General features: G+C 52.1%; 106 protein-coding genes, 1 tRNA gene, 3 rRNA genes, 1 other RNA gene, 2 pseudogenes and 1 other annotated feature (2 of these 114 cut by a window edge). Of the genes and pseudogenes, 43 read left to right on the top strand and 70 right to left on the bottom strand.

Translation table 11 applies throughout. The features are described from left to right. From rnc to rseD, 8 genes are all read right to left on the bottom strand, one after another. Nucleotides 1–453: the 5' portion of a ribonuclease III gene (gene rnc / locus O6D90_RS06125; RefSeq protein WP_003037579.1), read on the bottom strand. It extends 228 nt beyond the left edge of the window; only the first 453 of its 681 coding nucleotides appear in the window; it begins with the start codon at nt 451–453; its stop codon lies off the left edge, out of view. A gap of 269 nt (nt 454–722) precedes the next feature. Beyond that, nucleotides 723–1,697 (bottom strand): signal peptidase I, encoded by a 975-nt coding sequence (gene lepB, locus O6D90_RS06120; protein ID WP_016154048.1) that lies wholly within the window; start codon nt 1,695–1,697, stop codon nt 723–725. 15 nt (nt 1,698–1,712) lie between these two features. Then, a complete protein-coding gene (gene lepA, locus O6D90_RS06115; protein ID WP_271143278.1) occupies nt 1,713–3,512 on the bottom strand; it encodes a translation elongation factor 4 in 1,800 nt (599 codons plus the stop codon). A gap of 215 nt (nt 3,513–3,727) precedes the next feature. Continuing rightward, nucleotides 3,728–4,192, bottom strand: coding sequence for a SoxR-reducing system protein RseC (rseC, locus tag O6D90_RS06110; RefSeq protein WP_016157173.1), 465 nt, complete (start codon nt 4,190–4,192; stop codon nt 3,728–3,730). Continuing rightward, complete coding sequence (gene rseB, locus O6D90_RS06105) at nt 4,189–5,145, bottom strand: sigma-E factor regulatory protein RseB (protein ID WP_003847063.1); 957 nt, start codon at nt 5,143–5,145, stop codon at nt 4,189–4,191. Before rseB ends, rseC begins: the two co-directional genes overlap by 4 nt. Then, a complete protein-coding gene (gene rseA / locus O6D90_RS06100; RefSeq protein ID WP_019077408.1) occupies nt 5,145–5,795 on the bottom strand; it encodes an anti-sigma-E factor RseA in 651 nt (216 codons plus the stop codon). The genes rseB and rseA overlap by 1 nt, the downstream gene beginning before the upstream one ends. 31 nt (nt 5,796–5,826) lie before the next feature. After that, entirely contained in the window at nt 5,827–6,402 is a 576-nt protein-coding gene (rpoE, locus tag O6D90_RS06095; RefSeq protein ID WP_003037573.1) for an RNA polymerase sigma factor RpoE, read from the bottom strand. After that, the gene (rseD, locus tag O6D90_RS06090; protein ID WP_223306697.1) at nt 6,399–6,521 is read right to left on the bottom strand and encodes a rpoE leader peptide RseD; all 123 of its coding nucleotides are present in this window, start codon (nt 6,519–6,521) and stop codon (nt 6,399–6,401) included. Before rseD ends, rpoE begins: the two co-directional genes overlap by 4 nt. Before the next feature lie 305 nt (nt 6,522–6,826). Here rseD and nadB point away from each other — a divergent pair, with 305 nt between their 5' ends. Further along, on the top strand, nt 6,827–8,449 hold the full coding sequence (gene nadB / locus O6D90_RS06085) for an L-aspartate oxidase (RefSeq protein WP_016157174.1): 1,623 nt from the start codon (nt 6,827–6,829) through the stop codon (nt 8,447–8,449). Here the strand turns inward: nadB and trmN are convergent. Next, nucleotides 8,434–9,171 carry a tRNA(1)(Val) (adenine(37)-N(6))-methyltransferase TrmN gene (gene trmN / locus O6D90_RS06080; RefSeq protein ID WP_016157175.1) on the bottom strand — a complete coding sequence of 246 codons (738 nt, stop codon included), beginning with the start codon at nt 9,169–9,171 and terminating at the stop codon, nt 8,434–8,436. The genes nadB and trmN overlap by 16 nt on opposite strands. A gap of 130 nt (nt 9,172–9,301) precedes the next feature. Between trmN and srmB the strand changes: the two genes are divergently transcribed. Continuing rightward, entirely contained in the window at nt 9,302–10,630 is a 1,329-nt protein-coding gene (srmB, locus tag O6D90_RS06075; protein WP_016157176.1) for an ATP-dependent RNA helicase SrmB, read from the top strand. Nucleotides 10,631–10,742: 112 nt separating this feature from the next. Here srmB and grcA read toward each other — a convergent pair whose 3' ends face one another. Further along, on the bottom strand, nt 10,743–11,126 hold the full coding sequence (gene grcA, locus O6D90_RS06070; protein WP_003037563.1) for an autonomous glycyl radical cofactor GrcA: 384 nt from the start codon (nt 11,124–11,126) through the stop codon (nt 10,743–10,745). 317 nt (nt 11,127–11,443) lie between these two features. Here grcA and ung point away from each other — a divergent pair, with 317 nt between their 5' ends. Beyond that, on the top strand, nt 11,444–12,133 hold the full coding sequence (gene ung / locus O6D90_RS06065; protein WP_016157177.1) for a uracil-DNA glycosylase: 690 nt from the start codon (nt 11,444–11,446) through the stop codon (nt 12,131–12,133). A gap of 33 nt (nt 12,134–12,166) precedes the next feature. Here ung and O6D90_RS06060 read toward each other — a convergent pair whose 3' ends face one another. Beyond that, the gene (locus tag O6D90_RS06060; protein WP_016157178.1) at nt 12,167–13,246 is read right to left on the bottom strand and encodes a tRNA/rRNA methyltransferase; all 1,080 of its coding nucleotides are present in this window, start codon (nt 13,244–13,246) and stop codon (nt 12,167–12,169) included. Nucleotides 13,247–13,453: 207 nt separating this feature from the next. Between O6D90_RS06060 and trxC the strand changes: the two genes are divergently transcribed. The 5 genes from trxC (at nt 13,454) to O6D90_RS06030 (ending at nt 19,176) form a co-directional block, all read left to right on the top strand. Beyond that, on the top strand, nt 13,454–13,873 hold the full coding sequence (gene trxC / locus O6D90_RS06055) for a thioredoxin TrxC (RefSeq protein ID WP_003037559.1): 420 nt from the start codon (nt 13,454–13,456) through the stop codon (nt 13,871–13,873). Nucleotides 13,874–13,942: 69 nt separating this feature from the next. Next, nucleotides 13,943–14,641, top strand: coding sequence for a tRNA-uridine aminocarboxypropyltransferase (tapT, locus tag O6D90_RS06050; protein WP_016154057.1), 699 nt, complete (start codon nt 13,943–13,945; stop codon nt 14,639–14,641). Between the two features lie 36 nt (nt 14,642–14,677). Beyond that, nucleotides 14,678–17,338 carry a bifunctional acetate--CoA ligase family protein/GNAT family N-acetyltransferase gene (locus O6D90_RS06045; protein WP_016157179.1) on the top strand — a complete coding sequence of 887 codons (2,661 nt, stop codon included), beginning with the start codon at nt 14,678–14,680 and terminating at the stop codon, nt 17,336–17,338. Between the two features lie 114 nt (nt 17,339–17,452). After that, nucleotides 17,453–18,808 (top strand): CDP-diacylglycerol--serine O-phosphatidyltransferase, encoded by a 1,356-nt coding sequence (gene pssA / locus O6D90_RS06035; protein ID WP_003835350.1) that lies wholly within the window; start codon nt 17,453–17,455, stop codon nt 18,806–18,808. A gap of 95 nt (nt 18,809–18,903) precedes the next feature. Then, nucleotides 18,904–19,176 (top strand): YfiM family lipoprotein, encoded by a 273-nt coding sequence (locus O6D90_RS06030; protein ID WP_231040545.1) that lies wholly within the window; start codon nt 18,904–18,906, stop codon nt 19,174–19,176. Here the strand turns inward: O6D90_RS06030 and O6D90_RS06025 are convergent. From O6D90_RS06025 to rluD, 8 genes are all read right to left on the bottom strand, one after another. Beyond that, nucleotides 19,173–20,471, bottom strand: a complete 1,299-nt coding sequence (locus O6D90_RS06025; RefSeq protein ID WP_016154060.1) for an MFS transporter — start codon at nt 20,469–20,471, stop codon at nt 19,173–19,175. The genes O6D90_RS06030 and O6D90_RS06025 overlap by 4 nt on opposite strands. A 284-nt stretch (nt 20,472–20,755) precedes the next feature. Then, nucleotides 20,756–20,871, bottom strand: a 5S ribosomal RNA gene (rrf, locus tag O6D90_RS06020). A 96-nt stretch (nt 20,872–20,967) separates the two neighbouring features. Then, nucleotides 20,968–23,874, bottom strand: a 23S ribosomal RNA gene (locus O6D90_RS06015). 220 nt (nt 23,875–24,094) lie between these two features. After that, nucleotides 24,095–24,170 (bottom strand) — tRNA-Glu (locus O6D90_RS06010). Nucleotides 24,171–24,255: 85 nt separating this feature from the next. Continuing rightward, nucleotides 24,256–25,797 (bottom strand): 16S ribosomal RNA (locus O6D90_RS06005). The 16S, 23S and 5S rRNA genes sit together here with 1 tRNA gene alongside, the layout of an rRNA operon. A gap of 416 nt (nt 25,798–26,213) precedes the next feature. Continuing rightward, nucleotides 26,214–28,787 carry an ATP-dependent chaperone ClpB gene (gene clpB / locus O6D90_RS06000; RefSeq protein ID WP_016157182.1) on the bottom strand — a complete coding sequence of 858 codons (2,574 nt, stop codon included), beginning with the start codon at nt 28,785–28,787 and terminating at the stop codon, nt 26,214–26,216. Nucleotides 28,788–28,916: 129 nt separating this feature from the next. Next, nucleotides 28,917–29,648, bottom strand: a complete 732-nt coding sequence (yfiH, locus tag O6D90_RS05995; protein WP_016157183.1) for a purine nucleoside phosphorylase YfiH — start codon at nt 29,646–29,648, stop codon at nt 28,917–28,919. Then, on the bottom strand, nt 29,645–30,625 hold the full coding sequence (gene rluD / locus O6D90_RS05990) for a 23S rRNA pseudouridine(1911/1915/1917) synthase RluD (RefSeq protein WP_016154063.1): 981 nt from the start codon (nt 30,623–30,625) through the stop codon (nt 29,645–29,647). The genes yfiH and rluD overlap by 4 nt, the downstream gene beginning before the upstream one ends. 131 nt (nt 30,626–30,756) lie before the next feature. Between rluD and bamD the strand changes: the two genes are divergently transcribed. The 4 genes from bamD (at nt 30,757) to pheA (ending at nt 33,512) form a co-directional block, all read left to right on the top strand. Then, nucleotides 30,757–31,494 (top strand): outer membrane protein assembly factor BamD, encoded by a 738-nt coding sequence (bamD, locus tag O6D90_RS05985; protein ID WP_016154064.1) that lies wholly within the window; start codon nt 30,757–30,759, stop codon nt 31,492–31,494. 268 nt (nt 31,495–31,762) lie between these two features. Beyond that, the gene (gene raiA / locus O6D90_RS05980; protein WP_003031244.1) at nt 31,763–32,101 is read left to right on the top strand and encodes a ribosome-associated translation inhibitor RaiA; all 339 of its coding nucleotides are present in this window, start codon (nt 31,763–31,765) and stop codon (nt 32,099–32,101) included. A gap of 102 nt (nt 32,102–32,203) precedes the next feature. After that, nucleotides 32,204–32,329 (top strand) — a sequence feature (Phe leader region). Then, nucleotides 32,205–32,252 (top strand): pheA operon leader peptide PheL, encoded by a 48-nt coding sequence (gene pheL / locus O6D90_RS05975; protein WP_100250063.1) that lies wholly within the window; start codon nt 32,205–32,207, stop codon nt 32,250–32,252. (Overlaps the previous feature by 48 nt.) Before the next feature lie 22 nt (nt 32,330–32,351). Further along, nucleotides 32,352–33,512 (top strand): bifunctional chorismate mutase/prephenate dehydratase, encoded by a 1,161-nt coding sequence (gene pheA, locus O6D90_RS05970; RefSeq protein ID WP_016154065.1) that lies wholly within the window; start codon nt 32,352–32,354, stop codon nt 33,510–33,512. A 101-nt stretch (nt 33,513–33,613) separates the two neighbouring features. Here the strand turns inward: pheA and tyrA are convergent, their stop codons facing one another. Both tyrA and aroF read right to left on the bottom strand, forming a co-directional pair. Then, nucleotides 33,614–34,735: a bifunctional chorismate mutase/prephenate dehydrogenase gene (gene tyrA, locus O6D90_RS05965; RefSeq protein WP_016154066.1), complete on the bottom strand. Its 1,122-nt coding sequence runs from the start codon at nt 34,733–34,735 to the stop codon at nt 33,614–33,616. A gap of 10 nt (nt 34,736–34,745) precedes the next feature. Then, complete coding sequence (aroF, locus tag O6D90_RS05960; RefSeq protein ID WP_271143277.1) at nt 34,746–35,816, bottom strand: 3-deoxy-7-phosphoheptulonate synthase AroF; 1,071 nt, start codon at nt 35,814–35,816, stop codon at nt 34,746–34,748. A 215-nt stretch (nt 35,817–36,031) separates the two neighbouring features. On the opposite strand from aroF, the gene O6D90_RS05955 reads away from it, so the two are divergent. The 4 genes from O6D90_RS05955 (at nt 36,032) to O6D90_RS05940 (ending at nt 38,795) form a co-directional block, all read left to right on the top strand. After that, a complete protein-coding gene (locus O6D90_RS05955) occupies nt 36,032–36,406 on the top strand; it encodes a DUF2799 domain-containing protein (RefSeq protein WP_016157184.1) in 375 nt (124 codons plus the stop codon). A gap of 158 nt (nt 36,407–36,564) precedes the next feature. Next, on the top strand, nt 36,565–37,083 hold the full coding sequence (locus O6D90_RS05950) for a YfiR family protein (protein WP_016157185.1): 519 nt from the start codon (nt 36,565–36,567) through the stop codon (nt 37,081–37,083). Beyond that, entirely contained in the window at nt 37,076–38,302 is a 1,227-nt protein-coding gene (gene dgcN / locus O6D90_RS05945; RefSeq protein ID WP_016157186.1) for a diguanylate cyclase DgcN, read from the top strand. Before O6D90_RS05950 ends, dgcN begins: the two co-directional genes overlap by 8 nt. Before the next feature lie 10 nt (nt 38,303–38,312). Then, nucleotides 38,313–38,795, top strand: a complete 483-nt coding sequence (locus tag O6D90_RS05940; protein ID WP_016154071.1) for an OmpA family protein — start codon at nt 38,313–38,315, stop codon at nt 38,793–38,795. A 127-nt stretch (nt 38,796–38,922) separates the two neighbouring features. On the opposite strand, the gene rplS is transcribed toward O6D90_RS05940, so the two are convergent. From rplS to ffh, 5 genes are all read right to left on the bottom strand, one after another. Continuing rightward, nucleotides 38,923–39,270 (bottom strand): 50S ribosomal protein L19, encoded by a 348-nt coding sequence (gene rplS, locus O6D90_RS05935; protein WP_002914145.1) that lies wholly within the window; start codon nt 39,268–39,270, stop codon nt 38,923–38,925. 41 nt (nt 39,271–39,311) lie between these two features. Further along, the gene (trmD, locus tag O6D90_RS05930; protein WP_016157187.1) at nt 39,312–40,079 is read right to left on the bottom strand and encodes a tRNA (guanosine(37)-N1)-methyltransferase TrmD; all 768 of its coding nucleotides are present in this window, start codon (nt 40,077–40,079) and stop codon (nt 39,312–39,314) included. Between the two features lie 44 nt (nt 40,080–40,123). Then, on the bottom strand, nt 40,124–40,672 hold the full coding sequence (gene rimM / locus O6D90_RS05925) for a ribosome maturation factor RimM (RefSeq protein ID WP_003031230.1): 549 nt from the start codon (nt 40,670–40,672) through the stop codon (nt 40,124–40,126). 18 nt (nt 40,673–40,690) lie between these two features. Further along, complete coding sequence (gene rpsP, locus O6D90_RS05920; protein ID WP_003031228.1) at nt 40,691–40,939, bottom strand: 30S ribosomal protein S16; 249 nt, start codon at nt 40,937–40,939, stop codon at nt 40,691–40,693. Between the two features lie 253 nt (nt 40,940–41,192). Further along, entirely contained in the window at nt 41,193–42,554 is a 1,362-nt protein-coding gene (gene ffh / locus O6D90_RS05915) for a signal recognition particle protein (protein ID WP_003031226.1), read from the bottom strand. 165 nt (nt 42,555–42,719) lie between these two features. On the opposite strand from ffh, the gene O6D90_RS05910 reads away from it, so the two are divergent. Beyond that, the gene (locus O6D90_RS05910; RefSeq protein ID WP_003031224.1) at nt 42,720–43,511 is read left to right on the top strand and encodes a cytochrome C assembly family protein; all 792 of its coding nucleotides are present in this window, start codon (nt 42,720–42,722) and stop codon (nt 43,509–43,511) included. 18 nt (nt 43,512–43,529) lie between these two features. Further along, nucleotides 43,530–44,819, top strand: coding sequence for an HlyC/CorC family transporter (locus O6D90_RS05905; protein WP_008785520.1), 1,290 nt, complete (start codon nt 43,530–43,532; stop codon nt 44,817–44,819). Between the two features lie 50 nt (nt 44,820–44,869). On the opposite strand, the gene grpE is transcribed toward O6D90_RS05905, so the two are convergent. Further along, nucleotides 44,870–45,463, bottom strand: a complete 594-nt coding sequence (grpE, locus tag O6D90_RS05900; protein WP_003031221.1) for a nucleotide exchange factor GrpE — start codon at nt 45,461–45,463, stop codon at nt 44,870–44,872. Between the two features lie 122 nt (nt 45,464–45,585). Here grpE and nadK point away from each other — a divergent pair, with 122 nt between their 5' ends. The 3 genes from nadK (at nt 45,586) to bamE (ending at nt 48,705) form a co-directional block, all read left to right on the top strand. Next, complete coding sequence (gene nadK, locus O6D90_RS05895; RefSeq protein WP_016154073.1) at nt 45,586–46,464, top strand: NAD(+) kinase; 879 nt, start codon at nt 45,586–45,588, stop codon at nt 46,462–46,464. 85 nt (nt 46,465–46,549) lie between these two features. Then, nucleotides 46,550–48,211 (top strand): DNA repair protein RecN, encoded by a 1,662-nt coding sequence (recN, locus tag O6D90_RS05890; protein ID WP_016157188.1) that lies wholly within the window; start codon nt 46,550–46,552, stop codon nt 48,209–48,211. 149 nt (nt 48,212–48,360) lie between these two features. Continuing rightward, nucleotides 48,361–48,705: an outer membrane protein assembly factor BamE gene (gene bamE / locus O6D90_RS05885; protein WP_003826401.1), complete on the top strand. Its 345-nt coding sequence runs from the start codon at nt 48,361–48,363 to the stop codon at nt 48,703–48,705. 50 nt (nt 48,706–48,755) lie between these two features. Here the strand turns inward: bamE and O6D90_RS05880 are convergent, their stop codons facing one another. Together O6D90_RS05880 and ratA are read right to left on the bottom strand one after the other, a co-directional pair. After that, entirely contained in the window at nt 48,756–49,052 is a 297-nt protein-coding gene (locus O6D90_RS05880; RefSeq protein WP_003839823.1) for an RnfH family protein, read from the bottom strand. Next, nucleotides 49,036–49,479 (bottom strand): type II toxin-antitoxin system toxin RatA, encoded by a 444-nt coding sequence (gene ratA, locus O6D90_RS05875; RefSeq protein WP_003031213.1) that lies wholly within the window; start codon nt 49,477–49,479, stop codon nt 49,036–49,038. Before ratA ends, O6D90_RS05880 begins: the two co-directional genes overlap by 17 nt. A 154-nt stretch (nt 49,480–49,633) precedes the next feature. Between ratA and smpB the strand changes: the two genes are divergently transcribed. The 7 genes from smpB (at nt 49,634) to O6D90_RS05840 (ending at nt 67,867) form a co-directional block, all read left to right on the top strand. Beyond that, a complete protein-coding gene (gene smpB / locus O6D90_RS05870; protein ID WP_003031211.1) occupies nt 49,634–50,116 on the top strand; it encodes an SsrA-binding protein SmpB in 483 nt (160 codons plus the stop codon). A gap of 581 nt (nt 50,117–50,697) precedes the next feature. Continuing rightward, nucleotides 50,698–61,959 carry a BapA/Bap/LapF family large adhesin gene (locus O6D90_RS05865; RefSeq protein WP_271143276.1) on the top strand — a complete coding sequence of 3,754 codons (11,262 nt, stop codon included), beginning with the start codon at nt 50,698–50,700 and terminating at the stop codon, nt 61,957–61,959. 100 nt (nt 61,960–62,059) lie between these two features. Beyond that, on the top strand, nt 62,060–63,469 hold the full coding sequence (locus O6D90_RS05860; RefSeq protein ID WP_088583054.1) for a TolC family outer membrane protein: 1,410 nt from the start codon (nt 62,060–62,062) through the stop codon (nt 63,467–63,469). Further along, nucleotides 63,466–65,652: a type I secretion system permease/ATPase gene (locus tag O6D90_RS05855; RefSeq protein WP_016157192.1), complete on the top strand. Its 2,187-nt coding sequence runs from the start codon at nt 63,466–63,468 to the stop codon at nt 65,650–65,652. Before O6D90_RS05860 ends, O6D90_RS05855 begins: the two co-directional genes overlap by 4 nt. A gap of 7 nt (nt 65,653–65,659) precedes the next feature. Beyond that, entirely contained in the window at nt 65,660–66,823 is a 1,164-nt protein-coding gene (locus O6D90_RS05850; RefSeq protein WP_088583165.1) for an HlyD family efflux transporter periplasmic adaptor subunit, read from the top strand. A 72-nt stretch (nt 66,824–66,895) separates the two neighbouring features. Beyond that, nucleotides 66,896–67,259, top strand: a transfer-messenger RNA (tmRNA) gene (gene ssrA / locus O6D90_RS05845). Nucleotides 67,260–67,384: 125 nt separating this feature from the next. Further along, nucleotides 67,385–67,867 (top strand): hypothetical protein, encoded by a 483-nt coding sequence (locus O6D90_RS05840; RefSeq protein ID WP_271143275.1) that lies wholly within the window; start codon nt 67,385–67,387, stop codon nt 67,865–67,867. Between the two features lie 27 nt (nt 67,868–67,894). On the opposite strand, the gene O6D90_RS05835 is transcribed toward O6D90_RS05840, so the two are convergent. The 9 genes from O6D90_RS05835 to O6D90_RS05795 all read right to left on the bottom strand — a co-directional run bounded on the left by O6D90_RS05835 (nt 67,895) and on the right by O6D90_RS05795 (nt 75,396). Next, nucleotides 67,895–68,113, bottom strand: a complete 219-nt coding sequence (locus O6D90_RS05835; protein WP_023184674.1) for an ogr/Delta-like zinc finger family protein — start codon at nt 68,111–68,113, stop codon at nt 67,895–67,897. 67 nt (nt 68,114–68,180) lie between these two features. Beyond that, complete coding sequence (locus O6D90_RS05830) at nt 68,181–69,281, bottom strand: phage late control D family protein (protein WP_271143274.1); 1,101 nt, start codon at nt 69,279–69,281, stop codon at nt 68,181–68,183. Continuing rightward, nucleotides 69,278–69,763, bottom strand: coding sequence for a phage tail protein (locus O6D90_RS05825; protein ID WP_040233918.1), 486 nt, complete (start codon nt 69,761–69,763; stop codon nt 69,278–69,280). The genes O6D90_RS05830 and O6D90_RS05825 overlap by 4 nt, the downstream gene beginning before the upstream one ends. Continuing rightward, on the bottom strand, nt 69,760–72,555 hold the full coding sequence (locus O6D90_RS05820) for a phage tail tape measure protein (RefSeq protein ID WP_271143273.1): 2,796 nt from the start codon (nt 72,553–72,555) through the stop codon (nt 69,760–69,762). Before O6D90_RS05820 ends, O6D90_RS05825 begins: the two co-directional genes overlap by 4 nt. Beyond that, on the bottom strand, nt 72,545–72,667 hold the full coding sequence (locus O6D90_RS05815; protein ID WP_032300013.1) for a GpE family phage tail protein: 123 nt from the start codon (nt 72,665–72,667) through the stop codon (nt 72,545–72,547). The genes O6D90_RS05820 and O6D90_RS05815 overlap by 11 nt, the downstream gene beginning before the upstream one ends. Nucleotides 72,668–72,681: 14 nt before the next feature. Beyond that, nucleotides 72,682–72,984: a phage tail assembly protein gene (locus O6D90_RS05810; RefSeq protein ID WP_001744189.1), complete on the bottom strand. Its 303-nt coding sequence runs from the start codon at nt 72,982–72,984 to the stop codon at nt 72,682–72,684. Nucleotides 72,985–73,038: 54 nt separating this feature from the next. Then, nucleotides 73,039–73,554, bottom strand: a complete 516-nt coding sequence (locus O6D90_RS05805; RefSeq protein ID WP_016150797.1) for a phage major tail tube protein — start codon at nt 73,552–73,554, stop codon at nt 73,039–73,041. Between the two features lie 9 nt (nt 73,555–73,563). Beyond that, nucleotides 73,564–74,736, bottom strand: coding sequence for a phage tail sheath protein (locus O6D90_RS05800; protein ID WP_181498501.1), 1,173 nt, complete (start codon nt 74,734–74,736; stop codon nt 73,564–73,566). A 102-nt stretch (nt 74,737–74,838) separates the two neighbouring features. Further along, nucleotides 74,839–75,396 carry a recombinase family protein gene (locus O6D90_RS05795; RefSeq protein WP_040234046.1) on the bottom strand — a complete coding sequence of 186 codons (558 nt, stop codon included), beginning with the start codon at nt 75,394–75,396 and terminating at the stop codon, nt 74,839–74,841. A gap of 53 nt (nt 75,397–75,449) precedes the next feature. Between O6D90_RS05795 and O6D90_RS05790 the strand changes: the two are divergent. From O6D90_RS05790 to O6D90_RS05780, 3 genes and pseudogenes are all read left to right on the top strand, one after another. Continuing rightward, nucleotides 75,450–75,533, top strand: a pseudogene (locus O6D90_RS05790) (gp53-like domain-containing protein); the annotation flags it as partial. A 48-nt stretch (nt 75,534–75,581) separates the two neighbouring features. Beyond that, nucleotides 75,582–75,857, top strand: a complete 276-nt coding sequence (locus tag O6D90_RS05785) for a hypothetical protein (RefSeq protein ID WP_170975059.1) — start codon at nt 75,582–75,584, stop codon at nt 75,855–75,857. Continuing rightward, nucleotides 75,857–76,276, top strand: a complete 420-nt coding sequence (locus O6D90_RS05780; RefSeq protein WP_271143272.1) for a tail fiber assembly protein — start codon at nt 75,857–75,859, stop codon at nt 76,274–76,276. Before O6D90_RS05785 ends, O6D90_RS05780 begins: the two co-directional genes overlap by 1 nt. Here the strand turns inward: O6D90_RS05780 and O6D90_RS05775 are convergent. The 18 genes and pseudogenes from O6D90_RS05775 to O6D90_RS05690 all read right to left on the bottom strand — a co-directional run bounded on the left by O6D90_RS05775 (nt 76,248) and on the right by O6D90_RS05690 (nt 86,170). After that, nucleotides 76,248–76,661: a tail fiber assembly protein gene (locus O6D90_RS05775; RefSeq protein WP_181636254.1), complete on the bottom strand. Its 414-nt coding sequence runs from the start codon at nt 76,659–76,661 to the stop codon at nt 76,248–76,250. The two genes, O6D90_RS05780 and O6D90_RS05775, sit on opposite strands and share 29 nt — an antisense overlap. A 361-nt stretch (nt 76,662–77,022) precedes the next feature. Then, nucleotides 77,023–77,866: pseudogene (locus O6D90_RS05770) on the bottom strand (phage tail protein); the annotation flags it as partial. Further along, entirely contained in the window at nt 77,863–78,468 is a 606-nt protein-coding gene (locus O6D90_RS05765) for a phage tail protein I (protein ID WP_001397640.1), read from the bottom strand. The pseudogene O6D90_RS05770 and the gene O6D90_RS05765, both read right to left, overlap by 4 nt. Continuing rightward, nucleotides 78,461–79,369 carry a baseplate assembly protein gene (locus O6D90_RS05760; RefSeq protein ID WP_086550362.1) on the bottom strand — a complete coding sequence of 303 codons (909 nt, stop codon included), beginning with the start codon at nt 79,367–79,369 and terminating at the stop codon, nt 78,461–78,463. Before O6D90_RS05760 ends, O6D90_RS05765 begins: the two co-directional genes overlap by 8 nt. Beyond that, complete coding sequence (locus tag O6D90_RS05755) at nt 79,356–79,715, bottom strand: GPW/gp25 family protein (RefSeq protein ID WP_181636253.1); 360 nt, start codon at nt 79,713–79,715, stop codon at nt 79,356–79,358. Before O6D90_RS05755 ends, O6D90_RS05760 begins: the two co-directional genes overlap by 14 nt. Then, a complete protein-coding gene (locus O6D90_RS05750) occupies nt 79,712–80,290 on the bottom strand; it encodes a phage baseplate assembly protein V (protein WP_046669933.1) in 579 nt (192 codons plus the stop codon). Before O6D90_RS05750 ends, O6D90_RS05755 begins: the two co-directional genes overlap by 4 nt. A gap of 68 nt (nt 80,291–80,358) precedes the next feature. Next, the gene (locus O6D90_RS05745) at nt 80,359–80,805 is read right to left on the bottom strand and encodes a phage virion morphogenesis protein (RefSeq protein WP_016150805.1); all 447 of its coding nucleotides are present in this window, start codon (nt 80,803–80,805) and stop codon (nt 80,359–80,361) included. Continuing rightward, complete coding sequence (locus O6D90_RS05740; RefSeq protein ID WP_001039964.1) at nt 80,798–81,229, bottom strand: phage tail protein; 432 nt, start codon at nt 81,227–81,229, stop codon at nt 80,798–80,800. The genes O6D90_RS05745 and O6D90_RS05740 overlap by 8 nt, the downstream gene beginning before the upstream one ends. Next, nucleotides 81,192–81,437 carry an Rz1-like lysis system protein LysC gene (gene lysC / locus O6D90_RS05735; protein ID WP_072600794.1) on the bottom strand — a complete coding sequence of 82 codons (246 nt, stop codon included), beginning with the start codon at nt 81,435–81,437 and terminating at the stop codon, nt 81,192–81,194. The genes O6D90_RS05740 and lysC overlap by 38 nt, the downstream gene beginning before the upstream one ends. Beyond that, nucleotides 81,325–81,753 carry an Rz-like lysis system protein LysB gene (gene lysB, locus O6D90_RS05730; protein ID WP_181636252.1) on the bottom strand — a complete coding sequence of 143 codons (429 nt, stop codon included), beginning with the start codon at nt 81,751–81,753 and terminating at the stop codon, nt 81,325–81,327. The genes lysC and lysB overlap by 113 nt, the downstream gene beginning before the upstream one ends. Continuing rightward, entirely contained in the window at nt 81,750–82,124 is a 375-nt protein-coding gene (locus tag O6D90_RS05725) for a DNZ54_00345 family protein (protein ID WP_181636251.1), read from the bottom strand. The genes lysB and O6D90_RS05725 overlap by 4 nt, the downstream gene beginning before the upstream one ends. Nucleotides 82,125–82,128: 4 nt before the next feature. Further along, complete coding sequence (locus O6D90_RS05720) at nt 82,129–82,638, bottom strand: lysozyme (RefSeq protein ID WP_181636250.1); 510 nt, start codon at nt 82,636–82,638, stop codon at nt 82,129–82,131. After that, entirely contained in the window at nt 82,619–82,834 is a 216-nt protein-coding gene (locus O6D90_RS05715) for an HP1 family phage holin (RefSeq protein WP_000171565.1), read from the bottom strand. Before O6D90_RS05715 ends, O6D90_RS05720 begins: the two co-directional genes overlap by 20 nt. A gap of 3 nt (nt 82,835–82,837) precedes the next feature. After that, nucleotides 82,838–83,041 carry a tail protein X gene (locus tag O6D90_RS05710; protein WP_000868184.1) on the bottom strand — a complete coding sequence of 68 codons (204 nt, stop codon included), beginning with the start codon at nt 83,039–83,041 and terminating at the stop codon, nt 82,838–82,840. Next, nucleotides 83,041–83,505 (bottom strand): head completion/stabilization protein, encoded by a 465-nt coding sequence (locus O6D90_RS05705; RefSeq protein WP_000673541.1) that lies wholly within the window; start codon nt 83,503–83,505, stop codon nt 83,041–83,043. Before O6D90_RS05705 ends, O6D90_RS05710 begins: the two co-directional genes overlap by 1 nt. Before the next feature lie 93 nt (nt 83,506–83,598). Continuing rightward, nucleotides 83,599–84,249, bottom strand: coding sequence for a terminase endonuclease subunit (locus O6D90_RS05700; protein ID WP_271143270.1), 651 nt, complete (start codon nt 84,247–84,249; stop codon nt 83,599–83,601). 3 nt (nt 84,250–84,252) lie between these two features. Continuing rightward, nucleotides 84,253–85,320 carry a phage major capsid protein, P2 family gene (locus O6D90_RS05695; protein ID WP_000730754.1) on the bottom strand — a complete coding sequence of 356 codons (1,068 nt, stop codon included), beginning with the start codon at nt 85,318–85,320 and terminating at the stop codon, nt 84,253–84,255. Between the two features lie 16 nt (nt 85,321–85,336). Next, nucleotides 85,337–86,170, bottom strand: a complete 834-nt coding sequence (locus tag O6D90_RS05690) for a GPO family capsid scaffolding protein (RefSeq protein ID WP_271143269.1) — start codon at nt 86,168–86,170, stop codon at nt 85,337–85,339. A gap of 142 nt (nt 86,171–86,312) precedes the next feature. On the opposite strand from O6D90_RS05690, the gene O6D90_RS05685 reads away from it, so the two are divergent. Together O6D90_RS05685 and O6D90_RS05680 are read left to right on the top strand one after the other, a co-directional pair. After that, complete coding sequence (locus O6D90_RS05685) at nt 86,313–88,079, top strand: terminase ATPase subunit family protein (RefSeq protein WP_271143268.1); 1,767 nt, start codon at nt 86,313–86,315, stop codon at nt 88,077–88,079. Next, nucleotides 88,079–89,119 (top strand): phage portal protein, encoded by a 1,041-nt coding sequence (locus tag O6D90_RS05680; protein WP_271143267.1) that lies wholly within the window; start codon nt 88,079–88,081, stop codon nt 89,117–89,119. Before O6D90_RS05685 ends, O6D90_RS05680 begins: the two co-directional genes overlap by 1 nt. Nucleotides 89,120–89,222: 103 nt before the next feature. Here the strand turns inward: O6D90_RS05680 and O6D90_RS05675 are convergent, their stop codons facing one another. Beyond that, nucleotides 89,223–90,887 (bottom strand): AIPR family protein, encoded by a 1,665-nt coding sequence (locus tag O6D90_RS05675; protein WP_271143266.1) that lies wholly within the window; start codon nt 90,885–90,887, stop codon nt 89,223–89,225. Nucleotides 90,888–91,408: 521 nt separating this feature from the next. On the opposite strand from O6D90_RS05675, the gene O6D90_RS05670 reads away from it, so the two are divergent. After that, nucleotides 91,409–92,215: a DUF6694 family lipoprotein gene (locus tag O6D90_RS05670; protein WP_248085574.1), complete on the top strand. Its 807-nt coding sequence runs from the start codon at nt 91,409–91,411 to the stop codon at nt 92,213–92,215. Between the two features lie 112 nt (nt 92,216–92,327). Further along, on the top strand, nt 92,328–92,627 hold the full coding sequence (locus O6D90_RS05665; RefSeq protein ID WP_227408885.1) for a hypothetical protein: 300 nt from the start codon (nt 92,328–92,330) through the stop codon (nt 92,625–92,627). 68 nt (nt 92,628–92,695) lie between these two features. Here the strand turns inward: O6D90_RS05665 and O6D90_RS05660 are convergent, their stop codons facing one another. The 9 genes from O6D90_RS05660 to O6D90_RS05620 form a co-directional block, all read right to left on the bottom strand. After that, nucleotides 92,696–92,884 carry a hypothetical protein gene (locus O6D90_RS05660; protein ID WP_001154444.1) on the bottom strand — a complete coding sequence of 63 codons (189 nt, stop codon included), beginning with the start codon at nt 92,882–92,884 and terminating at the stop codon, nt 92,696–92,698. A 161-nt stretch (nt 92,885–93,045) separates the two neighbouring features. Beyond that, nucleotides 93,046–95,454 (bottom strand): replication endonuclease, encoded by a 2,409-nt coding sequence (locus O6D90_RS05655; protein ID WP_271143265.1) that lies wholly within the window; start codon nt 95,452–95,454, stop codon nt 93,046–93,048. Continuing rightward, complete coding sequence (locus O6D90_RS05650) at nt 95,445–96,302, bottom strand: DNA adenine methylase (RefSeq protein ID WP_271143264.1); 858 nt, start codon at nt 96,300–96,302, stop codon at nt 95,445–95,447. Before O6D90_RS05650 ends, O6D90_RS05655 begins: the two co-directional genes overlap by 10 nt. Further along, a complete protein-coding gene (locus tag O6D90_RS05645) occupies nt 96,299–96,526 on the bottom strand; it encodes a TraR/DksA family transcriptional regulator (protein ID WP_016150819.1) in 228 nt (75 codons plus the stop codon). Before O6D90_RS05645 ends, O6D90_RS05650 begins: the two co-directional genes overlap by 4 nt. Then, a complete protein-coding gene (locus O6D90_RS05640; protein ID WP_200080906.1) occupies nt 96,526–96,759 on the bottom strand; it encodes a DUF2732 family protein in 234 nt (77 codons plus the stop codon). Before O6D90_RS05640 ends, O6D90_RS05645 begins: the two co-directional genes overlap by 1 nt. Nucleotides 96,760–96,826: 67 nt before the next feature. Continuing rightward, nucleotides 96,827–97,168, bottom strand: coding sequence for a DUF5347 family protein (locus O6D90_RS05635; RefSeq protein WP_000963480.1), 342 nt, complete (start codon nt 97,166–97,168; stop codon nt 96,827–96,829). Beyond that, nucleotides 97,132–97,332, bottom strand: a complete 201-nt coding sequence (locus O6D90_RS05630; RefSeq protein WP_271143263.1) for a phage filamentation protein Fil family protein — start codon at nt 97,330–97,332, stop codon at nt 97,132–97,134. The genes O6D90_RS05635 and O6D90_RS05630 overlap by 37 nt, the downstream gene beginning before the upstream one ends. Nucleotides 97,333–97,339: 7 nt before the next feature. Beyond that, nucleotides 97,340–97,849, bottom strand: a complete 510-nt coding sequence (locus O6D90_RS05625) for a phage regulatory CII family protein (protein WP_271143262.1) — start codon at nt 97,847–97,849, stop codon at nt 97,340–97,342. 32 nt (nt 97,850–97,881) lie between these two features. After that, nucleotides 97,882–98,124 (bottom strand): Rha family transcriptional regulator, encoded by a 243-nt coding sequence (locus tag O6D90_RS05620; protein WP_000102106.1) that lies wholly within the window; start codon nt 98,122–98,124, stop codon nt 97,882–97,884. Between the two features lie 116 nt (nt 98,125–98,240). Between O6D90_RS05620 and O6D90_RS05615 the strand changes: the two genes are divergently transcribed. The 4 genes from O6D90_RS05615 (at nt 98,241) to O6D90_RS05600 (ending at nt 101,451) form a co-directional block, all read left to right on the top strand. Next, nucleotides 98,241–98,873: a phage repressor protein CI gene (locus O6D90_RS05615; protein ID WP_271143261.1), complete on the top strand. Its 633-nt coding sequence runs from the start codon at nt 98,241–98,243 to the stop codon at nt 98,871–98,873. A gap of 1 nt (nt 98,874) precedes the next feature. After that, nucleotides 98,875–99,903, top strand: coding sequence for a site-specific integrase (locus O6D90_RS05610; RefSeq protein ID WP_271143260.1), 1,029 nt, complete (start codon nt 98,875–98,877; stop codon nt 99,901–99,903). Beyond that, entirely contained in the window at nt 99,900–100,919 is a 1,020-nt protein-coding gene (locus O6D90_RS05605; protein ID WP_271143259.1) for a hypothetical protein, read from the top strand. Before O6D90_RS05610 ends, O6D90_RS05605 begins: the two co-directional genes overlap by 4 nt. A 349-nt stretch (nt 100,920–101,268) precedes the next feature. Continuing rightward, nucleotides 101,269–101,451, top strand: coding sequence for a hypothetical protein (locus O6D90_RS05600; RefSeq protein ID WP_016157242.1), 183 nt, complete (start codon nt 101,269–101,271; stop codon nt 101,449–101,451). 190 nt (nt 101,452–101,641) lie between these two features. Here the strand turns inward: O6D90_RS05600 and O6D90_RS05595 are convergent, their stop codons facing one another. Next, complete coding sequence (locus O6D90_RS05595) at nt 101,642–102,388, bottom strand: SDR family NAD(P)-dependent oxidoreductase (RefSeq protein ID WP_016157243.1); 747 nt, start codon at nt 102,386–102,388, stop codon at nt 101,642–101,644. 70 nt (nt 102,389–102,458) lie between these two features. Next, nucleotides 102,459–103,148 (bottom strand): helix-turn-helix transcriptional regulator, encoded by a 690-nt coding sequence (locus tag O6D90_RS05590; protein ID WP_016157244.1) that lies wholly within the window; start codon nt 103,146–103,148, stop codon nt 102,459–102,461. A 456-nt stretch (nt 103,149–103,604) separates the two neighbouring features. Here O6D90_RS05590 and O6D90_RS05585 point away from each other — a divergent pair, with 456 nt between their 5' ends. After that, a complete protein-coding gene (locus O6D90_RS05585; RefSeq protein ID WP_016157245.1) occupies nt 103,605–103,961 on the top strand; it encodes a hypothetical protein in 357 nt (118 codons plus the stop codon). 58 nt (nt 103,962–104,019) lie between these two features. Here the strand turns inward: O6D90_RS05585 and O6D90_RS05580 are convergent, their stop codons facing one another. Then, nucleotides 104,020–105,453, bottom strand: coding sequence for an EAL domain-containing protein (locus tag O6D90_RS05580; protein ID WP_016157246.1), 1,434 nt, complete (start codon nt 105,451–105,453; stop codon nt 104,020–104,022). A gap of 116 nt (nt 105,454–105,569) precedes the next feature. Continuing rightward, entirely contained in the window at nt 105,570–112,508 is a 6,939-nt protein-coding gene (locus tag O6D90_RS05575; RefSeq protein WP_088583055.1) for an autotransporter outer membrane beta-barrel domain-containing protein, read from the bottom strand. Between the two features lie 974 nt (nt 112,509–113,482). On the opposite strand from O6D90_RS05575, the gene O6D90_RS05570 reads away from it, so the two are divergent. From O6D90_RS05570 to O6D90_RS05560, 3 genes are all read left to right on the top strand, one after another. After that, nucleotides 113,483–114,253: a winged helix-turn-helix domain-containing protein gene (locus O6D90_RS05570; protein ID WP_016154092.1), complete on the top strand. Its 771-nt coding sequence runs from the start codon at nt 113,483–113,485 to the stop codon at nt 114,251–114,253. Next, entirely contained in the window at nt 114,243–114,755 is a 513-nt protein-coding gene (locus tag O6D90_RS05565; protein ID WP_016157248.1) for a hypothetical protein, read from the top strand. The genes O6D90_RS05570 and O6D90_RS05565 overlap by 11 nt, the downstream gene beginning before the upstream one ends. Nucleotides 114,756–115,023: 268 nt before the next feature. Next, a protein-coding gene (locus O6D90_RS05560; protein ID WP_016157250.1) for a Slp family lipoprotein crosses the window boundary here: on the top strand, nt 115,024–115,343 show its 5' portion. The gene runs 247 nt beyond the window's last position; 320 of the gene's 567 nt are visible here — the first part of the coding sequence; its start codon is at nt 115,024–115,026; its stop codon lies off the right edge, out of view.

Raw genomic sequence — 115,343 nt, 5'->3', positions numbered from 1 at the left:
ATCGCCTGGGCTAATTTCATCCAGACGAGTCTGATACCAGTTCAGGATCAGTTGTTCAACGGTTTGAATATCGCTGTCGAGGAAGACGCCGCCGATCAAAGCTTCAACGGTATCTGCCAGGATCGATTCACGACGGAAACCGCCGCTTTTCAGCTCGCCTGGCCCCAAACGTAAACATTCACCGAGGTCAAACTCACGGGCTAATTCAGCCAGCGTATTGCCGCGAACCAGCGTCGCGCGCATGCGACTCATATCACCTTCATCCACACGCGGAAAACGGTGATACAGCGCATTAGCGATAACAAAGCTCAGAATAGAGTCGCCTAAAAATTCTAAACGCTCGTTATGTTTGCTGCTGGCGCTACGGTGAGTTAATGCCTGCTGCAACAGCTCCTGATGATTAAAAGTGTAGCCCAGCTTCCGTTGAAGCCGATTAATTACGATGGGGTTCATGCGATACCAATAAATGAATGCGTCAACAATTCAGCACACGAAACAGACCTGATATACGCATTTCGCTTAGCCATCCCGCTTCGGCTGAATGCATTTATACACAAACCAACGCTGTTTCGTGTGCCGTGGCAACCTGTCGGTGCCAACCTCAAACTTCGGGGGAATATTCTATACACAACGACAAGGGATGTCGTTAGTCTGCGGGAATTTATCCGAGAAATAATTCACGCTGTCGCCATAATGACGACAACGTGAACGATTATCAGCGATTAGTGAATGCCACCAATACGGCTTAAGCGCACACCGGTCGGCCATTCGCCTTCTTGCTTATCGAAACTCATCCAGATAGCGGTTGCTTTACCAACCAGATTCGCTTCCGGCACAAATCCCCAGTAACGGCTGTCCGCGCTGTTGTCACGGTTATCACCCATCATGAAGTAGTGTCCCGGCGGGACGATCCAGGTTGCCAACTGCTGGCCTGGCTGGCGGTAATACATCCCCACCTGATCCTGCGCGATTGGCACGGTCAGAATGCGGTGCGTTACCTCACCCAGCGTTTCTTTACGCTCGGAGAGGCGAATACCGTTATCTTTCGTTTCATTCAGCGGAACCTCAAAGAAGCCGCTGGTCGCTTCACCGCCGTTACGACGCGCAAATGTCTGCACAAAATCACTTGGCTGAACATCAGAGTACGTTACCGGCAGCGCGTTTTCACACGCCTGACCGGAACTGCATCCTGGCTGAATAGTTACCTCTTTCGCCACCGGATCGTACGTCACTTTGTCTCCCGGTAAACCGACAGCACGTTTGATGTAGTCCAGACGCGGATCTTCCGGGTATTTAAACACCACGATATCACCGCGTTTCGGATGGCCGGTTTCGATCAGCGTTTTCTGGTAAATCGGATCTTTAATCCCGTAGGCAAATTTCTCCACCAGGATAAAGTCACCGATAAGCAGTGTCGGCATCATCGAACCAGACGGGATCTGGAACGGCTCATAAATAAATGAACGCACCACCAGCACAATAGCTAAAACCGGGAAAACGGATGCCCCGGTTTCCAGCCAGCCTGGCTTAGGGGCCACTTTTTTCAGCGTTGCTTTATCCAGTGAATCACCTGCAGCAGCTTGCGCTGCTGCCTGACGCTCCCGGCGTTTTGGCGCGAAGATGAATTTATCTACGCACCATAAAATGCCCGTCACCAGTGTGGCAATCACCAGAATCAGGGCAAACATGTTCGCCATGCCAACTCCTTAAGATTATTTGCTGTCTTTACCGACATGCAGAATGGCGAGGAAGGCTTCCTGTGGCAGTTCGACGTTACCGATCTGCTTCATGCGCTTTTTACCCTCTTTCTGTTTTTGCAGCAGCTTTTTCTTACGGCTGATATCGCCACCGTAGCATTTCGCCAGAACGTTTTTACGCAGCTGCTTAACCGTTGAACGCGCGATGATGTGCGTACCAATGGCCGCCTGGATCGCGATATCAAACTGCTGGCGAGGGATCAGATCTTTCATCTTCTCGACCAGTTCACGACCACGGCTCTGGGAGTTGTCGCGGTGGGTAATCAGCGCCAGCGCATCGACACGTTCGTTGTTGATGAGAACATCAACGCGCACCATGTCAGACGCCTGGAAACGTTTGAAGTTATAGTCCAGCGACGCATAGCCGCGAGAAGTTGACTTCAGACGGTCGAAGAAGTCGAGTACCACTTCCGCCATCGGAATTTCATAGGTCAGCGCCACCTGGTTACCGTGGTAAACCATGTTGGTCTGTACGCCGCGCTTCTCGATACACAGCGTGATGACGTTACCGAGGTAAGCCTGCGGCAGCAGCATGTGACACTCAGCAATCGGCTCACGCAGTTCGTAAATGTTGTTCAACGGCGGCAGCTTGGACGGGCTATCGACGTAGATCGTCTCTTTCGCCGTGGTTTCGACTTCGTAGACTACGGTCGGCGCGGTAGTGATCAGATCCAGATCGTATTCACGTTCCAGACGTTCCTGAATGATCTCCATGTGCAGCAGACCGAGGAAGCCACAGCGGAAGCCGAAGCCCAGCGCGGTTGAGCTTTCCGGTTCATAGAACAGGGAGGCGTCGTTGAGGCTCAGCTTGCCGAGCGCGTCACGGAAGTTTTCGTAGTCGTCAGAGCTCACCGGGAACAGACCGGCGTAAACCTGCGGCTTCACTTTTTTAAAGCCTGGCAGCGGCTTGTCCGCCGGGTTACGCGCCTGCGTCAGGGTATCGCCAACCGGTGCGCCCAGGATGTCTTTAATCGCACAAACCAACCAACCCACCTCGCCGCATTTCAGCTCGGTACGGTCAACCTGTTTTGGCGTGAAGATGCCCAGACGGTCAGCGTTATAGACCTGACCGGTGCTCATCACTTTAATTTTGTCGCCTTTACGCATGGTGCCGTTTTTAATACGCACCAGTGATACGACGCCCAGGTAGTTATCGAACCAGGAGTCGATGATCAGCGCCTGTAACGGACCTTCCGGGTCGCCTTCCGGCGGCGGGATGTCGCGCACCAGACGTTCAAGAACGTCAGTGACGCCAAAGCCGGTTTTCGCCGAACAGCGAACGGCATCCGTCGCATCGATACCGACGATATCTTCGATCTCTTCCGCCACACGCTCAGGATCGGCGGCTGGAAGGTCAATTTTGTTCAGTACCGGCACTACTTCCAGATCCATTTCCATGGCGGTATAGCAGTTAGCCAGGGTCTGTGCTTCGACGCCCTGTCCGGCATCAACCACCAGCAGTGCGCCTTCACAGGCGGCAAGCGAGCGGGAAACTTCATACGAGAAGTCAACGTGGCCCGGGGTGTCGATAAAGTTAAGCTGATAGGTTTCACCATCAGATGCTTTGAAATCGAGCGTCACGCTCTGCGCTTTGATAGTAATACCGCGCTCACGCTCAAGATCCATCGAGTCGAGAACCTGCGCTTCCATTTCACGGTCAGACAGGCCACCGCAGATCTGGATAATACGGTCAGACAGCGTCGATTTACCGTGGTCGATGTGAGCTATGATTGAAAAGTTACGTATGTTCTTCATATAGTGTAATTATTGTGCCTTACGCCCGCCTGAGCAGGCTCTGAGAAGTCGCTGATCTGAGCTTAACGTCTGTTTAAGTGAAACGCCGCATTCTACACTACAACGCTGAGGCGAGGAAATGTTCATAGAGCAAGGATAGCGGGAACTGGAAACAACTTTGCAAAGTCGGTGAAACTTTTGCCGGATGGCGACACAAGCGCCATCCGGCAAAGCGATCACTGTTGGGTTTCGACGCGAATGAGATCGGGTGGAAGAGCAACGTTCAGAATGACCGGCTGCCAGGCTTCGCGCTCAGCAAGCTTACGAGAGTATCCACGGGCAATCAGGAATCCGCCCACGCCCCCCAGCACGGCACCACTTAATGCCGCAAGGTCGGAACCAAACAGCACCTGGAATAGCGCCGCAAAGAGAAAGAGCCCCGCCAACGGAGACATGTAGACCAACATCGCTGAACCCAGCAGGCTACCCTCGGCAATACCCAGTTCAACTTTTTGACCGGGCGCTAAGGGTTCGTCGCTGGGCACCACGATGGTATGCGTGGTCTGCGGCCCAAGTTTGTTCAGCACGCGGCTCCCGCATCCGGCCCGCGAAGCACAGCTGCTACATGATGCTTTAACATCACAGCTGACCGTCGCCAGACCATTTTGCCAGGAGACGACTGTCGCCCACTCTTTAATCATTGTGCAGCCCTGAACTTAATATTGTCCGCGATACGCTTCGCCGTTTGCGGTGGAAGCTCGCCCACAATCGTAATTTCCGCGTTATCACGCACGCTGGTACTAACCGTTCTACGCCCGGTTCGCAACAGCTGATCGGCGCTGTTTTGCATCGCACGGTTTACGTTCACGGAGAAACTGAACAGGCCATCAGAATATAGGCGCGATTCGATCGGCATGTTATCCATCGTCGGCAGCGGACGTCGACTGCTTGAAACTTCGCTGAAGCCTTGCGGCAACCACGACGGACTCCAGTTGAAGTTGGTTTTCTCACCCGCAGGAACTGACAGCAACGGCGGTAGATTGGCTTTCGCCAGCGTCTGCATGCTATCGCTAACGCCGTTGTTTACGGTAAAGGCGATAACGCGGAACTGTTCCAGCGTCTCGCCATCACGGTCGAGAAGATCGACGCGCATCGGCAGCTTAGTCTCCGTGTCCATCCAGACGATATAGCTGTAACGCGTACCGTCACGGGCGACAACGCGGATCACTTCACAGAGCCGATCGGCAATGCGGGTGCGACCTACTGAGATAAAGTCATAGTAGGGAGCAAGACGTTTGAAGTCGGTGTAAATCAGAGAGGGCAGAGAGTCAACGATATAGTCACCGTTCAGCGTGAACGGTTCGAGACCAGGCTCAAAATAGCTGATTTCATTGCCACGCTGCACCACTTCCCGGCGCGGTCCATCCATTTGTAACAGTTGCGCTAGCGGACGGTTATCCAGGCGGGCATGGCGATAACGTAGGGATTCAACACCCTGCTTATTGATGCTGACAAATGACAGCTCATAGGTTAGCGACTGGCTGGCCAGATTCATCTGCTGCAACAACGCCCCGGACGCAGGATTGGCCGAGGCGTTTACAGAGAAAAACAGGCTACCAGCCACAAGTGACATGGCAAACCAAAGTTGCTTCATTACTGCGATTGCGTTCCTAAAGTTTGAATTCCTGGCACCTGCACAGCGGCTTGCTGTGTTTGGGCCTGCTCAAACTGAAGCTGTTCAGAGTGCAGTCGACGTTGCAGTTCGTAGTCCTGCAACATGGCATTAATACGACGACGCTGCTCCTGTACCTGCTGTTGCTGACCGCCGCTGGCCGTCGCGTCAGAGGGTACACCCAAGCTTACCGGACTGGCTTTACCCATCATCGGTAATGTATTAAATACCGGCGTTTCGGGCTGCTGGGACGTTTCAGATTGCCCATTATAGTGCTGGACGCCAACAATAACTGCAAGTGATACACACGCGGCCACACCCATTTGGGTAAGCTGCGCGGCCCATGGACGCATTTTTTTCCAGAATGGCATTTTCTGCCACTGGTGCGGTGCTGGCTGGGCCTCAGGAATCAATGGCACCGTCTGACGTACTGGCTCATCCTGGATGGCAGCCATTACGCGGGCGGAAATATCGAAATGGAGAACGTCGGCGGTATCACCTCGCATGGAATCGCGAATCAGGTGATAACTCTCCCAGGTTTTTTGCATTTCCGGGTCCTGAGTCAGCTCTTTGAGTAACTCAGTATCCAGCGTTTCGCCATCCATTAAAGCGGAAAGTTTTTCTTTCTGCATGCCTAATACCTTTTCCAGTATCCCGCTATCGTCAACGCCTGATAAGCGGTTGAACTTTATTATCAATAGCTTCCCTCGCTCGGAAGATACGTGAACGCACCGTACCTACCGGACAATCCATGATAGCGGCTATCTCTTCATAGCTCAGGCCATCCAGCTCCCGCAAGGTTATTGCCATGCGTAAATCTTCCGGGAGGGACTCAATAGTCCGGAAAACTATCTGTCTCAGTTCTTCTGACAACATTAAGTTCTCAGGGTTCGAAATTTCTTTCAGCGCACCGCCACTTTCGTAATTTTCTGCTTCAATCGCATCAATATCACTGGAAGGTGGACGACGCCCCTGAGCGACCAGGTAATTCTTCGCTGTATTGACTGCAATACGATACAGCCAGGTATAAAAAGCACTATCTCCCCGGAACGAGTCCAGCGCACGATAGGCCTTGATAAATGCTTCTTGTACTACATCGGGTACATCGCCCGACGGTACATAGCGAGAAACCAGACTCGCCACCTTATGCTGATAGCGCACTACCAGTAGGTTAAAGGCTTTCTGATCTCCCTTCTGGACCCGTTCTACCAGGACCTGGTCCGTTAACTGCTCGCTCATCCGAGGTAAAGTCTCCCCAAACCAAATTTCCACGCGCCTTCGAAACGCCACTCCATCAGCTTCACTATGAGCAAGCAAATGCTTAGAGTGCTCAAGTTTCGTAAAGTTCCGTTACGCATTGTTTTTTGTTTGTCATGTTGTAGACAGGTCTTATCTCTCATTATAAGTCTACATAATCCGATCGACGCACTATCTGTTTAGAAATGCCCATTTCACCGCTTGCAGAGTAACCCAACGGCCACTTTATTTCATCACATAATCTGGTGCTAACGGCCTGCTTCACAAAATATTTTTGCTCATTTCGTCCTCGTCATGCTTTTTTTTCATGTTTAGTCACTGCAACACATTTAAAAATAAAACGTGCAGTATCGCGCAATGTGGTGCTATGGTGACCAAACAATGTTTAGTAAATTAAACAAAAATCATGAATACGACTCCTGAATTATCCTGTGACGTGCTGATCATTGGCAGCGGGGCTGCCGGACTCTCACTGGCGCTGCGCCTGGCCGAAAAACATCAGGTTATTGTCCTGAGCAAAGGTCCGGTCAGCGAAGGCTCGACATTTTATGCCCAGGGCGGTATTGCCGCGGTGTTTGATGAAACCGACAGCATCGATTCCCACGTTGAAGATACTCTGATTGCCGGGGCCGGCCTGTGCGATCGCCATGCGGTTGAATTTGTCGCCAGCAATGCCCGCACCTGCGTTCAGTGGCTTATCGATCAGGGCGTCTTATTTGATACGCAGGTTCAGCCCAACGGTGAGGAGTGCTATCACCTGACCCGTGAAGGCGGTCATAGCCATCGACGCATTCTGCACTCTGCGGATGCCACCGGTAAAGAAGTCGAAACCACCCTCGTCAGCCAGGCACAAAATCACCCCAACATACGGGTTCTTGAGCGCAGTAATGCCGTCGATCTGATTGTCTCCGATAAAATCGGTCTGCCGGGAACGCGTCGGGTTGTCGGAGCCTGGATCTGGAACCGTAATAAAGAAGCCGTAGAAACCTGCCATGCCAAGTCAGTAGTGTTGGCCACCGGCGGCGCGTCAAAGGTGTACCAATACACCACCAATCCAGATATTTCCTCGGGTGACGGGATTGCGATGGCCTGGCGCGCGGGATGCCGTGTCGCCAATCTGGAATTTAACCAGTTTCACCCGACGGCGCTGTATCATCCGCAGGCGCGCAACTTTCTGCTAACCGAGGCGCTGCGTGGCGAAGGCGCACATCTGAAGCGCCCGGACGGTTCGCGCTTTATGCCCGATTTTGACGAGCGTGGCGAACTGGCTCCCCGCGATATTGTTGCCCGCGCCATTGACCACGAAATGAAGCGCCTGGGCGCTGACTGCATGTTTCTCGACATCAGCCATAAACCGGAAGAATTTGTTCGTCAGCATTTCCCGATGATTTATGAAAAATTGCTGGGGCTGGGCATCGATTTGACCAAAGAGCCGGTTCCCATCGTTCCTGCCGCGCACTATACCTGCGGCGGCGTGATGGTGGATGACTTTGGCCGTACAGATGTCGACGGACTGTATGCGATCGGCGAAGTGAGTTACACCGGCCTGCATGGAGCCAACCGGATGGCGTCAAACTCATTACTGGAGTGCCTGGTTTACGGCTGGTCCGCGGCTGAAGATATCGACAGGCGAATGCCTTATGCTCGCAGCGTCAGCACCCTCCCGGATTGGGATGAAAGCCGGGTAGAAAACCCGGATGAACTGGTTGTGATTCAGCATAACTGGCATGAGCTGCGGCTATTTATGTGGGATTACGTCGGTATCGTGCGCACAACTAAACGTCTGGAGCGCGCCCTGCGCCGTATCACCATGTTGCAACAGGAAATCGACGAGTATTACGCTCATTTCCGCGTGTCGAACAACTTGCTGGAACTGCGCAATCTGGTGCAGGTTGCTGAGCTGATTGTCCGCTGCGCGATGATGCGTAAAGAGAGTCGGGGCCTGCACTATACGCTGGATTATCCAGAACAGCTTCCAGAGGCGGGCCCGTCCATTCTCTCGCCGCTAAGTCATCACATGAACAGATAAAACGCCTGGGTCAGCGCCGTGTAACCTTCAGAGTAACGTTGGTCTGGCCCACGGATCACCAGCCTGTCACTAAAGCACTCCCCGGCCTGCGGGGAGAATGCCAGCAGTACCCGATTCGGTAGTCGGGCCTCGGTTTCTGCTACATCCGTGCGCAATCGCAGATGCCAGCCCATGCCCAGTGCCTGCTGGGAAAATGCGTTACCAATCTGTTCGGGCAGCACCACACAAAAAAAACCTTCTTCCGTAATGCTGTCTGCCGCCAGCGTCAGCAATACTTGATGATCGAGCGTGGTGGTGTAGCGAGCCTGCTCGCGCTGCGGCGTGGCACATTCCACTCCCAGTTCATAATAGGGAGGGTTGCTGATGATCAAATCAAAGCGCACGGTCTGGCGCGGTACCCACTGCTGCACATCTTCCGTATGAACGTTCACGCGATGCATCCACGGGGATTGCGCGATGTTCTCCTGCGCCTGCTGCGCGGCATCAACATCAAGCTCCACAGCGTCAATGATGACGTTTTCATCTGTGCGCTGGGCCAGCATCAGCGCCAACAGGCCGCTCCCGGTACCAATATCCAGGATCCGCTTTACGCCAGCAACAGGGGCCCAGGCCCCCAATAAAATGCCGTCCGTTCCGACTTTCATTGCACAACGATCGTGTGCCACAAAAAACTGCTTAAAAGTAAATCCATTACGTCTAAGTACGGATGTAGACTGGGGCATGAAGAACAACCTTCCTGGAAAAAAAACGATAACATAGGATAAAAACAATACCTGAGAAGGTATATCCATACAAACAGATGAAGATTGCAGCCGTAACGTCTATAATCAGCGCCCCACTCAGAGGTAGAACATGACTGTAACGACTTTTTCCGAACTTGAACTCGATGAAAGCCTTCTGGATGCCCTCCAGGAAAAAGGTTTCACTCGCCCGACCGCCATTCAGGCTGCCGCCATTCCGCCTGCGCTCGATGGCCGTGATGTACTCGGTTCTGCGCCGACAGGCACCGGTAAAACGGCGGCATATTTGCTGCCAGCGTTGCAGCACCTGCTCGACTTCCCGCGCAAGAAATCTGGCCCGCCGCGCATTTTGATTTTGACACCGACGCGCGAACTGGCGATGCAGGTTGCCGAACACGCCCGTGAACTGGCGAAGAATACGCATCTGGATATCGCCACGATTACCGGCGGCGTGGCTTACATGAACCACATGGAAGTCTTTAGCGAAAACCAGGACATCGTGGTCGCCACTACCGGTCGTCTGCTGCAGTACATTAAAGAAGAAAACTTCGACTGCCATGCGGTTGAGACACTAATCCTCGATGAAGCAGACCGCATGCTGGACATGGGCTTTGCCCAGGACATCGAGCATATCGCTGGAGAAACCCGCTGGCGTAAGCAAACTATGCTGTTCTCCGCCACGCTGGAAGGAGATGCGATCAAAGATTTTGCTGAGCGTCTGCTGGAGGATCCGGTCGAAGTTTCGGCGGATCCGTCTACCCGCGAACGCAAGAAGATTCATCAGTTTTACTACCGTGCCGATGACATCGAGCACAAAACTGCCCTACTGATCCATTTGTTAAAACAGCCGGAAGCGACCCGCTCGATTGTCTTCGTACGTAAACGCGAGCGTGTGCACGAGCTGGCAGGCTGGCTGCGCCAGGCGGGCATTAATAACTGCTATCTCGAAGGCGAGATGGTGCAGAACAAACGTAATGAAGCGATCAAACGCCTGACCGATGGTCGTGTGAACGTGCTGGTAGCAACCGACGTTGCCGCTCGTGGGATCGATATTCCTGACGTCAGCCACGTGTTTAACTTCGACATGCCGCGCAGTGGCGATGCCTATCTGCACCGCATTGGCCGTACCGGTCGTGCAGGCCGTAAAGGTACTGCGATCTCTTTGGTTGAAGCCCACGACCATCTGCTGCTCGGCAAAGCGAGCCGCTATATTGACGAGCCACTGAAAGCACGCGTCATCGACGAACTGCGTCCAACCACGCGCGCGCCAAGTGAGAAATCTAACGGTAAGCCATCCAAGAAAGTGCTGGCGAAGCGCGCCGAGCAAAAAGCGAAAGAGAAAGAGAAACCGCGAGTGAAAAAACGTCACCGCGACGCCAAAAATGTCGGCAAACGCCGTAAGCCGAGCGGAGCTGCTACCCAGCAGTCCGACAAAGAGTAAACCGAATGCCGGGCCGTTTAGCCCGGCATTTTTTGTGCACAGAAAAGCGGAAGATACGTTGGCATCTTCCGCTTTCAGATTCTCTGCCAGACGGGGTTATTCCCCGTGAGCCTTACAGGCTCTCAGTAAAGGTACGAGCAATAACGTCGCGCTGCTGTTCTGGCGTCAGAGAGTTGAAACGCACGGCATAACCAGAAACACGGATGGTCAGCTGCGGATATTTTTCCGGATGCTTAACTGCATCTTCCAGAGTTTCGCGGCGCAGAACGTTCACGTTCAGGTGCTGACCACCTTCCACACGGACTTCCGGCTGTACGTCTACCGGTACTTCACGGTATTCGATTTCACCCAGTTTGCTGACAGCAACGACTTCATCAGCATTGAAACCTGCTTTCGCAACGATGCAGCGTGCTTCGCCTTTTTCGCTGTCCAGCAGCCAGAAAGAGTTCAGCAGGTCGTCATTTGCAGCTTTAGTAATCTGGATACCTGTAATCATTTGATGCCTCCCCGGCAAAATTATTTGATCTCGGTTGGCCGTCATCCGGCCAATTGGTAAAACCATTGTTGCTTGAGTGTATATATACCCCTCACACACCCTCGAATCTTTGATTTAAATCAATAAAAACCACACACGGAAAGTGGTGATAGGTGGATTTTATTGTTTTACATCAACTTACGCCACATGCACAGCTAAACTTTTTACATAAATTTTCAACTATCTTTAAGGGGTAGACCCTTGAGAAACGTACAGAATTTTGCGACGTCGAAAGAAGCAGTTAAGCTAGGGGGATTGAAAATTCGCAGGAGAGCGAGATGGCCACCGAATTAACCTGGCACGATGTGCTGGCAGAAGAGAAACAGCAGCCTTATTTTGTTAACACGCTGCATACTGTGGCGGGCGAGCGTCAGTCAGGTATGACAATTTATCCGCCACAAAAAGATGTATTCAACGCTTTTCGCTTTACCGAACTTTGCGACGTGAAAGTCGTCATCCTGGGTCAGGATCCTTACCACGGTCCGGGCCAGGCACACGGTCTCGCGTTTTCTGTCCGCCCCGGTATTGCCACCCCGCCCTCGTTGCTGAACATGTACAAAGAGCTGGAAGCAACGATTCCTGGCTTCACACGCCCAACGCACGGATATCTGGAAAGCTGGGCACGCCAGGGTGTGCTGTTACTCAACACCGTGCTTACCGTCCGTGCCGGGCAGGCACATTCGCACGCCAGTCTGGGATGGGAAACATTTACCGATAAAGTCATCAGCCTGATTAACCAACATCGGGAAGGCGTGGTATTCCTGCTCTGGGGTTCACACGCACAAAAGAAAGGTGCGATTATTGATGCGCAGCGTCACCATGTATTGAAAGCGCCGCACCCATCACCGCTCTCTGCGCATCGCGGTTTCTTTGGCTGCAATCATTTTGTACTGGCTAATGAGTGGCTGGAACAGCGAGGTGAAAAGCCGATTGACTGGACGCCGGTATTACCAGCAGAAAGCGAGTAAAAAAATGCCAGCGAATCGCTGGCATTTTTATTATCAGGCTTTGTTCTGACGCCACCACTCCGCGAGCAGCACGCCGGTCGCGACAGAAACGTTGAGCGTTTCTACGTTCCCCGTACCGTCTATCGCCACACACAGGTCGTCGGCTGAGCATGCTGCTTCTGGCAGAGCCTCACGCTCACGCCCTAATACCAGCACCATTTTTTCCGGCAACGTGGTAGTAAACAGCGGCTTGCCTTTCACGCTTGAGGTCATCACTACCGTGTAACCCGCTTTACGGAAGTCGTCCAGCACATCGACAATACTGTCACCGGTGATCGGCTGAACGTGCTCAGCTCCGCCTTCAGCGGTGCGGATAGCCGCACCTGATTCCAACAGCGCCGCATCCTGTACCACTACGCCTTTCACACCGAAGTGCGCGCAGCTACGCATCATGCCGCCCAGGTTGTGCGGGTTAGCAATGTCTTCCAGGGCCAGCACGCAATCCTGCGCCCCGGCCTGACCAACCCACTGCTTAACAGTGGTACCGTTACGTTTTTTGATCAGGAAACAGACGCCGCCATGGTGTTCAGTGCCGGAGGCTTTCGCCAGCTCGGCTTCGTCAACCACGTGGTAGGCTTTGCGGTTCGCCGCCATCCAGCGTAATGCTTCTTTAAAGCGCGGGGTTACGCTCTGAACAAACCAGGCGCGAACAATAGCGTCCGGACGACTCTGGAACAGAGCCTGACAGGCATTCTCACCGTAAACGCGGGTTTCTTCCGCGCGCTGACGACGTAATACTTCAGGATCGATAAAGCTTTTGCCGCTGATACCACCGTGATCGGCTTTGTCTGCTGCATCATCATTCGGTGCGCGGGACACGGTACGCCATGGTGAATCTTCACGTCCACGGTCGCGTTCTACATCGCGGCCACGACCACGTTCACGACCACGTTCGCTGTTCGGACCCTTTCTGTCATCACGGGCAGGGCGACGACCGCCTTCGGCTCGGGAAGTACCGGGGCGACCGCCGCCTTTACCAGTACGTGGATTTTGGGTGCGTTTGTCCGAGTCATCGTCACTGCGGACGTACATCACTTTGACCTTGCCGTTTTTATTCTTCAGTTCGTCGCTCATGTTTTTCTCCACCTGCTCTGCGCGAAGCGCGAAGATTACCCGATGTGCACGTCGTTAGCCATTATTTCATTTAAAAGCTAAGGACTATTGTACTCATTGAATAAAACGTATTGTTGTTTAGAACAGACTCCCCGATAATATGTAACATAATAGAAACATACTGGTGTTACTGCCGTGAAGTCCACTCCACTCATCCAGAGGTTAGTTATGAATACCGTTTGTACCAGCTGCCAGGCTATCAACCGCATCCCCGACGATCGTGTCCAGGAAGCGGCTAAATGCGGACGCTGTGGTCACGACCTGTTTGATGGGGAGGTGATCAATGCGACCGGTGAAACACTGGATAAACTGTTAAAAGACGATCTCCCGGTGGTGGTTGATTTTTGGGCCCCCTGGTGTGGTCCATGCCGTAACTTCGCCCCGATTTTTGAAGATGTCGCGGAAGAGCGTAGCGGTAAAGTGCGTTTTGTTAAAGTGAATACAGAAGCCGAGCGAGAACTCAGCGCCCGTTTCGGTATCCGCAGCATCCCGACCATTATGATCTTCAGAAAAGGTGAAATCGTCGACATGCTTAATGGCGCCGTACCTAAAGCCCCGTTTGATAGCTGGCTTAACGAATCATTATAATCTCTACGGGGCGCATCTTGTGCCCCGTTTTCACCTCTGCGACAATAGCGTTTTTCAACGTGTTCTCCCATGACCGATAACGCTGTTCTTCAGTTACGCGCTGAGCGCCTCGCGCGCGCCACGCGCCCTTTCCTTGCCCGAGGTAATCGCATTCGCCGCTGTCAGCGCTGCCTGCTGCCGCTGAAGCTCTGCTTGTGCGCAACGCTGGTGCCGTCTGAGGCCAAAAGCCGCTTTTGTCTGGTGATGTTTGATACCGAGCCGATGAAGCCCAGCAACACGGGACGTTTGATTGCCGATATTTTGCCCGATACCACGGCGTTTCAGTGGTCACGCACCGAACCGCCGCAGGCGCTGCTCGAACTGGTGAAAAATCCGGATTACCAGCCGATGGTTGTATTCCCGGCATCCTATGCGGGCGAAGAGCGTGAAGTGATTTTCGCTCCACCAGCCGGTAAACCGCCGTTGTTTATCATGCTTGATGGTACCTGGCCTGAAGCGCGTAAAATGTTCCGCAAAAGCCCGTACCTTGATAACCTGCCGGTGATCTCCGTTGATTTATCGCGACTTTCCGCTTACCACCTGCGTGGCATTCACGCCGAAGGGCAATACTGTACTGCCGAAGTGGCCATCGCGTTGTTGGATCTGGCGGGCGATACGCAAGCCGCGGAGGGGTTGAGCGAACATTTCACTCGCTTTAAAACCCGCTACCTGGCAGGAAAAACTCAACATCAGGGAAGCGTCACAGCAGACTCGCCAGAAAGCGTTTAAAATCATTCGGTCACTGGTGTCATTAAGGAAGCCGATATGAGTCAGCGTGGTCTGGAAGCACTACTGCGACCGAAATCCATTGCGGTGATTGGGGCGTCAATGAAGCCTAATCGCGCAGGTTACCTGATGATGCGTAACCTGCTTGCCGGCGGTTTCAATGGACCTGTTTTACCAGTGACGCCAGCATGGAAAGCGGTGTTGGGCGTCCTGGCCTGGCCCAATATCAACAGCCTGCCTTTTAGCCCAGACCTTGCCGTGTTGTGCACCAATGCCAGCCGCAACCTGGCATTACTCGAAGCGCTTGGCGAGAAAGGCTGTAAAACCTGCATTATTCTTTCAGCTCCCGCATCGCAGCACCTGGAATTGTTGGCCTGCGCCGCACGCTACAACATACGTCTCCTCGGCCCAAACAGCCTGGGACTTCTCGCGCCCTGGCAGGGGCTTAACGCCAGCTTTTCCCCCGTCCCCATCAAGCGCGGTAAGTTGGCATTTATTTCCCAGTCAGCGGCGATTTCCAACACCATTCTGGACTGGGCGCAGCAGCGCGACATGGGTTTTTCCTGGTTTATCGCGCTGGGCGACAGCCTTGATATCGACGTTGATGAACTGCTGGATTACCTGGCGCGCGACAGTAAAACCAGCGCGATATTACTGTATCTCGAACATTTAAGTGATGCCCGGCGCTTTGTCTCCGCCGCCCGTAGCGCCTCGCGCAATAAACCCATTCTGGTGATTAAGAGTGGTCGCAGTCCGGCTGCACAGCGTTTACTGCATACCAGTGCAGGGATGGACCCTGCGTGGGACGCAGCTATCCAGCGCGCCGGTTTATTACGCGTACAAGACACTCACGAGCTCTTCTCTGCGGTAGAAACCCTGAGCCACATGCGTCCACTGCGCGGCGACAGGCTGATGATCATCAGTAATGGGGCCGCGCCTGCCGCACTGGCATTAGATGAGCTGTGGTCAAAAAATGGCAAGTTGGCGACACTGAGTGAAGATACCTGCCAGAAATTACGCGATGCGTTACCTGAACATATTGATATCGCCAACCCGCTGGATCTGCGTGATGACGCCAGCAGCGAACACTACGTTAAGACGCTGGATATCTTGCTCGCCAGCCAGGATTTCGACGCACTGATGGTGATTCACTCACCCAGCGCAGCCGCCCCGGGAACAGAAAGCGCGCAAGCGTTAATCGAGGCGGTAAAACGTCATCCCCGCGGTAAGTTCGTCTCGTTGCTGACCAACTGGTGCGGAGAGTTTTCCTCCCAGGAAGCCCGTAGACTGTTTAGCGAAGCCGGATTACCTACCTACCGCACGCCAGAAGGCACCATCACCGCGTTTATGCATATGGTGGAGTACCGGCGTAACCAGAAGCAACTGCGGGAAACCCCTGCGCTGCCCGACTACCTGACCACCAACACCGCCGAGGCGCATAATCTGTTACAGCAGGCGATTGCTGAAGGAGCAACGTCGCTGGATACCCATGAAGTGCAGCCGATTTTACAAGCCTATGGCTTACACACGCTGCCGACGTGGATCGCCAGCGACAGCGCTGAAGCCGTACACATCGCGGAGCAAATCGGTTACCCGGTGGCGCTAAAGCTGCGTTCTCCTGATATCCCGCATAAATCAGAAGTTCAGGGGGTAATGCTCTACCTGCGGACGGCAACAGAGGTGCAGCAGGCAGCCAATGCGATTTTTGATCGGGTAAAAATGGCCTGGCCGCAGGCGCGCATTCACGGTTTATTAGTACAAAGTATGGCGAATCGCGCTGGCGCTCAGGAGCTGCGCGTCGTCGTTGAACACGACCCGGTATTTGGCCCGTTGATTATGCTTGGTGAAGGCGGAGTTGAGTGGCGACCAGAAGAGCAGGCCGTGGTGGCGTTGCCGCCATTGAACATGAATCTGGCGCGTTATCTGGTGATCCAGGGGATCAAAAATAAAAAGATCCGCGCTCGCAGCGCATTACGCCCATTGGATATCGCCGGGTTAAGTCAGCTTCTGGTGCAGGTCTCCAATCTGATCGTCGATTGTCCGGAAATTCAGCGTCTGGATATTCATCCGCTGTTGGCCTCCGCCGGTGAATTTACCGCGCTGGATGTCACGCTGGACATTGCCCCTTTCACGGGCGATAACGAAAGCAGGCTGGCTATACGTCCCTACCCCCATCAGCTTGAAGAATGGGTGGAGTTGAAGAACGGCGAGCGTTGCTTGTTCCGCCCTATTTTGCCCGAGGATGAACCTCATCTGCAGCAGTTCATTTCTCAGGTAACAAAAGAAGATCTTTATTATCGCTATTTCAGTGAGATCAACGAATTTACCCACGAAGATTTAGCCAATATGACGCAGATCGACTACGATCGGGAAATGGCCTTTGTTGCGGTACGCTGTAAAAACAATCAGCAAGAGATCCTCGGCGTAACGCGAGCAATCTCGGATCCTGATAACATTGACGCCGAGTTCGCCGTGCTGGTTCGTTCAGATCTCAAAGGGCTTGGACTGGGTCGCCGGTTGATGGAAAAATTAATTGCATATACCCGAGATCACGGACTTAGACGTTTGAATGGTATTACGATGCCAAACAATCGTGGGATGGTCGCCCTGGCCCGGAAACTCGGGTTCGCTGTTGACGTCCAACTCGAAGAGGGAATTGTTGGGCTAACGCTTAATCTGGCCCAATTTGAGGAATCGTGAGTAAGGTACTGGAAATGTTGACCACATTAATAGGTACTGGTGGTATCATTACCCGCTTATGTCGTCTGCATAGCACAGAGGACCCTTCAATGAACAGAGAAGAAATGCACTGTGATGTTGTCAAAATTTAAGCGTAATAAACATCAACAACACCTTGCCCAACTACCCAAGATTTCTCAGTCAGTTGATGATGTAGATTTCTTTTATGCTCCCGCTAATTTCAGGGAGACTCTGCTGGAAAAAATAGCCAGCGCGACGCGACGGATCTGCATTATTGCGCTGTACCTGGAACAGGATGACGGTGGCAAAGGCATACTCGACGCGCTCTATGCGGCAAAACGGCAGCGTCCTGAACTGGATGTCCGGGTGCTTGTCGACTGGCACCGAGCCCAGCGCGGACGTATTGGTGCTGCGGCATCGAATACCAACGCTGACTGGTATTGCCGAATGGCACAAGAAAACCCAGGTATTGATATTCCTGTCTACGGTGTTCCGATTAACACCCGAGAAGCGCTTGGCGTCCTGCATTTTAAAGGCTTTATCATCGATGACAGCGTCCTGTATAGCGGGGCCAGCCTGAATGATGTTTATCTGCATCAGCATGATAAATATCGCTATGACCGTTATCAGTTGATTCGCAACGCGCAAATGGCCGATATCATGTTCGATTGGGTCACGCAGAACCTGATGAACGGTCGCGGCGTTAATCGCCTTGATGATATTAATCGCCCTAAAAGCCCGGAAATTAAAAACGACATCCGCCTGTACCGCCAGGAACTGCGCGATGCGTCATTCCATTTTCAGGGTGATGCGGATAATGAACAGCTCTCGGTAACGCCTCTGGTAGGCCTTGGAAAATCCAGTCTGTTAAATAAGACCATTTTCCACCTTATGCCCTGCGCGGAGCACAAGCTCACAATCTGTACCCCTTATTTCAACCTGCCCGCTATACTGGTGCGCAATATCATTCAGCTGCTGCGTGAAGGCAAAAAGGTCGAGATCATTGTCGGTGATAAAACCGCCAACGACTTTTTCATTCCAGAAGATGAGCCATTTAAAATCATCGGCGCGCTGCCCTACCTGTATGAAATTAACCTGCGCCGTTTCCTGAGCAGACTGCAATATTACGTGAATACCGACCAACTGGTCGTGCGCTTATGGAAAGATGATGACAACACCTATCATCTGAAAGGCATGTGGGTTGATGATAAATGGATGCTGCTCACCGGCAACAACCTTAACCCTCGCGCCTGGCGTCTGGATCTGGAAAACGCCATCCTTATCCACGATCCGAAGCAAGAGCTGACTCCCCAGCGCGATAAAGAACTGGAGCTTATTCGCACGCATACCACCGTCGTTAAGCACTATCGCGACCTGCAAAGCATTGCCGACTATCCAGTCAAAGTGCGTAAGCTCATCCGTCGACTACGCCGTATCCGTATCGACAGATTAATTAGCCGTATTCTGTAACCAAGACCCCGTCCAGTGACGGGGTTTTTCCTATGGAGGCAACGGTGCGCTTGTTTATTCTTTTCAGTATCCTGGCCATTTCTGGCTGCAGCCACATGGCAAACGACCGCTGGAGCGGACAAGACAAGGCTCAACACTTTATCGCCTCCGCTATGCTCTCCGCAGCTGGAAACGAATATGCTCAACATCAGGGCAACAGCCGCGATCGCAGCGCGGCTATCGGCCTGATGTTCTCTGTCAGCCTGGGCGCGTCAAAAGAGTTATGGGACAGCCGTCCCGCTGGGAGCGGCTGGAGCTGGAAAGACTTCGCCTGGGATGTTGCAGGTGCGTCTACCGGCTATGCGGTCTGGCAACTGGCACATCACTAGAGGCGCAGACCTTTCCCCTTCCCATGCAGCATCAGCGATACCAAAAATGCGACTATTGCCAGTGCTGTAACGTACCAGAAGAATGTTGTTTCCATACCGACAGACTTCAGGGATAACGCAACATATTCGGCTGAGCCACCAAACAGAGCATTGGCCACCGCATAAGATAATCCAACCCCCAGAGCGCGCACCTGTGCCGGGAACATCTCGGCCTTCAGAATACCGCTGATTGACGTATAGAAACTCACAATCAGCAAAGCACACATCACCAGAGCAAACGCCATATACGGAGACGTCACGCTTTGCAACGCTGTCAGAATGGGGACGGTGAAAATCGCGGCCAACGCGCCAAAACACAGCATTGAAGTACGTCGGCCAATTTTATCTGACAAGGCACCGAACAACGGTTGCACCAGCATAAACACACACAGTGCCGCCGTCATAATCCCACTGGCTACGTTGGCATGCATACCGGCAGTGTTAACCAGGTACTTCTGCATGTAGGTTGTGAACGTGTAAAAACACAGCGAGCCAGCAGCGGTAAAGCCAAGCACCATGATGAAGGCTTTGCGATTACGCCACAGACCTTTCAGAGAGCCAGCTTCTTTCAGCGCGCGAACGTCCTGTTTCGAGGTTTCATCCAACTGTCGACGCAGCCATAACGCAACAATAGCCAGTACGGCGCCCAACGCAAATGGAATACGCCAACCCCACGATCTTAGCGCTGAGTCTTCTAACGTTTGCTGTAATATGACCACAACCAGCAGTGCCAGTAACTGCCCGCCGATTAACGTCACGTACTGGAAGGAAGCATAAAAACCTTTCTTACCTTCAACGGCTACTTCACTCATATAGGTAGCGCTGGTCCCGTATTCACCACCCACAGACAGCCCCTGAAATAACCTAGCCAGCAGCAATAGAGCAGGAGCCCAGGTACCGATGGTTTCATATCCCGGAAGACAAGCGATCACCAGCGATCCCATACACATCATACAAACTGATAGCAGCATCGACTTTTTACGCCCGTGCTTATCCGCGATGCGACCAAACAGCCAGCCGCCAATCGGTCGCATCAGAAAGCCTGCAGCAAAAACTCCGGCTGTTTGTAAGAGTTGCGTGGTGGTGTTTCCTGATGGAAAAAAGATATGAGCAAAATAGAGAGAGCAGAAAGAATAGATATAGAAATCAAACCATTCGACCAGATTCCCTGATGATGCTCCGACAATCGCCCATATACGACGCCGAGTATCGCCGTCTGCCAGCGCCCCGTTCTCAGTTACACTGCTATCAGCCATTAGAATTGTACCCCTGCCAACGATTGCATTAATTTATCAATGGTGGTTGTGTCTTTTTTGGTGAAATAAATGTTATATAATTGTTATAAATTATTATGAGAGAAAGATCACGGTTTTCATTAGCAGAGAAAGGATTCAGATATGTTCGAGAAAGAGAAAAATCGGTTTGAAATAGAGTGGGCTTTTATGGGCTGGATAAAACGGTACGCTGCACCCGGCAGTTTTCACTCCCTGCAGACGCAAAAAAGCCCATCCGGCAGGATGGGCTTCTTCACTTATTTGATGCCTGGCAGTTCCCTACTCTCGCATGGGGAGACCCCACACTACCATCGGCGCTACGGCGTTTCACTTCTGAGTTCGGCATGGGGTCAGGTGGGACCACCGCGCTACAGCCGCCAGGCAAATTCTGTTTATCAACACGCTTTTCGCATGTCGATGTAATCTGTAATCAAGCTGAATTTCGATGTCTCTTTCGCCAAAACACCTTCGGCGTTGTAAGGTTAAGCCTCACGGTTCATTAGTATCGGTTAGCTCAACGTATCGCTACGCTTACACACCCGACCTATCAACGTCGTCGTCTTCAACGTTCCTTCAGGACCCTTAAAGGGTCAGGGAGAACTCATCTCGGGGCAAGTTTCGTGCTTAGATGCTTTCAGCACTTATCTCTTCCGCATTTAGCTACCGGGCAATGCCATTGGCATGACAACCCGAACACCAGTGATGCGTCCACTCCGGTCCTCTCGTACTAGGAGCAGCCCCCCTCAATTCTCCAGCGCCCACGGCAGATAGGGACCGAACTGTCTCACGACGTTCTAAACCCAGCTCGCGTACCACTTTAAATGGCGAACAGCCATACCCTTGGGACCTACTTCAGCCCCAGGATGTGATGAGCCGACATCGAGGTGCCAAACACCGCCGTCGATATGAACTCTTGGGCGGTATCAGCCTGTTATCCCCGGAGTACCTTTTATCCGTTGAGCGATGGCCCTTCCATTCAGAACCACCGGATCACTAAGACCTGCTTTCGCACCTGCTCGAGCCGTCACTCTCGCAGTCAAGCTAGCTTATGCCTTTGCACTAACCTCCTGATGTCCGACCAGGATTAGCTAACCTTCGTGCTCCTCCGTTACTCTTTAGGAGGAGACCGCCCCAGTCAAACTACCCACCAGACACTGTCCGCAACCCGGATCACGGGTCTACGTTAGAACACCAGCCATTAAAGGGTGGTATTTCAAGGTTGGCTCCATGCAGACTGGCGTCCACACTTCAAAGCCTCCCACCTATCCTACACATCAAGGACCAGTGTTCAGTGTCAAGCTATAGTAAAGGTTCACGGGGTCTTTCCGTCTTGCCGCGGGTACACTGCATCTTCACAGCGAGTTCAATTTCACTGAGTCTCGGGTGGAGACAGCCTGGCCATCATTACGCCATTCGTGCAGGTCGGAACTTACCCGACAAGGAATTTCGCTACCTTAGGACCGTTATAGTTACGGCCGCCGTTTACCGGGGCTTCGATCAAGAGCTTCTCCTTACGGATAACCCCATCAATTAACCTTCCGGCACCGGGCAGGCGTCACACCGTATACGTCCACTTTCGTGTTTGCACAGTGCTGTGTTTTTAATAAACAGTTGCAGCCAGCTGGTATCTTCGACTGATTTCAGCTCCATGAGTAAATCACTTCACCTACATATCAGCGTGCCTTCTCCCGAAGTTACGGCACCATTTTGCCTAGTTCCTTCACCCGAGTTCTCTCAAGCGCCTTGGTATTCTCTACCTGACCACCTGTGTCGGTTTGGGGTACGATTTTGTGTTACCTGATGCTTAGAGGCTTTTCCTGGAAGCAGGGCATTTGTTACTTCAGCACCGTAGTGCCTCGTCATCACACCTCAGCGTTAACAAGACTCCGGATTTACCTGGAATCTCCGCCTACATGCTTAAACCGGGACAACCGTCGCCCGGCTAACATAGCCTTCTCCGTCCCCCCCTCGCAGTAACACCAAGTACAGGAATATTAACCTGTTTCCCATCGACTACGCCTTTCGGCCTCGCCTTAGGGGTCGACTCACCCTGCCCCGATTAACGTTGGACAGGAACCCTTGGTCTTCCGGCGTGCGGGTTTTTCACCCGCATTATCGTTACTTATGTCAGCATTCGCACTTCTGATACCTCCAGCATGCCTCACAGCACACCTTCAACGGCTTACAGAACGCTCCCCTACCCAACAACACATAGTGTCGCTGCCGCAGCTTCGGTGCATGGTTTAGCCCCGTTACATCTTCCGCGCAGGCCGACTCGACCAGTGAGCTATTACGCTTTCTTTAAATGATGGCTGCTTCTAAGCCAACATCCTGGCTGTCTGTGCCTTCCCACATCGTTTCCCACTTAACCATGACTTTGGGACCTTAGCTGGCGGTCTGGGTTGTTTCCCTCTTCACGACGGACGTTAGCACCCGCCGTGTGTCTCCCGTGATAACATTCTTCGGTATTCGCAGTTTGCATCGGGTTGGTAAGTCGGGATGACCCCCTAGCCGAAACAGTGCTCTACCCCCGAAGATGAGTTCACGAGGCGCTACCTAAATAGCTTTCGGGGAGAACCAGCTATCTCCCGGTTTGATTGGCCTTTCACCCCCAGCCACAAGTCATCCGCTAATTTTTCAACATTAGTCGGTTCGGTCCTCCAGTTAGTGTTACCCAACCTTCAACCTGCCCATGGCTAGATCACCGGGTTTCGGGTCTATACCCTGCAACTTAACGCCCAGTTAAGACTCGGTTTCCCTTCGGCTCCCCTATTCGGTTAACCTTGCTACAGAATATAAGTCGCTGACCCATTATACAAAAGGTACGCAGTCACCCCATAAAGAGGCTCCCACTGCTTGTACGTACACGGTTTCAGGTTCTTTTTCACTCCCCTCGCCGGGGTTCTTTTCGCCTTTCCCTCACGGTACTGGTTCACTATCGGTCAGTCAGGAGTATTTAGCCTTGGAGGATGGTCCCCCCATATTCAGACAGGATACCACGTGTCCCGCCCTACTCTTCGAGTTCACAACACATGCACTTTTGTGTACGGGACTATCACCCTGTACCGTCGGACTTTCCAGACCGTTCCACTACCACACATGCTGATTCAGACTCTGGGCTGCTCCCCGTTCGCTCGCCGCTACTGGGGGAATCTCGGTTGATTTCTTTTCCTCGGGGTACTTAGATGTTTCAGTTCCCCCGGTTCGCTTCATTACGCTATGTATTCACGTAATGATAGTGTGACGAATCACACTGGGTTTCCCCATTCGGAAATCGCCGGTTATAACGGTTCATATCACCTTACCGACGCTTATCGCAGATTAGCACGTCCTTCATCGCCTCTGACTGCCAGGGCATCCACCGTGTACGCTTAGTCGCTTAACCTCACAACCCGAAGATGTTTCGTAAAACACTTCAGTGTTGCGAAAATTTGAGAGACTCGGACACACCGCTTTTCATTTCTTGTTTACGGAGAAATGAAACAGTGTATCGTTTCAATTTTCAGCTTGATCCAGATTTTTAAAGAGCAAATATCTCAAACAAGACTCGAAAATCTGTTTTGAGATACTTCGGTCGGCGACTTTCACTCACACATACCAGCAAGTGGCGTCCCCTAGGGGATTCGAACCCCTGTTACCGCCGTGAAAGGGCGGTGTCCTGGGCCTCTAGACGAAGGGGACACTGAAGTCTCAATCGCAAGACGCCTTGCTATTTACTTTTCATCAGACAATCTGTGTGAGCACTACAAAGAACGTTTCTTTAAGGTAAGGAGGTGATCCAACCGCAGGTTCCCCTACGGTTACCTTGTTACGACTTCACCCCAGTCATGAATCACAAAGTGGTAAGCGCCCTCCCGAAGGTTAAGCTACCTACTTCTTTTGCAACCCACTCCCATGGTGTGACGGGCGGTGTGTACAAGGCCCGGGAACGTATTCACCGTGGCATTCTGATCCACGATTACTAGCGATTCCGACTTCATGGAGTCGAGTTGCAGACTCCAATCCGGACTACGACATACTTTATGAGGTCCGCTTGCTCTCGCGAGGTCGCTTCTCTTTGTATATGCCATTGTAGCACGTGTGTAGCCCTACTCGTAAGGGCCATGATGACTTGACGTCATCCCCACCTTCCTCCAGTTTATCACTGGCAGTCTCCTTTGAGTTCCCGACCGAATCGCTGGCAACAAAGGATAAGGGTTGCGCTCGTTGCGGGACTTAACCCAACATTTCACAACACGAGCTGACGACAGCCATGCAGCACCTGTCTCACGGTTCCCGAAGGCACCAAGGCATCTCTGCCAAGTTCCGTGGATGTCAAGAGTAGGTAAGGTTCTTCGCGTTGCATCGAATTAAACCACATGCTCCACCGCTTGTGCGGGCCCCCGTCAATTCATTTGAGTTTTAACCTTGCGGCCGTACTCCCCAGGCGGTCGACTTAACGCGTTAGCTCCGGAAGCCACGCCTCAAGGGCACAACCTCCAAGTCGACATCGTTTACGGCGTGGACTACCAGGGTATCTAATCCTGTTTGCTCCCCACGCTTTCGCACCTGAGCGTCAGTCTTTGTCCAGGGGGCCGCCTTCGCCACCGGTATTCCTCCAGATCTCTACGCATTTCACCGCTACACCTGGAATTCTACCCCCCTCTACAAGACTCTAGCCTGCCAGTTTCGGATGCAGTTCCCAGGTTGAGCCCGGGGATTTCACATCCGACTTGACAGACCGCCTGCGTGCGCTTTACGCCCAGTAATTCCGATTAACGCTTGCACCCTCCGTATTACCGCGGCTGCTGGCACGGAGTTAGCCGGTGCTTCTTCTGCGAGTAACGTCAATTGCTGTGGTTATTAACCACAACACCTTCCTCCTCGCTGAAAGTACTTTACAACCCGAAGGCCTTCTTCATACACGCGGCATGGCTGCATCAGGCTTGCGCCCATTGTGCAATATTCCCCACTGCTGCCTCCCGTAGGAGTCTGGACCGTGTCTCAGTTCCAGTGTGGCTGGTCATCCTCTCAGACCAGCTAGGGATCGTCGCCTAGGTGAGCCGTTACCCCACCTACTAGCTAATCCCATCTGGGCACATCCGATGGCAAGAGGCCCGAAGGTCCCCCTCTTTGGTCTTGCGACGTTATGCGGTATTAGCTACCGTTTCCAGTAGTTATCCCCCTCCATCGGGCAGTTTCCCAGACATTACTCACCCGTCCGCCACTCGTCACCCAAGGAGCAAGCTCCTCTGTGCTACCGTTCGACTTGCATGTGTTAGGCCTGCCGCCAGCGTTCAATCTGAGCCATGATCAAACTCTTCAATTTAAGTTTGATGCTCGTGAATTAAACTTCGTAATGAATTACGTGTTCACTCAGAGACTTGGTATTCATTTTTCGTCTTGCGACGTTAAGAATCCGTATCTTCGAGTGCCCACACAGATTGTCTGATAAATTGTTAAAGAGCAGTGCCGCTTCGCTTTTTCTCAGCGGCGCGGGGTGTGCATATTACGCCATCCCACTGGAGAGTCAAGCGTTTATTTTCGCTTTTCTCCGCTGACCCGGCGGTTTGTAATCCGTTGTTCCGTGTCAGTGGAGGCGCATTATAGGGAGTTATTTCAGGCTGACAAGTTAAAAATACAAAAAACTTATCAAGCGGCTACTTTTCAACCGCTACATTGCTTTTTGCTTTGTTTTTAAACAAAAACGAGCCCCGCAGGGCTCGTTTATTGTCGTTTTGTGACTTACTGCACTGCCACAATGCGATCGTTATTCACTTCCAGCCGAATCGTTTTGCCAGGAATCAGCTCACCAGACAGAATTTGCTGCGCCAGCGGGTTTTCGATCTGTTGCTGGATAGCACGTTTGAGTGGACGTGCGCCATACACCGGATCGTAACCATTCGCACTCAGCAGTTTAAGCGCCTCGTCAGAGATATGAATTTCATAGCCACGCTCTTCCAGACGTTTATACAGACGTTGCAGTTGGATCTGTGCAATAGAAGCAATGTGCTGCTCACCCAACGGATGGAATACAACAACTTCATCTATACGGTTGATGAATTCCGGGCGGAAATTATGGCTCACGACGCCCAGGACCATATCCTTCATGTGGCCGTAGTCCAGCTCACCGAAGCGTTCCTGAATCAGATCGGACCCCAGGTTCGAGGTCATGATGACAACCGTATTACGGAAGTCGACCGTTCTCCCCTGCCCGTCAGTCAGACGACCATCATCGAGCACCTGCAACAGAATATTGAACACATCCGGGTGCGCTTTCTCCACTTCATCCAGCAGGATGACAGAGTAAGGACGACGACGTACCGCTTCTGTCAGATATCCACCTTCCTCATAGCCGACATATCCCGGAGGCGCCCCGACCAGACGAGACACCGAGTGTTTCTCCATAAACTCGGACATATCGATACGCACCATGGCATCATCACTGTCGAACATAAAGTTTGCCAGCGCTTTGCACAGTTCAGTTTTACCGACACCGGTTGGGCCGAGGAACAAGAACGAACCAATCGGGCGATTCGGATCGGACAAGCCAGCACGGCTACGACGGATGGCGTTAGAAACGGCTTCCACCGCTTCGTTCTGGCCAATCACGCGGCTGTGCAACTGCTGCTCCATACGCAACAGTTTTTCCCGTTCGCCTTCCAGCATGCGAGCAACCGGGATCCCGGTCCAGCGCGCCAGCACTTCTGCAATTTCTGCATCCGTGACTTTATTACGCAGCAGACGCATGGTTTTGCCTTCAGACTGGGTGGCTGCTTCCAGCTGTTTTTCCAGTTCAGGAATTTTGCCGTACTGCAGTTCAGACATCCGCGCCAGGTCGCCGACACGACGCGCCTGTTCGATGGCGATTTTCGCCTGCTCCAGCTCAGCCTTGATAGTTTGCGTTCCCGAAAGGGATGCTTTTTCAGCTTTCCACTCTTCTTCTAATTCAGAATACTGGCGCTCTTTATCGTCCAGCTCTTCGTTGAGCATATCGAGACGTTTTTTACTCGCCTCATCAGACTCTTTCATTAATGCCTGCTGTTCCAGTTTGAGTTGGATAATACGGCGGTCGAGTCTGTCGAGTTCCTCCGGCTTGGAGTCAATCTGCATACGAATGCTGGATGCTGCCTCATCGATAAGGTCGATAGCTTTGTCCGGCAACTGACGATCGGCAATATAGCGGTGAGACAGCGTAGCTGCCGCAACAATCGCCGGGTCAGTGATCTGCACATGGTGGTGCAGCTCATAACGTTCTTTCAGGCCACGCAGAATCGCGATGGTGTCTTCTACTGAAGGTTCGGCCACAAATACTTTCTGGAAACGACGTTCCAGCGCCGCATCTTTTTCGATGTACTGGCGATATTCATCAAGCGTTGTTGCACCTACACAGTGCAGTTCCCCGCGTGCCAGCGCCGGTTTCAGCATGTTCCCGGCGTCCATTGCGCCATCGGCTTTACCCGCCCCAACCATGGTATGCAGCTCATCAATAAACAGGATGACATTGCCTTCCTGTTTCGAGAGATCGTTCAGCACGCCTTTTAAGCGTTCTTCAAACTCACCACGATATTTGGCCCCAGCCACCAGCGCACCCATATCCAGCGCCAGCACACGGCGACCTTTTAAGCCTTCCGGCACTTCACCATTGATAATTCGTTGGGCCAGCCCTTCAACGATGGCCGTTTTACCAACACCTGGTTCGCCGATTAACACCGGGTTATTTTTAGTACGACGCTGCAGTACCTGAATGGTACGGCGAATTTCTTCATCACGGCCGATAACCGGATCGAGTTTGCCCTGCTCGGCACGTTCGGTCAGGTCGACGGTATATTTTTTCAAGGCCTGACGTTGGTCTTCAGCCCCCTGGTCATTCACGCTTTCACCTCCACGCATTTGTTCAATTGCCTGAGTGATATTCGCGGTCGTCGCACCTGCTGATTTTAGTAAATCGGTCAGCGTACCGCGTGACTCAAGCGCCGCCAGTACGAACAGTTCTGACGAAATAAAGTTGTCCCCACGTTTTTGCGCCAGCTTGTCGCAAAGATTCAGTACACGCACCAGATCCTGAGAAGGCTGCACATCACCACCGGTACCTTCTACCTGCGGCAACCGGCTCAACGCCTGGTCAATGGCTGTACGTAACTGGCCAGCATTAATGCCAGCAGACGTTAATAAAGGACGTACCGATCCCCCTTCCTGATTCAGCAAGGCGCTCATTAGATGAAGTGGTTCGATGAATTGATTGTCGTGCCCCAATGCGAGTGACTGGGCATCGGCAAGAGCAAGCTGGAATTTATTAGTAAGACGATCCAGACGCATAACTCCTCCCATAACAGGTCAAAATTGCTACTGGAGATTAAATGAGGTCATCCCTCAATTATTCAAGGTGAATGACCTGAATTATGTGAAAAGAAAATTACACGTACCGGATCGTCTTGATTCTTTAGGTTATATCAGCCAAATAAAACTTGCCATACGACCCGTGGTATTGTCGCGACGATAAGAGAAGAACGTCTCACTTTCGCTGAAGGTGCAACGGTCGCCACCGTAGATGTTCTCTACTCCGATATTTGCCAGACGCTGACGCGCAAGCTGGTAAATATTCGCCAGATATTTGTCGCCATGCGGTACAAATGCGAGGTCCGCTTGCGGATCTTTCGCCATGAACGCTGCGCGAACTTCTGCTCCCACTTCAAACGCGTTCGGGCCAATCGCCGGGCCTAGCCAGGCAATAATGTTTTCAGGTTTGTCGGCAAAACACGCCACCGTCTCTTCCAGCACGCCGGCGCATAATCCGCGCCAACCCGCATGTGTCGCCGCGACTTCCGTTCCTGCGCGATTGCAAAACAGCACCGGCAGACAGTCGGCCGTCATCACGGCACACACGGTGCCCGGCGTATTGCTGTAAGAAGCATCCGCACGTTTGGAGGCGTAAGGCTCGCCGGTCAGTTTCAGGACATCCTTACCATGGACCTGCTCCAGCCAGACTGGCTTTGACGGCAGATTGCCCGCAGCAAACAGCCGCTTGCGGTTCTCTTCAACATGCTCCGGGTTGTCGCCGCAATGGGCGCCCAGATTCAGCGAATCATAAGGCGGCATGCTAACACCGCCAATACGGGTAGAACTACACGCAACAACACCTTGCGGTATCGGCCACTGCGGGACAATTAGCTTACTCATAGCCAGGCAATATCATCCTTATGTTCTTCGAAATCAGCGCGCATCACTTCAATCAATTGCACCATATCTTGTGGAATCGGTGCGTGCCATTCCATTTCGATACCTGAAATTGGGTGATATAAACGCAGCATAGTCGCGTGCAGCGCCTGACGATCGAACTTACGCAGCACGGAGATAAATTCGTCAGAAGCGCCTTTCGGGGGACGCGGACGACCGCCGTAGACCTGATCGCCCACCAGCGGATGGGTGATATGCGCCATGTGCACGCGGATCTGGTGCGTACGTCCGGTTTCCAGACGCAGCCGCAGACGCGTGTGCACACGGAAGTGTTCCATAATGCGATAGTGCGTCACCGCCGGTTTCCCCATCGGGTGTACCGCCATGTGCGTACGCTTGGTCGGGTGGCGGCTAATCGGTTCCTCAACGGTTCCGCCTGCCGTCATATGACCAATCGCCACGGCTTCGTACTCACGGGTAATTTCACGCAGCTGCAGCGACTCCACCAGACGCGTTTGCGCCGGAACGGTTTTTGCCACCACCATTAATCCGGTCGTGTCTTTATCCAGACGGTGCACGATACCAGCACGTGGAACATCCGCGATTGGCGGGTAGTAATGCAGTAATGCATTCAATACCGTGCCATCAGGATTACCGGCACCCGGATGCACTACGAGGTCACGGGGTTTGTTGATGACAAGAATATCATCATCTTCATAAACGATATCCAGTGGGATATCCTGAGGTTCAAAACGAACCTCTTCATCAATTTCTGCAGTGATGGAGACGCGCTCTCCACCCAACACTTTTTCTTTCGGTTTATCGCAAAGATTGCCATTTACCAGTACGCGCTGGTCAAGGATCCATTCTTTTATGCGCGATCGCGAATAATCAGGGAACAATTCGGCCAAAGCCTGATCTAAGCGTTGACCGAGCTGATTTTCGGAGACTGTTGCGGTGAGTTCTACTCGTTGTGCCATAAACTGCTTCTTCGTTTAACGTTGGGTTTTACGGCTTTGCCGTTTAATATAGTGTGCTATTGTAGCTGGTCTTAACCGGGAGCAGGAACAGAGAATCTCCCGTAAAACATTTTGAGGAAAGTCAAAACGTCATGACGCGCATGAAATATCTGGTGGCAGCAGCCACGTTGAGCCTGTTTTTGGCGGGTTGCTCTGGTTCAAAGGAAGAGGTGCCCGATAATCCGCCAAATGAAATCTACGCGACTGCTCAGCAAAAGCTGCAGGACGGTAACTGGAAACAGGCAATAACGCAATTAGAAGCGTTGGATAACCGTTATCCATTTGGACCGTATTCTCAGCAGGTGCAATTAGATCTCATCTACGCCTACTACAAAAACGCCGATCTGCCACTTGCTCAGGCTGCCATCGATCGTTTTATTCGTCTTAACCCGACACACCCTAACATTGATTATGTCATGTATATGCGTGGCCTGACCAATATGGCGCTGGATGATAGCGCACTGCAAGGATTCTTTGGTGTTGATCGCAGCGATCGCGATCCGCAACATGCCCGAGCTGCGTTTAATGACTTTTCCAAACTGGTACGTGGCTATCCGAACAGCCAGTACACCACTGACGCCACCAAACGTCTGGTATTCCTGAAAGACCGTCTGGCGAAGTATGAATATTCCGTTGTGGAATACTACACTGCCCGCGGTGCATGGGTTGCCGTGGTAAACCGTGTGGAAGGCATGCTGCGCGACTTCCCGGATACCCAGGCAACACGCAATGCCCTGCCGTTAATGGAAAATGCTTATCGCCAGATGCAGATGAATGCGCAGGCAGAAAAAGTAGCGAAAATCATTGCCGCCAACAGCAGCAATACCTGATTTACCTCAGAATGCAAACGGCAGCCCAAAGGCTGCCGTTTTTTTATCCGTAAACGCCACAACTGAAGCGGTTTAGCTGCAACGCATCTCATCAAATATGGCCTGCTTTCAGGTATTCCTCAAGTAAAAAATCGTTTGTTCCTGCGGTGCCTCACAAAAAGGTTTTCTTGACAAAAAGCGACAAAAAAATGTGATTAATATCACACATTTTGACATTAGGAACGGTATGCTGGAATCACCAAGACGGGAAAGACAAGAGGTAAAATTTATGACAATGAACATTACCAGTAAACAAATGGAAATTACTCCGGCAATTCGCCAGCATGTCGCAGACCGTCTCGCCAAACTCGAAAAATGGCAAACTCATCTGATTAATCCACATATCATTCTGTCTAAGGAGCCGCAGGGTTTCATTGCTGATGCCACCATCAATACACCGAACGGACATCTGGTCGCCAGCGCAAAACACGAGGATATGTACACCGCAATTAACGATTTGATCAACAAGCTGGAACGGCAGCTCAATAAAGTGCAGCACAAAGGCGAAGCCCGTCGTGCAACAACTTCAGTCAAAGACGCCAACTTCGTCGAAGCAGAAGAAGAGTAGTCCCTTACATTGAGTGTATCGCCAACGCGCCTCCGGGCGCGTTTTTTGTTGACAGGGTGAAAACAGTACGGGTACTTTACTGACGTAGCCAAAGGAAAATTACATGAAACTTGTCCCGTTCTTCTTCGCATTCTTTTTTACCTTCCCCTGAATGGGAGGCGTTTCGTCGTGTGATAAAGAATGCGAAGACGAACAATAAGGCCTCCCACAACGGGGGGCCTTTTTTATTGATAACAAGAAAGGCAACACTATGACATCGGAAAACCCATTGCTGGCGCTGCGCGATAAGATCAGCACGCTGGATGAAAAATTACTGGCCCTGCTGGCTGAGCGACGTGGACTGGCCGTAGAAGTTGGCAAAGCTAAGCTGCTTTCACATCGTCCAGTTCGTGATATCGACCGTGAGCGCGATCTGTTGGACCGACTGATTCAGCTTGGCAAAGCACATCATCTTGATGCTCACTACATCACTCGCCTGTTCCAGCTCATAATCGAAGACTCCGTCCTGACTCAGCAGGCACTGCTCCAGCAGCATCTGAATAAAATTAACCCACACTCAGCACGCGTAGCTTTCCTCGGGCCAAAAGGGTCATATTCTCATCTTGCCGCACGTCAGTATGCTGCCCGCCATTTTGAACAATTTATAGAAAGCGGCTGCGCGAAATTTGCCGATATCTTTAATCAGGTCGAAACCGGACAAGCTGACTACGCAGTGGTTCCGATTGAAAACACCAGTTCCGGTGGGATTAACGACGTTTACGACCTGCTACAGCACACCAGCCTGTCTATCGTTGGCGAGATGACTATCACGATTGACCACTGCCTACTGGTGTCCGGCACGACAGATCTCGAGACCATTGAAACGGTATATAGCCATCCGCAGCCATTCCAGCAGTGCAGCAAATTCCTGAGTCGTTACCCGCACTGGAAGATTGAGTACACCGAAAGCACCTCGGCGGCGATGGAAAAAGTTGCGCAGGCTAACTCACCGCGCGTGGCGGCTCTGGGGAGCGAAGCCGGAGGCGTACTATACGGTTTGCAGGTTCTTGAGCATATCGAAGCTAATCAGACGCAAAACATCACCCGCTTCGTGGTACTGGCGCGCAAGGCAATCAATGTTTCCGATCAGGTGCCAGCAAAAACCACGTTGCTGATGGCGACAGGACAACAAGCCGGTGCGCTGGTAGAAGCTCTGCTGGTACTGCGCAACCATAATCTGATTATGACTAAACTGGAGTCACGCCCGATTCACGGCAATCCGTGGGAAGAAATGTTTTATCTTGATATCCAGGCCAACCTGGAATCACCCCAGATGCAAAAAGCATTGAAGGAGTTAGGTGAGATTACGCGCTCGATGAAAGTACTTGGCTGCTATCCAAGTGAGAATGTGGTGCCGGTCGATCCAAGCTAACGTTTGACAATGCCGGATGGCGCTACGCTTATCCGGCATTCTATTTAGCCGATCCTTGTATGACTGATACAACGCATCAGCGTTGCCATCAAGCATCGTATTTATTGGCGACTATCGTTAGCCTGGCGCAACAAAGTACGGCTTTCGTTCTGGAAGCGTTTCGCATAATCACCAAACCAGTGCTCCACCTTACGGAAGCTGTCGATGAACGCTTGCTTATCGCCCTGCTCCAGTAAACCGATCGCCTCACCAAAACGTTGGTAGTAGCGTTTGATCAGCGCAAGGTTACTCTCAGACGACATAATGATATCGGCATAGAGCTGCGGATCCTGGGCAAACAGACGTCCGACCATCGCCAGTTCAAGGCGATAAATCGGCGAAGAGAGTGCCAGTAACTGCTCCAGTTGAACATTCTCTTCCGCTAAATGCAGACCGTAAGCAAAGGTCGCAAAGTGACGCAATGCCTGAATAAATGCCATGTTCTGGTCGTGTTCAACAGCACTGATCCGATGCAGTCGCGCACCCCACACCTGAATCTGTTCCAGAAACCACTGATAGGCTTCCGGCTGACGTCCGTCACACCAGACGACGACCTGCTTTGCCAGACTGCCGCTGTCCGGGCCAAACATGGGGTGTAATCCCACCACCGGGCCGTCGTGCGCCGCCAGCATCGCCTGCAAAGGACCATTTTTCACCGAAGCCAGATCCACCAGGATGCAGTCGGACGGCAGACGCGGTAATTTGGCGATCACCTGCTCAGTGACGTGGATCGGCACGCTGACGATCACCATGCCAGCATCAGAGACGATCTCCGGCGCACGATCCCAGTCCTGCTGTTCCAGGATCCGTACCTGATAACCTGACAGAGTGAGCATTTTTTCGAACAGACGTCCCATCTGACCGCCGCCGCCGACAATCACCACCGGTCGCAGAGAAGGACAAAGCGTTTTAAATCCTTTGTCGTTCTCACTGGAGTAAGACTCGCGCATAACCCGGCGCAGCACATCTTCAATCAGGTCCGGCGGCACGCCAAGGGCTTCCGCTTCCGCCCGGCGGGAGGCCAGCATTGAGGCTTCCCGTTCCGGCACGTAGATAGGCAGCCCAAAGCGGCTTTTTACTTCACCGACTTCGGCCACCAGCTCCAGGCGACGTGCCAGTAAACCCAGCAGCGCCTTGTCGACTTCATCAATTTGATCGCGTAATGCGGTCAATTCAGCAACCATAACCAACCTCTTATGCTACACGCGCCGACAGCTGGCCGTTTAAATCCTGGCTAATTTCACGCAGTAGCGCATCCGTCATTTCCCAGCTAATGCAGGCATCAGTTACAGACACGCCGTATTTCATTTCGCTACGCGGCTGTTCAGAAGACTGGTTGCCTTCGTGAATATTACTTTCAATCATCAAGCCAATGATCGAGCGATTGCCATCTTTGATTTGTGCAATCACGGATTCAGCCACGGCAGGCTGGCGGCGGTAATCTTTATTGGAGTTACCATGACTGCAATCTACCATCAGAGAAGGTCGTAGTCCCGCCTGCTCCATCTCTTTTTCGCACTGGGCGACATCTGCCGGGCTGTAGTTCGGCGCTTTACCACCGCGCAGGATCACGTGACCGTCCGGGTTACCCTGAGTTTGCAGCAGTGCAACCTGTCCAGCCTGGTTAATACCAACAAAGCGGTGCGACTGTGCCGCCGCGCGCATCGCGTTAATGGCGGTCGCCAGGCTACCGTCAGTACCGTTCTTAAAGCCGACCGGCATCGAAAGACCGGAAGCCATTTCGCGGTGAGTCTGCGATTCCGTGGTACGCGCACCGATTGCAGACCAGCTAAACAGATCGCCCAGGTATTGCGGGCTATTGGGATCCATCGCTTCAGTTGCCAGCGGTAGTCCCATATTCACCAGTTCAAGCAGCAGCTGACGCGCAATTTTCAGGCCGGCTTCAACATCAAAAGAGCCATCCATATGAGGATCGTTAATTAACCCTTTCCAGCCGACGGTGGTACGGGGTTTTTCAAAATAGACACGCATCACCAGGTAGAGGCTATCGCTGACCTCTGCGGCAAGGGCTTTAAACCGACGAGCGTACTCAATAGCCATTTCAGGATCGTGAATGGAACACGGGCCACATACCACCAGCAGGCGCGGATCGCGACCAGAGATAATATCTGAAATGGTTTTACGCGACTGGGAGATTTGCGCTTCTTGCGCCTGGCTCAGCGGGAATTCAGCTTTCAGCTGCTCTGGAGTCATCAGAACCTGTTCGTCGGTAATATGTACGTTGTTCAGCGCGTCTTTTTGCATGGTGGTGATCCTGTTTAGCTCGTTTGCGATAGTTGGTCCTCAGCGAGGAGGTGATAACGATAACACAACAGGTAAAGATTTCAATCCACAAGCCGTAAATTTTAATTTACAACACACACTTTAATGACAGAACACGCCATCCATTTCGTACATTAAAATTTACACCATCCGGTATTGAGATCCACTATGCTTAAAAAAACGAGGGAGTACAGGCAATGAAGCAACTCATCAGCACTCTATTTCTATTACTTCTTAGCGGATGTCAGATAGATCCTTATACCCACGCCCCCACATGGACGGGAACCGCCTGGTACGACGCCGGAATACAAGATGCCATTTCGGGGTATGCCGTTAAAGATAATGAAACTCTTGCCGACAACTACAATGACCCCGAAGTCGATCGTACGGAATATCTTAAGGGTTATGCCGAGGGGCAACGTAAAATCTGCCAGCCGGATTTTGTTTACGCCAGAGGTTTGACCGGGAAAACCTTTCCCCCAAGTTGTGATACGGTCGAAAATATTGACCAGTTACACAGTGCCTGGCAAAAAGGAGCAAACGAAGGAGCCACCTCAATAAGATTAAATTAAACAATAGCTTATATTTTATAAATTACTAAGATTTAACTTAAATCACTAATAGCTTTCCACCTGGCATAATGACGGCTTAGGAAAATAATGTTATTTTGTCCTAAATAATCTTGAATGTATTTCGACGTTTTACGGCAAACGCTGGTAGGTAACTATTCATGAGCTATTCTTACCGACTCATACTTCTACTGGCACTGCTCCTGACCGGATTACCGCTGTACGCCCAAAGCGTTACGGAAGAAGCAAAATCTGTACGCGCTATGGTTTCCGGCATCGTCAGTTATACGCGCTGGCCTGCACTGTCCGGGCCCCCCAAACTGTGTATTTTCTCTTCATCGCGTTTTTCCAGTGTCCTGGGAGATACCAGTGCCGGAGCATTACCCTATCTTCCCGTCATCATTCGTACGGAACAAGAAATATTAGTTTCGCAGTGTGACGGTTTTTATTTTGGAAAAGAATCCCCTACTTATCAGGTGGAATTAAAGAATAAATATCCGTCTAAGGCATTGCTATTAATTGCCGAACAGAACCCCGAATGCGTTATTGGCAGCGCCTTTTGCCTCATAATTAAAGATGAAGATGTGAGATTTTCCGTAAATATGGATTCCCTTTCACGCAGTGGCGTAAGGGTCAGTCCGGACGTATTAATGCTTGCACGGAATCAGAAGCATGGATAAGGGCCATTCTCCCATAACACGCCCGACGTTTAAGCGGACATTACGGCGTATCAGCATAATCAGCGTTCTGGTAACTATGACGCTGATCTGGCTGCTGCTCAGCATTTCTTCGGTGCTGGCATTGAGACAGTATGCGCAAAAGAACCTGGATCTGACCGCTGCAACCATGACCCGCACGCTTGAAGCAGCATTAGTTTTTTCTGATGGCGTCGCAGCAACTGAAACGCTGGCAGCACTGGGTCAGCAGGGGCAATTTTCCGTTGCAGAAGTTCGTAATAAAAACCAGAAGGTGATCGCCACCTGGCGCTATAACGCGCAGGATACCACTGAAAAAATCAGCGGACTTATCAGCCACTGGCTGTTCCCCCAACCGGTCACTCAACCTATTTTGCATAATGGCAACGTCATCGGCGAAGTACGATTGACTGCGCGCGATAGTGTTATCAGCCATTTCATCTATTTGTCGCTGGCCGTCCTTACCGGGTGCATTCTGTTGGCCTCTGGCATTGCATTAATGCTCACTCGTTATTTACATAATGGCGTCGTGGAAGCCCTGCAAAATATAACTGAGGTGGTACATGATGTTCGTACCAACCGTAACTTTTCCCGGCGCGTTTCAGAAGAGCGCATTGAAGAGTTTCACCTTTTTGCCCAGGATTTTAATAGTCTTCTGGACGAGATGGAGGAGTGGCAACTTAAACTGCAGGCAAAGAACGCCCAGCTTTTGCGTACGGCGCTACACGATCCGCTGACCGGCCTGGCGAATCGCGCCGCATTTCGCAGCAGCATTAACGCCCTGATGAATGACCATGCCGCCCACAGCAGCTCCGCACTGTTATTCCTTGATGGTGATAATTTTAAATTTATTAATGATACCTGGGGCCACGCAGCGGGGGATCGGGTCCTGATTGAAGTTGCAAACAGGCTGGCCGAGTTTGGTGGTAATCGACATCACCCCTACAGACTTGGCGGCGATGAGTTCGCTATGGTGCTGTACAGCGTTCACTCTGAATACGAAGTTCAGCGGATCTGCGCGGCACTGTCACACGAGTTTAACCGACCTTTTGACCTGCATAACGGTCATCAGGCAAGCATGACACTCAGCATTGGTTTTGCGCTGACGTGGGAACATGCCTCTGCCGAGAAATTACAAGAACTTGCCGATAAAAATATGTATCAGGCCAAAAATTTGCGTTCTGAACGCATTATTAAAAAATAAGGACTTACACATGCTAAAACGTCTATCATCCCCGTTTCTTCTGCTTTTACTGATTTTGGCAGGCTGTCAGGCACCTCAGGGAAAATTTACCCCAGAGCAAATTGCAGCCATGAAATCGTACGGATTTACCGAAGCTTCCGGAGACTGGTCTCTTGGTCTGTCTGACAACATCCTGTTTGACAAAAACGACTATAAGCTGCGCCCTGAAAGTGAAAAGCAGATCCAGGAAATGGCATCCAAACTGGCAGCTACCGGGTTAAACCATGCGCGTATGGATGGTCATACCGATAACTACGGCGAAGACAGCTACAACGAAGCGCTGTCGCTCAAACGCGCGAATGTGGTTGCCGATGCGTGGGCACAGGGCGCCAACATTCCCCGCACTAATCTGACAACGCAGGGACTCGGGAAGAAATACCCGATCGCCAGTAATCAGACGTCAAAAGGTCGTGCTGAAAACCGCCGGGTTGCAGTCGTGATCGCTACGCCGTAAAAGTCCTCAACTGGCTGCGCGCCGCGCAGCCATCCAATTGCAATAAAACAAAAGAGTAAGGTCGGAATAAAAAAAGGGCCAGCCTTTCGGCCAGCCCTTTTCTAACAGGATGTCGCTTGCGCGAATCTTAGTTAAGACGCTCTTTGATACGAGCAGACTTACCAGTGCGCTCACGCAGGTAGTACAGTTTAGCTTTACGAACAGCACCACGACGTTTAACAGCAATGCTGTCAACTACCGGAGAGTGAGTCTGGAAGACACGCTCAACGCCTTCGCCGTTGGAAATTTTACGAACAGTGAATGCAGAGTGCAGACCGCGGTTACGAATAGCGATAACCACGCCCTCGAATGCCTGCAGACGTTTTTTGGAACCTTCAACAACCCATACTTTCACTTCCACGGTATCACCCGGACGGAAGGAAGGTACGTCCTGCTTCATCTGCTCTTGTTCAAGTTGCTTAATAATGTTGCTCATAATTTAATCTCTTATCCTGGGTAAACTGATATTTGGGGGTCTCAGACCAGCCCATCATGTTTATGCTGCTGTTGTGCGTGTTCCGTTTTGAACTCCGCCAGCAACCTTGCTTGCTCTTCAGTCAGAGCCAGGTTTTCCAGAAGTTCAGGTCTTCTAAGCCAGGTCCGGCCCAGCGACTGTTTTAAACGCCAGCGACGTATCTCAGCGTGGTTCCCCGACAGTAACACTGCCGGTACTTCCATCTGTTCTAACACTTCAGGTCGGGTATAGTGCGGGCAATCCAGCAACCCATCAGCAAACGAATCTTCGATTGCTGAAGCTTCATGACCCAGAACTCCCGGAATAAACCGAGAAACGGAGTCGATCAGCGTCATTGCTGGTAACTCACCACCGCTGAGAACGTAATCGCCGATTGACCATTCTTCGTCAATTTCGGTTTGAATCACGCGCTCATCTATTCCTTCATAGCGACCACACACCAGAATCAGCTTTTGATTCGTGGCCAGTTCGCTAACGCCCGCTTGATCAAGCTTGCGTCCCTGAGGTGACAGATAAATCACCTTTGCGCCTTCACCAGCCGCAGCTTTTGCTGCATGAATGGCGTCCCGTAAAGGTTGCACCATCATTAACATCCCCGGTCCGCCGCCGTAAGGACGATCGTCCACGGTACGGTGCCGGTCATGAGTAAAGTCACGAGGACTCCAGCTCTGGATGTTCAGCAGGCCATTTTTTACTGCCCGGCCAGTTACCCCGTAATCGGTAATTGCGCGGAACATTTCTGGAAACAGGCTAACGATACCTATAAACACAAGCCAATCCCCATAACGCCGACTTTTACCGTTTATCCGGTGGTTTAAAAACCAGGATCCCAATCTACTTCGATAGTACGAGTAGCGAGATCGACTTTCTTGATAACCTGCCCATCGAGGAACGGTACAAGACGTTCCTTGATACCAAACGCATCTTTCAGGTTTGCCTTAATGACAATGACGTCATTCGAACCGGTTTCCATCATATCGACGACTTTACCGAGATCGTAACCTTCAGTGGTCACTACCTGGCAGCCCATAAGGTCTTTCCAGTAGTAGGAACCATCTTCCAGCGCTGGCAACTGCGAGGAATCCACGACAATTTCGCAATTAGTCAGTAGATTCGCCGAATCACGATCGTCAACGCCTTTCAGCTTGATGATCAGATCCTGATTGTGGTGCTTCCAGCTTTCCAGCTGTACTTGCTGCCACTGACCCGCCTTCTGGATAAACCAGGGCTGATAGTCAAAAATGCTTTCGGCGTCTTCAGTGGAAGAAAACACTCTGAGCCAACCACGGATACCGTAAGAAGACCCCATTTTCCCCAAAACGATGGGTTCCACAGGAGCCTGCGCGGCGAGTTGCTTGCTCATCATGACCACCGTGACAGATTAAGCTGCTTTGTTTGCTGCTTTGATCAGCGTAGCTACGCGATCAGAAATAGTCGCGCCCTGGCCAACCCAGTGAGCGATGCGATCCAGATCCAGGCGAGTGCCTTCTTCTTTTTCGCTAGCGATTGGGTTAAAGAAGCCAACGCGCTCGATGAAGCGACCGTTGCGTGCATTACGGCTGTCGGTAACAACAACCTGGTAGAACGGACGCTTTTTAGCGCCGTGACGAGCTAAACGAATAGTAACCATAACATCCTCTTGTGTGAATAAAACACCCAGGCCCCATCGAGGAACGGAGCCCGGGTGTCATATTAAAAGCCCGAAAATTTTACTGATTTCTGGGAAAAAAGCAATCAACATGTGATGAGGCTTTATACCAGGGGATTACCATTGCAGCCAGTTTGGCGTCGGCGTGCGCGCAGAAAGCGGAACGTACATGCAGTACGTGAGCATTTCGAGCCCACCCCGGCGTCAAAAAGGCAAATTAGGTAGCCCGAAATATTTATCTACCAGGGAAGCCTGGCGGCATCATACCCTTCATGCCACGCATCATCTTCGCCATACCGCCTTTCTTCATTTTCTTCATCATGCGCTGCATGTCGTCGAACTGTTTCAGAAGGCGGTTTACGTCCTGTACCTGCATACCGCAGCCGGCAGCAATACGGCGTTTACGGGAACCTTTAATGATTTCCGGCTTAGCGCGTTCTTTCATCGTCATCGAGTTGATGATGGCTTCCATACGCACCAGCACTTTATCGTCCATCTGCGATTTCACGTTGTCTGGGATCTGCCCCATGCCCGGCAGCTTGCCCATCAGGCTTGCCATGCCGCCCATGTTTTTCATCTGGTTGAGCTGCTCAAGGAAATCGTTGAGATCGAAGCCGTCGCCTTTTTTCAGCTTGCTGGCTAATTTCTCTGCCTGCGCGCGGTCGACCTTGCTTTCGATATCTTCGATCAGCGACAGCACGTCACCCATGCCGAGAATACGCGAAGCAATACGATCCGGGTGGAACGGCTCCAGCGCTTCGGTTTTCTCGCCGACGCCGAGGAATTTAATCGGCTTGCCGGTGATATGACGAATAGAGAGCGCCGCACCACCACGAGCATCACCATCAACTTTGGTCAGCACGACACCGGTTAACGGCAGCGCTTCGTTGAAGGCTTTTGCGGTATTCGCGGCATCCTGACCGGTCATGGCGTCGACCACAAACAGCGTTTCAACCGGCTTAATAGAAGCGTGGACCTGTTTGATTTCGTCCATCATCGCTTCATCAACGTGCAGGCGACCGGCGGTATCCACCAGCAGCACGTCGTAGAATTTGAGTTTGGCTTCTTTCAGCGCGGCGTTAACGATATCGACCGGCTTCTGGCCGACATCCGACGGGAAGAAGTCCACACCGACCTGCTCGGCCAGCGTTTCCAGCTGTTTTATCGCCGCCGGGCGATAAACGTCCGCGGAGACCACCAGCACTTTCTTCTTGTGCTTCTCACGCAGGAATTTCCCCAGCTTACCGACGCTGGTCGTTTTACCCGCCCCCTGCAGACCAGCCATCAGCACAACGGCTGGCGGCTGTGCAGCCAGATTCAGGGTCTGGTTTTCTTCGCCCATTGCCGCAACCAGTTCGTTACGGACAATCTTGACGAACTCCTGACCCGGCGTCAGGCTTTTGTTAACTTCATGACCAACCGCTTTCTCTTTTACGCGATTGATAAACTCACGCACTACCGGCAGCGCTACGTCAGCCTCCAGCAGCGCCATGCGCACTTCGCGCAGCGTCTCTTTAACGTTGTCTTCAGTAAGGCGTCCACGGCCACTGATATTGCGCAGCGTGCGCGACAAACGATCGGTTAAATTATCAAACATTGTCTCTCGCCTGGGGTGGAAACGGTCGGTCGCGACAGCGACACATCAACAGAAATTTGTCGCAGTATAACATGAAGCCGCCTTTGTTGTTATGCAACGGTTGGAGCAGCGGTCACGTAACGCTATACTGCTTTTCTTTATCACTGGCCAACTGTCGACACCTATATGCCCGTTTTTGCTCTGCTTGCCCTTGTCGCCTACTCAGTCAGCCTTGCGCTGATTATTCCCGCTCTGCTGCAAAAAAACAGCGGCTGGCGGCGTATGGCTATTCTCTCTGCGGTCGTCGCGCTGGTAAGTCATGCTATCGCCCTGGAAGCGCGAATTCTGCCCGGCGGTGAAAGCGGACAAAACCTGAGTCTGTTGAACGTCGGCTCACTGGTTAGCCTGATGATCTGTACGGTAATGACTATCGTCGCTTCCCGCAATCGTGGCTGGCTATTGCTGCCCATTGTCTACGCCTTTGCGCTGATCAACCTGGCCTTCGCCACGTTTATGCCGAACGAGTTCATCACCCATCTCGAAGCTACGCCGGGCATGATGATTCACATCGGGCTATCGCTATTCGCTTACGCCACGCTGATTATCGCCGCACTGTATGCGCTGCAACTGGCATGGATCGACTACCAGTTGAAAAACAAAAAACTGGCCTTCAGCAATGAGATGCCGCCGCTAATGAGTATTGAGCGGAAAATGTTTCATATCACCCAAATTGGCGTGGTTCTGCTGACGCTCACCCTGTGCACAGGCCTGTTTTACATGCATAACCTGTTCAGTACCGAGAACATTGATAAAGCCGTTCTCTCTATCGTGGCATGGTTTGTCTATATCGTTCTGTTGTGGGGGCATTACCATGAAGGCTGGCGCGGACGTCGCGTCGTATGGTTTAACGTCGCAGGCGCAGGCATTCTAACGCTGGCCTATTTCGGCAGTCGTATCCTGCAGCAGTTCGTGAGTTAAATCTTTAAGGAACCCTACGTGGAACACATCTCCACCACCACGCTCATTATCACGCTTCTCATCATGGTGGTCATTTCCGCCTATTTTTCCGGTTCTGAAACCGGAATGATGACCCTGAATCGCTATCGTCTACGTCATCGGGCCAAGCAGGGGAATCGTCAGGCAAAACGCGTTGAAAAGCTACTTCGTAAGCCGGACCGCCTGATAAGCCTGGTGCTCATCGGTAATAATCTGGTGAATATTCTGGCCTCCGCGCTCGGCACCATTGTCGGTATGCGCCTGTATGGCGATGCGGGTGTCGCTATTGCCACTGGGGTACTGACGTTTGTCGTGCTGGTTTTTGCCGAAGTACTGCCCAAAACTATTGCAGCACTGTATCCGGAAAAAGTCGCCTATCCGAGCAGTGTACTGCTGGCTCCACTGCAGATTCTGATGATGCCGTTGGTGTGGCTACTCAACACCATCACGCGGCTACTTATGCGCATGATGGGCATCAAAACGGATATCGTGGTGAGCGGTTCGCTGAGTAAAGATGAACTGCGAACGCTGGTGAATGAATCGCGCTCGCAAATCTCACGCCGTAACCAGGATATGCTGCTGTCAGTGCTGGATCTGGAAAAAGTCAGCGTCGATGACATCATGATCCCGCGTAACGAAATCATCGGCATTGATATTAACGATGACTGGAAGTCAATCGTGCGTCAGCTTTCGCACTCTCCACATGGCCGTATTGTGCTGTACCGCGACTCGCTGGACGACGCCATCAGTATGCTGCGCGTACGTGAAGCCTGGCGATTGATGGCAGAGAAAAAAGAGTTCACCAAAGAGACCATGTTACGTGCCGCCGACGAAATTTATTACGTCCCGGAAGGTACGCCTCTCAGCACCCAGCTCATTAAGTTTCAGCGAAACAAGAAGAAAGTGGGTCTGGTTGTTAATGAATATGGCGATATTCAGGGGCTGGTCACGGTCGAAGATATTCTGGAAGAGATTGTCGGCGACTTCACCACTTCAATGTCACCCACGCTTGCCGAAGAGGTAACGCCGCAGAATGATGGCTCGGTGATCATTGACGGCAGCGCCAACGTTCGTGAAATCAATAAGGCGTTTAACTGGCACCTGCCGGAAGATGACGCACGTACCGTGAATGGTATTATTCTTGAAGCGCTGGAAGAGATCCCGGTTGCTGGCACGCGTGTGCGTATTGGACAGTACGATATCGATATTCTCGACGTGCAGGACAATATGATTAAACAGGTGCAGGTATTGCCGGTCAAACCGCTACGGGAAAGCGTGTCGGACCAGTGAGAGTAATTCAGGCCGGGTAGCGCGTGAGCATTCCCCGGCCTGAAGGCTGATTAGCCTTTGGCTTTCGCCACAGAGACCATCGCGGCGCGGATGGTACGTCCGTTCAGGGTATAGCCTTTTTGCATTACCATCAGCACATTACCGGCAGCAACGTCGTCAGACTCTACCATTGCAATTGCCTGGTGCACGTTCGGGTCCATCGGCACATCGATATCCGCAACCACCTGTACACCAAACTTCGCCACGACATCCAGCATTGACTTACGGGTCAGCTCAATACCTTCAACCATCGCCGCCATAGCGTCATTATCTTTATCCGCAACTTCCAGCGCGCGGTCCAGGCTATCCAGCACCGGCAGCAGTTCGTTGACGAATTTTTCCAGCGCAAACTTATGCGCTTTTTCTACGTCCAGTTCGGTACGACGACGCAGGTTTTCCATTTCCGCTTTGATACGCAACACGCTGTCGCGCTCGCGAGTTTCGGCCTCAGCAAGCTGAGCTTCCAGATTCGCAATTTTTTCATCGCGCGGATCCACCTGCTCAGCAGAAGCGTCTGATTCAACCGCCTCAACTTCTTCGTGCTGATCCATGATAATTTCTTCCGGGGCTTGCCCCTCAGGCGTTTTCTGTTCTTTACTACTCATGAATTTCTCCGCGTTTTTTTCGCATTCATCTCGCTAACTTGGCTTATTATGGGGATCAGATTCAGGGATTCAAGGGAAGTACTCACATTGTCACTAATCTTCGTTACAAGGACCTCGAGAAAATGAACAAACATTTCAAGTGTATTGGCATTGTGGGGCATCCACGTCACCCCACTGCACTGACCACACATGAAATGCTCTACCGTTGGCTGTGCACCAAAGGTTATGAGGTTATCGTTGAGCAACAAATCGCTCACGAGCTGCAGCTGAAAAATGTGAAAACCGGTACGCTCGCAGAAATTGGCCAACAGGCAGACCTCGCCGTGGTAGTCGGCGGCGACGGCAATATGCTGGGCGCCGCTCGCACCCTGGCACGTTATGACATCAAGGTTATTGGCATTAACCGCGGCAACCTCGGTTTTTTGACCGACCTTGACCCAGACAATGCCCAGCAACAGTTAGCTGACGTGCTGGAAGGCCACTACATCAGCGAAAAGCGCTTTTTACTCGAAGCTCAGGTGTGTCAACAGGATTGCCAGAAGCGCATTAGCACTGCCATCAATGAAGTTGTGCTGCACCCCGGGAAAGTGGCGCACATGATTGAATTTGAAGTCTATATCGATGAAATTTTTGCCTTCTCCCAACGTTCAGATGGGCTGATTATCTCGACGCCGACCGGCTCTACCGCCTACTCGCTCTCTGCCGGAGGCCCAATTCTGACGCCTTCTCTGGATGCCATTACGCTGGTACCCATGTTTCCGCATACGCTTTCCGCGCGACCGCTGGTGATCAACAGTAGCAGCACCATTCGCCTGCGCTTTTCCCATCGCCGTAACGATCTGGAGATCAGCTGTGACAGCCAAATCGCCCTACCTATACAGGAAGGTGAAGACGTATTGATTCGCCGCTGTGATTATCATCTGAACCTGATACATCCAAAAGATTACAGCTATTTCAACACATTAAGCACTAAGCTTGGTTGGTCAAAAAAATTATTCTAATTTAACGCCAACCTCTTTACTGTATAAAAAACCAGTTTATACTGTATGAAATCACAGTTATGGTTTTTCATACAGGAAAACAGCTATGTTGGCACAACTGACCATCAGCAATTTTGCTATCGTTCGTGAACTTGAGATCGATTTCCAGAACGGAATGACCGTTATCACCGGTGAGACCGGTGCGGGTAAGTCCATTGCCATTGATGCTCTCGGTTTGTGTCTGGGCGGACGCGCAGACGCAGACATGGTGCGTGCAGGCGCCATGCGAGCCGACCTCTGCGCCCGTTTTGCCTTAAAAGATACCCCCGCAGCCCTGCGCTGGCTGGAAGAGAACCAGCTTGAGGAAGGCCGTGAGTGTTTGCTGCGTCGCGTTATCAGCAGCGATGGCCGCTCCCGTGGGTTTATTAACGGAACCGCCGTTCCGTTATCGCAGTTGCGCGAGCTGGGCCAGTTACTTATTCAAATCCATGGCCAGCATGCGCATCAGCTCCTGACAAAATCAGAACACCAAAAATCCCTGCTTGATGGTTACGCCAATGAAGCGTCTCTGACCCAGGAAATGGCTGCGCGCTACCAACTATGGCACCAAAGTTGCCGTGACCTGGCGCATCATCAGCAACAAAGCCTGGAACGCGCAGCCCGGGCGGAATTGTTGCAATACCAGTTAAAGGAACTGAACGAATTCAATCCGCAGCCGGGTGAGTTTGAGCAAATTGATGAAGAGTACAAGCGCCTGGCTAACAGTGGGCAATTACTCACCACCAGCCAACAGGCGCTGGCTATCCTGGCAGATGGTGAAGACATCAATCTGCAAAGCCAACTGTACACCGCAAAACACCTGGTCACTGAACTGGCAGGCATGGACGGCAAACTTTCAGGTATTCTGGATATGCTGGAAGAGGCCACCATCCAGCTCAGCGAAGCCAGCGACGAGCTGCGCCACTATTGCGATCGTCTGGATTTAGACCCTAACCGCTTGTTCGAGCTCGAACAGCGTATCTCCAGGCAAATCTCGTTGGCGCGTAAGCATCATGTTGCCCCTGAAGTGCTGCCACAGTTCTATCAGTCGTTGCTGGATGAACAACAGCAACTGGACGATCAGGCCGACTCGCTCGAAACCTTAACCCTGGCGGTGAACAATCACCACCAGCAGGCGCTGGAAACGGCAAAAATGCTGCACCAACAGCGTCAGCATTATGCGCAGGAACTGGGGCAACTTATTACAGAGAGCATGCATGCTCTCTCGATGCCGCACGGTGTCTTTTGCATTGATGTGAAATTTGAGGAGCATCATCTGAGCGCAGACGGTGCCGATCGCGTGGAGTTTAAAGTAACCACTAACCCAGGTCAGCCGTTACAACCAATTGCGAAAGTCGCTTCCGGCGGGGAACTGTCACGTATTGCGCTGGCTATTCAGGTCATTACAGCACGTAAGATGGAAACGCCTGCGCTAATTTTCGATGAGGTGGATGTTGGTATCAGCGGCCCGACGGCTGCGGTAGTGGGTAAAATGTTGCGACAGTTGGGCGAGTCAACGCAGGTAATGTGTGTTACTCACCTGCCGCAGGTTGCGGGCTGTGGTCATCAACATTTCTATGTCAGCAAAGAAACAGATGGCGCGATGACGGAAACACACATGCAGCCGCTTGATAAACGCGCGCGCCTGCAGGAATTAGCCCGTCTACTTGGCGGTAGCGAAGTGACGCGCAATACCCTCGCAAATGCAAAAGAACTGCTGGCGGCATAAACTTTTTTACCTTGTGAAGGTCTGAGTTCAACATAAAATCGCCGACCGACCCGACAGCAAAAGGTTTTAAAGTGGTGAAAGGTCTATTATCATCGGCATATTACATATGAGCCGCGTACTGCTCGGGCCCGAAAAGGAATCAAATCACTATGCGCTGTAAAACGCTGACTGCTGCTGCAGCAGTACTACTGATGTTGACTGCAGGCTGTTCCACTCTGGAGCGAGTGGTTTACCGCCCTGACATCAACCAGGGAAATTATCTGACACCTACCGATGTCGCTAAAGTGCGCACGGGTATGACGCAACAGCAGGTTGCTTATGCTCTGGGTACACCAATGATGTCCGATCCTTTTGGCACTAATACCTGGTTTTATGTGTTCCGTCAGCAACCTGGACATGAAGGCGTAACCCAGCAAACGCTGACGCTGACCTTTAACAGCAGCGGCGTATTGACCAACATTGATAACAAACCCGCTTTGACCGATAACAAGTAGGTTTGAGAGATCAAAAAAAGGTGCTCAATGAGCACCTTTTTTATTGTCTGTTACTTTTTAGCGGATTTCTCTGCTCGCTGTCTGCGCAGCTCTTTTGGGTCAGCAATCAGTGGCCGGTAAATTTCCACCCGATCGCCGTCATGCAGAACATCAGCAAGCTTTACCGGACGGCTGTAGATACCCACTTTATTTTTACTGAGATCGATATCGGTACGTAATTCCAGCAGCCCGGAAGCGCGGATAGCCTCTTCCACCGTTGCGCCCTGCTGCAGCGTTACGCGCTGTAAATACTGTTTCTCGGGTAGCGCGTACGCCACTTCAACGACAATTTTAGCCGACGCTGACACTGTAAACCTCTTTCGCGCGAACCGTGAAGGCCTGCACCATATTTGAAGCCAGTTCTTTAAAGATACGGCCAAACGCCAGCTCGATTAACTTATTGGTGAACTCAAAATCGAGGTGAAATTCAATACGACACGCTTCATGACTCAGTGGCGTAAACTTCCAGCCGCCAATCAGCTTCTTGAACGGCCCATCGACCAGATGCATCAGAATGCTCTGATTACTGGTCAGTTGATTGCGCGTGGTGAACGTTTTACTGATCCCTGCTTTCGAGACATCCACAGCGGCCGTCATTTGTCCCGGAGTCGACTCCAGTACGCGGCTACCGGTGCAACCCGGCAAAAACTGAGGATAGGACTTAACGTCATTCACTAGCTGATACATCTGTTCCGCACTGTAGGGTACTAAAGCGGTCCGGCTAATCTGAGGCATAACAATTCCCATCAATATCAATCACACAAATAATACCATTTATCACCCGCTAAAAAAAACGCTATAGCCTAACTCGTGCTAAGATAGCGCCTTGCGCCCCGCTGGATGAAATGGGGTGTTTTTCGATTCCAGATTACCTATACTGAGCGGCATTATGACGAAGAAAAAAGCACACAAACCTGGCTCAGCCACAATCGCGCTAAACAAGCGCGCACGACACGAATACTTTATTGAAGAAGAGTTCGAAGCAGGACTCGCCCTGCAAGGTTGGGAAGTCAAATCCCTGCGCGCGGGTAAAGCCAACATCGGCGACAGCTATGTCATACTCAAAGACGGCGAAGCGTTCCTGTTTGGCGCCAACTTCACGCCAATGGCGGTGGCCTCAACACACGTGGTATGCGACCCCACTCGGACCCGTAAACTGTTGTTAAACCAGCGTGAACTCGACTCCCTGTATGGTCGTATGAATCGTGATGGTTATACCGTCGTTGCGCTTTCGTTGTACTGGAAGAATGCCTGGTGCAAAGTGAAAATTGGCGTTGCGAAAGGTAAGAAACAGCACGACAAGCGCTCTGATGTGAAAGAACGCGAATGGCAGTTAGATAAAGCGCGTATCATGAAAAATGCTGGCCGCTAAATGCTACTCCCCTGTGACCAGTCTCTCCTCCTGAGACTGGTTCTTATTTTTTAGTTATCGAAACCCACACAATACATTCACCGAGTTTATAGTTTATTTATGCTGAATCGTTCAGATATGAAATAAACCCCCTGCCATTACCGTTGCGGTCTATAGTCCAATAATATAAAAGTTCAAGACCATAGCATTCATATTTCCATTTATTTAATAACACTATTATTACTATTGTTTATTATATTGACATTCATTTCAATAAAAACAAAATCATTTAAATACAATTAGTTGCCATGAAAACAACCGTTAAAAGCAAACTGGAAAGTATCCTTTTCAAATGACTAATTACTTTTTTAATATGGATAAGTTGCAGAATACTTTCTTTCTGACTATATCATCTAATACGAAAGAACTATTCAGCCGAAAGGGCCCAGACGTATTTAATCAATAAACTAACATCTATGTGACCTAATCAATGAAATTACATGTGTAAATTCATCTTTATGATGAACGGAGCCCCTGTCTGCTCATTTTCCCAGCGCGCTGTTGCGGATTAATACTCCCGGCATGCCATCAGGAGTGAACATATGCGTCTACTCGCCGTTGTATCAAAATTAACTGGCGTTTCCACAAATGTTGAAGCCTCTGAAGTTACGCTCAGTTCACCTTCTATCGTGAAACTGTCTGTGTCGCGTGAGGAGGTGAGTCAACTCACGCGCGTTAATCAGGATCTGGTTGTCACACTCCGCTCAGGTGAAACCATCACCATTAAAAATTTCTACCTCGGAAAAGGCGAAGCGCAAAACCAACTTGTTCTGGAGGACAGTAATGGCGCACTGTGGTGGGTTCAGGATACTGACGGAGCATTCCATTTCCAGCACCTGGACGATCTCACACCGCTGATGACGGCCGAAGGCAGTCATGAAGGCGGCGCCGTCTGGCCGTGGGTTCTTGGCGGGATCGCTGTCGCTGGCGGGATTGGCCTCGCTGCGGGTGGCGGCGGCGGCGGCGGTGGGAGCGATAATAACGCTGGAAACGGTAATGCCGGGAACGGCAATGGTAGCGGCGGCAATGGCAACGGTGGCAACGGCGAAGGTAACGGTAACGGTAACGGTAATGGCGACGGTGATGGCGACGGTGACGGTGATGGCGGCACACCGCCAACGACAACCCCTAACAGGCCTGACGTACCCGTTATCACCAGCATAATCGATAACCAGGACCTGATTACTGGCCCTGTCAATCAGCAGGAATCCACCAACGATAATACGCCGACACTCCAGGGCACCGGCCCCGCGAATGCCACATTACATATTTTTGATAACGGCGTCGAAATAGGCCAGGTGACAATCGATGCCAACGGCAACTGGTCGTTTACGCCATCCTCTCCTCTGGCAGACGGCACGCACCAGTTTACCGTCAGCGCTTCAGACGGTACGGGCAGCAGTGGCATGTCGGACAGTTGGGAAATTATTGTCGATTCGCTTGCCCCCGACGCCCCCGTGGTCACTCAGGAAACCGACAATGTCGGTTCCATTACCGGCTTTATCGCCAATAACGGCGTAACCGACGATGCTACGCCGACGCTCACTGGTACAGGCGAAGTAGGTAGTTTCATCAGCATTTCTGATAACGGCATTCTGATCGGCATGGTCCGGGTGGATGACAATGGGAACTGGACATTTACACCAGACATTCCGCTCAGCGATGGTGTTCACAATCTGACGCTGACGCAAACTGACGCCGCGGGTAACGTGAGCGCGGAAACGCGCGTGCCGACATTCACCGTTGATACCACCCCGCCTGCAGCCGCAGTCATTTCCTCCGTTAATCCAGAAGGTACCGAGGTAACTGGTCGCGCTGAGGCGGGAAGCCTGGTCATTATCATCGGCAGTAATAATCAGGTTTTGGGTTCAACTACGGTCGGTCAAACCGGCAATTTCGTCATCGCGATTTCGCCCTCACAGACGCACGGTGAAGCGCTGATCGCGAAAATTCAGGACCAGGCAGGCAACATCGGGCCAGATACCTCTTTCAATGCCACCAACTCTGGCTACCCGGGCGTGCCTGTTATCGTCAGCATAATGGATGATTTTGCCCCCTCAACCGGACCATTGAGCAATAATCAGGCCACCAACGATAATACCCCCACGCTCTCTGGCACTGCCGACGCCAACAGCACGGTGACTATTTACGACAACGGCACAATTATCGACAGCGTACTGGCTGACGGTAACGGTAACTGGACATGGACTTCCAGCTCCCCGTTATCAGATGAGCTACACGCCTTCACCGCCACCGCGACAAACCAGTCAGGTACAGGAGGTATGTCACCAGCGTTCAATATCAACATCGACACCCAGCCACCGTCGCCACCTGATGATCTCAACGTATCTGCGGATGGGACTGTCGTCACCGGAACGACCGATCCAGGCAATACCGTGGTTATCACCGGCAGTGGCGGAACTCAGATCGGCAGCGGCGTCGCCGGAACGGACGGCTCATTTACCATCACCATTAACCCACCACAGACCAATGGCGAAACCATTGAAGCCATCGCAACCGATCCGGCAGGAAACCCAAGCCTGCCTGAAACAGCGCTTGCACCAGACATTACCGCGCCACAGCCCCCAACAAACCTGCTAGTTAATGGCACTGGCGACCAGGTCACCGGCAAGGCCGAACCCAACAGTACGGTCAATATTCTGGATCCAGATGGCAATATCATTGGTACGGCAACTGCCGATACGGATGGGGATTTCACCGCAACGCTGGTTCCGCCGCAAACCAACGGCGAGACCCTTACGGCAAATGCGACCGACACCGCAGGCAACAAGGGCAACGACGCCTCTGTCAACGCACCGGACACCACGGCACCTGATGCGCCAACCGGCGTCACCGTCGCCGGAGACGGCGGTTCTGTAAGCGGACATGCTGAAGCGGGAAGCACCGTCACCGTTAAAGACAGCAACGGTAACCCGATTGGCATAGGCCAGGCTGACAGCGGCGGCAATTTCACCGTGTCTATAGCGCCGTCGCAAAAGAACGGCGAAACGGTAAAAGTCACCGCAACGGACAGCAGCAATAACGAGAGTCAGCCTACCTCCGCGTTGGCTCCGGATATCACTGCACCAAACCAGCCAGTTATTATTGCCGTTACTGATGATGTTGACGATTTCACTGCCCCCATCAATAACAATGGGTTAACCAACGACGATAAACCGAAAATTGAAGGCATCGCCGAAGCAGGTTCGCGGGTCAAAATTTATGATAATGGCACCCTGCTTGCGACCGTTACCGCTGATAACAACGGTAACTGGAACTATACGCCCACCGCAGCACTAAGCCAGGGCGCGCACGTATTTACGGTGACGGCAACAGACGCTGCCAACAACACCAGCAGCGCGGCCAGTTGGAAAATTATTGTCGATAGCATCGCCCCAACCGTTCCAGTAATAACGTTGGTTAACGATGATGTTGGCAGCATTACGGGCAACGTTGCAAATAACGGTTGGGTCACCAACGATAACACGCCAACCCTCTCGGGTACCGGTGAACCAGGTTCACTGGTGAGCCTGTACGATGGCAGTCTGTTGATGACGGTTATTCTTGTCGACAGTTCAGGCACCTGGAGCTATACCGTTCCGGGAAATCAGGTGCTCAGCGATCGCACTCATCAGTTTACGGTATCGGCAACCGATGCCGCCGGTAATGTCATCACCTCACCCACAGTGGTCAGCGTTACCGTAGATACTCAACCGCCAGGCGATCCTGTCATTTTGGCTGCCACCGACGACGTTGGGAATGCGCCGATCGATCTGTCTTCCGGAAGCCGTTCAAACGATACCTTACCAGAGCTGAAAGGAACCGGAATAGCCGGTTCTACAATCACCCTCTATGAGGGTTCCACGCCAATTGGCAGCACAACGGTTTTACCCGCCGGCACCTGGAGTATTCAACTCAGCCAACCGCTCAGTGAAGGCGCACACAATTTATCTGCTATCGCCACGGACGCTGCAGGCAACGCCAGCAATGCCGGGAACTTTACGCTGACGATTGATACCACCCCACCAGTTGCCCCGGTTATCAGCTCTGCAGAAGGTCTTATTGGGACAAATCTACAAACGCTGAGTAACGGCAGCAGTACCAAGAGCTCGAATCCCGAACTCTCCGGAACCGGCGAGCCCGGCGCGAAGATTACGATTTATGATAATGGCGGTTCTATTGGCACCGTCACCGTACAGCCAGACGGCACCTGGACATTTACCCCAACCTCACTCGCCGACGGGCCGCATAAATTTACCGCCACGGCGACTGACGTCGCGGGCAACACGGGGATCCCGTCGGCAAGCTTTACTCTGACAGTAGACAATACGCCTCCCGCACAACCAGCCGCGCCAATCATTACCGACGATGTGGCTCCGGTAACGGGTGTGGTCACTAATGGCAATACCAATGACACCACGCCAACCTTTAGCGGCACGGGGAACGTCGGGGATCTGATTACCCTCTATCTTGCCGGTACTCCCCCATTGCAGGGAACAACAACAGTAGGTGCAGACGGTAACTGGAGCTTCACTCCGTCAGCACCGGTTGCTCCTGGTAGTTATCAGGTAACTCTCACCGCAACCGATCCAGCAGGCAACGTCAACCTGCCATCTAACGCCATAACACTGAACATCGACACGACGCCGTCTGCACCACCGGTGATCATCGCCGCCAACGATAATGTCGGTGATGTCACGGGCGACCTTGCGCCAGATGCCGTAACTGATGACACCACGCCAACCATTCGCGGTACTGGCACAGACGGGGATACCATCACCCTGTATAACGGGGGGACGGTAATCGGTACTACAACGGTGGCTGGCGGAACCTGGAGTATTACGCCAGGGACTGCGCTGGCGAACGGAAGCTACACGTTAAGCGCTACCGCAACCGATGCGGCAGGTAACATCAGCGACAATTCAAACAGTATTTCGTTTACGGTTAACAACACGAAGCTGACGTTGCCGCAGGTAACGGATATCCAGGATAACGTTGGAATCTTTACCGGTTCGCTAACCAGTGGCAGCGTCACGGACGATACCTCCCCGACCATTAGCGGGACCGGCACACCTGGCAGTACCGTGCTTATTTATGAGGGTAGTAATCCTGTTGCTACTGCCACCGTGGCCGCGAACGGCACCTGGAGTGTGGATGTTCCCCTCACGCCGAACGTCACTCACACACTGACGTTCGGCGCAGTGGATGCCGCAGGTAACTCACTGGCTGCAGATAACCCGCTGACGTTGATTGTCGATACCCAGCCGCCTGCAACGCCTACGGTTACCAGCGTAGATCCTAACGGGACGCTGGTAAGCGGTACGGCCGAAGAAGGCAGCACCGTGATTATTCGCAGCGGTAACACCATTCTCGGCCAGGGGGTGGCAGACGGTTCTGGTAACTTTGCTGTCACCATTTCGCCAGCGCAAACAACCGGTCAGGCGCTCAATGCCATCGCTCAGGACCCCGCCGGAAATCAAAGCGACCCTACAACGTTTAACGCCGCTACCTCCAGCGTTCCGCATCCACCGACTCTTGAGATCGTTGATGACATCGCGCCCATCATGGGGGTGATTGGCAACGGTAAAACCACCAACGACACCTTACCGCTGCTGCAAGGGACGGCCACTGCTGGGGCATCGGTGACTATCTATCAAAATGGCGCATCCATCGCCACGGTAACCGCCGATGCCGTGTCTGGCGCATGGAGTTATCAGCTACCCACTGCGCTGACTAACGGCATTACCTATAACTTCACGGTTTCACAAACGGTGGACGGTACCCCAAGTGGTCTGTCGCCCAACTACGCAATCACCATCGACACCACGCCCCCGCAGGTGCCAACTATCACCAGCATTATTGACGATATTGCCCCCGGCACCGGATCGTTGGATAAAGGGCAAATTACCAACGATTCACGCCCAACGTTTAACGGAACCGGCGAAGCGGGGGCAACCATCACCCTTTACGATAATGGCATCGCTTATGCCACTACCACGGTAAACAGCAACGGATTCTGGAGTTTTACCCCGACCGCTCCGCTGGGAGAAGGCGACCATATCTTTACCGCTCGCGCAACAGATGCCGCAGGCAACCAGGGAGATCCATCCGGTGATTTCCAGATCATTGTCGATACCCTGGTGCCGAATGCCCCCTCTATTGTGACAGTCACGGACAACGTTGGTGCGATTCAGACCCTGACCTCCGGGCAGTTGACCAACGATAATACTCCAACGCTTGCTGGCGTTACCGAGGCGGATTCGCTTGTTACCATCCGCGACAACGGGGCGGTCATCGGCACAACCATCAGCGATGAAAACGGCAACTGGAGCTTTACGCCTGCGCCTGCCCTCGGTGAAGGCAGCCACTCGCTGACTGCCACCGTCACAGATGCCGCGGGCAATATCAGCCCGGCAACGCCGCCGTTTGTGGTTGTCGTCGACACGCTGCCGCCAGCAGCACCGACCATTACCTCCGTAATTGACGATCAGCCAGGCAATACAGCGCTGACCAACGGACAACTGACGAACGATGCGCAGCCTACGCTGAACGGCAAAGGCGAGATCGGTACCATCATCACGATCCGTGATAACGGCGTCGCCATCGGTACAGCGCAGGTGGACGAGTCAGGCAACTGGCGCTTCACACCGGATGCACCGCTGGGACAGGGACAACATATATTCACTACCGTTGCCACCGATCAGGCAGGTAACTCCGGCGGAGTATCATCATCGTTTACTATTGAGCTGGACTCAGTTGCCCCGTCAATCCCGGTCATCAGCTCAGTTCAGGACAGCACCGCACCGACAACAGGCCCGATAACCAACGGGCAGACCACGAATGAATCCCGTCCGGCCCTGAGCGGCACCGGTGAAATTGGCGCGACCATTACCGTCCTGAGCGATGGTCAGCCCATCGGCACCACCACCGTTGGGGCTAACGGCACCTGGAGCTTAACCCCAACGGATGCACTCAGTAACGGCCCGCATACGCTGACCGTCACCGCCACCGACAGCGCCGGTAATACCAGCCAGCCATCCAATAGCTTCACGCTTATCGTGGATACCGTGTTGCCTGGTACGCCAGCGATTACTCAGGTTGCAGATGATGTCGGCCCGCTGATCGGTAATCTGAACAACGGTCAGGCCACGAACGATCCACTCCCGACGCTTAGCGGCACGGCTGAAGCCAATGCCACGGTAAGAGTTTACGATAACGGATCGTTTATCGGCTTTACCTCAGCGGATGGCACGGGCGCCTGGAGCTTCACGCCAGGAACCGAGCTTGGCAACGGTAACCACGCGCTGACAGTGACAGCCACCGACGCTGCCGGAAACGTCAGCCCCACGTCCGCTGGATTTAACATCGTTGTTGATACCGTCGCCCCGCTTGCACCAACGATTATCCAGGCTTTTGATGACGTGCAGCCGGGAACCGGAACGCTGTCGAGCGGGGCCTTTACCAACGACACCCGTCCCGTACTCAACGGCTCGGCGGAAGCCGGTGCCCGGGTAGCCATTTACGATAATGGCACGCTGCTGGCAACGGTAACTGCGGCGATAGACGGCACCTGGGAATATCTGCCTGCCGCGCTGGGTAACGGTCAGCATGTGTTTACCACTATCGCCACCGATGCCGCCGGAAACGTAAGTCCCACCTCCGGCGGGTTTATTATTAATGTCGACACCATTGCGCCATCCGCCCCGCTGCTGGTCTCAGTGGTGGATGATATCGCAGGCGGCGTGTTCAATGCGGCGCTCAACAACGGACAACTGACCAACGATGCGCGCCCGACGCTGAACGGTACCGCCGAGGCAGGCAGCACCGTCAGCATCTATGATGGAAGCACCCTGCTGGGTACGGCGCTGGTGCAAAGTAATAACAGTTGGTCGTTTACCCCAACTACGCCGCTGACGAATGGATCGCACACCTTCACCGTCACCGCGACTGATGCGGCGGGCAACACCAGCAGTGCGACGGCAGGCTTTAGCGTGGTGGTCGACACCACGGCGCCGACGCGGCCTTCAATCAGCAGCATTATTGACGACGTCGGGCCAAACACCGGGGCGATTGGCGCTAATCAGCCAACCAACGATGCACGCCCAACGTTAAACGGCACCACAGAAGCCAACGCGCGGGTCGATATTTACGATAACGGCAGCTTTGTCATCAGCGTGACGGCGGACGGCAGCGGTAACTGGAGTTACACCCCAACCACCGCGCTGGCACAAGGTACCCACTCCTTTACCATCACCGCAACGGACAGTGCGGGTAATACCAGTGGCATATCGTCTGCGGCAGCGATCGTGGTCGATACCGTCGCCCCGGGCATTCCTACAGGGCTGGCGGTAAACGCCAACGGTACCACGCTCACCGGCGTTGCCGAGCCAAACAGCACGGTCATTATTACCTCCAGCGGTGGAACGGTGCTCGGCACGGCAACCGCCAACGCCTCCGGTAATTTCACCTTCACGCTGAACCCACCGCAAATCAGTGGGCAAACGCTGCAGGTCAGCGCCCAAGATGCCGCAGGCAACATCGGCACGGCGGGTAACGTTCTGACACCGTTTACTGGCGTACCGCCTGCGCCGGTTATTGCCAGCGTACTTGATGACGTCGGTACGATCACGGGGCCCGTCGCGGCGGGCAAAACCACCAATGATACGCTGCCAACGCTCAGCGGAACGGCGCAGGCTAACGCCATCGTCAGCCTGTACAACAACGGCGTGCTCATGGGTACCACGACCGCAGACGGTAACGGGATCTGGAGCTTTACCCCATCCGGGGCGCTCAGCGAAGGTAACCACGCGTTTACCGCCACTGCAACAAACGCCAACGGCGCAAGCGGATTGTCCAGCTCGTTCAGCGTGATTGTGGACACCACGCCACCGACCGCGCCAACGATACTGATCAGCGCCGATGGCGGCACCGTCAGCGGCGTCGCCGAAGCGGGAAGCACGGTCACTATCTCCCTGCCCGGCGGCACCAGCGTGACGGCAATCGCCAACAGCAGCGGTGTCTACAGCGTCAACCTGCCGGTTCGCCAAATTGAAGGCCAGTCGCTGTCCGCCACGGCGACCGATGCGGCGGGCAATACCTCATCGCCGACAAGCGCTATCGCACCGGTATTGCCACTGCTGGCTGAAGACAACGTCACCAGTCTGCCGCTACAAACCGATGTTATCGTCAGCACCGATCATCAAAGCGATTATGGTTTCCTGCTGGTTAATGCGTTGGGGAATGTCGCCAACGTGTTGGGGAACGATACGGCAAGCGTTAATTTCAGCATCGCTTCTGGCGGCAGCGGGTCCATTACGATCAACGCCGCCGCGACCGGCGTGGTGCTGTCACTGCTAAACACGCTTGAAGTCGTTATCCAGCGCTTTGACACCGGGCTGAATGCCTGGGTAACAGTGGTGGATACCGGGAAACCAGACTTCGCCAGCCTGCTCACCCTGGGCGCCTCGGGCGTAACGCTCAATTACAGCGGGCTGACTGGCGGTGATTACCGCGTGGTCAGCTACAACACCAACCTGCTGGCGACCGGGGCATACACCAGCCTTGATGTCTCGGTGGTGAAAGCCAGCGCAGGGACCATCATCGGCGGTACCACGGAATCCGGGAACATCATTACGGATACCGATCCCGCCAACGGGCAGGATAATGCGCCTTCCGGCACATTGGTCACCGCCATCACCGACGGTAACGGCAACGTCGTGAATATCCCGGCGGGCGGCATTGATGTGCAAGGGAAATACGGTATTCTGCATATCAATCAGAACGGTAGCTACACCTATACCCTGACCAATACGTCAATCTCGGTGTATGGGCGCTCCGAAAGCTTCACCTATACGCTGACGCATGGCAGCGATCACTCCTCGGCAAAACTGGTGGTAACGCTCGGTCAGGCCCCAACCGCCAGCACGGTAACCGCGGCAGACGATGCAGCAGTGCTGACTTACGGAACGCAGGTCATCGCGGTTGACCACTTGCCATCACAACAAACCGGCTTCACGCTCGCCAGCGTCGGACTCGGCAATGTGCTGGACGTCAGTCTGGTCAACGGTCTGACTAACCCGATTAAGTTCAACGTTGACGATGGCGCAACCCGCACGCTGACCGTACAGGCTAATGTTCTCGGCGTGACTCTTGGCGGCTTCGATCTCTATGTTTATCGCTTCAACGAGTCAATTCAGCAGTATGAGCAGTACCGGGTACAGCCAAACTGGGTCACTGCCCTACTGGGCGGAAGTTCGTCAGCGTATACCATTACGCTACCGGGTGGCGATTATCTGTTCCTACTTAACGCTTCCGGCGGCCTGACGCTGCTGACCAGCTATACCCTGAATATTCAGGCCGATCACACCTACGCCGTCGACAGCCTGAGTGCGACAACCAATGGCAATCTGCTGGTCAACGACTCGGCTCCGGCCAATACCGTTATCACCGAAGTAAACGGTATTGTCGTTAACGGGACGGGCACTACCACTATTAATGGACAGTACGGCACGCTGACTATCGATGCGAAGGGGAACTACACCTACACGCTAAGAAGCGGACTGGGTGCAGACGGTATCAACACCCCGGACAGCTTCGTGTATAAGGTCAGGGCACCAAACGGCGATACCGGCAGCGCCTCGCTGAATATCAAACCAACGCCGCAGCCGCTGGACGCCGTAAATGACATCAGTAGCACGATGGCGGTCACCACGCAGGCGGACACCTCCAGATTGTTTGCTGACAACAGCGTCGGGAACGCCAGTTGGAACGCCCAACTCCTTTCTCCCACCTCACAAAATGGCACTGGCGTCATTGAGGTCGCGACGGGAACGGCGGTGCAAAACGCCATACTGCATTTTAACGTTGCTTCAGGTCTGACGCTGGGCGGACTGACCGTCACCTGGGCGCTGTATGACAGCAACAACGTCAAGGTTGCCAGTAACTCATTCAACGGTGGATTGCTTATTGGCGGCAATATCGATATTGCCCTGGGGATCATGTTGCACCCCGGTAACTATCGACTCGATTACACCGGCAGCGTCGGGGCTTTAGGGCTGGGGAATATCACCATCACCCCTAGCGTGAAAGGCACGATAATCGACCTGCAGAACGTCGAAACGTCCGCGGCAAACAGCGTCGCCGGCAACATTTATGACGGGGACCATATTGCCAGCGTGCATACCTTGCTGACGGTGAGCGGCACGGGCGGTAGCACCGCCACGCTGGATCCGCTGAGCAGCACGACCAGCGCCATCATTAACGGGTTGTACGGCAAACTGACCATTGGCATTGATGGTCATTACACCTACGCCCTCAACAGCGATGTCTCACTTTCCACCATCCTCACCAAAGAGACATTTACTTACACCCTAAACGATCAGAATGGGCATACCGATACCGCTACGTTGACCATCAACATGAATCCGCAGGTTGTAAGCACCGTAGATGCCGATCGTTTTACCGGCAGTGTCTACGGCGATACGCTGATTTATCACCTGCTCAACGCCAACGACGCTACCGGTGGTAACGTTGGCAATGTTGGCGTTGGACCTACCGATACCTGGACCAACTTCTCGCTGGCCCAGGGTGACAAAATCGATATCGGCGACCTGCTGGTGGGCTGGAACGGGCAGAACGCTACGCTCGGCAACTACCTCACCGTGACCACCAGCGGTAACAACACGGTGATTGCCATCGACCGCGACGGTACGGGCAACACTTATCACTCAACCAATCTCATAACGCTGGAGAACGTACACACCACGCTCGATGAGCTGGTGCAACAAAATCACATTGTGCCCTGAAGCTAACGCATAACGTTAAAGCGCCATAACTACAGCCCCGGATGCCATGACGTCCGGGGCAATAACAGTCGTCGCTGCCGTATTTTGTAAGGGATAAACTATGAGAAATGTCGCGCCTGTTGCCTTACTGCTGGCATTAACGCTCTGTACCCTGCGGGTGAATGCCGAAGATGAACCGCAAATTATTACGCCGGAAGGCCTGGCCACCAGCCAGATGCTGCCCTCGCTGGACGGCGCAGTTGCCGATCTGCCGCTGAGCGCCGCCGCCCCCGGCAGCCTGACGCTCAACGACGCAGTGAGTCGCGCCGTGAGCTGGCATCCTTCTATTCGTGAATCCATCGGCAAACTGCTCTCACAAAATGAGCAGATCGATGTGGCGAAATCAAAATATTACCCGCAGGTTTCTGCCGGGATAAATAACGGTTACAGCAATACTTACACCGATCACGGCTTTAGCCCGGCTCTGGTTATTTCAGTGTCGCAAATGCTGTACGACTTCGGCAAAGTGGCAAGCCAGGTCCGTGCTGAAACCGCCGGATCCGCACAACAGCAGGCGAATGTGTTACTCAGTATTGATACCATCGCCCACGCAACCGCCAACGCGATAGTCCAGGTGCAGACGTGGCAGCAAATGGTGGACGCCGCCGAAGAGCAGCTCAGCGCCTTGAACGGTATTGGTCGGCTGACCCGTCAACGCAATGATGAAGGGGCAACCTCGCTATCCGACGTGGTGCAAACCGATGCGCGTATCGAGTCTGCACGTTCTCAGTTGGCGCAGTATCAGGCCAATCTCGACAGCAGCAAGGCAACGCTGATGAGCTTCCTCGGCTGGAACTCGCTTAACGGCATCAGCAACGAATTTCCGGTCAAACTGGACAGCAGTTGTGATGTGGTCAAACCGGACGATAAGCTGGTTCCTGCGGTGCTGGCGGCATGGGCGCAGGCGAATGTGGCCCAGGCAAATCTCGATTACGCCAACGCGCAGATGACGCCCACTATCTCCCTGGAGCCGTCGGTTCAGCACTATCTCAACGACAAATACCCCAGCCATGAGGTGCTCGACAAAACCCAGTACTCCACGTGGGTAAAAGTCGAGATGCCGCTGTATCAGGGGGGCGGACTTACCGCCAGACGCAACGCCGCCAGTCACGCGGTAGAGTCTGCACAGTTCTCCATCCAGCGTACCCGACTTGAAGTGCGGCAGAAATTACTGGAATCCCGCAGCCAGGCGATGAGCCTCGCCACTGCCCTGCAGATCCTGCGTCGCCAGCAACGGCTGAGTGAACAAACGCGCGAGCTTTATCAACAGCAGTATCTGGACCTCGGGTCACGCCCACTGCTCGATGTGCTTAACGCCGAGCAGGAGGTATATCAGGCCCGTTTTGCTGAACTCCAGACTCAAAACCAGCTGCGCCAGCTCCAGTTGAACTGCCTCTATAACACCGGATCGCTTCGCCAGGCGTTCGCCTTAAATAACCGCAGTATTCAATCGGTGGAGATAAAGCTATGAGCGACGTCGATACACATGCGGAAGATGCGATTGGCGAACACGCCCTGAGCCAGTGGGCGCAGGCAATGACGCATATTGCCAGCCACTATCGCGTTGCCTGTTCGCCCGGTGCAATCCAGGCCAACGCCCCGTGGTTTGCGGGAAAAAGCCGAGCTATGGCCCTGTCGCAGCTGGCGCGTCAGGCGGGGCTGTCATTTCATGCGCTGGATACCGCCACGCAGGCGTTCGGCCAGTGGCGTCTGCCGGTGGTGGCAGAACTGCGCGACGGCCAACTGATGGTGATAGAACATTTCAACGGTGAAGATGCGTTGGATGTTTTTATCATCGCCGAAGAGGGCCAGCGTAACCGACTCACAGTTGCAGAACTTCTGCCGGAGCTCGTGAGCATTACTGCGCTGCGCCCGCTGTCAGCGCTGAAGGACAGTCGGGTAGACCGCTATATTTCGCGCTTCAGGCCCGACTGGATGCGCGAACTGGTGTTACAGGACATCCGCCCTTACCTGCCGGTCATGGTTGCCGCCTTTCTGATTAACGTCCTGTCGCTTGCCGGGATTATCTTTTCGATGCAGGTCTATGATCGGGTGATCCCCGCCCAGTCTTATCCAACGCTGTATGTTCTCTCCACCGGCGTTCTGGTGGCGGTGCTGTTTGGCTTTTTGCTGCGCGAAGCGCGTACCCACATAATGGACCTGCTCGGCAAACGCGCTGATATGCGCATTTCCGATCGCGTGTTCAGCCACGCATTGCGGCTGCGCAACAGCGCCGTTCCCCGCTCGACGGGGAGCTTTATTTCTCAACTGCGCGAGCTGGAACAGGTTCGCGAGATGATCACCTCCTCGACCCTGTCGACGATTGTCGATCTACCGTTTTTCTTTTTGTTTATCGTGGTGCTGGCCTTTATCGCCCCGCCGCTGGCGTGGATAGCCCCCGTCGCGGCCCTGCTGATGATCCTGCCTGGTTTGCTGTTACAGAAGAAACTGGCGGTACTCGCCAACCAGGCAGCGCATGAATCCACCCTGCGCAACGCGGTGCTGGTCGAGAGCGTTCAGGGGCTGGAAGATATCAAGCTGATGCAGGCGGAAAACCGCTTTTTACAGCAGTGGAACAGCTACATCCGTATTACCGGAGAGTCCGGGCTGCGCACGCGCAAGCTGACTCAGGGGCTGATTGGCTGGGGCATGTCGGTACAAAGCCTGGTCTACGCCGCCATCATTATGTTCGGCGCGCCGATGGTCATTGAAGGCACAATGACCACCGGGGCGGTGGTGGCCGCGTCGATGCTCGGTTCCAGAATGATTGCCCCGATGGCGAACCTGTGCGGCGTGCTGGCCCGCTGGCAGCAGGTCAAGGCGGCGAAGATGGGGTTAGACAGCATCATGCAGCTTCCCACCGAAACGCAGTACGATGAAGACCGTGTGCATCAGGAGATTTTTCACGGCCATTATCTGTTTGAAAACGCGCACTTTCGCTACCACAGCGACGATCAACGCGTTCCGCTGCGCATCTCACGTCTGGAGGTCATGCCCGGCGAACGGGTGGCGATCCTCGGGCGTAACGGCGCCGGGAAATCAACGCTGCTACAGGCCATGGCGGGCGGCGTGGAGATTATCCAGGGCGATGTCCGACTCGATAACCTGAGCCTGGCGCAGATCGATATGGCCGATTTACGCCGCAATATCGGTTTTCTCAGTCAGAATGCGCGGCTGTTTTTCGGTACCCTGCGCGAGAACCTGACCCTCGGCGCACCGCATGCCAGCGACGCGCAGATCTTCGAAGCGCTGGAGGTCAGCGGCGCGGCGGCTTTCGTTAAACAACTCGCCAAAGGGCTGGCACACCCCATTATGGAGGGCGGCAACGGTCTGTCCGGTGGACAACGGCAGTCGATCCTGCTGGCAAGAATGCTGCTGCGATCGCCCAATATCGTGCTGCTCGACGAACCCAGCGCCTCGCTGGATGAACATACCGAACGAGAGTTTATTCAGCGCCTGAACCAGTGGCTGGGCAACCGAACATTGATTGTCGCCACCCATCGCGTGCCGGTTCTGGAGCTGGTCGAGCGCGTAGTGGTGTTAAAAGAAGGTCAACTGGTCATGGATGCCCCGAAAGCGCAGGCGCTGAATGCGAGCCGGGCACCAGCCCCTACTCACGGTCGGGAGTGGAAAAATGAAAACCAATCCGCATGACGCTGCCATGGACGACCTCGATATCCGCCGCGAGCGCCGTTTCTCCGGGGCCAGCCGCATTATTCTGCTCAGCACACTGCTGTTTGCCGTCCTGGGTATCTGGGCGTATTTCGGCAAGCTGGATGAAGTCTCGACCGGCAGCGGGAAAGTAATCCCCAGCTCGCGCGAGCAGGTCTTGCAGTCGCTGGATGGCGGTATTCTCGCCGAGCTCACGGTACGCGAAGGAGATAAAGTACAGGCTAATCAGATTGTCGCGCGCCTCGACCCCACTCGCTCTGAGTCCAACGTTGGGGAGAGCGCCGCCCGCTATCGCGCCTCACTGGCTTCCAGCGCAAGGCTCAATGCCGAAGTTAACGATCTGCCGCTCATTTTTCCTGCTTCACTACGCGCCTGGCCGGATCTCATCGCCTCCGAAACGCGCTTGTATAAAAGCCGTCGCGCGCAGCTCGCTGATTCTATGGCAGAACTGCAGGATGCGCTGGTCTCGGTAAATAAAGAGCTGGCCATAACCCAACGGCTGGAAAAAAGTGGTGCCGCCAGCCACGTTGAAGTGCTGCGTCTGCAACGACAAAAAAGCGATTTAGGATTAAAAATCACCGATCTGCGCTCACAATACTTCGTGCAGGCGCGGGAAGCGCTGTCAAAAGCCAATGCCGAAGTGGATATGCTGGCGGCTATTTTGAAAGGACGCGAGGATTCCGTCACCCGCCTGACCGTGCGCGCGCCGATGCGCGGTATTGTGAAAAACATCCAGGTCACTACCATTGGCGGCGTTATCCCGCCCAATGGCGAGATGATGGAGATTGTACCGCTGGACGATCATCTGCTGATTGAAACCCGCCTGTCTCCGCGCGATATCGCGTTCATCCACCCCGGCCAGCGGGCGCTGGTGAAGATAACCGCTTATGACTACGCGATTTACGGCGGTCTGGAAGGCGTAGTCGAAACTATTTCCCCGGATACTATTCAGGACAAAGTGAAACCGGAAATATTCTACTACCGCGTGTTTATCCGCACCCATCAGGACTTCTTACAGAACAAACTGGGACGCCATTTCTCCATCGTACCGGGAATGATTGCCACAGTGGATATAAAAACAGGTGAAAAAACCATCGTCGACTATTTAATCAAACCGTTTAATCGCGCAAAAGAAGCGCTGCGTGAGCGGTAAATCCTTGAGGATTAGGGGTTGCGGGGGCTGGTCACGCGTGTCACAAGTCTGTTATACTTGCTCTAACACATTGGGGCTGATTCTGGATTCGACGGGATTCGCGAAACCCAAGGTGCATGCCGAGGGGCGGTTGGCCTCGTAAAAAGCCGCAAAAAAATAGTCGCAAACGACGAAAACTACGCTTTAGCAGCTTAATAACCTGCTCTGAGCCCTCTCTCCCTAGCTTCCGCTCTTAAGACGGGGATCAAAGAGAGGTCAAACCCAAAAGAGATCGCGTGGAGGCCCTGCCTGGGGTTGAAGCGTTAAATCTAATCAGGCTAGTCTGGTAGTGGCGTGTCTGTCCGCAGGTGCCAGGCGAATGTAAAGACTGACTAAGCATGTAGTACCGAGGATGTAGGAATTTCGGACGCGGGTTCAACTCCCGCCAGCTCCACCAAATAAAACAAGGGGTTACGTGCAAACGTAACCCCTTTTTGTTTGGCTGTGGCGGCAAAATGGCGGCAGCCAAATTGCCCACCGTTCATTAACGTCTTATCCGTTTGTGTAATAAAGGTGATTCACATGGAAGAAATGCACTTTGTTTACATCAATGCGAATGCGCGCATTGGTGCCCATTCAATAAGCAGTGTTAGCCACAGCGATAACTACATTCAGGGTATATGCCAATCAGCTCATTCAATAAGAACATTTCGTAAAGATAGAATACTTCAAGAATGCACATCTGCTGATGAAGCACAGCAAGCCTGTCTGTCCTTTCTACCAGAAAATTACATCCATCTAACCAAAGCGACCAAGCCTAAAACTCTAACTTTTGACATCTGTTTTACAGGTTTCAAAAAGGCGGATAAAGAGCGTTTGATTGAAGTTGCCGAGGCTAACAGCCTGACAGTGAGAAGTTCAGTTACTCAAAATCTGCAGATGCTCTGTTGCGGATACAATGCAGGTCCTTCCAAAGTAAATGCTGCACGCATGAAGGGTACGATCATCATTGATGAAGAAAGTTTTGTGCATTTTATAGAAACGGGTGAAATTCCTGATGTATAAAAAAACCTGCCGCAGCAGGTTCTTGTTTTAAAAATTCATGTGCCCTTGACCACCTGGCGTAGGGTGTGGCGGGGCATTATTGATTATTGTCGGCGTAACGATAAATCGTACAACCGTTTCATGGGTGACAAATGTGCTGCCGCAATTAATGTTCTGGCACTGGCAGTAACGCTCCTTCGTGCTATCAGTAACCTGAAAACTGCTCCGGGTGTGCGCCGCATGTCCACACTTTGGGCAATTCATCATTTTTTTCTTCTCCGCCACCGTTAAAATCTCAATAATGATACACAAAGAATCAATATTAAGAACTTATTTATTCCATTTCTAAATCATCAATCTTTACTTCAAGCTCTATGCTGGTCGTAAATCCATTATCCGGGCTGACAGAATGCGTCAGGGTGGTAATGGTCCATTCTGCATCATCGATTGGCTGCTTAAACCCTGTAACCTTCACCGGCATTTCCGTATAGAGATCAGCCCGCCCCTCAGCGAGCTGCAGGGAAAATGAAGCAACCCCACGCTGCAGACGTTCCCACTGCATTTTTGCTGCGCGCTCTGCATTGCTCCGGTTGGCGTAGGTACGATTAAGAACCAGCACATTTTCATCCGTTCCCACCAGATAATCGCCCTGTTTTGCTTCCGGCTCTTTGGGTGTGGTGGTTTTCTTTCGACGACGCTTAACACTGGTTGTCTCTTTTTTCCTGGGTTCACGCGTATGCAACCAGCTGGCAATAACACCGGTATAGGCACCACGATCAGCAAGGGTGAACCGATGACCGTCACCGGCTTTGCGCGTTATGGTGATAACCGGCAGCGGCTTGCCGCTCGCCGTTCTTCCCTGTCCCTGCCGGATAAACAGCAGATTCCCGTCCTTAACGGAAGCAATCGCCCCATACTGTCTCGCCAGTTTCATCAGAAAACTTGCATCGCTTTCATTGGTCTGGTCCAGATGATCCAGCGCCTTATCCGTCAGGTCTTTACCCAGCGCCATTTTGAGGTTATGCCGGGCGGCGATTTCCTTTACCACCTCCCCCACCGTTGTCTGATGCCATGATTTTTCGCGCCGTGTATTGAGGGTTTCACGGAAATCTGCGCTACGCGCCCGGATGGTCAGTCGGTCAGGGGCACCGCGGTGTTCAATTTCATCCACGGTAAAAGCCCCTTTAGGGAAAAGCGGCTGGCCTTTCCAGCCCAGCGCCAGCTGAATCACTGCCCCACGTCGCGGCAGGGCGATCAGCCCGTCGGCGTCGTCCAGCTCCAGATCAAGCTGGTCCGCTTCAAAGCCCCGGTTATCCGTCAGCGTCAGACTCATCAGGCGGGTATCCAGCACGGTCGTCACGTCCTTACCTTCAATGACGATACTGAAAGCCGGGCTTTTGCTGTTCAGATTCAGGAGATCAGAATTAAAGTTCACTGCAGCAATCCTCCAGCCGTGTTTTTAATCCCCTCAATCGCAGAGGCAGCAGAGTCCTGCAGGTTGCTGAGCTGGTCACTCAGGCTGCCGAACATATCCGCCAGCGACTCATCCACCCTTTTCAGTGACAATGAGAACTCAATGCGGCGCGGCATCCCGTCCCGGAAAAACTCTGCTTTCGTCTGGTTCAGCCCCTCGATCACATACATGCCATAAATCGTGCCGCTGCCCTCGATCAGGGGCCACGCCTTGCCCAGCTCCGCCATCTGTTCCAGCGCCAGCATGGACAGCCTGCCGCCGGTAATTTCCGGCAACAGCACCCCGGATAGCGTCAGCGTGTCATTATCCGGCCCCAGAAATTGCGTGGTGGCGCGGCGATTTACGCGGCTGTTTGTCGCATGGCGCCAGCTGCGCTGATACTGCAGTTCCTGATAAGGGACCGTGCGCAGCTCGAAAACAAATAATCCCAGCACCATCATCATGAGTCATAGCCCCCCTGATCGCTGTAGTTACTCCGGGCCTTCGCCCTGATCCGGCGGTCACGCTCATCGAGCTGTCGCGCCACCTCTCGCGCAATGTCCTGCGCATTCTGTCCTGGCTGCGCCTGGATAATAATCTGCGTGGGGGCGTCCACACGGATAACCGGCTGTACGCTTGCGCTCTGGCCCATCATTGCGGCGCCTGCTTTTACCGGCAGGCTAAACGGATGAAGCGGTGCCGCATCGACCGGCGCCGCAGCCACCCCCATCATCCCGGCAACCACCGAGGCCAGCGCCGCTGTGCGTCGCCTGCTGGTTACGTTTACCGGGCCGTTGATAATCTCCGGGCCGTTCTCCCCCACGATGCCAAACTGCCCGCGCGGGATATTACCGCCGGTGTCATACATCCCCGCATAAGCCGGGAACCCGCCAGGCGGCAATATCACGCTGCCGTTACCGCCCACTGTGGCAGGCGTCTGATTTGGCAGCCTGGCGCTGGCGGCCTCTTTGTTAACCAGACCAAGTTTATCCAGCAACCAGATCACACCGGATTTCAGAGATTCCAGCGGATGCAGCGCCATGTTCAGCCCTTCCGCCACCATTTCACCGAACAAACGCCCCATTGATGCCGCACTCTGCAGCTCTGCCGCCGTCGATTTAACTGGCGTCAGCAAGTCGGTAAACCAGCCCCACAACTCCCGGACCTTATCTCCTACCCACTGAAAAATAGGCATTAGCGGAGTGAAGGCTGACAGGATAGGCGCTGCCGCCGCTTTGAACCCTTCCACCACGCCACCCAGAAAGGCGCTGATAGGCTGCCAGTATTTCCAGACCACCATCGCCACCCCAGCCAGCGCAGCCACCACCAGACCGATCGGACTCAACAGCGCGCCAAGCAGACTACCCACAGAAAACAGCGCCACGCGCAGCACTGCCAGCGGGCCGGAAACCAGTAAACGCAGCACTCCGCCCGTGCGGGTCGCTGCAGCAGCGGTGGACGGTAACGCCTTAACCGCCAGCATCGACAGCGCGAACCGGATCACCGCAATCGGCCCCAGCACTGCAGCCACCGCCACCGCCAGCGTACCCAGCCCGACAGTGATCGCCGCCGTCGCCGCAGCCACTTTCATCAGCGTGCCAGCCAGCACGGGATTCTGCTCAACCCAGCGCCGCAGCGCCCCGGTCACGCCTTTAACCAAGCTCATGATATCCATCAGCGGCTGGCGCAGCGTTTCCCCCAGGCTACTGAAAGCGTTTTGCGCGCCCGTCTTAACCAGCAACCACTGCGCAGACAATGAATCCTTGTTGATGTCGGATTCTTTCTGCATGGAGCCATTAGCATCGCTGCCTGCAGTGAGTTTCAGCTGGCGCTGCAGCTCCGGCAGGTTGTTTGCCAGTTTTGCGGCATCATCGCCAAACTCTTTGCCAAAAATCATCGTCATTGCAGACAGGCGCTTATCCTGCGGCAGCTTGTTGACCTTCTCCAGTACGCGCTGAATAGTGCCCATGGCATCCGTGGTCATCTGCTTTTCAATCTCTTCTGGATTAAGTTTCAGCAGGTCCATACCTTCAAAAAAGCGTTTGCTTTGCATGGTGGCAATGGAAAGTTCACGCACCATGGCATTTGAAGCACTGGCGGCAATTTCAGGCGCTGCGCCCAGAGAAAGGAAGGTTGAACCCAGCGCCGCCGCTTTGCGGAAGTCGAGGCGGTCAGCCACGCCGCCCATGCGCTGCAGGACGTTGATAATATCCCCGCCCTTTGACATGGCATTATCGTCCAGGTAGTTCAGCGCATCGCCCAGTTGCTCAATATTGCGCGTCGGTACTTTATACAGCTGCGCAATTTTCCCTAACCCTTCCGCCAGTTCATCTGCAGGCAGTTCAAAAGCGGTTGCTGCTTTCGCTGCAGTTGAGGCAAAGGCCAGCAAATCGCGCTTCTGGTCCTCAAAGGGATCATCCTGATTGGTCACGCCCATGCGGGCGCCACCCTCAACCAATGCCGCGTAGTCAATCGCGCCGTTCTCCATCGGCAGCTGCTCACTGGCAGCTTTGATGGCGTCCTGCATTTCATAAAATTGCTTTGTGCGGTTGCCGTTGTCGTCACGCAGTCCGTTAACCTGTTTCGCCACACCTTTCATGGCATCTTCCATGCTGGCGTAACTCCTGACCGCAGCCACAACCGGCGCTCCCATCGCAGCACCGGCGGCTGCCGTAGTCGCCCCGGCACCCGCAATGCGATCACGGACCTCAAGACGGCGGGAATACTGCTCACGGACAGCATTGATCCGCGCCTGCTGTTCACCCAGGCGTTTGAGTGATTTCTGCTGGCGGTCTAGCGCCTGCCTGGCTTCATCGGCATTCTGCCGCAGCGTGCGCTGGGCGGAACTCAGGTTTTTAGTGTTGATACCTGCAGCACTTAATTCTTCGCGTTGCCGCTGGGCTGACTGCCGCAGCCCGTCGAAGGTATCTTTTAGCTGGCTGGCCCGACGTTTTGCCTGCTCCAGCTCCTTCGCCTGTTTTTTCGTGGGATTGCTGGCTGCAGCAAACTCATTCGCCAGTTCAGACACTTTCTGACGCGCAGCTGTAAGATCGTTTTTTGCTCCCTCAAGCTGGGTGCGGACCTTGCGGAATCCGTCGATACGGGCGGCCTGTGAATCAAGCGCTTTAAGGCTGGCACGGCTTTGTTGGATTGCGGCTGCCAGCTCCTTAGAGCTGGCCTGCGCAGAACGGAATGGGCGGGTGAGTTTATCCACCGCGCTCAGAATGACCTGCAGGCGCAGGTTGTTATCGCTCATCGCTGGCTCCGCTTCTCTGTATCGCTTTATACCGCCATTCCAGCACTTCGGTCAGCGGCATAACGTCAGTGACAGAGGGCGGCCAGTGAAAAATGGTGGCAATATCTGCCACCAAATCATCTACCGTCAGGCTGTCGGTAAACCGGCAAGTACCGACTTCTTCAACAAAAAAGTGACCACCTCTACCGACAGTGCGGTGAGATCGGCGGGGTCCAGTTCAGCCATTTCCTGTGCGGTCAGCGTTGGGGTGGAAATACGCGGGATCACTGTCATCATGGCCCCCACGTCCATATCCATAATGGCCTGCAGGCGGGTGCCGCGCAGCGCACCGGACTGCGGCTTACGCAGCACAATTTCGGTGATTTGGGTTTTACCGCGCATGATTGGCGTATCCAGTTGTACGGTTTTTTCAGTCAGCTTGTCGCTCATGTTCGTTTCCTGTTAATCAGATACTGGCGCGGATCACCGCGCCGTTAAGTTAAATCAGAGGCCAAGGGCGTTACGGTGTGCTTCCATCAGGTCCACGCCGTCAACGATTTCAATCATGTTGACCAGATCAACCTCATAGAGCACTTCGCCGTTAATGGTCAGCTTCGCGTAGCTGTTGGTGCTGCTGACTTTGGTGGTGCTGCTCTCGCCGGTTTTCCACTCGCCGGAATCCACTTCTTTATGACGCCCGCGCACAACCAGCTCAATGGCCTGCACTTCGCCGGTATCGTCACGCTGAATAGAGCCGGTGAAACGCAGCTGGATGCCGTCAACGGTTGCCTTGCCCATCTGCTTGAATAACAACAGTTCGGTGCCGCCGATTGAAAATTCCGTGTCCAGTGCGCCGTCATCCAGCCCCATATCCACATCCACCGCGCCCGGCATACCGCCGCCGCGATACTTCTCAAACTTGCGGGTGAATTTCGGCAGAGTCAGGGACTCAACGATCCCCTGCCAGTTGTTCCCGTCGTTGAACAGGTTCAGGTGTTTTAACTTGCGTGGTAATGCCATGTATCCCCCTTATGCGCTGACGCGGCTGGCAAAATCGACCAGGTAGCGATCGGTGATGCGCTGGCGCAGCATCAGATTTTCAAGCGGCGGCACAGGCGTGTAGTCGTAGTCGATGGTGAGCTTCCCGGCTTTCAGGGAGTCTTTATCGTTCACTGACTCATCCAGCCAGCAGTCAGCCCCGATGAGGTATCCCTGATTTACCAGGCTGCGTAATTTGGCGCGAATACCTTCGATAATGTCGCGGGCCAGTGACGGATTCAGTGGCTTATCCACCGCCCACATATGCCCCTCTGCAATCGTGTCAGCCAGCACCTGCGCCGTGCGGGTGTAGTTCTCAAACGCAAACAAGGGATCGTCACTGAGGCAGCGAGAACCCCAGAAGCGGAAGCCGTCTTTGCAGATCAACGTGGTGACGTCGTTCTGGTTCAGCAGTCCCGCGTCCGTTGCCGGGTCCTGCAGATCCCAGAACACATCAGCGGAAATGCCGGTAACGCCGTTCACACCCACGTTGGACAGGGTTTTGTGCCATCCGGTCTGTTCGTCGATTTTGGCGCGCAAACCGAGCGCACGGGCGGAGGCGTAAGCCGTCGCATCGGCTTTCAGAACGGTGTCAAAGTTGATGAAATCAGGCCATATCAGCATCCCCTCTCGCTGGCTGAAATTGTCCCGGTAAGCAATGGCTTCCTCCACCGTCTTACAACCATAGGCGGACAGGTAGGCAAACCCGCGCAGGCTCTGCGCCACACTCATCAGCTCAGTCGCAACCGCCTGCGTGTCGTGCCCAGGCACGCCGAGAATACGCGGCTTAACTTTCAGCTGCGACTGCGCAGAAAGCAGCGCTTTCATACCCGTTTTTTTACCGTCAGACGTGACACCACCGATAATATTGGAGGTGGTTTCCGCTTCGGTTTCGCCCTGCGCCACGCGCACAACAACGGTCACGGGTTTAGCCTGGTCTGCAATCGCATCCAGCGAACGGGCCAGCGTGCCGGACTCACCCGCTTTGCCGCTGGCGGTCAGCACATCGGTCAGAAGAACCGGCTTATTGAGAGGAAACACGGACGCATCAGCATCATCGCCGGTGCAGACCATGCCCACGATAGCGGTGCTCACCGTGGTGATAGATCGGGTGCCCTCGTTGACTTCAACAACGCGCACCCCGTGGTGGTAATCCTGAGCCATAAGGCATTATCTCCGGTTGACAGGGATGCCTTATGTTCTGGTTGATACGCACACGGCGCACGTGTTTCTGCCTGTGCCATCACTGACACAATAACAGGGTTTTCAGCCTGGCTGGCTGGCGGGAAATTTCTTATACAGCGTGGAAATACCCACATCGAAAAGCAGAGCCACGCGCTGACGTGTTTCACCTGCAGCCAGTAGCCGCCCTGCCTGCGCCCATTGTTCCGGCGACAACTTTGGACGGCGCCCACCGATTCTCCCCTGCGCCCTTGCTGCAGCCAATCCCGCACGGGTTCTTTCCACAATCAGTTCACGTTCCATTTCAGCCAGGGCGCCCATGATGTGGAAAAAAAATCGCCCCATGGGTGTCGAGGTATCAATGCTATCCGTCAAACTGCGGAAATTAACAGCCCGCTGCCGCAGCTCCTCAACGAGAACCACCAGATGCCGCATACTGCGCCCAAGTCGATCAAGCTTCCAGACAACCAGCGTGTCCCCCGGCGACAGGGTTTTAAGCAGCTTTTTTAACCCTGGACGTTCTGACGTTTTACCGCTCATTTTATCTTCAAAAATCAGCTCACATCCTGACCGTTCCAGCGCGTCACGCTGCAGCGCCGTGTTTTGCTCATTTGTTGATACACGCACATACCCAACCAGCATTCACTTTCCCTAATGCAAAAGCCCAAATGATGCCAGTCAGACTGTAAAACTGCATTTTCTTAAACGTTCAATTGGGAGAAGCGGCAAAACGGGATGTTGGGACCGGGGCAAACCAGATACCTGATATGTCTTCTTTCGTATTCTCTGTATCCGGTGGGGTCAATATTTACCGATTCCCAAACAGGATGTGTATCCAATGGGGGAACAGCAATACCGATGCAAATGGCGGTGCCATTGTCTCTCTTCCCGTCGCAATGTCAGCGTATGTCCCTGTGGTGATTGAAGGGCTATCGGGAAACTGGGCGGGGAATGGAGGGGTGTATGACTTCTTCACGGTATATGGTGCACAAGTTTCCACAGCGTCTTCATTTCTCGCTAAATCATCTTCATATCGTGGCAGTGACGGTAAATTTGTCGCTCAGTCTACTAACTTTAACTGGGTTGTGGTGGGGACTATCTGATGCACACTTTCGTTTATAGCTCAGAACAGAACGCATTCTGGTTCGCTGATAGCACGTCAGCACCTGCTGATGTGGTTTCTGTTGAGAAATCTATTTTTGAAGAGTTTTGTGTTACGCCTCTGGATGGAAAGCGTCGGGTTGCCGGTGATGATGGCCTCCCGTCCTGGGAAGAGATTCCACCACCAACGGCAGAAGAAATTAAAGCCTCGGCAATTGCAGCGGCTGAGCAACAAAAATCCCAGCTTCTCGCTGAAGCATCAGAAGTTACCAGAGGGTGGCAGACAGACCTGCTGCTGGGCAGCATTAGTGATGTAGACAAGGCAAAACTCATTGAGTGGCGAGCTTATGTTAAAAAACTGGAGGCGGTGGATACCTCCAGCGCGCCAGAGATTAACTGGCCTGTTCCCCCGGAGGTGTAGGCCATTCGATACCGGGTGCGGCGCTGGTATCTATTGCTGTCACCGCATCGATATAGTCCATCCAGGCGTTAAGGCTGGCGGATTCATCATCCGTTAGCTTACGCCCCATCAGTAGCTTGGTTTGCCAGACGGTAATCTTCTGCCTGGACTCCTCCAGCAAGAATTGTTTATGCGCCTCAGCCTGAGCAATATATTGTTCTCTCGTCGGTTCTGGCACAGGAATGACAGAAACAATTCCGGAGTCATCGACTGAAAATGTGGAGCCGGGTGCGCGGCCCATTGCTTTTCTGTACTCATCCTCTGATACGTCTATCGCGCCAGTAGGTATTGACTCATAGCTGCCATCTTCAGGATAAAACAGCCCTTCAAAATATTTATATTTCATTTTAGTTCACCTTATTACCAGCCAATTGCCCACCAAAAACAGTTCTCCGGTACACCACCTGGTGCATAGTTCTGTATTCTTATTTGTTGAGAGCCCTCCGGGCTCACCCCCATTCCGGCATTTGAGCCTGGAGCGCCCCGACCGCCACTGGCCCACAAAATTTCATTTGGAAACGCTTCATTAACGTTATATGTAGCATTACTGCCCGGAGCAGTAGCAGTTATGCCCCACTGAAATACCAGTTTCTGTTTGCCTCCCCCGGCACCGATAACATCTATCTTAAAAACCCCGTTGGGTAGCACAGTAGCCCGAAAGCTGGCCATGTCCGGAATGCCATCAATTATCCCCGCATCAACATTCCGTTTCGCGGCTGTTCCCAAACCAAGGTTTTTGAGAAACTCTGAAACATCAGCAATGTCTTTTCCATTGGCTGCCTTGTCCATCTTTCCGGCAAGCGCATTTGTCATGGTGGTGGCAAAATTAGGATCGTTTCCCAGCGCCGCCGCCAGTTCGTTAAGCGTATCGAGTGCAGCTGGAGAAGATGCCACCAGTGCAGCAATTGCCGCCTGCACAAAAGCCGTGTTAGCAAGTTGCATGGAATTATTGCCTGCCGCTGCCGTCGGTGCTTTTGGCGTACCAATGAATGTCGGACTGGCTTTTGGCGCATATTGCGTATGCGGATCTGCAGCAGCAAGATGTTTTGCCATCAGATCATCCACATACACCTTAAGCTCCAGCACCTTGTCATCCACATATTTGCGGGTTGCCAGAACCACAGCAGGGTCAATTTTCAGGATGATGTTATCTGTGCTGCTGGTAATCAGCACCATGCGTACGGTCTGCGTGCGTCCGCTGCCCTCAACGAGCTGCGGCTTATAGCTTTCCGGGCAATTCCCGACGGCAATCAGTGCGCCGTTTTCATCAAACAGGCCGACTTCACGAATCCACCACCCGCCCTCATTTTCCGGGATCACCTGCTCAGCAATAATCTGGCTGCTGTTCTGTGGGTCGATATACAGCATATTCAGCGCTGCGCGGCGTTCCTCAGCCACTAACGCGGTCTGTTGCGCGTTGGGTGTGGGCAGCACACCGCCACCGCTGCCCACCGCCATATGGGTAATTTTTAGTGGGACACCGAGCGCGGCGGCGCTTGCCAGTTTCGCCGCGCCGATATCCGTCAGCAGGGTATAAAATTTTGCGCTCATGGGTTCACTCTCATTGTGTCGATAACATGGACGGCGCCGCCCTCGTAGGCAGTGCCACCGGAAATGATGGTTTCGTTGATATACGGGTAGATCGTGATTTCTTCGCCGGTATAAGTGGCTGCACCCACAAAATACGGGCCGCCTGTCTGCAGGTTGATGGACATGCCAACCAGATGACGGCTGCACGGTTTGGCATCACCGATCAGACGCTCCAGCTCCAGATAGGTTTCTTCTGTTATGCCCTGGTCCTGCACGCCAATATCCAGACGGAACGTCCCCGGCGTTTCGCCAGTCTGCCACCACTCAATGATGCGGATCAGAAAGCCGAACGGCTCCACCACGCGCCGCACGGCGCTGGTTGTCCCCTTGTGCTGATGGATATAAAACGCGTCCTGCACAACGCGGCGCTTGACGCTTTCTGTCCAGCTTTCATCCCAGCGGTCAACAGAAAACGCCCAGGCCAGATAGGGCAGGAATCTGATCGGACAGGTTGCCGGATTCCACAAATCACGCAGCGATACCTGCAGATCGGAAATCCCGCTGCAGGTCTGCGCCAGTCGGCGCTCAAGCGGCGACGAACCCGGCGGCAACAGACTATTCATCCGTGCCCCCGTTGGTAACGCTCCATTCGGTACAGGATGCCGCCTGCGTCTTATCCAGCACCACATCCTCCAGAGGGGACGCCAGTTCCACACGCTGGACACCCTCCACGTGCAACGCGGCATAAATGGCGCTGCGGCGGATATCACGTCCCAGCCGTGTCTGACTGGCGATGTATTTCTGCAGGCTGGCTTTTGCCTCTGCCATCACCGGCTCAGCCTCCGGCCCCGGATAAAGGAATATCGTCGCATCCACGTTGTACGGAATAATTTCAGCGCTGCGCACCGTCAGGCGGTCTGCCACCGGACGCACCTTTTCACTGTTAAGCGCCTGCTCAACCACCGCCAGCAGGTCAGCCCCTGCCGTACCGTCACCCTCACGGCTCAGCACGGTAAGCACCACCTCTGCCGGTGCCGGACTGGTTGCGCTGGCATCAGCCACCCGCCCGTCGGCACTTCTGGCGTGGAACTCATAGGCTCCCGTCGGCCCTGCAACGGACAGCCCCTCAAATGCTGCAGGAATGCGCTGGCGTAATGCTTCATCACTTTCCATCACTGCGGCGACCGGCGGCACCGCGTCATTATCTGCAGGGACTACCGTCAGGCGCTTCACGTTGCAGTTGCCTGCCAGTTGTTCAAGGTCATTTCCCATGGAATAGGCCACCATGACCGCCTGCGCAGCCTCATTAATTCGCTGACGCAGCAGGATTTCGCGGTAAGTATTTTCCTGCAGCAATTTGGTGACAGGTTCTGACTCCAGCGCTAACGTGCGCATAACAGCCTCCTGTTCATCAGCCGGATGGAGGGCCACAAAGGCGGCCTTGCGTTCTGCCAGCAATGCCTCAAAGTCCGGCACGTCCACAATCTGCGGCGGCGGTAGCCGGGAAAGGTCAATGACTGCCATTGTCTGCTCCTGTTGATACGGAAAGGGAAACCGGTGCGCCGTTATTGCCGTGTCCGGTAAGTTCAACCACCATAGAGCCGTCAAAATTGCCGTTGATGGTGATGGAGTCCAGCGTAAGTCGCGGCTCCCAACGGTTCAGCGCCACATAGACCGCAGACATAATCTGCAGGCGCAGCGCCGGGTTCTGCGGCTGGTCAATCAGGGCAGACAGCAGGGAGCCATATTCCCGGCGTGCAAGACGGCTGCCCTGCGGCGTCAGCAGAATATCCCGCACCGACTGGCGCAGATGGTCTGTATCTGCAATGGTCTGCCCGTCATTCCTGCTCATACCGATATACAACGTCATACCGGCCCCCCCGTGTTGTCGCCACCTTTCAGAACGCCAGTATGCTCATGGTCATCAACTACGATCCCGTTAGAACTCATTGCGCCGCCGCCCTGAGTGACGCCGCCGTTGATCACCACCTCGCTGTTAATGCGCGTGGTGTCAGCCTCCACCACAAACTCACCGGTTTTGTAGGTGACACTGTCTGATGCCTCGATCACCATGGATTTGATGCCCCTGACATGCCACCGTCCGGTGGCGGGTTCATACTCAAACCATCCCCCGTCCGGGTACTCCGTCACGCAGCCGTCCACGGAATCCGACGGTGGCGGAAACTGATTGGAGTAGATAGCGGGCAGCACAAAAGCGGTTTCCAGATTGCCGCCCATGCTCAGCACCACCACCTGCTCATCCGGCGACGGACACCACCATGTACGGGCACCACCGGCGCGCAGCGTCAGCCAGTTAATCCAGTTAGTTTCAAGCTCGCCCACTTTCACCCGACACAGCCACTTTTTCCGGTCCACTTCGGTCACAGTGCCGGTGCGGATCAGATTGGTGATAAGGCGCATAATTTCGGTCAGTTGTGCATTCATAACGAAAGGTTGCCATCAGAGGGAAAAGGGAGGCAGCGCTGGCGCTTGTACCAGCGGTGGCACAAAGATCACCCCGCCAGCCAGCGCAGCAGGGTGTCACGGGTGACGGTTTCCACTTCTTCATTCACGCCCAGCAGGCGGCGCTCTGCGTAGCGGACCTCCGGGCCTTTTCGGCTGACGCGATCCCGCAGGCCGTAATGGTGAACACGGGCAATGCGCTGCACCTTGCCATCAAACTGCACGCTGGCGGAGTCCGCACTGGCGGTGGTTTTCAGGTATTTTGTGGTGCGAAGCTTTGCAAACATCTGGCGTTTGATGCGTCCCTTCTTGCTGCGGGCAGTCACCCGGCGCGGCTCATAGCCGCTACCGTCAGGATTACGCTGCAGCCTGATGTTCTGCTGCTGCGTCCGGCGCAGCTGTTGCGCCAGTTGCCGCATCATACGGCTGCGCGCGGCAGGCTCCAGATTCGCCAGTAGCGCCGTCAGCCAGTCATCCACCCTCTGCAGTTCATCCACGTTTCACCGTCCACATTTCTTCGGGTTCGTCCGGCTCCGGCACCGCTTCAACGCTTGACACGCTGCCGTTAGTGCTGACCAGCACGCGCTCCGTCAGTTGCAGGTTCAGGCTGATATCGCACACATCGTTGCGCAGAATATCCACTTCAAAGGTGAACAGTTTTTCGCGCAGCTCCGGGTTATTGATAGCATCCGGCTGGTTGTCACTTAGCCACAGCAGCACAGGAGCCATCAGCAGATTCTGGTCGCCGCTGAAATCCTCGATCACCACGTTCAGGGTGTAGCGGTATTCCCATGACATGGAGCTGGCACCGGTTGCCACCATTGAGCCGTTATCAACGAAAAGGTGCAGCTTGTCCGGGTTGTCGCGGACATAAGCAACCGCTTTATTCAGGGCGCTGCGTAAGGACTGCGGTTTGTTCACTGTCTCGCTCCTGACACGCAATAATCGTGTCCACTTTGTCAGCACAGACCGCCCAGGCGGCCTCGGTTTCATCCAGCACCGCGTTCAGATCGCCGTTACTGCGCGGCGCTGACCTTTCCAGACGGCACTGCGTCACTCTGGGACAGCCACTCACGGTAAGCTGCACCTCCGGCGAGGGCCGGACGCTCCCGCAGCCGGATAATGTCAGCAGGCAAAGGAGTATCAGCCCAGCGGCGCAAATCCTCATTTTCACGTTTCAGTTCCTCGATCCGGTGCTGGCGGCTGCGCAGAAGTGCGGTGGTCTGTTCCGCTGCCGCATAAAGCCGCGCCTGCTCCCGGCTGTTGGTTTCGGCCAGAATGGACAGGCCGATCAGCTGGCTGTTTTTCTTCGTCAGCTCCTGCGTTTTGCTTTTCAGCACCGCGCCCTGCGTCTCGATGGTGTGGCTGGCATTGTTAAGCCGCCACGACTGCCAGCCCAGCGCCGCAAGTGCCAGCGCCAGAACCACTGCCAGTAAACGATTCATTCCCGCAATGCCTTTAGCTCATCTTTAATTGCTAAGCTCATGGCAACTGTAAAAACACAAACCATCCCCGTGAGCTTCCATCCGGCAAGCAACATGACAAAGGCAAGAACGAGGCGCTGATACCAGGCGAGAGGCACTTTTTCCATTAGCCCCAGCACCCTGCTCAGCAACTGACGGACGCGTAGCCGGTCACTCCCTGTCAGCGTGCAGGAGTACAACCCAGCAAAACAGACCAGTGAAAATGCGGCATACTCAAACCACATAATCAGCGCCAGTGGAAAAAGCGCATGAGATGTGGGGAAATTCACATCAACCATTACAAGAAGCGCCAGAACCGAAAGCGGCAGCCAGTAACTTTTTAACCATTTCATTTCGCTATACTCCTTTTAAGCACCAGGCCATTTCCCGCGCGCGGCGGTTGTCCAGCCCCTGATTAAACACACCTTTGACATACACCCAGCGCGGCAGCTGATGGCAGGCATCTGCCCAGCGCCGCTGGTTCAGCAACTTAACCAGCGTGGAGCTGCAGGCGTTGCCGGTGCCCACGTTGAAAGTAAACGACACCACCGCGTCATAGACCTTTTGCGGCATCGGCTGCACCACACATTTATCCAGCGCCCTCTCTACACGCAGCACATTGGTGATAAGTCCCTGCGCCGCCTGCCGTTCCGTGATGGTTTTTCCCGGCACCACACCGGACGTATTGCCGATCCCGTCAGTCCACACGCCCGCGCTGCACTGATAAGGCTGCAGGCGGCATCCCTCGTAGTCGGCTATCAGTTTCAGCCCCTCAACGGAGGTATGAAGCGACTGGAAACCGGGCAGCGTGGCGGCGATAGCCAGCACCGCCCCAACAAGGCAGCGCTTAACGATTGAAGGATTCATATTCCCCCCGCGAAATTTTGCCGCCACGTAACAATTTGAAAGACTGGTGTTTGTAGTACCAGTTGATAGCCAGCATCAGCACACCAATCAGTACGCCACCAACCGTTGACGCATCCTTGAGCGACAGATCGCCCAGCCATGCCAGCAGCACGGCGATGCAGTAAGTGATAAAGGCGCTGATTCGTTCAAGCGTCATAATTCAGTCCCATAGCTGGACGGTCTGCGCCGTGGTTGACGCCGTAATGTCCGGCAGCTCCACCTGCAGCCCGTGCGGTAAAAATGGGCCGTACTCAGCCAGCCCCGGATTTGCCTGCAGAACCTGCTCAGTGACACCCTGCGTGCGCCCGTAATGACGCCAGCAAAGCGCGTCCACCGTGTCATACTGATGCGCACGCACTTTCATCAGATAAGCTCCACCGTACAGTGCGGCGCATCCTGCACCCGGCTGATAGCCCAGCGGGCATCACGCCACAGATCGCCGCTAGCCTCCGCCAGCTCCTCCCCTCGCTTCACGCCTGACGCCGTGGCGTCATAGTCCTGATAACGCTCATTGAGCACAGCACGCGCCCAGCAAAAAACGGCGTTGTGGTAGTGCCGGATACGCTCGCTTTTGCCGTCCAGCATATCCGCCGGAACCTCAGCCAGTGCCCGGTAGCCCAGCAACTGCTGGCGGTTGCGGAAGTCGTACAGCTCAGCGTTAACCTCAGAAATAGCCGTCAGCACAACCTGCTTTAAACGCGGCTGCGTCACCGTGCCGTCAGTTCGCATCACACTGCGAAATTCCGACAGGTCCACATCAGGCCAGAACGGCGTATTTTTGATGACCTCCGCCTGTTCCGGCACCTGTTCGGGCGCAACAAACTTCATGCGGCTTTCTCCTGAATAAGTGGGCGGTGGACGGAATTTTGATGTGGCAGTGCCTTTCGCCATCCCGTGCCGCCCGTGCGCGGGGCACGTTCTTTAGCGACTGTCATTGCGCAGTCTGCGCTCCAGCTGCTGCTTTTCTTTTTTCACACCGCAGCGGGGATCAAGCTGCAGCGCATGGGTAAGGTGATTCAGGGCAGACGCCGGGTTGCTTTCGCTCAGTACAGCGCCGATGGCTTTATGCAGGCGCGCCCGCGACTGGTCCGGCATATCCAGATCGGTTGTCAGGTCCAGCGTCTGCAGAAGCAGATCGGCATCAAAACCGGCAGCAGCAAGCAGAGTGCTTTGCGCCGCGTCTGCCATTTCTTCTGCCAGCACGGTCTGCACGTTACGGTTGCCCAGCGGCATCACCCAGCCATGGCGCAGCGCATGACGCCCGATTTCCAGCGCACCGGCATAATCACCGGCGTCGATACGCCACAACATCACGTACATCAGCACGTCATCCTGCTGCGCGCCTCCGGCAGCCAGCACGCCCTCTGCCCAGGCAGAATATTTCGGCAGCAGCTCCACCTTGATTTCCGCCTTTTTCACCGTGGACTGGATGCCTTTAAGCCTGCGGCGATCTTCTGCCAGTTGCAGCAGCATCAGGTCATAACCCGACGCATGGCGAACACTGCCGCCCTCACGGGCGGCCTGTTCGGCCTGAATGCGCAGGCGGTGCTGCCGTGCGGGACTCAGGCTCATGCGTTACTCTCCGTTTCCTGTTTCTGCTGCAGGCGGGGTGAAATCACCGATTTCGATGTTTTCCACCAGTGCCGCGCAGCGGTAGTCCTCGACCACATACGCCTCGTTGACGGATTCAAAGTTTTCAATCCGGTCGCGTTTCGGGTTGTCGATAACTGAACGGCGGCGGGTGTCTTCCTGCCAGTAGATGGACAGGTTATCCAGACGGGTGATCAGCAGGGCATTTGCCGGGAAGAAAGGCGCGCGCACAGCCTGCAGGCCGCCCATGCGTTTCTGGCTGATGATCAGATCGGCGGCGATTTTCTCGCTGTTGTCCTGCTCTTTGTTGACCAGCGGGAAATACTTGTCAGACAGCAGTTCACGTCCGCAGACAACAACCAGCTCGTCATCATCCTGATACTCCACATCGATCAGCTCGTTGACGGTATCCATCACCACCGCGTCAAGATTTACATACTTACCACCCGGACCGACTTTTACCGGTTCTGCAGTAGTGGTGCCGTCTTCTGCGGTTTTGCTGCCCATGACGTGATCCGGCGCGTCTTCGCGGATTTTCTGCAGCCAGCCTTTATTGACGTCCTGCAGCAGCGGGTTTTCAGCACGGTTGGAGGTTTTGGCGCGCTTCACGCCGTTAAAGCCGATCATGATGCGGTCCAGCGCCTGACGCTTGACGATGGCGTTGCGAATACGCACCTGGAAGTCCTGGAATTTCGCCCACAGGTCCAGTTTTGCGTAGGTCAGCACCGTATCAAAGTTGGTCTGCTCGCATTTGTATTCCACGTCTTCCATCAGCGTCGGATCGGTAGGCTCGCGCTCTTTGGTGGTGGTATCGGTGGTTCCGGCAATGGTGCTGCCAACGCCCAGCCCCAGCAACTGACCGGACTGCTCAGTGACCGGCGTGATGTTAATCAGCGTCAGGAAAGCGGCGGACTGCTGGATCTGGTCTTCCAGCGTCTGCTGCACGGACGGCTCCACGGTAAACTTGCTGGACAGTTCTTCAACCTCCACACCGTTCAGGCGCGCCAGTTGCTGCAGGTAAGCGTTAAAGGCAAAGCGGGTTTTCTTTTTCATCGGGTTTTATGCTCCATCAGCAATTGGTCAGGGTGCCTGCCGGTGCGTCACCGCCCGGCGCGCGCTGGCGGTAGTCTTTACGGCTGTCTTCACGGCTCAGCTGCTGCTGTAACTCGGCAAAGGCGGCCTGCTGCTCCTGCAGGGAGGACTCCAGCTCAGAAAGGCGCTGGTCCTGATCGGACAGGGATTTATCAGTGCGCTCGCTCAGGATCTGCTGCTCAGTAGCGACCAGCTCCACGGCTTTATGCACATCAGAGAATCGCGCATCGTCGGTCTGCTCTTTTTTGGTGAACAGCGCGGTGACGCGGGCAAAGAGGGACGGCTTTTCGTCCTGGGCTTCTTCCAGTTCAATCAGCGTTTCAACCGCTTCCGAAAACAGGTTTTCAGGGTTCAGCTTACGGTTTGCCAGCGGGTTATGTGCTGCACTGGCGCTGAAAGCCAGCATTTCGGTGCCCAGGCTCGCAGGATCGTCCGTCGCACCCAGCCCCACAAGATAGGCTTTGCCGGTGTCGGCAAACTTCGTGCTGACCTCCATGGAGGTGAAAAGCTTCTGGCCTTTTTTCACCAGTGCCACCAGGGCGTCCGTGGGTTCGATATCGGCATAAAGCGCCATCTTGCCCGCCAGCGGGCCGTCCTGGATTTCTTCTGCAACCAGCCCCGTCACCCTGCCGTAGCGGTTAAACGTGCTCTCCGGCAGATAAGACTTGATGTGCTCAAGGTTAATCAGCGCGGTATAGACCGTCGGGTTGTAGCTGGCAGCCATCTGTACCAGCCATTCACGCTGGATCTCGCGCCCGTCAGTGGTGGCACCTTCCACCCCGATACGGAAACGCTTTGCTTTCACTGTCATGAGCCGTGCTCCGTTAGAAATAACTTACTGGAGCCTTATGTTTGCGGTGATGGGGGGAGTGAGACAACGCGCTGTATTTGTACGGTAAACCACACAAAACGCAGCCGGGGAAAGCCGCCATACAAGGCCGTATGTTTGGGCCATGAACACGACACTGACCCCCGCAGACCTCGATCCCCGTCGGCAGGCCATGCTGCTGTACTTTCAGGGATACCGCGTAGCCCGCATTGCTGAAATGCTGGGCGAAAAAGTTGCAACCGTTCACAGCTGGAAAAAACGCGACAAGTGGGGCGACTATGGGCCGCTGGATCAAATGCAGCTCACCACCGCCGCACGTTACTGCCAGCTCATCATGAAGGAGCAGAAAGAAGGGAAAGACTTCAAGGAAATTGACCTGCTGGCGCGCCAGTCAGAGCGCCATGCCCGGATCGGAAAATTTAACGATGGCGGGAACGAAGCTGATTTAAACCCGAAAGTTGCCAACCGTAACAAAGGCACACGCCGTCAGCCTGAAAAGAACGTTTTCACCGACGAACAGATCGACAAGCTGGAAGAAGTCTTCCGCAACGGCATGTTTGAATATCAGCGCCACTGGTGGCAGGCAGGCGTAAAACACCGCATTCGCAACCTGCTTAAGTCACGCCAGATTGGAGCAACATACTTTTTTGCCCGCGAAGCGCTGATTGATGCCATCACCACCGGGCGCAACCAGATTTTCCTTTCAGCCAGTAAGGCACAGGCGCACGTCTTTAAGCAGTACATCATCGACTTTGCAAAAGAGGTGGATGTTGAGCTGAAAGGCGACCCGATGACGCTCAGCAACGGCGCGTGCCTGTACTTTCTCGGCACCAACGCCCGCACGGCGCAGAGCTACCACGGCAACCTGTATCTTGATGAATATTTCTGGATACCGAAATTCCAGGAGCTGCGCAAGGTTGCCTCCGGTATGGCCATTCACAAGAAATGGCGACAAACCTACTTCTCCACGCCGTCCAGCCTGACCCACAGTGCCTATCCGTTCTGGTCCGGCGCGCTGTTTAACCGGGGCCGCGCCAAAGCGGACAAGGTGGATATTGACCTGACCCACAGCAACCTTGCGCGCGGCCTGCTCTGCCCTGACGGACAGTACCGCCAGATCGTCACCGTGGAGGATGCGGTGCGCGGCGGCTGTAACCTGTTCGACCTCGACCAGCTGCGCATGGAGTACAGCCCGGACGAATACCAGAACCTGCTGATGTGCGAATTTATTGACGATCTGGCGTCAGTATTCCCGCTCAGCGAACTGCAGGCGTGCATGGTGGACAGCTGGGAAGTCTGGACCGATTTTCAGGCTCTGGCGCTGCGCCCGTTTGGCTGGCGCGAAGTCTGGATCGGATACGACCCGGCGAAAGGCACGCAGAACGGTGACAGCGCCGGGTGCGTGGTGGTGGCTCCGCCAACCGTGCCGGGCGGCAAGTTCCGCATTCTGGAGCGACACCAGTGGCGCGGGATGGACTTCCGCGCCCAGGCTGACGCCATTAAAAAACTGACGCAGCAGTACAACGTGACCTATATCGGCATCGACTCGACCGGCGTCGGGCACGGTGTTTATGAGAACGTTAAAGCGTTCTTTCCCGCTGTCCGGGAGTTTGTCTACAACCCCAACGTCAAAAACGCCCTGGTGCTCAAGGCGTACGACATTATCAGCCACCGCCGTCTGGAGTTTGACGCCGGGCACACCGACATTGCGCAGTCCTTTATGGCTATCCGCCGCGCCACAACCGCCAGCGGCAACCGCCCTACCTACGAAGCCAGCCGCAGCGAAGAAGCCAGCCACGCAGATTTGGCATGGGCAACGATGCACGCACTGTTTAACGAACCGCTGCAGGGCGAATCCGCCAATACCAGCAATATTGTGGAGATTTTTTGATGAGTGAATTCGAAGCCTTAACCAGCACAACGCCAACAGAAGATACGGCGCCTAAAAACGCAGGCGTAACTGCCGAGGCTTTCAGCTTTGGTGATCCAATCCCGGTGCTGGACCGCCGCGAGCTGCTGGACTATGTGGAATGCGTGCAGATGGACCTCTGGTATGAGCCGCCAGTCAGCTTTGACGGACTGGCCCGCACCTATCGCGCCGCCGTGCATCACAGCTCACCAATTGCGGTGAAGCGCAACATCCTGACCAGCACGTTTATCCCGCACCCGTTACTGAGCCAGCAGGCATTCAGCCGCTTTGTGCAGGACTATCTGGTATTCGGTAACGCCTATCTGGAGAAGCGCACCAACCGGCTGGGCGGTATTCTATCGCTGGAGCCATCACTGGCGAAATACACACGACGCGGGATCGATCTCGACACTTACTGGTTTGTGCAATACGGCATGACCACGCAGCCCTACGAGTTCACCAAAGGCAGCATCTTCCATCTGATGGAGCCGGACCTGAACCAGGAGATTTACGGCCTGCCAGAATACCTATCCGCCATCCCTTCCGCCCTTCTGAATGAATCCGCAACACTGTTCCGCCGGAAGTACTACATCAACGGCAGCCATGCAGGCTTTATCATGTACATGACCGACGCCGCGCAGAACCAGGAGGACGTAAACAACATCCGCCAGGCCATGAAAAGCGCCAAAGGTCCGGGTAACTTCCGCAACCTGTTTATGTACTCCCCCAACGGCAAAAAGGATGGCATTCAGATCATCCCGTTGTCAGAGGTGGCAGCAAAGGATGAGTTTCTGAACATCAAGAACGTCAGCCGGGATGACATGATGGCCGCGCACCGCGTTCCGCCTCAGATGATGGGGATTATGCCGAGTAATGTTGGTGGTTTTGGGGATGTGGAGAAGGCGGCGAAAGTATTTGTACGAAATGAACTATTGCCTTTACAGAAACGTCTAACTGAACTTAATTCTTGGCTAAATGACGAAGTAATTAAATTTGAAGCATATTCATATGATATAAATTAGTTAACATAAACGCCAAATATAAATACCATCTTATTGACATTTAAAACATACTACTTAAATTTCTTGCTAAGCCTGAAAACTCAGGCTTAGCGAACTCTGCAACTTACAATTTTTTTTCCATACCCTGAATATAAGCAGCAATCTTAGTTTTAGTCTTTGCGTCTTTAAAATATCTATTAAATGAAAATGAAGCATCATCACGCTGGGCTTTTTCGACCATTTCGCTTATGTATTTTATCGCAGCAGGAACAAACTTAATTGCTTTTTGATAATCCAATCTATCAACGCCTTTAGCATCACAAATTTGTCCTACAGCAAATAACACATGATAAGCACCATCAATTAAAAACATATGCGTTGGATTGAACTTCTCTTCTTTTCTGATAGATGATTGCAATAATTTTTTCTTATTTTCAATAACTGAAAGTACTTTGATAGATGCCAGAAGATCATCAGCCATTAACTCATCTGTAAATACAGTCTCATAAAGATCGGAAAAAATTCTTCCCCTATCCTTTTTAGCTACTTCAGGTAAATCTAGCGAATACGCTAAATGAGCCTGCCCGGCACTCAAAGCATCAACTCTGACATTTTTTGGCTGATTCGAATGCTGTCCGTCCTTTCTATCATAAAAAAGCCCCATACCCTCAAAGGCTTCCTCTAATTTTTTCTGAATATCATCATTTGAACGAAGGTCTCGACTTTTAATTGGAGTTTGACTGTTCGTTGACTCAGCAATAGCCAGACTAACTGGTTGAGATTTAGTCTCAATTATCCTTACTAATATCAAAACATCTTCAAGTCCTTCTTCGGAATTTAAACTAGCTTCAAATAATGCATTAGATGTCTGACCACCATTTACGATTTGTATATTTTTTAACTCTACCAATGGAGCCCTTTTCCCTTTTATATAAGAAAAAGAGTCACAAGTTACAGTAATCCCATTATTCAAATACCAAAATAACGGACTGCGATCTGATAATGCAGTTTCAATTATGCGTCTATTTATTTTATTTGTTCGACTTAAATAAACCCTTACATTATCATTAAAAATTTCTTTCCTTACTTCCTTTGGATTTTCAGGGTTTGTAATAATCCTTACAATTTCAGAAGCTTCAACAGTGCATATTAACCCCCGAATACTACCATCAGTACGGTCAAAATAGTCCTTATCCACTATCTGTAACTGCTCATCAATAATGCTATTCTTTCTTTCAACAAAATAATTAACAATAGTGTCCAAGCTATGATGATGAACATTAAAATATTTATATTTACTTAATGATGCATTGGCTCTTTCTTTTTCTCCGATCTGCATTTCCATTGTGTTACCACAAAAATGAACTTCAATGGAAGGATTACTTTTCTCAAGGGCAGCCCAAATTTCTTTAATTTTATTCCACAATATTGGATTGCAAGTTTTCTCGAGAGATTTATTTAAATCCAACAAATCTTCAAAAAATGACACTAATTTATCGATTTCATTGCTGGGAAAATTCTTTTTAGTATTTTCAAAGGTATCAGCATATTTAAACTGAAAAATATGGATAGAATTCCTGCCATCACGGTCATCGACATAAACAGCATCAACACCTCTATCCATTGAACCATCAGTTATGGCATCTTCAGCCTCTTCATCAGATACATTTAGTAACGTTGCCACCATCAAAATTGGAAAAGCTTTTTGCGGTTTATCGATTCCATTCTCAGGATCCAAGTACGCTTGTACTTTGTGATGAAGTGTATTCCAATCTAACAAATTAGCCATCGAATCACTCTTACTTTTGGGATAATAGAAGTTAACGAAATTTTGCTGATTTTATACCCAGTGATTTGTATGGAGCAACTGAAACAACATTTGATTATGCAATTATACACATCAGCGCGCGCTCGTATCCCCGCCACGCCTGCCCGCTTTATGTAGCGGTTTTCATGCACCAGCATGACATAAGCAAAAGCCTACCAACTCTGGCGGGCCACAGCTAAAACGATCATCAAACGATCATGCGAATTCATGCAGTATAGACATGCATGACATGGAAATCGGTAGAACAGTGAAACGCGTCATCAAACATTAGTCATCTTGTATGCACTAGCGTCAGCTCTTTCGAGTAACTGATTCCATCTAAAAGCAAACCGTTTTCCAAGTTTCAACATGAAGATCCATATAGGTTTTCTCTGACCAGTAACCATCACAGCCCACCCTGGCACATGATATGGCTACGGGTTTGCCCTACCAGCTAATCCTGTTAGGATTAGTCTTGTTTTTTTATGATTGGGAATAGGGATATGAAGAAATTAACTGGCGTAATTGCTCTAGCTCTGCTGCTTACTGCTTGTGACAAACCCAAAATCGATGCCTCAAGCGATCAGTCGATGAAAGAGTCCATTCAAAAGGTAAGAGAGTCCTTGCCTGCAGATAAAAAAGCTCAGTTTGATGATGCGGTTAAAGTTGTTGCCTTTAGCCAAATCGACATGAGAGAGCTAATGCAAGCTGGAGCGTCTTCTGGGGACGTTTACGAAACAAAAATTAAGACGGCACTGGAAGGTAAGACTGGTGATGAGGTTATAAATTACGCAGAAGCTATTCGCCTCGAACGTGAGAAGAAGGAGAAAGAACAGGCTTTGCAAGAAATAAAAGAACTGGAAGCCAAACAAACCTCGGCGACACAGGCTGCTGAAAAAATGAAAGCCTTCAAGGTCGAACGCTCCCGTTTTTATTTCCAAAAAGAGAATTACGGCAATGATCAGCCAATTCTGGATATCAGTGTTGAAAACGGAACAGACAAAGCGGTTGCCAGAGTATTCTTTAAAGGAGTTATTGCAAGCCCTGGAAGAAGCGTCCCTTGGTTCTCTGACGTCTTCAACTATAAAATTTCTGGGGGTCTGGAACCAAGTGAGAAAGCCAACTGGAAATTAGCCCCTAACAGGTACTCTGATTGGGGAAAACTTGAGGTTCCGGCAGATGCAGTATTTACCGTCACAGTCACTGGCCTTGAAGACGCAGATGGAAAATCGATCTATGGTGACGCCGAGTTTTCAGAACGCGATGCTGACAGACTGAATCAACTTAGAGAAAAGTACCTTTCTAAATAAAGTCGTGATTAAAGCTGATACTGCATAGTCCCTGAGAATATATATCTTGGGGACTACCAGACACCTGCAAGTAATCCCTAGATAAATAAATCTAAACGCTTAGAAAGAGACCATGAAACGCATAATCCCCCCCTTTACGTTAGCAGCAATCATCATAGCTCTGGCTGGATGTGCTTTCCCGGATAAAGACGGCGACTTCGGAGCTTATGTTCACGCTTGCCAGCAATACGCATACGGAAAATCCTATGCCTTTGAGCATAGAGACTTCGCGTATAAGGTTTGCAAGGATGCGGCTAAACTATGGAGTGATGAAGTTCCTAGCTATGTCATCAGGCAAATCCAGCTACATCCTGAAATACCCGCCGACGAAATTAAATATGCAGCCATGGCTGGCTCTTTGGGGAACAACTAAATCAACTTATGAGAAAGGGGCCTAATGCCCCTTTTTGATTATCCGATCAAGGGCCATCAGGACACAGCTCAACTGGTTACATCCATCGACCTGCTGTATTCATGGCTGCGGATTTTCGCCATGAGTTCGTCAGTCAGCTCTGATACCCACTGGATAGCCAGCCGCTTTTCTTCGTCACTGCACTCACTAGCCGCTACAAGCTTAATAAAAAAATCAATGCGCTGGAGCTTCAACGACTCCAAAAGATAGTCCTGCATCTTCCCTCCTATCACGACCACGGATACACAATACCTGTATTTATATCCACTGTTTATATATACAGTATACTTCTGATATTAAAATGTAAAATATTTTTTATCCGTCAATGAGAACACTCTTACGCAGGTCGTTAAGAGCATGAATTGTTAAAGCTTCGCGGTCAGTACCACTGACGCCATTTATCATCTTCCTGCAGCCGGTGGTTACGGTAAAAAATACACAGCCCGGCACCTGACGGAATACTGCCGCCGCGCAGAAGCAGGTCAATCTGTGACTCGCTGCCATCGAACCCTCTGGAACTCAGCTCTGCCTCAAGCTGCAGGCGCTGCTGTTCCGAAATGATCTGTTTATATGCTTTTTTCCGCTTAGGTTTGATTAGCCTCAACCTGGCTGTAAGCTCCCGCCGTTCTTTCTGGCTCATGTTGTGTAGGTAATCCTGCAACTCCTTCTCATCCATGGTTTTAATATCGTGTAGATCCCCCCCTGCCTGGTTCAAATTTTCAACAGGGGGACAGTTATTGCCACGAGTCCAAGGGGCGCAAGCGCCCTTGTCGGCTGCCGCCTCCTGAACGTCAACGGCCTTACGAACCTTTTTCCACTTCATCGCGTGCGTGCAAATCTTGCCCTCTACAATCGGGGACCAGATGCCATAGATACGGATACCGTGATCACCGTAGGCGCTCGGTTCGTCGTTAAGCTCATAAGCCGTGCGGACAAGGTGATGTTTGCGGGGAACCAGTACACCGCCCTGCTTCATGATGTAGGTGGCAAAGCAACCCGCATCTGCAGCTGCCAGTACCGCATCCAGACGCGGATTATCCAGTACCGGCGCACCCGCTTTGCGTTCGCCCTGCACTCTCGCCACCTGACCAGCCAGCAAGCGCAGCTCGCGGTATGCCTGACGCCCAGGAATACCAAAGAAACGAAATTGCTGGACACGGTGCAGTGACGCCCAGGCGCTGACATGCTCGGCGCTGTCACGCAGTGATCTGCCGGTTTCTTTGCTGATTTCTTTAGCCAGCCCACGCCCGTCAATGTTCTTACTGATGTATTTGGCGATATAGCTGGTCGGCGTTCCCTTGCGCGGATTGATTAACTCGGACTTGAAGCGCGGTCCGGTATTGGTGCCCAGCTCCTCGCGGTCTTCACGGATGGCAAACTTACGCAGCAGTGCGGTGATGGAACGGCGGTCTTTTTTGCGCATGAAGCACAGAAGATGCCAGTGCACGGTGCCGTCATGGTGCGGCTCTGCAACGCGAACGCCGTACCAGCGCAGCCCGGCCTTGTGCATGGCCTTGCGGAAAGCGGCGAACGTATCAACCAGGTAGTCACTGCTCTGCCGGACAGTGGCACTGGTCCACTTCGGATTAGGTCTGCCATTGTTGAGGGTTGCGTGGAAGCGTGACGGGCAGGTGATGGTATAGAACACCGCGCAGTCTCCGCGCATTTCCGCGATCAGTTCCAGCCCTTTAACACAGGCCATCATTTCATTACGCCGGTGTGCAGGGTTACTGTTGCTGGCATTCACCACGTCTTCCATGTCCAGCGTGTCACCGTCTTCGTTGACCAGCTCATGCGAGCGGAAGAACTCCAGCGATTTTCGGCGCTGCTCGCGTTTGTGGATCACCGCTTCATAGCTGACATACGGGGACGCTTTCTTGTTGACCAGGCAGACGGCGCGCAGTTGCTCCTCCCGCCACTCGCAGCGCATCTGCCACAATTTGCGATACCACCAGTCCGCACACAGCATGCGCGCCAGCGACGGTGGGATCAGTTCATAAGGCACTGGCTTGCGTCGACGCTTTTTGCGGCGCAACTTCTCAAAGGCAGGCGGGATGACCTCAAGGCGCATGGCTTCTGCAGCAACCCTTTCCCATGCCTGGCGGATTTCTTCTGGTTTAACATCGTCACTGACAAACAGATCACCGCAGGCCGCATCAAGACACATGCTCATATGTGCCGCAACCAGCGTGGAAAGGCGCTTGACCTGCTCCTGATTCATTTCAGGCAGTACCAGCAGCCCCTCCAGCCCGTCCTGGCTCGCCATGAACCGGAAAGACGCAGACACCTGGCTGTCACGTACACGCTCCAGCCGCTCAAGACAAGGCCTGATTGTTTCGCGCAGATAGCGGGAATAAGCTTTAGCCCTGCCCAGGCTATGGAAGTATTTAATCCGCTCCAGCAGAGGCTTGCTGATATGGGCAGGCATGGCGTTTACATCGGCAATAATCACCAAATCTGGATTAACGCGCTGCTGTTCGCGGGCCATTTTGGCATGGCTAATCAGCCGATCCTGCTCAATTTCACGCTGGACAGGATCATGGGATTCATTAAAGAAATAGCGTTCCCAAACCTCATCACTCAGCGCCTCACGGCGCAGATGCTCCTGCTCGTTATCCGCAGCATACAGAGTGATGAGGTTTGAAAGCGCAGACTCCGGCGCAACGTCCGCCGGGTCCAGATACGGATTAACCGCTTTTTTTGGGGTATTCCATGGAAAGGCCACGGCGGCCTCATTCGAGCCGCCGGTGGTTTGTGCATGATGTAATGTGAATTTACTCACTGCCACGCCCGCACCTCAGTTTCCACCGAGATATCAGGACCAGACGCCAAATCAACACCAAACCAGCATGCTGATTTTGTGGCGATGATTTCTACTGCAGTTTTACTATCACCGGCAGCCACGCCCATGCTGCGCTTTGCGATGATACGGTGGCGGGTGAAATTACGATAAAGGGAGCGTGTCAGGGATGTGTCGCTATTGGACACGATAACCGGATGACCTTCTGATGACCGGCGCTCAAGAATAGACGCCAGATGATACTGGTCGTCCTCAGTGAAACCGGCAGTGTGATAACCGGTAAACGTTCCGTCATATGGCGGATCACAATAAACCACGTCACCCGTCTGCAGCAGTGCCAGTGTCTCGTCATAGCTGGCGCAGATAAACGTTGCGCGTTTTGCTTTTTCTGCAAATGTGCGTATTTCGTTTTCAGGGAAGTACGGTTTTTTATAATTACCGTAAGGAACATTAAAATAGCCGTTCAAGTTATAGCGACACAGTCCGCAATAACCATAGCGATTTAAATATAAGAAATACAATGCGAGTTCAATTGCGCCACCATGGCGCAAATTAAACTCCTGTCTCGTCTGATAATATGCCTCTGAATCATTACGGGCTTCAAAAAGATATCGGCCCTCTTCGATGAAGTATTCAACATCATTCTTAATCACCTGATAAAGATTAATCAGGTCTGGATTAATATCCGCGACAAGATAATGAGGATAGTCTGTCGCCATCATCACAGCACAGGAACCCGCAAAAGGTTCAACCAGTCGCGGGCCCGCAGGAAGGTGTTTAATCAGCTCCGGCATTATTGCGGTTTTATTTCCCGCCCATTTCAGGATAGTGCTCATACAGCACCGCCTACGTAATGCTTACCTTTCAGCTCCGCAATCTCCTGACAAGTGACACAGCACTGCACACCCGGAATAGCGCGACGGCGAGCTGGCGGGATCGGTGCATCACAATCAATGCAAAGCACACGGGAAACGCCCGGCGTTCTGTTGCGGGCGGTGTGGATGTGGCGCTGACGTTCTTCTTCAACGCGCTGCTGTACAAGGTCCATTGAATCAGCCATCAGTGGATCTCCTGAGCTTCGTTCTGAATGTTTTCAGCCGCAATACGCAGCAGCTCCGCCGCTTCAACGTGATTAAGCTGGCGTGACGTGATATGGCAAGCCAGGCTATCAAGACGGGCTGCCATTGCCGCAGCACGTGCACGGCGTTCTTCCATGCGCGCATCAGTCAGCATCTGGTTAAGGCCAGCATCATCTGGTCCTGTTTTGGTGATTCGGATTTCAATATTTCGCATTGTTGTTTCTCCTGAATTTGGGCAATAAGATGCCCGGCGGGTTTACGCCTTTAATTTCGGTTGTGAATTAATTCGGCATGGCTAGCCGATTTGGAAATAAACTCACCACTGTACGGAAATGGTTCATTGCTTTAATCAGCTCCCGCTTTTCGTCAGTCGTCAGCTCACTAACATTGACGCTATGACGTTCCGCCGGAATCTTTGCCATAAAGAATATTGCGGCTAGTGCGCGTTTATTCTGCTCATGGTTAATATCCCGTTGGTCCCGCATATCGCTAATAAAGCGCTCCAGTTCTGAATCAATATTTAAGCCAAACACTTTCGCCCTTAATTCCGCGATGTGGTTTAACCCATTAAGGCGGAGGCCAGCGCTTAGCGGTACAGTCGCAGCATCGCCTTCAATAGCCATGGTTTCCCCTGCTTTTTAGTGGACAGCTCAGCCAGCAGCGCATCCTGAGAGCGGCACGGATGCCAGCGCTTGCCATCCTTCCCCATAATCCAGCCATGACCGCAGTGCATTGCAGGACTTTGCTTAACGAGCAGTGATGCAAAAGATGGTTCTTTAGTCAGCATAACCACCTCAGATCAGACCGAACGAAGCGCCCAGGCCCGTCACGGTGTCTACCGCGCTTGCCATCGCCGGATTCGCCTGCAAACGCGCATGCAATGAAACTGCAGTGAGTGCCATAAGGCGCGTAACAGAGTTGATGCTATTGATCACATCGCGACGGCCTGCACTGGTTTTCACATCACCGGACACTGCACCTGCAGCTACACGCCCAATCTCCGCAGTTGCACTCATGACGTAATGCGGCAGGTTCTCTTTTGCCACTTCATTCAATGGCACACACGGCAGGCAATGGATTTGAGCCAGAAAACCGTCAACCAGCGTTGAGTCCTCTGTGATATCAGTCAGCAGCCAGATCTCCGGCGGCGTCAGTTGGTGCGGTTGCTCCGGGTTCAGCTTATTGCGCAGCGTCTGGACATTCATTCCTGCGCGTTCTGCCAGCTTCACCATGTTGTGACGCAGCGCGAAAGCCCGGCAAGCTTCGTCAAAGTGCGGATGTTTGGAAATCTTATAATCAAACATGTGCCCCTCTCAAAAAGTTCTCATAATTGAACTTACTGACCAACAATGACGCGGAAGTTGGAATGACCGAGGGATTCACGAACCTGGTCGGTTTTGTACATCAGGTAACGAAGGCTTACGCGACCTTTGTTTTTTTCTTTCTTGACCATGTACTTGGCAAGCTGACCATGGTGAATTTTCTGGTAAACAGAGCCACGGGAGATACCTTCCCATTCAGCGAACTCTGCAGGCGTAGCCATCTCTTTTGGTACACGAATTGAAATATCAGTGCTCATAGTGCAGTATCTCTTAGTTTTGTTTCGATTTATCTCGTTTTATAGGGTTAAGGTTTGTTTTTCAAACCTTAAGTGAATACTAAGATCACATTTTATATACGTCAAGGGTTTTGCTTATGAGATCCATCAAGGTAGGTAATGACAGCGGAGGGCGTGAAGCTATCAATAGGCTGATTAAGGCTTATAACTTCAACTCTCGACAGCAGTTGTGTGACCATCTTTCCGTTTCAAAAAGCACCATGGCAAACAGATACTTAAGAGATAGCTTCCCTGCTGAATGGGTTATACAGTGCGCTCTTGAAACTGGGGTTTCGCTGCTTTGGTTAACGACTGGGCAAGGTGAGAAAAATGATAATAACGCGCAGGAAAATAGTTTTGGTTTTGTGAACCAGCCCCACATCAAACCGTTATCCGAGGTTGTAGCGCCTGAAATTGATAAGGCCACATTAGATGGTGGCGCTTTAGTGGACCAAGGAAAGGTGATATTGGATAACAGTCTAATCCCCCACAACATGACTAACCCGTGGCTCATCCATACAGATGATGGCTCTTACCTCGTTGACCGTAGCGGCACTCCACCAGTAAATGGCGTATGGCTCGTTGATATTGATGGAATAAAAACGATAGCTAAACTTGCCCGCATCCCCGGCAATCGCTTAATTGTCCAGCAGGGTGAGTCATCTTTTGAGTGCAGCCTTGATGATATCGAGGTAGTAGGCCGTGCTATAAAAGTAATTAAGAGTCTGTGATATGACGATCAGAAAGCAGCCGAACGGAAAATGGTTGTGTGAGTGCTACCCGAACGGGCGCGATGGCAAACGCGTGCGTAAGCAATTTGCGACGAAAGGCGAGGCCATAGCATTCGAAAACTTCACCATGGATGAAGTAAACAAAAAACCATGGCTGGGGGAAAAGGAGGATCGGCGACATCTGTCAGAAGTGATAGAGCAATGGCACTCACTCTACGGGCAGACGCTTGCAGATCCCAAACGCCTTATGGCGAAACTTAAAATAATCTGTAATGGTCTGGGCGATCCCATCGCCTCAGAGCTGACAGCCGGTGACTTTACGAAGTACCGTGAAGCACGGTTAAAAGGTGAAGTGCGAAATGAGGATGGCGCGTTTATGTCACCAGTTAAGCCCCGCACGGTCAACCTTGAACAACGCAACCTATCATCCGTTTTTGGCACACTGAAAAAGTTGGGCCACTGGTCAGCACCTAACCCGCTCGTCGGGCTGCCAACATTTAAAATCGCAGAAGGTGAACTGGCGTTCCTGGCCCCGGATGAAATTAAACGCCTACTGGATGCCTGCGCAGATTCTCAAAGCCCCAGCCTACTGATGATTGCAAAAATATGCCTGGCAACTGGCGCCCGCTGGAGTGAAGCCGAAAACCTGCAGGGCCATCAGTTATCGAAATATCGGATCACCTATACCAAGACCAAAGGCAAGAAAAACCGTACAGTGCCGATATCTCAAGATCTGTATGACGAACTCCCCAAGAACAGAGGGAAGCTATTCACCCCGTGCAGAAAAGCCTTTGAACGAGCAGTAAAGCGAGCCGGTATCGAGTTGCCAGAGGGCCAATGTACCCACGTACTGCGTCATACTTTTGCCAGCCATTTTATGATGAACGGCGGTAACATACTGGTACTACGCGACATTCTGGGTCATGCAGATATAAAAATGACGATGGTTTACGCACATTTTGCACCTGACCATCTAGAGGATGCAGTAACAAAAAACCCTTTACATGGATTAAAATGGACCTCACCATGATTCTAGAATTAGTAACTAGCAATATAAAAAAACCTGAAATCTCGATCTTATTAATAGCTCTGTATATAATTTACTTATTTATAGAGTATACAAAAAATAAAAATAACAGTTATTTTGAAATGACTGAGGAAAGACTAACAAAACAAAAACTATTCAAACAATCAATAAGAATACCTGTTATTTCATCTTTATATTTTGGTGTCTTCGCATGGATGGGACACTCCCCTCAATTTGATGCGACAGGATTTACAAACTTCATTGAAATAAGCAAGTTGCCTATTGCTCTCCTGTCTCTTTCGATACCATTTGTAGCCATAGTTGCTAACATTCACAGAACAATACAAACCGAGAATCAAATTCGAAAAACACAACAACAGATAGACTTAGTAACCGAGAAAAACCGCAGTGATGCTTACTACGCTCACCTCAAAAATTATTCTGACATATTTAAAACACTGCCATCCTTTACCCTTTCTCGCCGTGACAATACAACCTTTGAAAAATTTACTGTTAAATTAACTGTGGATCATACATATTCATTATATAAAAAAATATTCACAAAATCCTCAATCTCTGCTGGATATAACAGCGAGGTTGATAAAAAATTCCTTACACAACTAGAAAACATATACACTAGCATCGGGAATGCAATAATAAGGAACAATGAAATTTTCCCAAGTCAAGTGAGCATATCTAATTTAGAGAACATTGAAGCTCTAGTGGTATTTTTGTGCAGAGAACTAGGTGTCAATTATGAACGAGAAGTTAACAAATTTAATATATTTGACCCAATTTCAGATTTAGGAATAGAAACATCATTTTCAGATGAAAAAGAGATCAAAGAAATGCTACGAGGCTTAAGGGACATATTGATATCTCTTTACATGCTAATTGATCAAAATACAATTATTTTTCAAGGCAATGCCAATAGCGGAGATTTTTTAGCTAATTATGCTTACGACCCAGATAATTTGATTTTTAAAGATATCTTACCTATAGATTCTAAAGGTAAATAATTGGCGACACTTTGGCGGCAGAGCATTAAAAACGCATAAAACGGACAAACACCGCAAAACACTAACATACTGTTTTTAAATATAAATAACTGTTTTTATTATACTAAAAATGGTATGTAGGAATTTCGGACGCGGGTTCAACTCCCGCCAGCTCCACCAAAATTCTCCATCGGTGATTACCAGAGTCACCCGATGAAGTCCTAAGAGCCCGCACGGCGCAAGCCCTGCGGGCTTTTTTGTGCCTTGAATTTGTCCCGCGAAGTCCGAAGAGAACTAATTAAATCCGAACCTTTTAGGCACCTTGTTAGGCACCTCATAAAGCTTTATTGTTTTTGAGGTGCCTAAAACTATGGAAACCCGACAATGGCAAGACAAACCAAACCTCTATCCGTTAAAGAAATCGAATCTGCCAAACATAATCAATGTAGCCGCCTCACGCGCCAAGAAAAACCTGTATGTGGTCGGCTCGGCTGCAGCTTGGGAGGGAACCGGCCTGCAGGTCCTGCAGCGACAACTGGCAGAATCAGCGTGACAATCTCCGAGGTGACCCTCACGTAACGGACCGGCCACTACGTGCCAGCAGCGGAAGTTATTAATAGCATGATGAATGGACCAATGGAGAGCCGATCATCTATACTCTTGTTAATCCAGACTGGAAATATTGTTATCACTAGCCCTACAACACAAGAGTTAACTCTATATTCTGACGCTATAGAGGAATTTTACTCTGCTAAATAACCACCATCGATTGGATATACTCCTCCGGTACAGAACCCTGAATTGTCTGACAGCAAAAACAGAATGAAGTCTGCTATTTCTTGCATTTTTGCCATCCTTTTCATAGGGTGGCTATTTGCGAAACTACGTACGATATTTTCTGGAAATTCACTCATTCGTGGGGTTTGGACATAGCCCGGAGCGACTGCATTGATTCGAATGCCTTGACATGCAAACTCTAGCGCTGCGGTTTTGGTTAAACCGATTATACCATGCTTAGCCACGGTGTAAGGTGCTAATCCAGGAATGCCAACCAGACCATTTACTGCAGATAAATTAACTATAGAGCCACCAAATTTCATCATCTCAGGTATTTCATATTTTAGGCAGTAAAAAACGCCGCTCAATGAGGTGGCAATAACCTTATCCCAGTTTTCAACCGTCTGCTCGGTTATGTTTTTACCATGTTCACCTGTTAAGCCTGCGTTATTTACAGCACAATCAAGTCTGCCGAAATTTTTGATAACTTCATCTATCATTTGCCGTACTTGTTCGGGCTGTGACACATCACATCCGATCCCCAGCGCTTGTTGTCCCTGTGAAGATAATCGTTTCGCTTTTTGTTTAGCCTGCTCTGACGAGCGGGAGACAATAACGACCTTAGCTCCATGTTTGTGTAATTGCTCTGCGACTGCCTCACCTATACCTGCAGTACTTCCTGTTATGACAGCAACTTTATTCTGGAAATTCATAATTCACCCTATGAAGTCGAATTGAGTCTTTCATCTGGGTTAGTATACAAATTAGCTGTGACAGTTTTTGTCAGTATTCTTTCTCCTCGCAGATTCCTTCTTTTATTCTCCATTTTTTCAATAAAACTGTCCTGCTTTCTCTATATATGGAACCCAGTTGTACTATCTCTTCAATCTTGTCAGTTCTAAAATGACGAAAATCATTTCTCATCTCACACCATGCAACCAAAAGCCAGCATGACTCCATATATACCAATCCGATGGGCCATATGGCTCGAGAAGAGTAAGTATCTTTCTTGTCACAATACTTTATTTTGATTCTCTTGCGCTTTTTAATAGCATTGCGGATGTCTTCAAAAAACACCTCATTATTTTCTGAAGGGCCGATCAGATAAGATTGACTCTCAATAAGATTTTTTAATTCACCGGGAATGACAGCGTGGATTTTGGCAAGTGCATTCCTTGCGGTATTTTTAAAATCATAATCCGTATTATGAGATACCCAATTTAACCCAAGCGTAATAGCATTGATTTCTTCATGAGAAAGGTTTAAGGGTGGCAAATGAAAGTCAGACTTAATGATATAACCAATTCCAGCACCACCTTCAATGCACACGCCTTGATGCTGTAGCGTTTTTATATCTCTGTAAAGGGAGCGCACACTTATTCCTAATCTTTCAGAGAGAGTGGATGCAGTGATCGGATATCTTTGCGCCCTTAATATCTGTAGTAGTTCGAGAAGCCTTTCTGTTCTGGTCATGTTGATAAATCCATCTTGATTCTGAGACAAAATCTTAAAGCATCTGTTCGATAAGCATCTTAGTACAAAGTAAGCGTACACGCTTAAGTTGAACTTCCCCCTGGATTAAGGATAGCGTTGCATCAACCCGTTGAACTCACACCTCATAGAAGACCTTTAGCCCAGTTAGCCTGTCCGCTGTATGCCAGAGACGCTCTAAAAGTTGATGGTTCGTTTTGCAGGGAGACTTACACATACTTAATATGTCCATGCTTAATAACGACAACCACTTATTATTTAACCTAACACTGAATGCGTCTTTTTGCCCCACCACAAAATTACCGTATTGATCGCTCCCAGCTGCACAAAATGGATAAATACCGTTATCAGCACTTACAGTTTTTTCCTAAAGCCAGCGCTTCGTTCGTGTGCCATGCTTAATCACGCTAATAACTTATAACGCTAAGCGAGGATATTATGAAAAAGACAATTATCGCATTATCTGCAATTCTGCTGGCTTCTCCCGTTATTGCCGCGACGACACACGCAACTGATAATGATGTAGCCGCCGCACACGAAAATGCTAATACCGCAAAAGAAAAACTGCATCAGGCGCAGAATCAGGGCGAAGAGCAACAGTTAAAAGCAAAACATGCTGCTGAAGGTAAACAAGATGACCTGAGCAGTAAAGTTAGTGAAGGCTCACAAAAAGCCTGGAATACAACCAAAGAAGGTACTGAAAAAGGTTGGAATGCAACAAAAGAAGGTACCGAGAAAGGCTGGAATAAGACCAAAGAAGGTGCTGCCTCCGTTGAGAAAAAAGTCAGCGAGTAATCTTCCAGCCATTCAATAATAAAAAGCCGCTTTCGCGGTTTTTTATTATTAGCAATCCTTATAATAAACGTAGAAACGCATTAAAGGGTATTGGTTTACTGAACAGATACCCCTGCCCAAAGCTAACGTTAATCCGTCGCAGCCTCTCCATCTGTTCTTCACTTTCTATTCCTTCCGCCACCAGTGGGATCCTGGCCAGTTCAGACAGGTGAACAATATTGCTGATGATAGTATCACTCACGCCGCCTTTACCCAGTGAGTCGATAAACATCTTATCAACTTTCAAGAACCGCGGCGAAATGCGTTGCAGCGCAGCATAGTTAGAATATCCGGTCCCAAAGTCATCCAGGGCTAGCGCAGCGCCTGCCTCTTTCAGGCGCCTCAGAACACTTTCACGGATCAGATTCTGCTGCCGTTCGGTGATTTCCAGCATTACGCCAATATGAAACAAGTTCATCCGCTGAATAAAGGCGATAGTGGCATCGGTAAATTCATGATCCTCCAGTGAAAGTGGAGGTACGTTAATACCGATATGAAATGGTATATCACACTGAGCCCTAAGGCACCGCATATCAACCTCTACCTGCGTCAACAATTTCAGCGTCAGCGCATTGATCAAGCCGCTATGTTCAGCCGTGTGGATAAATTCGTTAGGGGGAATAATTCCCTGCTCAGGGTGATTCCAGCGAACAAGCACTTCAGCCCCGACGATTTTTCCGCAAGCGAGTTCAACGACGGGCTGATAAAACGGAATAAATTCATCATTATTAATCGCACGTTGCAGTATTTTTATCGGTGATATCCGCTGCGCCCGGCGTAAGTGGAAATATAACAGCAAAGACAGAACCACAAATAAAATAAGAAGATAATGATTATCCCGCGCATAATCCGCAATGCCATCCTGTGAATCCGTCACAATCCAGAAAGGATAGTTTTGCGAGGCCATCTGCACGAAAGGATGTTTTTCTGGATACAATAAAAAATGCACATCAATTTTTTCTTTACGGGCAAAATCCATAAGAATTTTATCGATCGCCGCTTTATATACTGCAACAGCCACCACCTGCCCCTGAAACGGAAAATAGATTATATACATCTCCGTGTTCAGCCGATAAATCTGTTCAATCATCAGTGAATGTGTGGTCGTTCCATTGGAAATAATCCCCGGCGATTCTCGACCTTCAAGAGAAGAGCAGTTCCACTCACCGTTCCTGATGATACTGACTGAACGAATCTTCTCGCCAGACGCCGTAAGAAGACGCAATTTTCGTAGCAGATCGTCAGTGCAATTCTCTTGTATATGTGCGCTGGCTAACACAGCCAGTGTATTTACGTCGTCAAATATCGTATCGATTTCTTCGACCAGACTATTTATCGCGTGTTCTCTGACTAGTTGTCCCTCTCTATCCCATTGCTGCCATGAAGTCAGCACACCGGCCAGAAGAAAAAGCAACACCAGCATGATGGGTGTGATTTTCTTGGTTACAGACATGATTAACTCGTGTTGTTGAACAGAGCGCCCCGAAGGACGCTTTTTGAGATTATTTCAGGAGGAAATGGCCAGACTGACATGCGCCAGTCTGGCTGAACTTGCCCAGTAGAATCAGCTTAGAAGTTCCATTTCACACCTACCATCGCAGCGCTGTCGTTATACCCTTTGTCGCCAGCCTGAACCCCGATATTGCCCCACAGATTAAGACGAGGACTTACCTGTCCCTCCACACCCACTTTTACCTCGGCAATATTTTTCGCTCCATCCTGGCGCACATTCACGCCATCCATGGTCGTACTGAAATCGCGTGAATTGTGCAGCCAGTTCAGCTCGGCAAACGGCTGGAATTCACGCTCTTTAGCGTTATCCATCTGGTGATGGCTCTTAATCCAGGTTTTCAGGCCCAGCCTGGTCTGCACATTACCATTACCGTTGCTGGTGATACGGGTACCGTTACTTTCACGATGGTCGTTCGCCTTCACTCCCATCCAGACTGCCTGCGCCTGAGGTTGTATGTACCATTCGTTCAGCGTTCCGTGACTGCCGGCAAACTCGCCCATTTTTTGGGCATATCCCATTTCCAGCGAAGCGGTAACCCCTTTCGATTTGTACGATTCGCCTTGCAGGTCATCGCCTTTAACATTGTTATCAAACCAGCTGTACTGAGCCCAGCTGTCCAGCCAGGCGCCGTTATGCGACGCATCATTGGCATACCACGTGGCATAAACACCGGTGCTGTAGCCATTCACTGAGCCTTTTGAACGATAGCCCGTGCGTGAAGACTGGGTATTGCTGTGATCGTTACCGTAGCCCGCCATCACGCCAAGGTGCCAGCGATCAAGCCCATTCTGGCTCCATTGCGCAATGTCGCCCCCCAGTTGCAATACGTAACGGTTGCTCTGGGTTTTCAACTGACCGCTACCGTCACGCCAGTTGTTGTGCCCACCGACGTGGCGCATCCACATGCTGGTGACTTTCTGCTCGCCGGTCAGGGCATCGATATACTGCGTTTCGCCCAGACGATCGTGCAAACGGGTGACGAACATGTTGTTGGCTGCCGCCAGGTTAGCCGTGTAGCTGCCGCCTTCCGGACGCAGATCTTTATCGGGATCCGGATCCGGGTTTGGCTGCGGATCGGGGTTGGTTTTACCGCTGGTCAGATACCAGTTGCCGCTGTTTTCATCCTGACCACGTCCAAGGCTGTAGTCATATGCCCCCGCCACAATACGTCCAGCCTGAATAAACTCACCGTCCGATACGCCATCAACATGGATAACTTCGATACCATCAATCGTTGCAGCACCTTTCCCGCCGGCGTTAGTGACGCTGACAGAAGTAGTGCCACTGGTATCACCTTTCACCACCAGCTTATCCGTAACGGAATTGTCATCCCCCAGCGCAGTGTTTAAGGAAAGATGACCATCATTACCCGTGTAATTGCCATTGATCACCAGTTGATTACCGGCCTGCTGACCATTCACACCGGTTGCGAGGATACCGCTGTTAACCAGGTCTCCCCACACAGTGAACAGGAGGTTGTCACCGGTCCCGGTACCCACCTGCAGCACACCGGCGTTATTCACATTACCTGCGACGCCCCCTACACCCGAGAGCATCCCCGCCGTAGCTATGTTGACCTCGGTACTGGCAAGCGTGACGGGAGATGTGCCGTCCCCCAGAACCAGGCCGCCCTGCTCAATATCCGTTTTCCCCGTCCAGGCGGCGTTATCACCGACAGTAATGGATCCGGCTCCCAGCTTGGTCACGTCGCCGCTACCATAAACGTCGTTATTAAGCTGCCAGTCGGTATGACTGTCCAGCACCAGTGAACCGCTATTGTGCACCTCTGCGCTGCCCAGATTTTCTGCGGTGAACGCGGTGAGCCGGGAATCCGCATCAATAGCAAATTGTCCCGTAAAGGCACTATTGTTGCCCACCAGCGCGACATCGCTTTCGGTAAGTTCAATCCGTCCGGCATCGCTGATGCTGTTGTAAAGTACACCTGCCGCCTTATTCATCGTCAGCGTTCCCGCCGCCACAATATCGCCCGTGCCGAGACCCAGCGTCGTGTTCATCAGCACGCGCGCGCCTTCTGCAATGGTCGTTTTTGCCGTCAGCGTGCTGTTTTCACCGGTGATGGTCAGCGTATCGCCATTGATGTTTAGCGCGCCACTTCCGGTCAATATTCCATCGGCTGTTCCGCCCTGCTCCAGGGTCAGGCTACCGCCATTGATGTTCAGCAGTGAGTCAGCCCCCGCCGTCAGCTTACCGACAGTCTGGCTATGACCATTCATGTCAAAACCGGTATCGGCGGCCAGACGTAGTTCACCGGTCTGTCCCAGAACATTATCGTTTTTCATCAGCAGGTTGCCGCTGCGCACATCGGTGATACCGGTGTAATCGTTATCCATATTCGACAGCGATACCGTCTGGCCTTTGGCGCTGTCAAACGCCAGATCGCCACTGCCAGTCACGCGAGCGCTCAGATCTGCGGCATTACCGGTTTTTCCGTTCGCATCCAGGACCAGTGCATTGTCTCCGGATGCGAGCAGTTCGACTTGTGTCAGACCATAGCTAATGTACAGTCCATCATCGTTATCCCCTCCGGTGAGGCGATAATCATAGGTTCCATTCGCAACAATCTCGCCATTTTGGCTGATGCCGGCTTCAACTCCATCGCTGATGATATTGCCATTGCTATCGGTCAGCGTCAGATTGCCCGCACCGCCGGTGACGGAAGAATCAGATGTTGCCAGTTGAATCAGGGACTGCGCATCGTCCTGCTCAAGAAGTGATAGCGTGGTATCAGCCAGCGGACGATCGTTCGTAATCGTGCCGGTATCAACCTGCACGGTTCCGCGTCCGGAGAGATCCATCGCGCCAGCATGAATTGTTCCTTCGGAACTGCTCTGCCCCGGCGTCACCCCGTCAAAGCTGACGGTGCCGCCGTTAAACGCCAGGCCTCCGATATTTTGCTCACCGGACCCCACGTGGGTGACGTTCCCCTCGCCTACATTTAATGTTGCATGGCTCAGCGCCTGAGTGTTTAATCCAGCCAGCTCAAAGGTGCTGTTCGTTAGCGCCAGCGTACCGTTGAATCCATCTGCCGCATTGTTGCTGGTAAAATCAAACGCATTACCGCTGGCATCAACGGCGACAGTTCCGGTTCCCGCCAGATGGCTATTAAAAGCCAGCGCAGCGTCGGAATTCAGCGACAAGGTGCTGGTCGTATCAATGTTGTAACCCGTACCGGTCGCATCGTTTTGGTTATCACCCAACGCAAAATCAACATTATTAACGGTAAATACTGAACCAGCAGTCAGATCGATATGCTCCATGCCGGTAATAGCATCGGCGTGATTGAGGATGTACTGTGCGTTATTCAACTGAAGTGTATCCTCCCCATCACCACCATTGAGGCTGGTAAACAGCGAGGTTTCTGTCTCTTTGACATCTTTCAGTAGGTACAGATCGTTACCACTGCCCGTCTTGATGTCGGTTGCGGTACTGCCAGACTCCAGCGTAACGGTGTTATCACCGCTCATCAGGTTAACCTGACCAACAATGCTGGCTCCCGCCGCGTTAGTAAACGCGATGCCTGCCCCCGAGAGCATTTCTACCGCTTTTTGCGACGCATCCAGCGCTTTAATAACGCCTTTATTGATAAACGTTTCCAGGGAACCGTTATCAACATTCACCACCGCGTGGCTGGTCGATTTCGATGTCAACTCACCGGCCTGTTCAACATTTTTGGTCGTGCCACCGACAATCAACGCTTCACCACCGTTAGCGTCGAGTACGTTAACGCTGACGCCCGTTTTCAGGTCGGTTGACGCATTGGTGACGATCCCTTTACCCGCAGCCTGCTCAACATTGATAACCAGATCGCGCGAGTCAGACATATCCAGCGTTTGATTCGTTTCGCTGCCGTCGATATTTTCAAACAGGATCCCCGTACCGCTCCCCGTAACATTAATCGTTCCGGAGTTGGTCTGCGCCAGGGATGCTCCGGTATGAATACCGATTCCATTCCCCACACTGATAGTTGTATCTTTTAGCTGGATACCCGCAATGTTGGCGACGTTTTCAATCGCGCTTCCTTTACCCGTACTGTCCATCGTGATGATGGCTCCATCGACCAGCAGACCTTTCGCACCGGCGGCCAACAAGATACCGTGCGCATCTCCCGATGCTTTGGTTTCTCCCGAACCCGTCAAACTTAATGACGCATCATTGCCCACGAGATAGGCTGCGGTGCCATCCGTCGCGGTAACCGTCGCATTGTTGTTCACAACGGAATCAGCGCCTTCGATGCTGACCGCCACGCCATTAACCTTGATATCGCCGTCGTTATTCAACGTACCACCGGAAACCAGCACGCCTGTGCTGCCCGCCTGGTCAAAGTCGATGCTGCCTTTATGGTTGAGCGTACCGCCGTTGCGGGCGATGTAGCCGAAAGCACCATCCGCCGTATTACTGGTATTCAGCGTGGCGTAACTGGTCAGGATTGAGTCACCTTTCTGATTCTCATCGACATTCCCGGACAAGTCATAATAATTACCGTCCACAATCCCGGCGGTGGTATCTTTACCGGAAAGTTTCACGATCACCGCGTCTTTGGTGATAACCCCATCCGCTCCGCCTTCAACCCGAATCCCGGTCGCGCCGTCACCCGTGATACTCAGCGATTGCGAGCCGGAATCAAAATGGCTCCCCGTCCCGGTCACCTGCAGAATAGTGCTGTCGGTGCCTGATGCCGTCATTGTCGTACCAGACGACCCGCTGCCATCAAAAGTCGCACCACCTTCTATGCGATATAATGTTGACCCTTCAGTCGAGACATCTTGCGTATTGGTAGAGGAGGCGTTTACTTTTGAACCTTCACCATAAATAAAATAGCCAATCTGGTTTTTGCCACTGGTAAATGAGACTTTGCCTGTATCGGTAATATCGATAACACCGCCGTCACGAACGTGCAGACCAATAGCGTTATCAGCAGCAAGATTCACACTCCCACTCATCGTGAGTTGAGACCCGGTCCCCTCGACCCAGGCACCAATATTTTTTAATGTATTATCCGTGGTACTACCATTGGTGATATTTATCGTGCCCGAGTGAAGCGCCTGACTCCCTCCCTGCAGTTCAATACCGCTGGCGCTGTACCCATTGAGGTTAATCGTGCCGCTGTTTACCAGCCCTTTTGCACCGTTAATCCCCATCAGGCCAATATTTTGCGCTGAGCCGATGCCATTGATGTCAATGACGCCGTCCTGGGTAACGTTGATTGCACCAGGAGACGCACTGCCGTTTGCCTGAATGGCAACAGCATTCTCGACTTTTTCTCCGATCGTGATGTTCCCGGTGTTATTGATGGTTCCACTCTTCACAAACATACCAATGGCCGGAAGAGTGACCTGAACGTCACTGCTCGCCTCATCTTTTACCGCTTGTGCAGTGCGTCCGATGTAGAGCGTCCCGTTATTAGTAGCCACGGCATTACGTTGAACAAACACGCCGTAGGTATAGACACCATCGGAAGATTTCGCAGGCTCACCTCCGGTGGCAATATTCATTACTCCGTTATTAATAAAGGTCGCCGTGTCATTCATCAGCACGCCATAGGCGTTATAGATATCCTGATGCGAGGCAAGGTTGATGACGCCGTCGTTCTGTACCTTTGTCGTCCCGGTCGCGAGAATCCCGGTATGGGCGCCAACCCACGCATTTTTCACATCAAGACTGGTACCCGCATCAATAACTCCATTGTTATTTACGATGCTATCACGCGCTGAAACGACATAATCACCACCGGCTGCACCGGCGGCAACCCCCAGTGTGCCGTTGTTATTGAGGGTGGCTCCGTCGGTCAGCGTCACCACGGAGGTATCGCTAAAAACCGCCTGAATATTGGCATCAGCAGAAATATTGACGACAGAGCGCGCACCGGAAGCTTTAATAAAACTGTTCACATCACGATTCGCAGCCTGCAACACCGCATCGCCATCCGGGATATTGGTGTCGAAGTGAATGTTTTTCTGTTCCGTGGTATAGGCTTTATGAAGCTCAGCTTCGTAGTCCGTGGGCGAAAGTTGCCCAGCCTCTACGGCTTTCACCAGAGCATCATTGTAGTTTTTTAAATCATCAAGATTATTAACCGTATACTCGCCAAGCGCGCTGGAGAAGGTGCCGTTATAGGTTGCGGTATCAAAGTTATAATCTTTACCGGTATTTTTCGCGACATTACCAACGTTACCGCTTTGCACGATGGTTTTGGCGTTGTAATTCAGTACCGCGTCTTTAGTGTCACTGGCGCTGCTCTCAACGTTATAAACTCCAGAGACCTTGGTGACAGCATTGAAGATATTTGCCGAGTTCGATGCCCAGCCGCTTTCCGTTGAACCAACATTCACATCAAGCGTGCCGCCTGATGTCACTGTCGCCAGCTTCATATTCACATACTGCCCATCACCGACGCTGACCCCCAGATAAGTCGTCAGATCGCCAACGCTGGTAGAGGCAAAATTATCGCTGTCATACACCTGGACTGTACGCGAAGCCCCGGTGATGGGGTCAACGTATTGAATGCTGTGGGTACGACCACCTAAAGTCGTCTGCGTCAGATTTATATTTTCACTACCTGACGAAATATAACCATTATCCATTGCCTGCTGAATAGTCATCGTTTTAAAGCCCGATGCACCAGAGGCGATGCTGCCATATCCTTTAGTACCGGTGATAATATTCATGGTTTCACCGTCACCGACAACAAGTTGCCCTGCGCCATTAGCGTTAGTCGACGGTAAGTAATCAGGCAAGATGTAGTCAGCGGCAAAAGCATATATTGAATGCGTAGCCAGTACGGCACCTATTATACTTAGCACAATTCTTGAAATATTAAATTTATGCGTTCCAGATTCAATGCGAGCAGAACTATTGGTTTCCACAGAAGCACCACAACGTTTTGCCAGTTCAGAAACAACAACCGCGCAAGAGTGCGAAACACTCCATACCACTTTAAAAATCTTGTTCATCATTACCATTCCGAATAATTCCACGAATACCCTTCCTGGGAAAAATTCGTGGTCACATAGCATTATGGGATGCTCATAATTACCCAGCGGTCAGATACCTCTTCTCTGGAGTTTTTTCCGCTGAAACATTGAGCGATCTGTACATGACGAATGGTATTACCGCATCAACAACCAATCTATTTATACTGATAAATTTGCAATTTATAGATGTTTTATCTAAAAAGATAAGTGATTATAGATTTAAGTATCGATATCATCACAGGAACACATAAGCAACTGTTAATGAATTGCATAAACAATGTAATATGACGACCTAATTTTCTACACAATAAACAAACATTTCAAATTAAATAAAACGCATATTAATTTATTTCATATCTCGTAAAAAAAATTTATAATCACAGCTCTTAAACAACAAACAACTTATAAGATAAATCTTATTGCATGGGTTATATTGAAAAAACATAACCCATTTGAGTTACTTAAATTATAACTGCGAGAAACAGGGATTTCAGTCAGTCGAAAACACACCTCGCGATAAGCAAGTTCCGCGGCATCTGTACCGCCAGGGGTTGAATGTAATAAGTAAAAAATATCAAAGCCTTTCTAATTGTTGTTTAAGACGCTTGATACCATACTATTTTTAGATTATTTTACTTAAGTAACTTTTCGTTTACTCATTATAAAAATGCCACTTACTAAAGTTACTGACAATTTGTAAATCAACCAGAGACTCAGAACTACGCAGTCCTCAAACCGGCGAATGATTATAATGGTCTATCTGAAAATAGTAGCACTCTTATAATTTAATCAGAGTGAAGCAGGTATTTATACTTAAAATGAATAATTTCATAGTTTTTTATGCCAGAGGGGATATTTTACAATGCTCAAATGCCCCCCTCCTCCTGCCTCGGCCCTGTCACATCTCACGATACTGTAGTGAAGAAGAAATACCACTATGGTTTATAATTAAGTAATACTCTGTTAATGATGAAAAAATGAAATATCTAATTAACAATGAAGTTACATTTAGGACTGATGATGGCGTTTTGGCGAGTCTGAGTCCGTCGGACAACTCACTCACCCTGTCTATTACCGCAAACAGGATCTTCACCTATCTCCTCGAGCAGGAAGGGAAAGTAGTCTCGAGAGAAGAGATGTTTACGAATGTCTGGGACAAAAATGGTCTGCAAGCCTCAAACAACTCATTAAGCCAGTATATTTCTTTGATTCGTAAAGGATTACAGGAGCTCGGTTGTGAACACGAGATCATTCAAACCGTACCACGGGTCGGCTTTTTCATCGCTGAAGGATTGGTAACCACCATAGAGGAACCGCCTTTGGTTTCCGCGGCGTCCCTCACTCCCGCAAAAGCCACGCCTTCCCTGTCAAAACGCGTAAAAATGATGCTGCTTGCAGCTGGGGGCGTCTCATTATTCATGCTTCTTTACCCAGTCAACACATTGTTTAACAGCACTCAAAACCACCTTCCCGTCGTGCAGTTGTATAAACTTGGCAATATCGACCTCTGTCCGGTCTATACCGTTTTTGAAAGCTCACGAGAAGTGGCAACTGCGAAACTTGAAAAAGCCAAAAAAATGGCTGATTTACACCTGAAGTGTCTGGCTGGCGCATTGTTTATTTTCCAGCCTGACGATCTGTACGTCTACGGCGAAAAAGGTCGCATATTTTTATCCCGCTGTACTTTCAATAATGCAGAAAAAACAAAGTTTGCTGGATGCAAGGACCTTTATATCCATGAATACTAAATATAAAACCAAGATATTACTTGCAGGAGCGGCCGTTCTGGTCGCTGTCAGCGCCTTGTTAAGCGCGAATGGAATCACCCTCATTCCAGTCAATCAGGGAATAAGCGTGCATTGCGTCTCCACACTTTCACTACCCGAACTGCCCGGGGGTGGGAAATACGATGGTAGCCTGATGATCCAGTTGCAAACAGATAACACTGGCGTCATTGATTTCTCAGGGATTATTACCACAACCCCACTGGCAGACAACCGCCCAGGACGTCGCCTTATCCTGCAACGCTCCGTCAGTTTTAATTATCGGATAAAAGATAAAGGCGTCGTTTTTCTGCAAGACGTGAAAATGAGTAAACACAGTCTGGATAACGTGTCGGATGAGATGTTTATCCATAATATCTATGACCCGTTCACACCCAGTAAGCGTGCGCAAATATATAAAATTAATAATGCCTACCTGTTAGGCAATACCTTTTCGCCAACGAACGTCTGCGTTAGTAAATCGTAGTAATGTGCCGTAATCCAGGATTGCCTACCCGCCTGGCTAAACCAGAGCAGGGCACGGTAACGCATTGGCCCTGACTCCACGTGTGGCGACAGTAAATCGCTTTCCCTGTCGCCACACACTTTCGCCCTTATCCAGCGACCAGATAAAATACAGCCTGTTATTACCATAAGCTACAATAATATTAATTTTAGATAATCAACGGCACGTTTGCTGACAATAATGAGCAAAGGGTTATTATTGGCCTGTCTTTTTTTAGCAGGAAAGTAAAATGAAAAAAACAAAAGGGTTGATAATTGTTGCCCTTGCTTTCACCCTGGCGTCATGTGCTTCAATTCCTGAGAATATCAAAGGTAATAATCAACCAGATATACAAAAAAACTTTATCTCCGTGCATAACCAACCGGGATTATATACCGGTCAGCAGGCCCGCTTTGGGGGTAAAGTCATCAATGTGATTAACAACAAAACGGATACATTACTGGAAATCGCCGTTCTGCCACTGAACAACTATGCTAAACCGCAAATAGACGCGAGCTATCAGGGGCGTATTCTTGCCCAGCAGAAAGGTTTTCTCGATCCGGTAAACTA

The organism is Citrobacter sp. 21OH12SH02A-Citro (assembly GCF_027919895.1).
Lineage (GTDB): Bacteria > Pseudomonadota > Gammaproteobacteria > Enterobacterales > Enterobacteriaceae > Citrobacter > Citrobacter braakii.
This window is presented reverse-complemented; position numbering and strand designations above follow the sequence as displayed.

Coding starts and splice junctions, on each gene's coding strand:
- yfiH (WP_016157183.1), bottom strand. CDS start 29,648: ATGAGTAAGCTAATTGTCCCGCAGTGGCCGATACCGCAAGGTGTTGTT.
- nadB (WP_016157174.1), top strand. CDS start 6,827: ATGAATACGACTCCTGAATTATCCTGTGACGTGCTGATCATTGGCAGC.
- rpsP (WP_003031228.1), bottom strand. CDS start 40,939: ATGGTTACTATTCGTTTAGCTCGTCACGGCGCTAAAAAGCGTCCGTTC.
- O6D90_RS05785 (WP_170975059.1), top strand. CDS start 75,582: ATGTGTATCCAATGGGGGAACAGCAATACCGATGCAAATGGCGGTGCC.
- O6D90_RS05950 (WP_016157185.1), top strand. CDS start 36,565: ATGAGCTATTCTTACCGACTCATACTTCTACTGGCACTGCTCCTGACC.
- O6D90_RS05795 (WP_040234046.1), bottom strand. CDS start 75,396: ATGCTGGTTGGGTATGTGCGTGTATCAACAAATGAGCAAAACACGGCG.
- O6D90_RS05595 (WP_016157243.1), bottom strand. CDS start 102,388: ATGAATTTCCAGAATAAAGTTGCTGTCATAACAGGAAGTACTGCAGGT.
- O6D90_RS06030 (WP_231040545.1), top strand. CDS start 18,904: ATGGCAAACGACCGCTGGAGCGGACAAGACAAGGCTCAACACTTTATC.
- O6D90_RS05760 (WP_086550362.1), bottom strand. CDS start 79,369: ATGGCAGTCATTGACCTTTCCCGGCTACCGCCGCCGCAGATTGTGGAC.
- O6D90_RS05600 (WP_016157242.1), top strand. CDS start 101,269: ATGGAAACCCGACAATGGCAAGACAAACCAAACCTCTATCCGTTAAAG.
- O6D90_RS05710 (WP_000868184.1), bottom strand. CDS start 83,041: ATGAAAGTGCGTGCGCATCAGTATGACACGGTGGACGCGCTTTGCTGG.
- O6D90_RS05605 (WP_271143259.1), top strand. CDS start 99,900: ATGATTCTAGAATTAGTAACTAGCAATATAAAAAAACCTGAAATCTCG.
- rluD (WP_016154063.1), bottom strand. CDS start 30,625: ATGGCACAACGAGTAGAACTCACCGCAACAGTCTCCGAAAATCAGCTC.
- O6D90_RS06045 (WP_016157179.1), top strand. CDS start 14,678: ATGAGTCAGCGTGGTCTGGAAGCACTACTGCGACCGAAATCCATTGCG.
- rseB (WP_003847063.1), bottom strand. CDS start 5,145: ATGAAGCAACTTTGGTTTGCCATGTCACTTGTGGCTGGTAGCCTGTTT.
- O6D90_RS05650 (WP_271143264.1), bottom strand. CDS start 96,302: ATGAGCACTATCCTGAAATGGGCGGGAAATAAAACCGCAATAATGCCG.
- O6D90_RS05675 (WP_271143266.1), bottom strand. CDS start 90,887: ATGGCTAATTTGTTAGATTGGAATACACTTCATCACAAAGTACAAGCG.
- O6D90_RS05855 (WP_016157192.1), top strand. CDS start 63,466: ATGAGCGACGTCGATACACATGCGGAAGATGCGATTGGCGAACACGCC.
- O6D90_RS05725 (WP_181636251.1), bottom strand. CDS start 82,124: ATGAAATGGTTAAAAAGTTACTGGCTGCCGCTTTCGGTTCTGGCGCTT.
- O6D90_RS05775 (WP_181636254.1), bottom strand. CDS start 76,661: ATGAAATATAAATATTTTGAAGGGCTGTTTTATCCTGAAGATGGCAGC.
- bamD (WP_016154064.1), top strand. CDS start 30,757: ATGACGCGCATGAAATATCTGGTGGCAGCAGCCACGTTGAGCCTGTTT.
- O6D90_RS05810 (WP_001744189.1), bottom strand. CDS start 72,984: ATGAGCGACAAGCTGACTGAAAAAACCGTACAACTGGATACGCCAATC.
- O6D90_RS05805 (WP_016150797.1), bottom strand. CDS start 73,554: ATGGCATTACCACGCAAGTTAAAACACCTGAACCTGTTCAACGACGGG.
- O6D90_RS05690 (WP_271143269.1), bottom strand. CDS start 86,170: ATGACAGTGAAAGCAAAGCGTTTCCGTATCGGGGTGGAAGGTGCCACC.
- O6D90_RS05700 (WP_271143270.1), bottom strand. CDS start 84,249: ATGAGCCTGAGTCCCGCACGGCAGCACCGCCTGCGCATTCAGGCCGAA.
- raiA (WP_003031244.1), top strand. CDS start 31,763: ATGACAATGAACATTACCAGTAAACAAATGGAAATTACTCCGGCAATT.
- O6D90_RS05705 (WP_000673541.1), bottom strand. CDS start 83,505: ATGAAGTTTGTTGCGCCCGAACAGGTGCCGGAACAGGCGGAGGTCATC.
- trmN (WP_016157175.1), bottom strand. CDS start 9,171: ATGCCCCAGTCTACATCCGTACTTAGACGTAATGGATTTACTTTTAAG.
- grcA (WP_003037563.1), bottom strand. CDS start 11,126: ATGATTACAGGTATCCAGATTACTAAAGCTGCAAATGACGACCTGCTG.
- O6D90_RS05625 (WP_271143262.1), bottom strand. CDS start 97,849: ATGTTTGATTATAAGATTTCCAAACATCCGCACTTTGACGAAGCTTGC.
- O6D90_RS05615 (WP_271143261.1), top strand. CDS start 98,241: ATGAGATCCATCAAGGTAGGTAATGACAGCGGAGGGCGTGAAGCTATC.
- O6D90_RS05860 (WP_088583054.1), top strand. CDS start 62,060: ATGAGAAATGTCGCGCCTGTTGCCTTACTGCTGGCATTAACGCTCTGT.
- O6D90_RS05590 (WP_016157244.1), bottom strand. CDS start 103,148: ATGACCAGAACAGAAAGGCTTCTCGAACTACTACAGATATTAAGGGCG.
- O6D90_RS05630 (WP_271143263.1), bottom strand. CDS start 97,332: ATGCTGACTAAAGAACCATCTTTTGCATCACTGCTCGTTAAGCAAAGT.
- O6D90_RS05865 (WP_271143276.1), top strand. CDS start 50,698: ATGCGTCTACTCGCCGTTGTATCAAAATTAACTGGCGTTTCCACAAAT.
- O6D90_RS05715 (WP_000171565.1), bottom strand. CDS start 82,834: ATGACGCTTGAACGAATCAGCGCCTTTATCACTTACTGCATCGCCGTG.
- O6D90_RS05910 (WP_003031224.1), top strand. CDS start 42,720: ATGCCCGTTTTTGCTCTGCTTGCCCTTGTCGCCTACTCAGTCAGCCTT.
- rimM (WP_003031230.1), bottom strand. CDS start 40,672: ATGAGCAAGCAACTCGCCGCGCAGGCTCCTGTGGAACCCATCGTTTTG.
- aroF (WP_271143277.1), bottom strand. CDS start 35,816: ATGCAAAAAGACGCGCTGAACAACGTACATATTACCGACGAACAGGTT.
- rseA (WP_019077408.1), bottom strand. CDS start 5,795: ATGCAGAAAGAAAAACTTTCCGCTTTAATGGATGGCGAAACGCTGGAT.
- O6D90_RS05780 (WP_271143272.1), top strand. CDS start 75,857: ATGCACACTTTCGTTTATAGCTCAGAACAGAACGCATTCTGGTTCGCT.
- O6D90_RS05940 (WP_016154071.1), top strand. CDS start 38,313: ATGCTAAAACGTCTATCATCCCCGTTTCTTCTGCTTTTACTGATTTTG.
- lepB (WP_016154048.1), bottom strand. CDS start 1,697: ATGGCGAACATGTTTGCCCTGATTCTGGTGATTGCCACACTGGTGACG.
- O6D90_RS05840 (WP_271143275.1), top strand. CDS start 67,385: ATGGAAGAAATGCACTTTGTTTACATCAATGCGAATGCGCGCATTGGT.
- nadK (WP_016154073.1), top strand. CDS start 45,586: ATGAACAAACATTTCAAGTGTATTGGCATTGTGGGGCATCCACGTCAC.
- O6D90_RS05585 (WP_016157245.1), top strand. CDS start 103,605: ATGAAAAAGACAATTATCGCATTATCTGCAATTCTGCTGGCTTCTCCC.
- O6D90_RS05695 (WP_000730754.1), bottom strand. CDS start 85,320: ATGAAAAAGAAAACCCGCTTTGCCTTTAACGCTTACCTGCAGCAACTG.
- O6D90_RS05685 (WP_271143268.1), top strand. CDS start 86,313: ATGAACACGACACTGACCCCCGCAGACCTCGATCCCCGTCGGCAGGCC.
- O6D90_RS06025 (WP_016154060.1), bottom strand. CDS start 20,471: ATGGCTGATAGCAGTGTAACTGAGAACGGGGCGCTGGCAGACGGCGAT.
- O6D90_RS05800 (WP_181498501.1), bottom strand. CDS start 74,736: ATGGCTCAGGATTACCACCACGGGGTGCGCGTTGTTGAAGTCAACGAG.
- rseC (WP_016157173.1), bottom strand. CDS start 4,192: ATGATTAAAGAGTGGGCGACAGTCGTCTCCTGGCAAAATGGTCTGGCG.
- O6D90_RS05665 (WP_227408885.1), top strand. CDS start 92,328: ATGAAACGCATAATCCCCCCCTTTACGTTAGCAGCAATCATCATAGCT.
- srmB (WP_016157176.1), top strand. CDS start 9,302: ATGACTGTAACGACTTTTTCCGAACTTGAACTCGATGAAAGCCTTCTG.
- O6D90_RS05955 (WP_016157184.1), top strand. CDS start 36,032: ATGAAGCAACTCATCAGCACTCTATTTCTATTACTTCTTAGCGGATGT.
- O6D90_RS05565 (WP_016157248.1), top strand. CDS start 114,243: ATGAATACTAAATATAAAACCAAGATATTACTTGCAGGAGCGGCCGTT.
- O6D90_RS05670 (WP_248085574.1), top strand. CDS start 91,409: ATGAAGAAATTAACTGGCGTAATTGCTCTAGCTCTGCTGCTTACTGCT.
- O6D90_RS05850 (WP_088583165.1), top strand. CDS start 65,660: ATGGACGACCTCGATATCCGCCGCGAGCGCCGTTTCTCCGGGGCCAGC.
- O6D90_RS05660 (WP_001154444.1), bottom strand. CDS start 92,884: ATGCAGGACTATCTTTTGGAGTCGTTGAAGCTCCAGCGCATTGATTTT.
- lysB (WP_181636252.1), bottom strand. CDS start 81,753: ATGAATCGTTTACTGGCAGTGGTTCTGGCGCTGGCACTTGCGGCGCTG.
- O6D90_RS05640 (WP_200080906.1), bottom strand. CDS start 96,759: ATGCGAAATATTGAAATCCGAATCACCAAAACAGGACCAGATGATGCT.
- pheA (WP_016154065.1), top strand. CDS start 32,352: ATGACATCGGAAAACCCATTGCTGGCGCTGCGCGATAAGATCAGCACG.
- trxC (WP_003037559.1), top strand. CDS start 13,454: ATGAATACCGTTTGTACCAGCTGCCAGGCTATCAACCGCATCCCCGAC.
- O6D90_RS05570 (WP_016154092.1), top strand. CDS start 113,483: ATGAAATATCTAATTAACAATGAAGTTACATTTAGGACTGATGATGGC.
- O6D90_RS05755 (WP_181636253.1), bottom strand. CDS start 79,715: ATGACGTTGTATATCGGTATGAGCAGGAATGACGGGCAGACCATTGCA.
- dgcN (WP_016157186.1), top strand. CDS start 37,076: ATGGATAAGGGCCATTCTCCCATAACACGCCCGACGTTTAAGCGGACA.
- O6D90_RS05720 (WP_181636250.1), bottom strand. CDS start 82,638: ATGAATCCTTCAATCGTTAAGCGCTGCCTTGTTGGGGCGGTGCTGGCT.
- ffh (WP_003031226.1), bottom strand. CDS start 42,554: ATGTTTGATAATTTAACCGATCGTTTGTCGCGCACGCTGCGCAATATC.
- O6D90_RS05620 (WP_000102106.1), bottom strand. CDS start 98,124: ATGAGCACTGATATTTCAATTCGTGTACCAAAAGAGATGGCTACGCCT.
- O6D90_RS05750 (WP_046669933.1), bottom strand. CDS start 80,290: ATGAATGCACAACTGACCGAAATTATGCGCCTTATCACCAATCTGATC.
- O6D90_RS05820 (WP_271143273.1), bottom strand. CDS start 72,555: ATGAGCGATAACAACCTGCGCCTGCAGGTCATTCTGAGCGCGGTGGAT.
- O6D90_RS05765 (WP_001397640.1), bottom strand. CDS start 78,468: ATGAATAGTCTGTTGCCGCCGGGTTCGTCGCCGCTTGAGCGCCGACTG.
- rpoE (WP_003037573.1), bottom strand. CDS start 6,402: ATGAGCGAGCAGTTAACGGACCAGGTCCTGGTAGAACGGGTCCAGAAG.
- tapT (WP_016154057.1), top strand. CDS start 13,943: ATGACCGATAACGCTGTTCTTCAGTTACGCGCTGAGCGCCTCGCGCGC.
- bamE (WP_003826401.1), top strand. CDS start 48,361: ATGCGCTGTAAAACGCTGACTGCTGCTGCAGCAGTACTACTGATGTTG.
- recN (WP_016157188.1), top strand. CDS start 46,550: ATGTTGGCACAACTGACCATCAGCAATTTTGCTATCGTTCGTGAACTT.
- O6D90_RS05680 (WP_271143267.1), top strand. CDS start 88,079: ATGAGTGAATTCGAAGCCTTAACCAGCACAACGCCAACAGAAGATACG.
- smpB (WP_003031211.1), top strand. CDS start 49,634: ATGACGAAGAAAAAAGCACACAAACCTGGCTCAGCCACAATCGCGCTA.
- O6D90_RS05835 (WP_023184674.1), bottom strand. CDS start 68,113: ATGATGAATTGCCCAAAGTGTGGACATGCGGCGCACACCCGGAGCAGT.
- clpB (WP_016157182.1), bottom strand. CDS start 28,787: ATGCGTCTGGATCGTCTTACTAATAAATTCCAGCTTGCTCTTGCCGAT.
- O6D90_RS05580 (WP_016157246.1), bottom strand. CDS start 105,453: ATGTCTGTAACCAAGAAAATCACACCCATCATGCTGGTGTTGCTTTTT.
- O6D90_RS05645 (WP_016150819.1), bottom strand. CDS start 96,526: ATGGCTGATTCAATGGACCTTGTACAGCAGCGCGTTGAAGAAGAACGT.
- O6D90_RS05610 (WP_271143260.1), top strand. CDS start 98,875: ATGACGATCAGAAAGCAGCCGAACGGAAAATGGTTGTGTGAGTGCTAC.
- pssA (WP_003835350.1), top strand. CDS start 17,453: ATGTTGTCAAAATTTAAGCGTAATAAACATCAACAACACCTTGCCCAA.
- ung (WP_016157177.1), top strand. CDS start 11,444: ATGGCCACCGAATTAACCTGGCACGATGTGCTGGCAGAAGAGAAACAG.
- tyrA (WP_016154066.1), bottom strand. CDS start 34,735: ATGGTTGCTGAATTGACCGCATTACGCGATCAAATTGATGAAGTCGAC.
- lepA (WP_271143278.1), bottom strand. CDS start 3,512: ATGAAGAACATACGTAACTTTTCAATCATAGCTCACATCGACCACGGT.
- rplS (WP_002914145.1), bottom strand. CDS start 39,270: ATGAGCAACATTATTAAGCAACTTGAACAAGAGCAGATGAAGCAGGAC.
- O6D90_RS06060 (WP_016157178.1), bottom strand. CDS start 13,246: ATGAGCGACGAACTGAAGAATAAAAACGGCAAGGTCAAAGTGATGTAC.
- rseD (WP_223306697.1), bottom strand. CDS start 6,521: ATGCGTAACGGAACTTTACGAAACTTGAGCACTCTAAGCATTTGCTTG.
- ratA (WP_003031213.1), bottom strand. CDS start 49,479: ATGCCTCAGATTAGCCGGACCGCTTTAGTACCCTACAGTGCGGAACAG.
- O6D90_RS05635 (WP_000963480.1), bottom strand. CDS start 97,168: ATGGCTATTGAAGGCGATGCTGCGACTGTACCGCTAAGCGCTGGCCTC.
- O6D90_RS05825 (WP_040233918.1), bottom strand. CDS start 69,763: ATGATGATGGTGCTGGGATTATTTGTTTTCGAGCTGCGCACGGTCCCT.
- grpE (WP_003031221.1), bottom strand. CDS start 45,463: ATGAGTAGTAAAGAACAGAAAACGCCTGAGGGGCAAGCCCCGGAAGAA.